Annotated in this window: 121 protein-coding genes, 2 tRNA genes, 1 other RNA gene, 1 pseudogene and 2 other annotated features (1 of these 127 only partly in view); of the genes and pseudogenes, 27 read left to right on the top strand and 98 right to left on the bottom strand. The window is 49.5% G+C overall.

All coding sequences use genetic code 11. The features are described 5' to 3' along the window. The 7 genes from spoIIE to HP435_RS00805 form a co-directional block, all read right to left on the bottom strand. Positions 1 to 601, bottom strand: the 5' end (the start) of a protein-coding gene (gene spoIIE / locus HP435_RS00835) for a stage II sporulation protein E (RefSeq protein WP_122966019.1). It extends 1874 nt beyond the left edge of the window; 601 of the gene's 2475 nt are visible here — the first part of the coding sequence; the start codon lies at positions 599 to 601; its stop codon lies beyond the left edge, outside the window. Between the two features lie 292 nt (positions 602 to 893). Then, a complete protein-coding gene (locus tag HP435_RS00830) occupies positions 894 to 1259 on the bottom strand; it encodes a S1 RNA-binding domain-containing protein (protein WP_063230338.1) in 366 nt (121 codons plus the stop codon). A 43-nt stretch (positions 1260 to 1302) separates the two neighbouring features. After that, positions 1303 to 1614: an FtsB family cell division protein gene (locus HP435_RS00825; protein WP_229049787.1), complete on the bottom strand. Its 312-nt coding sequence runs from the start codon at positions 1612 to 1614 to the stop codon at positions 1303 to 1305. Positions 1615 to 1628: 14 nt separating this feature from the next. After that, positions 1629 to 2201, bottom strand: a complete 573-nt coding sequence (gene yabQ / locus HP435_RS00820) for a spore cortex biosynthesis protein YabQ (protein ID WP_173598016.1) — start codon at positions 2199 to 2201, stop codon at positions 1629 to 1631. Further along, complete coding sequence (gene yabP / locus HP435_RS00815) at positions 2198 to 2482, bottom strand: sporulation protein YabP (protein WP_063230335.1); 285 nt, start codon at positions 2480 to 2482, stop codon at positions 2198 to 2200. The genes yabQ and yabP overlap by 4 nt, the downstream gene beginning before the upstream one ends. Before the next feature lie 103 nt (positions 2483 to 2585). Further along, positions 2586 to 4613, bottom strand: a complete 2028-nt coding sequence (locus HP435_RS00810; RefSeq protein ID WP_173599737.1) for a copper amine oxidase N-terminal domain-containing protein — start codon at positions 4611 to 4613, stop codon at positions 2586 to 2588. Positions 4614 to 4771: 158 nt separating this feature from the next. After that, positions 4772 to 6577 (bottom strand): SgrR family transcriptional regulator, encoded by a 1806-nt coding sequence (locus HP435_RS00805; RefSeq protein WP_173599736.1) that lies wholly within the window; start codon positions 6575 to 6577, stop codon positions 4772 to 4774. A gap of 103 nt (positions 6578 to 6680) precedes the next feature. Between HP435_RS00805 and HP435_RS00800 the strand changes: the two genes are divergently transcribed. Next, positions 6681 to 7970, top strand: a complete 1290-nt coding sequence (locus tag HP435_RS00800; protein WP_173599735.1) for an MDR family MFS transporter — start codon at positions 6681 to 6683, stop codon at positions 7968 to 7970. 44 nt (positions 7971 to 8014) lie between these two features. Here the strand turns inward: HP435_RS00800 and HP435_RS00795 are convergent, their stop codons facing one another. From HP435_RS00795 to glmU, 12 genes are all read right to left on the bottom strand, one after another. Continuing rightward, the gene (locus tag HP435_RS00795) at positions 8015 to 10195 is read right to left on the bottom strand and encodes a GDYXXLXY domain-containing protein (RefSeq protein ID WP_229049786.1); all 2181 of its coding nucleotides are present in this window, start codon (positions 10193 to 10195) and stop codon (positions 8015 to 8017) included. A 106-nt stretch (positions 10196 to 10301) separates the two neighbouring features. Beyond that, positions 10302 to 10595 (bottom strand): RNA-binding S4 domain-containing protein, encoded by a 294-nt coding sequence (locus HP435_RS00790; protein WP_063230333.1) that lies wholly within the window; start codon positions 10593 to 10595, stop codon positions 10302 to 10304. A gap of 2 nt (positions 10596 to 10597) precedes the next feature. Further along, on the bottom strand, positions 10598 to 12085 hold the full coding sequence (mazG, locus tag HP435_RS00785; RefSeq protein ID WP_122966024.1) for a bifunctional methyltransferase/pyrophosphohydrolase YabN: 1488 nt from the start codon (positions 12083 to 12085) through the stop codon (positions 10598 to 10600). Positions 12086 to 12118: 33 nt separating this feature from the next. After that, the gene (locus tag HP435_RS00780) at positions 12119 to 13753 is read right to left on the bottom strand and encodes a putative polysaccharide biosynthesis protein (protein ID WP_122966025.1); all 1635 of its coding nucleotides are present in this window, start codon (positions 13751 to 13753) and stop codon (positions 12119 to 12121) included. Between the two features lie 157 nt (positions 13754 to 13910). After that, positions 13911 to 14453, bottom strand: a complete 543-nt coding sequence (gene spoVT, locus HP435_RS00775) for a stage V sporulation protein T (protein WP_092274966.1) — start codon at positions 14451 to 14453, stop codon at positions 13911 to 13913. Positions 14454 to 14690: 237 nt separating this feature from the next. After that, the gene (locus HP435_RS00770; protein ID WP_122966026.1) at positions 14691 to 15767 is read right to left on the bottom strand and encodes a peptidylprolyl isomerase; all 1077 of its coding nucleotides are present in this window, start codon (positions 15765 to 15767) and stop codon (positions 14691 to 14693) included. Between the two features lie 33 nt (positions 15768 to 15800). Then, positions 15801 to 19349 (bottom strand): transcription-repair coupling factor, encoded by a 3549-nt coding sequence (mfd, locus tag HP435_RS00765; protein WP_122966027.1) that lies wholly within the window; start codon positions 19347 to 19349, stop codon positions 15801 to 15803. 151 nt (positions 19350 to 19500) lie between these two features. Further along, a complete protein-coding gene (locus HP435_RS00760; protein ID WP_007726431.1) occupies positions 19501 to 19731 on the bottom strand; it encodes an anti-sigma-F factor Fin in 231 nt (76 codons plus the stop codon). 94 nt (positions 19732 to 19825) lie between these two features. Next, positions 19826 to 20395 (bottom strand): aminoacyl-tRNA hydrolase, encoded by a 570-nt coding sequence (gene pth / locus HP435_RS00755; RefSeq protein WP_063230327.1) that lies wholly within the window; start codon positions 20393 to 20395, stop codon positions 19826 to 19828. Between the two features lie 111 nt (positions 20396 to 20506). Continuing rightward, a complete protein-coding gene (locus HP435_RS00750; RefSeq protein ID WP_063230326.1) occupies positions 20507 to 21109 on the bottom strand; it encodes a 50S ribosomal protein L25 in 603 nt (200 codons plus the stop codon). A gap of 93 nt (positions 21110 to 21202) precedes the next feature. Further along, positions 21203 to 22153, bottom strand: a complete 951-nt coding sequence (locus tag HP435_RS00745; RefSeq protein ID WP_063230325.1) for a ribose-phosphate diphosphokinase — start codon at positions 22151 to 22153, stop codon at positions 21203 to 21205. 22 nt (positions 22154 to 22175) lie between these two features. Continuing rightward, positions 22176 to 23561: a bifunctional UDP-N-acetylglucosamine diphosphorylase/glucosamine-1-phosphate N-acetyltransferase GlmU gene (gene glmU / locus HP435_RS00740; RefSeq protein ID WP_122966028.1), complete on the bottom strand. Its 1386-nt coding sequence runs from the start codon at positions 23559 to 23561 to the stop codon at positions 22176 to 22178. Positions 23562 to 23756: 195 nt separating this feature from the next. On the opposite strand from glmU, the gene HP435_RS00735 reads away from it, so the two are divergent. After that, complete coding sequence (locus tag HP435_RS00735; RefSeq protein ID WP_173599734.1) at positions 23757 to 24767, top strand: CobW family GTP-binding protein; 1011 nt, start codon at positions 23757 to 23759, stop codon at positions 24765 to 24767. A gap of 57 nt (positions 24768 to 24824) precedes the next feature. Here HP435_RS00735 and spoVG read toward each other — a convergent pair whose 3' ends face one another. The 11 genes from spoVG to metG form a co-directional block, all read right to left on the bottom strand. Continuing rightward, positions 24825 to 25112: a septation regulator SpoVG gene (gene spoVG / locus HP435_RS00730; RefSeq protein WP_005828662.1), complete on the bottom strand. Its 288-nt coding sequence runs from the start codon at positions 25110 to 25112 to the stop codon at positions 24825 to 24827. 219 nt (positions 25113 to 25331) lie between these two features. Next, entirely contained in the window at positions 25332 to 25715 is a 384-nt protein-coding gene (locus HP435_RS00725; protein WP_063230322.1) for a RidA family protein, read from the bottom strand. 6 nt (positions 25716 to 25721) lie between these two features. Next, positions 25722 to 26555, bottom strand: coding sequence for a pur operon repressor (gene purR, locus HP435_RS00720; RefSeq protein ID WP_173599733.1), 834 nt, complete (start codon positions 26553 to 26555; stop codon positions 25722 to 25724). A 55-nt stretch (positions 26556 to 26610) separates the two neighbouring features. Then, complete coding sequence (gene ispE / locus HP435_RS00715; protein WP_063230320.1) at positions 26611 to 27489, bottom strand: 4-(cytidine 5'-diphospho)-2-C-methyl-D-erythritol kinase; 879 nt, start codon at positions 27487 to 27489, stop codon at positions 26611 to 26613. A gap of 233 nt (positions 27490 to 27722) precedes the next feature. Further along, positions 27723 to 27902 (bottom strand): small, acid-soluble spore protein, alpha/beta type, encoded by a 180-nt coding sequence (locus HP435_RS00710; protein ID WP_063230319.1) that lies wholly within the window; start codon positions 27900 to 27902, stop codon positions 27723 to 27725. Between the two features lie 119 nt (positions 27903 to 28021). Then, on the bottom strand, positions 28022 to 28294 hold the full coding sequence (veg, locus tag HP435_RS00705) for a biofilm formation stimulator Veg (protein ID WP_122966031.1): 273 nt from the start codon (positions 28292 to 28294) through the stop codon (positions 28022 to 28024). Positions 28295 to 28585: 291 nt separating this feature from the next. Next, entirely contained in the window at positions 28586 to 29482 is an 897-nt protein-coding gene (gene rsmA / locus HP435_RS00700; protein ID WP_063230318.1) for a 16S rRNA (adenine(1518)-N(6)/adenine(1519)-N(6))-dimethyltransferase RsmA, read from the bottom strand. A gap of 3 nt (positions 29483 to 29485) precedes the next feature. Then, the gene (gene rnmV, locus HP435_RS00695) at positions 29486 to 30034 is read right to left on the bottom strand and encodes a ribonuclease M5 (RefSeq protein ID WP_063230317.1); all 549 of its coding nucleotides are present in this window, start codon (positions 30032 to 30034) and stop codon (positions 29486 to 29488) included. Positions 30035 to 30210: 176 nt separating this feature from the next. Beyond that, positions 30211 to 31305 (bottom strand): resuscitation-promoting factor, encoded by a 1095-nt coding sequence (locus tag HP435_RS00690; protein WP_173599732.1) that lies wholly within the window; start codon positions 31303 to 31305, stop codon positions 30211 to 30213. A gap of 367 nt (positions 31306 to 31672) precedes the next feature. Beyond that, complete coding sequence (locus HP435_RS00685) at positions 31673 to 32443, bottom strand: TatD family hydrolase (protein WP_063230315.1); 771 nt, start codon at positions 32441 to 32443, stop codon at positions 31673 to 31675. Positions 32444 to 32470: 27 nt separating this feature from the next. After that, positions 32471 to 34495: a methionine--tRNA ligase gene (gene metG / locus HP435_RS00680; protein ID WP_122966033.1), complete on the bottom strand. Its 2025-nt coding sequence runs from the start codon at positions 34493 to 34495 to the stop codon at positions 32471 to 32473. Between the two features lie 54 nt (positions 34496 to 34549). After that, positions 34550 to 34807, bottom strand: a binding site (T-box leader). 430 nt (positions 34808 to 35237) lie between these two features. Between metG and HP435_RS00675 the strand changes: the two genes are divergently transcribed. After that, complete coding sequence (locus HP435_RS00675) at positions 35238 to 35489, top strand: AbrB/MazE/SpoVT family DNA-binding domain-containing protein (RefSeq protein WP_007776347.1); 252 nt, start codon at positions 35238 to 35240, stop codon at positions 35487 to 35489. A gap of 115 nt (positions 35490 to 35604) precedes the next feature. Here the strand turns inward: HP435_RS00675 and rsmI are convergent, their stop codons facing one another. From rsmI to HP435_RS00610, 13 genes are all read right to left on the bottom strand, one after another. Further along, positions 35605 to 36489, bottom strand: a complete 885-nt coding sequence (rsmI, locus tag HP435_RS00670; protein WP_173599731.1) for a 16S rRNA (cytidine(1402)-2'-O)-methyltransferase — start codon at positions 36487 to 36489, stop codon at positions 35605 to 35607. Beyond that, positions 36486 to 36800 (bottom strand): GIY-YIG nuclease family protein, encoded by a 315-nt coding sequence (locus HP435_RS00665; RefSeq protein WP_173599730.1) that lies wholly within the window; start codon positions 36798 to 36800, stop codon positions 36486 to 36488. The genes rsmI and HP435_RS00665 overlap by 4 nt, the downstream gene beginning before the upstream one ends. Then, on the bottom strand, positions 36736 to 37503 hold the full coding sequence (locus HP435_RS00660) for a tRNA1(Val) (adenine(37)-N6)-methyltransferase (RefSeq protein ID WP_173599729.1): 768 nt from the start codon (positions 37501 to 37503) through the stop codon (positions 36736 to 36738). Before HP435_RS00660 ends, HP435_RS00665 begins: the two co-directional genes overlap by 65 nt. Before the next feature lie 95 nt (positions 37504 to 37598). Beyond that, positions 37599 to 37970 (bottom strand): DNA replication initiation control protein YabA, encoded by a 372-nt coding sequence (yabA, locus tag HP435_RS00655; protein ID WP_122966037.1) that lies wholly within the window; start codon positions 37968 to 37970, stop codon positions 37599 to 37601. A 28-nt stretch (positions 37971 to 37998) separates the two neighbouring features. Continuing rightward, entirely contained in the window at positions 37999 to 38814 is an 816-nt protein-coding gene (locus HP435_RS00650; protein ID WP_063230309.1) for a PSP1 domain-containing protein, read from the bottom strand. 3 nt (positions 38815 to 38817) lie between these two features. Continuing rightward, the gene (holB, locus tag HP435_RS00645; protein WP_063230308.1) at positions 38818 to 39798 is read right to left on the bottom strand and encodes a DNA polymerase III subunit delta'; all 981 of its coding nucleotides are present in this window, start codon (positions 39796 to 39798) and stop codon (positions 38818 to 38820) included. A gap of 16 nt (positions 39799 to 39814) precedes the next feature. After that, entirely contained in the window at positions 39815 to 40261 is a 447-nt protein-coding gene (locus tag HP435_RS00640) for a YaaR family protein (RefSeq protein WP_122966038.1), read from the bottom strand. Between the two features lie 137 nt (positions 40262 to 40398). Continuing rightward, the gene (locus HP435_RS00635) at positions 40399 to 40728 is read right to left on the bottom strand and encodes a cyclic-di-AMP receptor (protein ID WP_007719896.1); all 330 of its coding nucleotides are present in this window, start codon (positions 40726 to 40728) and stop codon (positions 40399 to 40401) included. Between the two features lie 128 nt (positions 40729 to 40856). After that, positions 40857 to 41498, bottom strand: coding sequence for a dTMP kinase (tmk, locus tag HP435_RS00630; protein ID WP_173599728.1), 642 nt, complete (start codon positions 41496 to 41498; stop codon positions 40857 to 40859). Positions 41499 to 41545: 47 nt separating this feature from the next. Beyond that, positions 41546 to 43018, bottom strand: a complete 1473-nt coding sequence (locus HP435_RS00625) for an aminotransferase class I/II-fold pyridoxal phosphate-dependent enzyme (RefSeq protein ID WP_173599727.1) — start codon at positions 43016 to 43018, stop codon at positions 41546 to 41548. 129 nt (positions 43019 to 43147) lie between these two features. Further along, complete coding sequence (locus HP435_RS00620) at positions 43148 to 43330, bottom strand: sigma factor G inhibitor Gin (protein WP_005830511.1); 183 nt, start codon at positions 43328 to 43330, stop codon at positions 43148 to 43150. Positions 43331 to 43390: 60 nt separating this feature from the next. Continuing rightward, positions 43391 to 44413 carry a hypothetical protein gene (locus HP435_RS00615; RefSeq protein ID WP_229049785.1) on the bottom strand — a complete coding sequence of 341 codons (1023 nt, stop codon included), beginning with the start codon at positions 44411 to 44413 and terminating at the stop codon, positions 43391 to 43393. Next, positions 44395 to 44580 (bottom strand): hypothetical protein, encoded by a 186-nt coding sequence (locus HP435_RS00610; protein ID WP_173599725.1) that lies wholly within the window; start codon positions 44578 to 44580, stop codon positions 44395 to 44397. The genes HP435_RS00615 and HP435_RS00610 overlap by 19 nt, the downstream gene beginning before the upstream one ends. A 69-nt stretch (positions 44581 to 44649) precedes the next feature. On the opposite strand from HP435_RS00610, the gene HP435_RS00605 reads away from it, so the two are divergent. Continuing rightward, on the top strand, positions 44650 to 45177 hold the full coding sequence (locus HP435_RS00605; protein WP_173598008.1) for a hypothetical protein: 528 nt from the start codon (positions 44650 to 44652) through the stop codon (positions 45175 to 45177). A gap of 9 nt (positions 45178 to 45186) precedes the next feature. On the opposite strand, the gene HP435_RS00600 is transcribed toward HP435_RS00605, so the two are convergent. From HP435_RS00600 to HP435_RS00555, 10 genes are all read right to left on the bottom strand, one after another. Beyond that, positions 45187 to 45453, bottom strand: coding sequence for a pro-sigmaK processing inhibitor BofA family protein (locus HP435_RS00600; RefSeq protein ID WP_063230302.1), 267 nt, complete (start codon positions 45451 to 45453; stop codon positions 45187 to 45189). 12 nt (positions 45454 to 45465) lie between these two features. Then, positions 45466 to 45696 (bottom strand): DUF2508 family protein, encoded by a 231-nt coding sequence (locus HP435_RS00595; protein WP_063230301.1) that lies wholly within the window; start codon positions 45694 to 45696, stop codon positions 45466 to 45468. 13 nt (positions 45697 to 45709) lie between these two features. Continuing rightward, positions 45710 to 46684, bottom strand: coding sequence for a CPBP family intramembrane glutamic endopeptidase (locus HP435_RS00590; protein ID WP_173599724.1), 975 nt, complete (start codon positions 46682 to 46684; stop codon positions 45710 to 45712). 50 nt (positions 46685 to 46734) lie between these two features. Next, positions 46735 to 47229 carry an SRPBCC family protein gene (locus HP435_RS00585; RefSeq protein ID WP_122966044.1) on the bottom strand — a complete coding sequence of 165 codons (495 nt, stop codon included), beginning with the start codon at positions 47227 to 47229 and terminating at the stop codon, positions 46735 to 46737. Positions 47230 to 47296: 67 nt separating this feature from the next. After that, a complete protein-coding gene (gene recR / locus HP435_RS00580) occupies positions 47297 to 47893 on the bottom strand; it encodes a recombination mediator RecR (protein WP_005830525.1) in 597 nt (198 codons plus the stop codon). 28 nt (positions 47894 to 47921) lie between these two features. Continuing rightward, on the bottom strand, positions 47922 to 48233 hold the full coding sequence (locus HP435_RS00575) for a YbaB/EbfC family nucleoid-associated protein (RefSeq protein WP_063230366.1): 312 nt from the start codon (positions 48231 to 48233) through the stop codon (positions 47922 to 47924). A 40-nt stretch (positions 48234 to 48273) separates the two neighbouring features. Beyond that, positions 48274 to 49998 carry a DNA polymerase III subunit gamma/tau gene (dnaX, locus tag HP435_RS00570; RefSeq protein ID WP_173599723.1) on the bottom strand — a complete coding sequence of 575 codons (1725 nt, stop codon included), beginning with the start codon at positions 49996 to 49998 and terminating at the stop codon, positions 48274 to 48276. 129 nt (positions 49999 to 50127) lie between these two features. Continuing rightward, a complete protein-coding gene (locus HP435_RS00565; protein WP_122966046.1) occupies positions 50128 to 51558 on the bottom strand; it encodes a PAS domain-containing sensor histidine kinase in 1431 nt (476 codons plus the stop codon). A gap of 249 nt (positions 51559 to 51807) precedes the next feature. Then, an RNA gene (gene ffs / locus HP435_RS00560) (signal recognition particle sRNA large type) lies at positions 51808 to 52072 on the bottom strand. Between the two features lie 45 nt (positions 52073 to 52117). Next, positions 52118 to 53896 (bottom strand): HD domain-containing phosphohydrolase, encoded by a 1779-nt coding sequence (locus HP435_RS00555; protein WP_173599722.1) that lies wholly within the window; start codon positions 53894 to 53896, stop codon positions 52118 to 52120. Positions 53897 to 54122: 226 nt separating this feature from the next. Here HP435_RS00555 and HP435_RS00550 point away from each other — a divergent pair, with 226 nt between their 5' ends. Further along, a complete protein-coding gene (locus HP435_RS00550) occupies positions 54123 to 55013 on the top strand; it encodes an EamA family transporter (RefSeq protein WP_173599721.1) in 891 nt (296 codons plus the stop codon). Between the two features lie 54 nt (positions 55014 to 55067). On the opposite strand, the gene HP435_RS00545 is transcribed toward HP435_RS00550, so the two are convergent. Together HP435_RS00545 and HP435_RS00540 are read right to left on the bottom strand one after the other, a co-directional pair. Then, complete coding sequence (locus HP435_RS00545; RefSeq protein WP_122966049.1) at positions 55068 to 55724, bottom strand: DedA family protein; 657 nt, start codon at positions 55722 to 55724, stop codon at positions 55068 to 55070. 25 nt (positions 55725 to 55749) lie between these two features. After that, the gene (locus HP435_RS00540) at positions 55750 to 56337 is read right to left on the bottom strand and encodes a class I SAM-dependent methyltransferase (RefSeq protein ID WP_122966050.1); all 588 of its coding nucleotides are present in this window, start codon (positions 56335 to 56337) and stop codon (positions 55750 to 55752) included. A gap of 241 nt (positions 56338 to 56578) precedes the next feature. On the opposite strand from HP435_RS00540, the gene HP435_RS00535 reads away from it, so the two are divergent. Beyond that, positions 56579 to 56887, top strand: coding sequence for a DUF4870 domain-containing protein (locus HP435_RS00535; RefSeq protein ID WP_122966051.1), 309 nt, complete (start codon positions 56579 to 56581; stop codon positions 56885 to 56887). Positions 56888 to 57135: 248 nt separating this feature from the next. On the opposite strand, the gene HP435_RS00530 is transcribed toward HP435_RS00535, so the two are convergent. Continuing rightward, entirely contained in the window at positions 57136 to 58053 is a 918-nt protein-coding gene (locus tag HP435_RS00530; protein WP_173600267.1) for an IS3 family transposase, read from the bottom strand. Continuing rightward, entirely contained in the window at positions 57990 to 58313 is a 324-nt protein-coding gene (locus HP435_RS00525; protein ID WP_173600266.1) for a helix-turn-helix domain-containing protein, read from the bottom strand. The genes HP435_RS00530 and HP435_RS00525 overlap by 64 nt, the downstream gene beginning before the upstream one ends. Positions 58314 to 58682: 369 nt before the next feature. Here HP435_RS00525 and HP435_RS00520 point away from each other — a divergent pair, with 369 nt between their 5' ends. Beyond that, positions 58683 to 59135, top strand: a complete 453-nt coding sequence (locus tag HP435_RS00520; RefSeq protein WP_173600237.1) for a hypothetical protein — start codon at positions 58683 to 58685, stop codon at positions 59133 to 59135. Between the two features lie 125 nt (positions 59136 to 59260). On the opposite strand, the pseudogene HP435_RS00515 reads toward HP435_RS00520, so the two are convergent. After that, a pseudogene (locus tag HP435_RS00515) lies at positions 59261 to 60471 on the bottom strand (IS256 family transposase). A 76-nt stretch (positions 60472 to 60547) separates the two neighbouring features. Then, on the bottom strand, positions 60548 to 60979 hold the full coding sequence (locus HP435_RS00510) for a hypothetical protein (protein ID WP_173600238.1): 432 nt from the start codon (positions 60977 to 60979) through the stop codon (positions 60548 to 60550). A gap of 199 nt (positions 60980 to 61178) precedes the next feature. Between HP435_RS00510 and HP435_RS00505 the strand changes: the two genes are divergently transcribed. From HP435_RS00505 to HP435_RS00490, 4 genes are all read left to right on the top strand, one after another. Next, positions 61179 to 61862 carry a helix-turn-helix domain-containing protein gene (locus HP435_RS00505; protein WP_173600257.1) on the top strand — a complete coding sequence of 228 codons (684 nt, stop codon included), beginning with the start codon at positions 61179 to 61181 and terminating at the stop codon, positions 61860 to 61862. A 20-nt stretch (positions 61863 to 61882) separates the two neighbouring features. Beyond that, positions 61883 to 62752 (top strand): IS3 family transposase, encoded by an 870-nt coding sequence (locus HP435_RS00500; protein WP_173600258.1) that lies wholly within the window; start codon positions 61883 to 61885, stop codon positions 62750 to 62752. A gap of 163 nt (positions 62753 to 62915) precedes the next feature. Next, positions 62916 to 63191 carry a helix-turn-helix domain-containing protein gene (locus HP435_RS00495; protein ID WP_173599945.1) on the top strand — a complete coding sequence of 92 codons (276 nt, stop codon included), beginning with the start codon at positions 62916 to 62918 and terminating at the stop codon, positions 63189 to 63191. A 27-nt stretch (positions 63192 to 63218) separates the two neighbouring features. Next, positions 63219 to 63776: an IS3 family transposase gene (locus HP435_RS00490; protein WP_229049784.1), complete on the top strand. Its 558-nt coding sequence runs from the start codon at positions 63219 to 63221 to the stop codon at positions 63774 to 63776. On the opposite strand, the gene HP435_RS00485 is transcribed toward HP435_RS00490, so the two are convergent. The 8 genes from HP435_RS00485 to HP435_RS00450 all read right to left on the bottom strand — a co-directional run bounded on the left by HP435_RS00485 (position 63773) and on the right by HP435_RS00450 (position 69098). Then, positions 63773 to 64408: an NAD(P)-dependent oxidoreductase gene (locus tag HP435_RS00485; protein ID WP_122966052.1), complete on the bottom strand. Its 636-nt coding sequence runs from the start codon at positions 64406 to 64408 to the stop codon at positions 63773 to 63775. The two genes, HP435_RS00490 and HP435_RS00485, sit on opposite strands and share 4 nt — an antisense overlap. A gap of 231 nt (positions 64409 to 64639) precedes the next feature. Next, the gene (locus tag HP435_RS00480; protein WP_063230290.1) at positions 64640 to 65029 is read right to left on the bottom strand and encodes a rhodanese-like domain-containing protein; all 390 of its coding nucleotides are present in this window, start codon (positions 65027 to 65029) and stop codon (positions 64640 to 64642) included. Positions 65030 to 65050: 21 nt separating this feature from the next. Then, positions 65051 to 65317, bottom strand: coding sequence for a metal-sensitive transcriptional regulator (locus HP435_RS00475; protein WP_063230289.1), 267 nt, complete (start codon positions 65315 to 65317; stop codon positions 65051 to 65053). Between the two features lie 95 nt (positions 65318 to 65412). Beyond that, positions 65413 to 65895 (bottom strand): DsrE/DsrF/DrsH-like family protein, encoded by a 483-nt coding sequence (locus HP435_RS00470; RefSeq protein ID WP_122966053.1) that lies wholly within the window; start codon positions 65893 to 65895, stop codon positions 65413 to 65415. Positions 65896 to 65987: 92 nt separating this feature from the next. Next, positions 65988 to 66776 carry a sulfite exporter TauE/SafE family protein gene (locus tag HP435_RS00465; protein ID WP_122966054.1) on the bottom strand — a complete coding sequence of 263 codons (789 nt, stop codon included), beginning with the start codon at positions 66774 to 66776 and terminating at the stop codon, positions 65988 to 65990. 324 nt (positions 66777 to 67100) lie between these two features. Further along, positions 67101 to 67325 (bottom strand): sulfurtransferase TusA family protein, encoded by a 225-nt coding sequence (locus tag HP435_RS00460; RefSeq protein ID WP_122966055.1) that lies wholly within the window; start codon positions 67323 to 67325, stop codon positions 67101 to 67103. A 22-nt stretch (positions 67326 to 67347) separates the two neighbouring features. Further along, a complete protein-coding gene (locus HP435_RS00455) occupies positions 67348 to 68499 on the bottom strand; it encodes an MBL fold metallo-hydrolase (RefSeq protein ID WP_173599946.1) in 1152 nt (383 codons plus the stop codon). A 14-nt stretch (positions 68500 to 68513) separates the two neighbouring features. Then, complete coding sequence (locus HP435_RS00450) at positions 68514 to 69098, bottom strand: sulfurtransferase TusA family protein (protein ID WP_173599947.1); 585 nt, start codon at positions 69096 to 69098, stop codon at positions 68514 to 68516. Between the two features lie 290 nt (positions 69099 to 69388). Here HP435_RS00450 and HP435_RS00445 point away from each other — a divergent pair, with 290 nt between their 5' ends. Then, complete coding sequence (locus HP435_RS00445) at positions 69389 to 69817, top strand: DUF4275 family protein (protein ID WP_173598004.1); 429 nt, start codon at positions 69389 to 69391, stop codon at positions 69815 to 69817. Positions 69818 to 69870: 53 nt separating this feature from the next. On the opposite strand, the gene HP435_RS00440 is transcribed toward HP435_RS00445, so the two are convergent. The 3 genes from HP435_RS00440 to HP435_RS00430 all read right to left on the bottom strand — a co-directional run bounded on the left by HP435_RS00440 (position 69871) and on the right by HP435_RS00430 (position 71247). Next, entirely contained in the window at positions 69871 to 70296 is a 426-nt protein-coding gene (locus HP435_RS00440) for a toxin-antitoxin system TumE family protein (protein ID WP_173597994.1), read from the bottom strand. Next, positions 70293 to 70982 carry a MerR family transcriptional regulator gene (locus HP435_RS00435; protein ID WP_173599948.1) on the bottom strand — a complete coding sequence of 230 codons (690 nt, stop codon included), beginning with the start codon at positions 70980 to 70982 and terminating at the stop codon, positions 70293 to 70295. Before HP435_RS00435 ends, HP435_RS00440 begins: the two co-directional genes overlap by 4 nt. Positions 70983 to 71158: 176 nt before the next feature. Further along, a tRNA-Ser gene (locus HP435_RS00430) sits at positions 71159 to 71247 on the bottom strand. A 159-nt stretch (positions 71248 to 71406) separates the two neighbouring features. On the opposite strand from HP435_RS00430, the gene HP435_RS00425 reads away from it, so the two are divergent. Next, entirely contained in the window at positions 71407 to 72126 is a 720-nt protein-coding gene (locus HP435_RS00425; RefSeq protein WP_122966061.1) for a pseudouridine synthase, read from the top strand. Between the two features lie 61 nt (positions 72127 to 72187). Here HP435_RS00425 and tadA read toward each other — a convergent pair whose 3' ends face one another. Continuing rightward, on the bottom strand, positions 72188 to 72667 hold the full coding sequence (gene tadA, locus HP435_RS00420) for a tRNA adenosine(34) deaminase TadA (protein WP_208715245.1): 480 nt from the start codon (positions 72665 to 72667) through the stop codon (positions 72188 to 72190). Between the two features lie 285 nt (positions 72668 to 72952). Between tadA and HP435_RS00415 the strand changes: the two genes are divergently transcribed. The 6 genes from HP435_RS00415 to nagE all read left to right on the top strand — a co-directional run bounded on the left by HP435_RS00415 (position 72953) and on the right by nagE (position 78938). Then, positions 72953 to 73450 carry a ribonuclease H-like YkuK family protein gene (locus HP435_RS00415; RefSeq protein ID WP_063230282.1) on the top strand — a complete coding sequence of 166 codons (498 nt, stop codon included), beginning with the start codon at positions 72953 to 72955 and terminating at the stop codon, positions 73448 to 73450. A 351-nt stretch (positions 73451 to 73801) separates the two neighbouring features. Beyond that, the gene (gene glcT, locus HP435_RS00410; RefSeq protein WP_122966062.1) at positions 73802 to 74662 is read left to right on the top strand and encodes a glucose PTS transporter transcription antiterminator GlcT; all 861 of its coding nucleotides are present in this window, start codon (positions 73802 to 73804) and stop codon (positions 74660 to 74662) included. 146 nt (positions 74663 to 74808) lie between these two features. After that, a complete protein-coding gene (locus tag HP435_RS00405) occupies positions 74809 to 75306 on the top strand; it encodes a PTS sugar transporter subunit IIA (RefSeq protein WP_063230280.1) in 498 nt (165 codons plus the stop codon). 40 nt (positions 75307 to 75346) lie between these two features. Continuing rightward, positions 75347 to 75610 carry an HPr family phosphocarrier protein gene (locus HP435_RS00400; protein ID WP_063230279.1) on the top strand — a complete coding sequence of 88 codons (264 nt, stop codon included), beginning with the start codon at positions 75347 to 75349 and terminating at the stop codon, positions 75608 to 75610. Positions 75611 to 75637: 27 nt separating this feature from the next. Then, positions 75638 to 77347: a phosphoenolpyruvate--protein phosphotransferase gene (gene ptsP / locus HP435_RS00395; RefSeq protein WP_122966063.1), complete on the top strand. Its 1710-nt coding sequence runs from the start codon at positions 75638 to 75640 to the stop codon at positions 77345 to 77347. A gap of 151 nt (positions 77348 to 77498) precedes the next feature. Next, positions 77499 to 78938 carry an N-acetylglucosamine-specific PTS transporter subunit IIBC gene (nagE, locus tag HP435_RS00390; RefSeq protein ID WP_173598000.1) on the top strand — a complete coding sequence of 480 codons (1440 nt, stop codon included), beginning with the start codon at positions 77499 to 77501 and terminating at the stop codon, positions 78936 to 78938. Positions 78939 to 79309: 371 nt separating this feature from the next. Here nagE and HP435_RS00385 read toward each other — a convergent pair whose 3' ends face one another. Next, positions 79310 to 79528 carry a helix-turn-helix domain-containing protein gene (locus HP435_RS00385; RefSeq protein ID WP_122966066.1) on the bottom strand — a complete coding sequence of 73 codons (219 nt, stop codon included), beginning with the start codon at positions 79526 to 79528 and terminating at the stop codon, positions 79310 to 79312. Positions 79529 to 79695: 167 nt separating this feature from the next. On the opposite strand from HP435_RS00385, the gene HP435_RS00380 reads away from it, so the two are divergent. Beyond that, positions 79696 to 80055, top strand: a complete 360-nt coding sequence (locus HP435_RS00380; RefSeq protein ID WP_173599949.1) for a helix-turn-helix domain-containing protein — start codon at positions 79696 to 79698, stop codon at positions 80053 to 80055. 155 nt (positions 80056 to 80210) lie between these two features. Here the strand turns inward: HP435_RS00380 and HP435_RS00375 are convergent, their stop codons facing one another. From HP435_RS00375 to HP435_RS00350, 6 genes are all read right to left on the bottom strand, one after another. Continuing rightward, positions 80211 to 81653 (bottom strand): LeuA family protein, encoded by a 1443-nt coding sequence (locus HP435_RS00375; protein WP_063230273.1) that lies wholly within the window; start codon positions 81651 to 81653, stop codon positions 80211 to 80213. Positions 81654 to 81679: 26 nt separating this feature from the next. Beyond that, positions 81680 to 82774 carry an alpha/beta fold hydrolase gene (locus tag HP435_RS00370; protein ID WP_083955765.1) on the bottom strand — a complete coding sequence of 365 codons (1095 nt, stop codon included), beginning with the start codon at positions 82772 to 82774 and terminating at the stop codon, positions 81680 to 81682. Between the two features lie 35 nt (positions 82775 to 82809). Next, the gene (locus HP435_RS00365) at positions 82810 to 83259 is read right to left on the bottom strand and encodes a DUF441 domain-containing protein (RefSeq protein WP_063230272.1); all 450 of its coding nucleotides are present in this window, start codon (positions 83257 to 83259) and stop codon (positions 82810 to 82812) included. Between the two features lie 8 nt (positions 83260 to 83267). Further along, positions 83268 to 84128 (bottom strand): HesA/MoeB/ThiF family protein, encoded by an 861-nt coding sequence (locus HP435_RS00360; protein WP_173599950.1) that lies wholly within the window; start codon positions 84126 to 84128, stop codon positions 83268 to 83270. Positions 84129 to 84148: 20 nt separating this feature from the next. Continuing rightward, on the bottom strand, positions 84149 to 84997 hold the full coding sequence (locus tag HP435_RS00355) for a HesA/MoeB/ThiF family protein (RefSeq protein WP_173599963.1): 849 nt from the start codon (positions 84995 to 84997) through the stop codon (positions 84149 to 84151). A gap of 318 nt (positions 84998 to 85315) precedes the next feature. Further along, positions 85316 to 85663, bottom strand: a complete 348-nt coding sequence (locus tag HP435_RS00350; RefSeq protein WP_063230270.1) for a winged helix-turn-helix transcriptional regulator — start codon at positions 85661 to 85663, stop codon at positions 85316 to 85318. A gap of 200 nt (positions 85664 to 85863) precedes the next feature. On the opposite strand from HP435_RS00350, the gene HP435_RS00345 reads away from it, so the two are divergent. Beyond that, a complete protein-coding gene (locus HP435_RS00345) occupies positions 85864 to 86274 on the top strand; it encodes a DoxX family protein (RefSeq protein WP_122966069.1) in 411 nt (136 codons plus the stop codon). Positions 86275 to 86328: 54 nt separating this feature from the next. On the opposite strand, the gene HP435_RS00340 is transcribed toward HP435_RS00345, so the two are convergent. Continuing rightward, entirely contained in the window at positions 86329 to 86985 is a 657-nt protein-coding gene (locus tag HP435_RS00340; RefSeq protein ID WP_173597999.1) for a hypothetical protein, read from the bottom strand. A gap of 48 nt (positions 86986 to 87033) precedes the next feature. Between HP435_RS00340 and HP435_RS00335 the strand changes: the two genes are divergently transcribed. Further along, positions 87034 to 87201, top strand: coding sequence for a hypothetical protein (locus HP435_RS00335; protein WP_167470366.1), 168 nt, complete (start codon positions 87034 to 87036; stop codon positions 87199 to 87201). 88 nt (positions 87202 to 87289) lie between these two features. Here HP435_RS00335 and HP435_RS00330 read toward each other — a convergent pair whose 3' ends face one another. Beyond that, positions 87290 to 88435 (bottom strand): hypothetical protein, encoded by a 1146-nt coding sequence (locus HP435_RS00330; protein ID WP_173599951.1) that lies wholly within the window; start codon positions 88433 to 88435, stop codon positions 87290 to 87292. Positions 88436 to 88508: 73 nt separating this feature from the next. Between HP435_RS00330 and HP435_RS00325 the strand changes: the two genes are divergently transcribed. The 3 genes from HP435_RS00325 to HP435_RS00315 all read left to right on the top strand — a co-directional run bounded on the left by HP435_RS00325 (position 88509) and on the right by HP435_RS00315 (position 91541). Then, positions 88509 to 88739 carry a hypothetical protein gene (locus HP435_RS00325; protein ID WP_229049783.1) on the top strand — a complete coding sequence of 77 codons (231 nt, stop codon included), beginning with the start codon at positions 88509 to 88511 and terminating at the stop codon, positions 88737 to 88739. 313 nt (positions 88740 to 89052) lie between these two features. Next, entirely contained in the window at positions 89053 to 89934 is an 882-nt protein-coding gene (locus HP435_RS00320) for an ABC transporter ATP-binding protein (protein WP_173599953.1), read from the top strand. 224 nt (positions 89935 to 90158) lie between these two features. Beyond that, positions 90159 to 91541, top strand: coding sequence for an ABC transporter permease (locus HP435_RS00315; RefSeq protein ID WP_173599954.1), 1383 nt, complete (start codon positions 90159 to 90161; stop codon positions 91539 to 91541). A 286-nt stretch (positions 91542 to 91827) separates the two neighbouring features. Here the strand turns inward: HP435_RS00315 and HP435_RS00310 are convergent, their stop codons facing one another. The 11 genes from HP435_RS00310 to HP435_RS29030 form a co-directional block, all read right to left on the bottom strand. Continuing rightward, positions 91828 to 94452, bottom strand: a complete 2625-nt coding sequence (locus HP435_RS00310) for a S8 family serine peptidase (protein WP_173599955.1) — start codon at positions 94450 to 94452, stop codon at positions 91828 to 91830. Positions 94453 to 94712: 260 nt separating this feature from the next. Further along, positions 94713 to 94789 (bottom strand) — tRNA-Arg (locus HP435_RS00305). A 287-nt stretch (positions 94790 to 95076) separates the two neighbouring features. Beyond that, positions 95077 to 96075 (bottom strand): histidinol phosphate phosphatase domain-containing protein, encoded by a 999-nt coding sequence (locus HP435_RS00300; protein ID WP_173598251.1) that lies wholly within the window; start codon positions 96073 to 96075, stop codon positions 95077 to 95079. Next, positions 96069 to 96869: a DeoR/GlpR family DNA-binding transcription regulator gene (locus HP435_RS00295; protein ID WP_122966075.1), complete on the bottom strand. Its 801-nt coding sequence runs from the start codon at positions 96867 to 96869 to the stop codon at positions 96069 to 96071. The genes HP435_RS00300 and HP435_RS00295 overlap by 7 nt, the downstream gene beginning before the upstream one ends. Continuing rightward, a complete protein-coding gene (locus tag HP435_RS00290) occupies positions 96853 to 97875 on the bottom strand; it encodes an ABC transporter ATP-binding protein (protein ID WP_173599956.1) in 1023 nt (340 codons plus the stop codon). Before HP435_RS00290 ends, HP435_RS00295 begins: the two co-directional genes overlap by 17 nt. Further along, positions 97875 to 98663 carry an ABC transporter permease gene (locus HP435_RS00285; RefSeq protein ID WP_063230261.1) on the bottom strand — a complete coding sequence of 263 codons (789 nt, stop codon included), beginning with the start codon at positions 98661 to 98663 and terminating at the stop codon, positions 97875 to 97877. The genes HP435_RS00290 and HP435_RS00285 overlap by 1 nt, the downstream gene beginning before the upstream one ends. Next, positions 98660 to 99505, bottom strand: coding sequence for an ABC transporter permease (locus HP435_RS00280; RefSeq protein WP_173599957.1), 846 nt, complete (start codon positions 99503 to 99505; stop codon positions 98660 to 98662). The genes HP435_RS00285 and HP435_RS00280 overlap by 4 nt, the downstream gene beginning before the upstream one ends. A 36-nt stretch (positions 99506 to 99541) precedes the next feature. Then, positions 99542 to 100381, bottom strand: a complete 840-nt coding sequence (locus tag HP435_RS00275) for an alkaline phosphatase family protein (RefSeq protein ID WP_173598247.1) — start codon at positions 100379 to 100381, stop codon at positions 99542 to 99544. Next, entirely contained in the window at positions 100371 to 101468 is a 1098-nt protein-coding gene (locus HP435_RS00270; protein WP_173598246.1) for an ABC transporter substrate-binding protein, read from the bottom strand. Before HP435_RS00270 ends, HP435_RS00275 begins: the two co-directional genes overlap by 11 nt. A gap of 482 nt (positions 101469 to 101950) precedes the next feature. Then, positions 101951 to 102868, bottom strand: a complete 918-nt coding sequence (locus HP435_RS00265) for a hypothetical protein (RefSeq protein ID WP_173598245.1) — start codon at positions 102866 to 102868, stop codon at positions 101951 to 101953. 132 nt (positions 102869 to 103000) lie between these two features. Further along, complete coding sequence (locus HP435_RS29030; RefSeq protein WP_255679195.1) at positions 103001 to 103126, bottom strand: hypothetical protein; 126 nt, start codon at positions 103124 to 103126, stop codon at positions 103001 to 103003. Between the two features lie 234 nt (positions 103127 to 103360). Here HP435_RS29030 and HP435_RS00260 point away from each other — a divergent pair, with 234 nt between their 5' ends. Continuing rightward, complete coding sequence (locus tag HP435_RS00260; RefSeq protein WP_173599958.1) at positions 103361 to 103729, top strand: hypothetical protein; 369 nt, start codon at positions 103361 to 103363, stop codon at positions 103727 to 103729. Between the two features lie 79 nt (positions 103730 to 103808). Here the strand turns inward: HP435_RS00260 and aceA are convergent, their stop codons facing one another. From aceA to HP435_RS00230, 6 genes are all read right to left on the bottom strand, one after another. Continuing rightward, positions 103809 to 105098 (bottom strand): isocitrate lyase, encoded by a 1290-nt coding sequence (gene aceA / locus HP435_RS00255; protein WP_173599959.1) that lies wholly within the window; start codon positions 105096 to 105098, stop codon positions 103809 to 103811. 33 nt (positions 105099 to 105131) lie between these two features. After that, a complete protein-coding gene (gene aceB / locus HP435_RS00250; protein WP_173599960.1) occupies positions 105132 to 106739 on the bottom strand; it encodes a malate synthase A in 1608 nt (535 codons plus the stop codon). 490 nt (positions 106740 to 107229) lie between these two features. After that, entirely contained in the window at positions 107230 to 108510 is a 1281-nt protein-coding gene (gene serS / locus HP435_RS00245) for a serine--tRNA ligase (RefSeq protein WP_173598241.1), read from the bottom strand. 49 nt (positions 108511 to 108559) lie between these two features. Beyond that, positions 108560 to 108780: a binding site (T-box leader), on the bottom strand. 138 nt (positions 108781 to 108918) lie between these two features. Next, positions 108919 to 109494, bottom strand: coding sequence for a pyridoxal 5'-phosphate synthase glutaminase subunit PdxT (pdxT, locus tag HP435_RS00240; protein ID WP_122966892.1), 576 nt, complete (start codon positions 109492 to 109494; stop codon positions 108919 to 108921). A gap of 10 nt (positions 109495 to 109504) precedes the next feature. Continuing rightward, positions 109505 to 110389, bottom strand: coding sequence for a pyridoxal 5'-phosphate synthase lyase subunit PdxS (gene pdxS / locus HP435_RS00235; RefSeq protein WP_122966893.1), 885 nt, complete (start codon positions 110387 to 110389; stop codon positions 109505 to 109507). 109 nt (positions 110390 to 110498) lie between these two features. Continuing rightward, on the bottom strand, positions 110499 to 111806 hold the full coding sequence (locus tag HP435_RS00230) for a D-alanyl-D-alanine carboxypeptidase family protein (protein ID WP_173598240.1): 1308 nt from the start codon (positions 111804 to 111806) through the stop codon (positions 110499 to 110501). A 202-nt stretch (positions 111807 to 112008) separates the two neighbouring features. On the opposite strand from HP435_RS00230, the gene HP435_RS00225 reads away from it, so the two are divergent. Continuing rightward, positions 112009 to 112461, top strand: coding sequence for a hypothetical protein (locus tag HP435_RS00225; protein ID WP_122966895.1), 453 nt, complete (start codon positions 112009 to 112011; stop codon positions 112459 to 112461). Positions 112462 to 112550: 89 nt separating this feature from the next. On the opposite strand, the gene guaB is transcribed toward HP435_RS00225, so the two are convergent. Then, complete coding sequence (gene guaB, locus HP435_RS00220) at positions 112551 to 114011, bottom strand: IMP dehydrogenase (protein ID WP_173599961.1); 1461 nt, start codon at positions 114009 to 114011, stop codon at positions 112551 to 112553. Between the last annotated feature and the right edge of the window lie 82 nt (positions 114012 to 114093).

The raw sequence follows: 114093 nt of genomic DNA, 5'->3' as shown, positions 1-114093 counted from the left end.
CAGAGGCGAGCAGGATGACGAGCGACACGATTTCCTCGTTTTTCAGCGGCTCATAAGGCTTGGCCAAATGAATGATCGAAAGCGACTGGATGAAGATGAGCGTTAGCACGAAGCCGAGTACAGCTTCTACAGCCACCATGATCAGCTCGTACGTATTTACCTGATTGGTGAGCACCGCGTACAAGAGCCGACTGACAAAGATCGTGACGACCACGAGCAGCGGAGTGCGCGAAAAGTCTTTGCGCCGCAGCCGCTCCATCATTTTGCATGTAAACAGAGCGAGGACGATGCTGAGGATCGTCTGTAGCCCGATCGGCACCGATTGGGTAAAAGCCCCGAGAATCAGCGCCAATCCGGTAACGAGCAGGCAGTCTCTGCGAATATAGAACATGACGATAAAATACGGTATAGCAAAAGGCGTCAGCTCTTCCAAGATCAAGGCCCGCCCGAGCAAAAACCCCATCAAAAGTGGAAGCACATTCCATCTGCGTACGGCATCAGCGACTTTGTCTCCCCATGTTCGTGCGGTCGTATCCATTCGTTCTGACACTTGGCGCGCCCATGCTTGCCCAGCTTGGGTCACATTTTTGTTTGCGATCATTTTAGCTCCACCCCGTTCTTGTTCAATGTGTTTCTCCATTATACGGAGGTGGTATTGTAAAATTTGTCAAAAAACCAGCGAATATTCACAGAATCGTGCGACAAATAAACCTGCGAATTTGGACAAAAAAAACCGACGTTATGGCGGATAACGTCGGCTGACAGGTGATTCGCGCTTTGCGAAACGGGCTTACGATACCTTATTCGTCACTACTTCAAAATGACCTTCCTCTTTTTTCTGTCAAACTGTGCTTTTAACAAAGAAAGAAAAGTCATAATTTTCCGATCAATATTCACCGGCCACGTCCCTTTTTATCTCCGCTCTTTTTCAGAGAGGACTGGCGGTCTTCGCTTTCTTTGAGGAAGCGATTGAGCTTATCTTCAAAGCCTTCTGTGCGTTCCCGCTGTTGGCGGGGCTGGCGCTCTTTTTCCTGCGCCTTTTTGATAGACAGCCCGATCTTGCCTTCCTTCACACTGAGGACTTTTACCGTTACGATATCGCCGATTTTCAAAAATTGGTGAATATCTTTCACATATACGTCGGCAACTTCACTGATATGCACCAGTCCGGTCACATTTCCAGGCAACTCTACAAACGCGCCAAATTTCGTGATGCCAGTGACTTTTCCTTCCAGTTTGCTCCCGATCTCGACTCCCATGTACGTGGAAAGCCTCCCTCTCCTAGAAGATCACACTGTGAGCTTATTCCGGAATCACGTAAATGCTCTCGCCCTGCTTGGTGTAGTAAATTCGTTTGCGCGCCAGCTCGGCCAAATATTCCTGGTCGTTCAAGCGGCTTGCCTCATACGTCAGTTCCTCTTCCTTTTGCTTCAAGACAACCGATTCCTGCTTGAGTGCTTCCAGTTCGCTGCTCTTTTCAGCCAACACTCCGCTCTGCAAGTAGAGTGTATAGCCAGTCCAGACGAAAAAGCACAGGATAAAAAAGAAAAAGAGCCGCATTCTTCGTCTTTGTCCTTTTCGATTGGTTGGAGAGGTCGTTGCCTGTTTCATCATTTCGCCACCTCGGATTACTCCCGCTTTCTCTTTGAGTGAAACCAATTCTTCCAATTGGTCCAGATTCCTGTTGTTTTTCCGAACATTTTTTTCCCCAAATGTTGACCCCATTTGGCAAAAGGAGAGATGACAAAACGTGTCACTTTCCACAAAAAGCCGAGGATCATGAGCAACATGGAATAAAAAAATGCCAGCACCATCAGGATCACTCGGTAAATAAAGAGCACGGGACGTACAACCAGGGTATCAATAATTTGTATGACCGTTCGGTATAACCACTGACAAAATTTTATCATGCGGTTTAAAAAAAGGATATACTTCTTACTTCCTAATAAAAAATACAGCCACGCACCGAAAATCATTCCAAAAAAGATGGGAAAACGAATTATCCCGTCGTTTACTTTTACTAAAATCCAGAAAACGGCTCCCATACTGCCAACCCAAAACAGGACATCAAAGAAGAAGACCAGCCAGAGCGGCATCCTGCTCTTCCCTTTGAACACATGATACGTATCAAATCCCATTCCCATAAGAGCCCCGCACGTCGACATGGCCAAAACCGTCTGCAACTGAAGGATGATGTTCACTTGAACAACTTGCCGAAGAATCCTCTCGACCGATCTCCGGCCTGACCTTGTTCCAGATACGCCATTTCGTGAACCAGGCCCTCGATCGCCACTTCTCCGGTTTCCAGACTCAAATTTTTCATATGCAGGTTTTGGCCTCGTATGGTTAAAAAGCCGCCGTCCGTTTCCAAGAGGAATTCTTCACTGTCAAAGCTTTCGACGTTTTTTACTCCCGAAATCGCTAAACTGCGTCGATTGATCATCACGATTTCGTGGCGCGGCCGCTTCGTGTGGTCGTTCATGATTACTCCCCCCTAACGTACCCTTCTTGTACCATCGTATGGAGGGGGATGTCCTTTTAGAACAAAAAAACCCCGCTGACCTGCGGGGTTGCTTTTGCCACTCTTATTTGTACACGGTATAGTTGCCGTTCACATAAATGATTTTGTAGCCGGTACGATCGGCAATCGTCTTGAGCGGCAAGGTAGGAATGTTGTTTTTCAACTGAACCGCTGCCGGCAAGGTAACGTTTTGTCCGTTGACGTTCACGATGTTGGAGCCGACCTTGAACTGCATCACCGTGTTGCCGCTGACGACTTTTGCTGTCGTTTTCGTGTAGCTGACCGAGAAGCCGAGAGCATCGCGGAAAAATGTAGTCGGCATGAGCGTGTTGCCGTTTACTGTATACGGAGCAACGGCCAGTTTTGTCGTTTTGCCTGCTTTCGTGAAGGTCGCGACGTTCGCCTTGAAGCTCACACCGTTCAGAGCCACTACATTGGCAGGACGGGCGAACAGCAAGCCCTTCTCTTCAGAGGTATAGACGCCGATGCTGTAGACGCCCGGCGTACCCGGATTTACAATCCCCGCCGATTCAGCCACGTTGACTTGCACCGCAGCACGCGCCGGGATGTCTGTGGAAGGCACGATGATCAGATTTTGTCCGCGCGCGCCTACGTAATTGGCTGCCACGCCGTTCACGGTTACTGTATTTGTTGGCACATAAGCTGGCACCTTGAAGCCGACAGGAAGAACCACTTCAATAAAGCCCTGGCTGCGGACAATCGGAGCGCCCAGTGCTTTGATGCCAATCTGCAATCCGGCCGGAGTCGATGCGGTAGCTCTGGTAAGCCCGATCGTAGCCTGCGTGTTGTCTACAGGAACAGGGGCAACTACGCCGCTAATTTGAAAATCTTTGGACTTGTATGTTTTGTTATCGACTTTTGCCGTAATCGTGTAGCTCCCTGCGGATTTCGGGTTGACCAGATAGCCGTCGTACGCGAATTTGACACTCAGGCGATTCGAGCTGGAAAAGCCGCTGGGCGTGCGAAATGACACCTTGTTCCCGTTCACGCTAAGTCCCGTCACCTGATCGCCGTTGACGGTCACATTGGAGCTGGAGAGAACAGGCGGCACCATTCCCCACTCAGGGAACTCGACCTGAATATCCGAATTGCTGTACAGCTTGCTGGACAAATCGAAATCAAGCGTATAGCTGCTTCTCGCTCCCACGGAGCTATCAGACAAGGAAACTGAGAAAGGCGTGCTGCTGGCGCCTGAGATTTCCACGTCCTTGGATTTGTACTTTTTACTGTCGTACTCCAATGTGTAATAGTAGGACTTGCCAGGATCGGACGGATTCACAATGCCTGCCGATGAGCTGAACTCCAGTTTGATATAGTTGTCTCCGTCAGCACCGCTCGGCACTTCGATTCGCACGGTATCGCTGTCGATTATCGTCACGTAATCAGCCTTGTAACCGTTGACCTTTACATCGGACTTGCTGATGCTTTTCGGCAGCATGTCTCTCGTTGGGAAGTCTACATAAATGTATTTGCCCTCTTTGAGCTTGCTTTTGGAAGCCAGAGTGAATTTGCCGAGCGTCAGCGAAATGCTTTCTTCTGCATTTTTGTTGCTGTGAGAAGCTTCGAAATCCCCCTTGCTGCTACTGCTGCTGGAAGAGGACTTGCCAATCGAGATTTTTTTGCTTTTATAGGTACTTTCGCTGCTTGTTTTGACCTCTATGGAATAGCTGCCCTTATCATCGGGGTTGGTGATGTTATCGATTTCCACAGTCACTACGGAGCCTTTTTTAATGCGATCCCCGATTTCGATTTCCACCACGTTTTTACTTACAGATACGCTGTCAATCGTAACCTTGTCGCCGTCATCCTTAACCGAAACGTCGGATTTTTTCAGCTTTTTGTCTACGGAATAGTCAGAAGGGAACCGAACGTAGATCGTGTCGCCTGATTTCAGTTCCTTGTCGATTTCAAACTCAATCGTATATTCCGTTTCTTCTTCCGCACCTGTATCATCTGCTGAAACCTCTTCGATGGAAAGAGCTTGAGCAGCTTTTGGCTCCATCACAAACGGACTTGTTAGCACCGTAGTCGCCAGCAGGACAGAGATCCCTTTCTTCGCGCTTTTGTTCAACGGTAACGCCTCCTTCTCCTCTGAAAAACTTCCCCGAACGGGGTGGCGATTCGCTCGCCGTTTTTCCAATATGGATGTGACCGCAAGCGGCCTGCAGCACAAAATCAAACCCTGCGCTGCAATTCCTTCTATGATAGGAAAAGTAAGGCAAGAAAGGGTTACAGACTGGTAACGAATGACTTAACCCACAGTTTTGAAAAATCAATCCAGCCAAAAGAATCCAGCGTGATCCCTTGCAGAGCCGGATGATAGCGGTCAATGCGCCTTGCATGGTGAATAAATAAAATCCACAACTCATCTCTCAGCATGTCCTCGATGCGTGCCAAAGCTTCCAGGCGCTCCTCCTGCTGTTCCAAACCGAACACCCCAGCCAATTGCCTGTTCACAATCTCCCGCTTTTTGTCATCGAGGAAACGGTACACCATCGTGCATTTATTTTTGTAGATTTCAATCAAGCCCAGCTCAATATCGCGTTGCAGCACTTCTCCCATCATGCACATATCCGCATGTTTTTCAGCAAAGTCGGACAACGTCTCGGCTTTCGTCGCGCTCCTCGCTTCAAGCCGGATACCGATTTGCTCACATCTTTGCCGCAGCCATTCCGCCTCCTCGCCATATTGTTTTCCTTCCCCGTACAAAAGAACAACCGTCTCTCCCTGGTAGGCGCTTTTTTGCAAACAAGCTGCCGCCTCTTCTATCGTTGATGATTGAAAAGTCATTTGCTGGCTTCGGGACGGGAGGAAGCTGCCTGCGGGAGATCGGTTTTGTGTTCTCAGCTTTTCGATCATCTGAACGGGATCGAGCAGATGCTTGATTGCCTGCCGAAAATAGAAGTCATGCTGAATGCCTGGTTTGTTAAAGTTGAAGCTCAAGTAATAACAACCGATCTCTTGAAACTCGATGTTGTTGCCGCCATCGCCATCGCCTTGCAAAACTGTTGAGGACGACACTGTCTGCTCTGTCTGCTCCGGCAACTGGTACCGCATCTTCGTCTGTTCCGCGCCCGATACCCGCCAAATTTCTACCCGATCCAATATCGCTCTCTCCCGGTAATAGTCTTCGAAAGCGCCAAGCACCAGCTTGTCCTCGGTAAATTCCAGCATGCGAAACGGCCCCGTTCCTACTATCGCACGCTCGGAAAACGGCACATCATGCGGCAAAACCGACAGTGCGATAGACGCGGCATAATGCAGGAAAAATCCGTTCGGCTCCCGCAAATGAAAGATGACCGTGCAATCGTCAGGGTGCTCGATGCTCACGATGTCCTCGACCTGCCAGCGATAAGGCGAGTCGAGGTCGACGAGGCGCTGAATCGTATAGGCGACATCTTTTCCCGTAAACACGCGCCCATGGTGAAACCGCACGCCTTTGCGCAAATAAAACGTCCAAGTCCGCTTCTCCTGATCGCTTTCCCAGGCGTAGGCTAGTTGAGGCTGAAAGGACTGGGAAGCAGGATTGAAAATAATGAGTGTATGGCAAATTTGTTGAATAAAGTGACTCTCCGCCGATACAGCAACAAATGCCGGATCAAGAGTCGAAAGCACGCGCTCCCGCGGAATGCGCAGAACATCCTGGCGTCTGCTCTCGCCTTCCTCTGCGACAAAGCCAAATTGAGCGTCCCACACTTCCTGCAAGCAGCGCCGGACGTTTACAGGCAAGCTTTTATGCTGTAAAAGCTCCACCGCCTCCCGAACGTTTCCTTGTGAAAGCAGCTCGTGAAAGGAATCGGTCAAAAACTGGCTGACATCACAAAGAATCGTCAGCGTAGAATGGTTGCCTCTGCCCACGCCCGGCTGCCATCTCAGCAGCCCTTCCCTCTCCCATTTGCGTAAGATCAGCTTCACATTGCGCGGTGTGCAACAAAGCAGCTCCGCTAATTCCGTAATTCCGACCGTCAGCTCTGCCCCCGGCTCCCAAGCGGAAAAACCGAGCAACATTTGCGTAAAGTGTTCATGACTTTTCATGTTCATCCATCCTAAAAGGTGAAATCATTACTGCGATCTTACTCTTTTTCTTCTCCTTTTAACAGCTACAATTTAGTCAAGAAAAAGGAGAGGTGGTCTGCACATGAGTTTGTTTGAACTACACCCGAATATCCGCATTCGCATCGTGACTTCCTTTCTGACGAAACTGGTTGGAAATATGATTTTCCCGTTCATGGCCATCTACTTTTCTGCCAAAATGGGGTTGGCTTTGACAGGGTTTTTGTTAAGTCTGACGTTGCTCACTCAGATTTTGCTCGGTTTTTACGGGGGCTATCTGGCTGATCGCTGGGGCAGAAAAAAAGTAATGGTATACGGTCAATCGGTCCAATGTGCCGCTTTCCTGATCATGACGCTTGCCAATTCACCGTGGCTCGATTCCGCTTGGCTCACTTTTGCCATGATGCTCTTGCAAAGCGCGAGCAATGGGCTGATTAGTCCAGCAGCCGATGCGATGCTGATTGATGTGAGCACCGCGGAAAACCGCACCTTCATGTACAGCATCAATTACTGGGCTTCCAACTTGTCGATTGCGATCGGCTCCGTTCTCGGCGGACTGCTGTTTGCCACGCACCGTTTCGAGCTGTTTATTGCCCTAACCTTGGTCAGTTTGTTCACGCTCTACATGATGTCTGCGCGCATGCAGGAATCGTATTTTCCGCAAAAGGACAGGGCGCAACGAACTCCTTTTGCAGGCGCAAACGTTCTCGTAGATGTCATAAAAAGCTACAGGCAGGTAATAACGGATCGTCGCTTTTTGCTGTACTCGCTGGGAGGTCTGTTTATCTTTTCCCTGGAGTTCCAGACTGCGAACTACGTCGCTGTAAGGCTATCCCACGAGTTCCCGTCCCAAAGCATCTCGCTTTTCGATTGGTTTGCCGTTGAACTGACTGGTCTGAAAATGTTCAGTCTCATTCAGTTGGAAAATACGCTCCTGGTGGTCTTGCTCTCCCTCTTTATCACGAGGCTGATCCGCCATGCGCGAGAAGCTTCTGCCATGTACGTTGGCGGGCTGTTGTACATCGTCGGCTATACGGTAATCCTGTACAGCAATTCCCTTTTCCTGCTGATGGCGGCTATGCTAATCGCCACTTGGGGGGAGCTGATTCACATTCCGACCAGGCAAACCTTTCTCGCCCGGATTGTCCGCGATGACGCCCGCAGTTCCTACATGGCAGTGAACGGCCTTGTGTTTCAGGGCGCCAGAATCATCGGAACGGCTGGAATTACGCTGGGGGCTATTTTCCCTTCCTATCTGATGGCGCTGCTGTTTTTCCTGCTCGGGGTTACGGGCATGTTGATCGTCCGCCATGTCGTATCGCAACTGGAACAGACTCATGTCCCGATGACCCATGCAAAAGAAGCTGCCCGATAATGCTCGGACAGCTTCTTGCTGTTTCTTTTCAAGATGCTTCATCTTTATTCCGACGACAGGCTCTCCAGCAAGGCATCGCCCTTGGCTCCGACTCTGATCGTCGCAAACTTTGCATTTTCCTGTACTTCCAATCCTGTTCCTTCAGGGACAAAATAGCTCTCGATTCCGTACTCAACCTGGCCCCATCCGACTGTTTTCCCATTGATGACGACATCGGACGGATCAGCCGTATAAGGCTTGTTCCAGACGCCTGCTTTTTCATAGTAGCCACTGTAGCCGTACACATTCTGTTCTTGCTTCCGTAATACGACACGGACTTTTTCCCCGGAAGGAAGCTCCTCGTCTGCAAGTGTCGATATGTCGTAGTTCAATCTCACATAATCGCCTTGCAACAGCGAGCGTGGGTCGACTGGCGCCAGCTTCAGCTTGACGGAGGTTCCTTGGGACAAAATCGTCTCGCTGCTGTACACCTGGTAGCCTGCCAAAACAAGTTGAAGCAGCATAATCATCAGCAAAATTAGCGGCCGCTTCGCAAAGACTGGCGACATTATCGGCGTGTCTGACTGTACGCGCCGCTCCAGCCAATAGCTGACGAGGAAAAAGACGATGCTCAAAAGCAGCAGACTCAACGATTTATGCAGCAAGCTCCACAACAGGTCGTAATACTTCATCAGCAAAAAGGCAAACCAGAAGGCGAGAACGATGCCGAAAGCGCTTTTGCTCTTCCTGTGCAAGGTCTGATAAAGCAAATAAGTCGTGAAGACAAAGAACCCGGCTTGAATCAGCAAATTCACGGCAAATGATTCAAAATGAAGCTCGGTCAACGCAAGCAAGGACAGCAAGCCGTAGACGAGGGAGCTGTTTCGCAAGACGGTGGGCAGGCTTCGGACGTAATACATCCCCATTTGGAACACAAACAGGATCAAAAGCACCGTCGTATCCTGCATGAACATGTTGTTCGTAAGCTTGAAATAGAGCACGAGCAGAAAGGCGAGTTGGGTCAAGAGCCGCGCGGGAATGCCAGCTGCCGCCTTCCACACGTAGAGCAAAACGGCGAGGAAGACCACCCAATAATAGCCTTCCAGAAACAGCGAGGAGCCGATTCCGAGCAAATAGCCTATCGTAAGCAATGTATAACGAACCGTTGCATTCATTTTCGGAAGCAACAAAGCCGGGGCAAGAAACCCGAGCAGCGACAGGAAAAAGATAAAATACAACACCGATTCGTCATCGAATACAAGAACGAGCAGCCCGGTCAGCGAGATGGCTCCAATGAATGCGGCAATCGTCGTTACCAGCACCGTAAATGCTTCCTGGAAAAATTGCACCCACTTGCTTTTTTGATGCGCCGATTCCTTGCGCAGCCAGTTGATGCCCACGACCGCCCCCCAGACAAGACCCGCAGCCGCCAACAGCGCCACGAGGAAAAAGCCCTCAGAGTAATACTCAAGCATATACCAGAAAAACTTCGCGAGCAGGAACAAAGACAGCATGGAAGCTGTCGCAATCAGCAGTCCGCGGTTGGGCAGCCATTTCAAAAAGGTTACGAACAGGACGGCTCCGACCAAAAGATACAGAATTTCAGGCAATGCATCGTACACTTCGACAAACGATGAGATGAACAAGCTGACGGAAAAGACGAGAAAGGACAAATAATAGATCGGTTGAGACGGCAGCTTTCGCGTCGACGTCAGCCAAAAAAGCACCATATTGCCAAGTGCGACCAGCCAGAAAATCATGTACCACCATTCGCTCTCGCGCGATACGTGAACGACTGTCGGTTCGAGGAAAAAGATCAGGGCCAGATGCGCCAAAACATAGCTGATCACGTAAAAAGGCTGGTAGCGCGTAAAAATCGCGAAGAGCAGGTTAGGAATCAGCCAGACGACAAACAGCATGTAGCTATCGGCGTGAGAGTTGTAAATCTGCCCTAAAAGAGCGACACAAAGTCCAAATGCCAGACCTCCGGCAACCAGCAGCCAATTGCTGAGGAAAGCATGACGTTTCAACAACACGGACGTGACATAGGATGAGAGATAAAAAAGAACCAATACAGTGACACTGACACCTATTTTCTCCCATCTGTCCAGCATCGGCCAGTTGGAGGCGAAAAAGTAAAACAGGGCTGAAAGCAAAAGTGAAATGGCCAAGAAGTACCCCGTCTGAACTCCCCTTTGTTCCATCTGCACCACCATCCCTTCTGATTTGCTTTCATGTATTTCCATTATATCCTTCTTTTGCAGAAAAAACGTCCTGCGGTTTTGTGCCACCAGCAGCCTTGTCAAAAAAAAGACTGCCGTAATGGCAGTCCAAGTTGCAATCCTGGGCACGTTACCCTTTCAAGTAAGCGTCCTCTTCTTTTTCGTCACGTGGCACGGGAACTTCACCAATGACCGTATAGAGCGACGCTGCTTCTTCTTTGCGCGGATTTTCCTTGATGTCTTCTACTTTTACGGAAACGATCTTTTGTCCGAAACGGATCGCCAGCTTGTCGCCAATTTTCACGTTGCTGGATGCTTTGGCCGGACGATCGTTGATTTCTACCCGAGCTTTGTCGCACACTTCTTTTGCCAGCGTACGGCGCTTGATCAGGCGGGATACTTTCAAATACTTATCCAGTCTCATCCTTACTCTCTCCCTTTTGTCTGGTGTTTGGCTTCCTCCCACCATTTGTCCATTTCCTGCAAATCGGTTTGTTCAAAGGTGCGGCCAGCTTCGTGCAGCTTCCCTTCGATATAGGAAAAACGCTTTTTGAACTTGTTGTTTGTCAGTGCCAGCGCTTCTTCCGGATCAATTTTGAGGAAACGAGCCAGATTGACCACGGCAAAGAGCAAATCGCCCAATTCGCCAGCGCGCTCTTCTGCGGACGCTTCCCGCAGCTCGTTGTATTCCTCTTCTACCTTTTTGTACACATCTGCAATATCGTCCCAGTCGAAGCCGACTTCCGCTGCTTTTTTCTGAAGCTTGTAAGCGTACATCAGTGCTGGCAGATCGCGCGGAATACCGGAAAGTTTGGACGCGGCGGCCACGTCGATTCCTTTTGCCGCTTTTTCCTGTGCCTTGATTTCTTGCCAGTTCGCGAGCGCTTCCTCTGAATCATTGGCACTCTTTTCTCCGAATACGTGCGGATGACGGCGCACCAGCTTCTCATTCAAAGTCGCAACCACATCGTCGACGGTAAAATATCCATCTTCCGCTGCGATTTGCGAATGCAGCATGATCTGCATCAACAAATCACCCAACTCCTCGCACATCGCATCCGGGTCTTCGTCATCAATCGTTTCCAGTACCTCGTACGTTTCTTCGATCAAATTTTTGCGAATGCTTTGATGCGTCTGCTCGCGATCCCACGGGCAGCCATCCGGACTGCGCAAAATGGCGACGATCTCTTTTAAATAAGAAAACTGACGGTATGATACGGTGTCGTCTGTAGTTGGCGGCACGTACACCAAAGACAAATTGCCGAAATGCTCGACCCGGTCCAGCTCGTACAGCGGAACGCTCTCGATCCGCTCTTGGCCCGCTACGCCGACAGCTGTAGCCACCGTTACCACGTAATCATCCGGCAACACTTCCATCAAAGTCAGCTTCACATCCGATGCGACGAAAGCATCGTATACTTGCGCGATAATCGTGTGCAGCCCTGGCGACACTTGATGCGCCGAGAGAGCCGTCCCGTCGAGCAAGGAAAAGCCCTCGATCGGGTCGATGTGCAGTCTTGCGAAAAGGGGGTCGATAAAGCTTTGCCCGCCGCCGATCTCAATCTGCACGCCGCGATTCGGCCCTTCTTCAAGCAACAACTGAACCGTGCGTTCCGCCACCAAAGGATGACCAGGAACGGCGTACACGATATGACCTGCTTCCTGCACTTTGCCCAACAGCCGTTCGACGATGTCCGCGTACACCTCGGCGAAGCCGTCGTGCTGCTCGTACACTTCGTCAAAAGAGGTCAGGGCGACGCCTTCGCTTGCCAACTGCGCGACAACCGGATGCTCTTTCGTTCTTAAGTACAGCTGGTCAGCCTGTTTGAGTGTCCGATAAATCCCGTACGGAAGCTGATCGAGGTCACCTGCGCCCAGCCCCACTACCGTAATCGTATTTTTGTTCTTATCCAATCGTTTCGCCTCCACTCGACTACCTCATGCCTTTTATTTGGGGAGAAGCTGGAACCGTGTCAACAGCGCAGCAATTCGTTTTCCTTTTGGCAGGAAATGAATGTCGTTTCGCGTAAGCCCGCCTGTTTTCAAAAGCGCCAGCACATACACTACTGCCCCTGCACCAACGGCAAGCAGTCCAACCAGCGTCTGGAACAGTCGTTCAGACATGCCTGCCTTCCCGAGCAAGGCCGTTGCTCCCCATTCCACAATCAGGACAACCACTGACATGACGATGACAGACAAAAACGGCTTTTTGACTGTTTGGCGCAATCCAATCTGCGCCCCTGTATATTTTTTCACAGCGAGCACGTTCAACCCCATCGCTACGAGATAGGCAATGACCGTAGACAGTGCCGCGCCGGAAATCCCCCAAAGAGGGACGAGCGCAAGGTTTAATATGAGTTTGACGAGCACACCGATAAACAAGTTGCGCGCAGGCCGCATGACGCGCCCCAATCCTTGCAAAATGCCCGCGCTGGCAATGCTCAATGTGGCAAAAATAATCGTGAAGGATTGAACCGCAAGCGCTTCGGTTCCGTTTTTATCGCCGTACAGCATGACGTTGATCGGCTCGGCAAGCAGGGCCAACCCAAACGATGCCGGGAGTCCCAGCAAGAATGTCAGGCGAATGGCGATTTCGGAACGGTTCGCAATCATTTGATGCTGACGCTGGGCGACTGCTTCGCTGATCGCAGGCACAAGCGCCAAAGACAGCGAGGTGGCAAAAAATGTACCGAACTGAATGAGCGGTTGCCCGCGGTCAAATGCCCCTTTTGCCAGTTTGGCCAAATCTTCCGGGGTCCCGCTGATTTGCAGCATGTTCACGACGGTAACAGAATCAACAAGCGGGACGAGCGGCAAAACAAGCGCCCCCATGCAAATCGGAACCGCATACATCAACAGGCTGCGCAGCACCTGACGGTTGGTCCAGGCGCTCACTCCTGCTTGCTGAGTCCTTTCCGGAATCAGTTGGGCGCCCTGCTTGTCTCTTCTCCAGTACCAAAGCAAGACGAGGATGGCGGCAATACCGCCGGGAAATGCGGCAAACACCGCTCCGGTACCAGCAAGATAAGCATCCTGGTAAACGTTCATCGCCCAGAAAGCGGCGACCAAAATGAAAATAACGCGAATCAACTGCTCAATAACTTGTGATACTCCTGTTGGCATCATGTTTTGATGTCCTTGAAAATACCCGCGCAAGATCGCTGCCATCGGCACGAGCGGCAGGGACCAGGCAACAGCACGCAGCGGAGTCGTCAAATGCTCATCCCCCATGAACCGGGCAATGACTGGTGCTCCTGTGTACAACAGCATAAAGAAAAACAAGCCGAGCACGACCAGCGCAATACTGGCAACACGGAACGCTCTTCGCGCTCCCAGCGTATCGCCGATTGCGACGCGCTCCGAGACGATCTTGGAGATGGCGATAGGAAAGCCTGCCGTCGCCAGGATCAACAACGTGGTATACAGCGGGTATACTTGCATATATACGTACAAGCCGATATCTCCGGCAATGTTTTGGTATGGAATGCGGTATACTGCGCCAAGCAGCTTGGAGACAAGACCGGCAACCCCTAATATTGCGGCGCCTTTCACAAATTGAACAGATGCCTTTTCTTGAGCCATGTGCGTGAAATTTCTCCTCTCCAACCAGAAACTTCGTCCATTATACCACAAGCAAATCGGCGAGAAAAAATCTGCCAAGCCCTGAACGCAACAGGATCAGCTGATTTTTTTACGACAAAAAAACAGCCTCTTTTGTCCGAGGCTGTTTTTGTTCTTGCTATTGTTCCATTTGCTTTGCCAGGAAACCGGCCGCTGTTTCCGACATCTTCATCTCCAAATCACTCATCTTCGTCGATTCATTTTTGTTGAGCAGGATGACAGAACCGATCGGGTCCCCTCCCGCTACAATCGGAGCGACGACAAAGGAACCGTACGTTTCACTCATGTCGCGGCAAATTTCATAAGAACCGGCGTTTTTCTCCAGTCGTGTCTTGCGTTCCTCCAAACACTTCTCCACAATGCTGCCAATCGCTTTTTCCAGATATTCTTTTTTCGATGCGCCAGCGACAGCGATCACACTGTCACGGTCTGAGATTAATACCGTATGATTCATGCTTTCGTACAGGGAGTCAGCGTATTCTTTTGCAAAATCACCCAGTTCTCCAATCGGTGAATACTTTTTGAGAATGACTTCTCCGTCACGATCCACAAAAATCTCAAGCGGGTCGCCTTCACGAATGCGCAGTGTACGACGAATCTCCTTAGGAATCACGACCCGACCGAGGTCGTCAATTCGACGAACGATACCAGTTGCTTTCATGTCATGTTGCCTCGCTTTCCCTGAGAAGTGGGTAGTGAATAAATGGTGGTTGGTTACTTGTATTTTTTCCTCAAATTCTAATTTTAACTATGGGTGCTTGCATCAATTTTTACCAATTGCTTTGTTACTCTCCCCCGGGTGGTAGCGAGTGATAATAGTATTTGCCCACGCTTCAAGAATATGCGAGAAAACGAAAAAACAGGGAAACGGATTCCCTGTTTTTGATCAGACGACTTATTATTTTGGAGCGGCCTCGTTTTTGGATGCAGGCACGTTGTATTTCGTGATCAGCTTGTCCAGCTCGTTTTTGCCAAAAGCGTCATAGCCAGACTCCAGCGCACCTGCGCGAAGCTGCTCCTTCATTTCGTCGAAGGTTTTTTCTTTGCGGTTTTCCACTTTAATGATGTGGTAGCCAAAGCTTGTTTTCACTGGCGGGCCTACTTCGCCCACTTTTTGTGTAATCGCTGCGTCCTTGAACTCAGGCACCCATTGGCTTACGTCAGCATCTGCGTACAGACCGCCGTTTTCCTTGCTTCCAGGGTCATCGGTAAACTCCTTCGCCAGCTTGGCGAAGTCCTCACCTTTTTTCAGACGCGCTTCGAGGTCGTTGGCGATTTTCAATGCTTCCTCAGGCTTGCGCTGTTCTGTCGAAATCAGGATGTGGCGTACGGATGCAACGGTGCGCGATGCCTTATCCATTTTGTCAAATTCTTGCTTCAGCGTATTGTCGCTGATGTTCTTTTTCAGAACGGTAATCGATTCGTTGATGAGCGCCATTTGGTTGGTTACCATTTCTTTGGTGACCCCTTGGCCTTCCATCAGCTTTGTGAACTTGGCTTCATCCTTGCCCAGGAAGCCCATGTACTGACCTTTGATTTTTTCAAAGGTTTTATCCGCCAAGTCCTTGGCTTCTTTTTTCATGGCATCGTCTGAGCGACTGGCCAAAATTTTCGTTGCCGTGTACTCGCGTGCAAAAGCTTTCAGCGCTTGATTGTCGGCAGCCTCGATCATCGTGCCTTGTTGCGGGTTCATGAAGTTGATTACGCGCAGGAACTCTTCGAACTCCTGACCTGTAATCGTTCCACCCTGATACTCAACAACCACAGCCTTCGCATCTGCTGTATATGGCAGAGTCAGCTTAGGAAATTGTGTCAAAGGATCGTTGGCATCAGTCGCTTGGTTTCCTTGTTTATTACCGTCTGTCTGACTGGATGGATTTTGGTTTTGCTGAGCATTTTCTTCTGCCTTGCCGCAGCCCGTCATGAGCGCCACGACCAAAACAGCAGAAGACAAGATCGCTACAGAACGTTTCATAGAAATCTCCCTTCCTGGCAAGTCCTCTGCCCATTAGGACACAGGACTCTCCGTACCGGTGTCTTTACGCACCTGGTGAAATTGACGAAGCAGCTTCTCGATCAGCTGTACACCTTCGTCTTCCCTTAACCCCTTTACTTTAACAGTAATCGTGATCTGTTGTCCACCTGAGAGCCCCAACCTCCGGCTCCAGTTGCTGGCAAGCGCAAACAGAGCACCGCCATCAATGTTGTTGTTTTGGCTAGGATGGAGAACGAGCTTGATTTCATCCGGATTTTTTTGACTGATCTCGGTGATGTGGTGTTGCAGCGCATAGACACGCAAACGGGAAATGGTCAGGAGATTGTCAACCGGCTGCGGAACAGGGCCGAAACGGTCCAACAATTCCTCTGCCAGATCGTCGACATCCTCCAGCGTGGATACCGCCACAAACTTTTTGTACATCTCGATCTTTTGCCGGCTGTCGGTAATGTACATAGACGGGATGTAAGCATCGAGCTGGAGATTGATTTCCACAGGCGTAACCGCTTCCTGCTTGACCTCTCCCTTCAACTCGTCAATCGCTTCCTTGAGCATCTGGCTGTACAGGTCGAAACCGACTGTATTGATAAACCCGTGCTGCTCGGCACCGAGCAAATTACCAGCCCCCCGGATCGACAAGTCGCGCATGGCGATCTTGAAGCCGGAGCCGAGTTCCGTAAATTCCTTGATCGCCTGAAGCCGTTTTTCTGCGACTTCTGTCAGCACCTTGTCCCGTTGGTATGTGAAGTAAGCATAAGCAATCCGGTTCGAACGTCCAACCCGTCCGCGAAGCTGATACAGCTGGGACAGGCCCATTTTGTCGGCATTGTGGATGATCAGCGTGTTCACGTTCGGGATGTCCACCCCGGTCTCAATGATCGTCGTGCTGACCAACACGTCAAAATTCCCTTCCAAAAAGTCGAGGATGACGCCTTCCAGCTCGCTCTCATTCATCTGGCCGTGCGCTACCGCGATCCGTGCATCAGGCACGAGCATGGATATTTGTTCAGCCATCTGCTCAATGCCTTGCACCTGATTGTAGAGGAAAAATACTTGGCCGTCGCGCGCCATCTCGCGCTCAATCGCTTCTCTCACCAGCGCAGGACTGTATTCCATTACGTACGTCTGCACAGGGAAACGGTTTTCTGGCGGTGTCTCGATGACAGACAAGTCACGCACACCCAGCATCGACATGTGCAGCGTCCGCGGGATTGGCGTCGCGGTCAACGTGATAACATCGACATTTGTCTTGATTTGCTTCAGCTTTTCTTTGTGACTCACACCGAAACGCTGCTCCTCGTCGACGATGAGCAGTCCGAGTTCGCGAAACGTCAAGTCTTTGGACAGCAAACGATGCGTTCCGATGACGACATCGACAGTGCCTTCCTTCAGTCCTTTTAACGTAGCGTTTTGTTCCTTGCGCGAGCGAAAACGGCTCAACACCTCAACCCGGATCGGGTAGTCGGCAAAACGCTCACGAAACGTCTCGTAATGCTGCTGCGCCAAAATCGTCGTCGGAACGAGAACAGCCACCTGTTTGCCGTCCATGACAGCCTTGAACGCTGCGCGAATCGCCACTTCTGTTTTTCCGTAACCCACGTCTCCGCAGACGAGGCGATCCATCGGGCGTCTGCGCTCCATATCGCTTTTGACCTCAGCGATTGCCCGCAACTGGTCGGGAGTCTCCTGATACGGAAACATCGATTCAAAGTCACGCTGCTCGGTTGTATCTGAGGAAAAGGCGTGACCGACCGCTGCTTCGCGCGCAGCGTACAGCTTGATCAAATCCTCGGCAATGTCTTTGACGGAAGACTGAACTTTGTTTTTGACCCGCTTCCATTCGCTTCCGCCCAAGCTGTAGATTTTCGGCTGGGCTTCTTCGCTCGCCACGTACTTTTGCACATGGTCGATTTGATCGATCGGCACAAACAGGCTGTCGCCTGCTGCGTATTGAATGTGAAGGTAATCTTTATGAATTCCGAGTATTTCCTTGGTTTCAATTCCAAGGTACTTCCCAATCCCGTGATTGATGTGCACCACAAAATCGCCGGGCTTTAGCTCCAAGTAATTTTTGATCCGCTCCGCATTGTTCATCGTCTGCTGAACTTTGCGCGCTTTACGCTGCTTGGCGGTAAATACTTCGCCCTCCGTAATAACGACCAGCTTGTTCAGGGGCAGCTCGAAGCCTGTCTGGAGGTTCCCCAAGATGATCGTAGGACGCCCTGGTGGCACCACCTCAACCGCTTCGGTCAACACATCTGCTTCCATCTCATAATCGTGCAGGACGCGCTCCAGACGTTTGGCACGCTCCAGATCGGCCGCGACAAAAACGATCTGGTCCTGAGACTTTTTCCAGCGGGCCAGCTCTGTTTTCAGCACATTCATCTGTCCGTGGAAGTTCTGCATAGTGCGACAGGTCAGGTTGACGATGTTTTGCGGCTGGGTCTTGGGAGATTGTCGGAGGAACAAAGACAGGTGGACAATCTGCCGCTTCTTGTGGGAAACGATGTCTTCATAAGTGCGGGACAGGCTCAGGTTAGCCATGTACTCGCCCTGAATGATTCGTCCGGTCAGCCACTCTGCTTCTTCTTTTTGCAGCTGTGCTGCCGTATCCAAAACGCGGGAAGGCTCATCCATGATCAAGAGGGTTTCAGACGGCATGTAGGAGATCAGCGTGTCCTGTGACGGATAAATGACGGAAACGTACGAGTACAGCTGAGCAAAACGCTGCCCTTGTTTCATACGCTCGACATCCGAACCAATCCGCTCGACCACTTTTTCCTTGGCGGCGCCATCTTTCAGCTTGGCAACGGTTTCACCGAGCTTCTGCTCTAAGCGAACAGCCGCTTCCATCAGCAAAGGCGTAGAGGCGATCATTTCTTTTGCCGGGCCCAAAATGTAGGTTTGCACCGATTCAAGCGAGCGCTGGGAAAGCATGTCGAACGTACGGATCGAGTCAATCTCCACATCGAACAGCTCGATGCGCACAGGCCACTCGGAATCAATCGGGTACAGGTCGATAATTCCGCCGCGAACGCTCAGTTCGCCTTTTCGCTCGACCATATCGACGCGCTCGTAACCAAGCTCGATACAGCGGGACAAAAACGATTCGATATCCAGCTCGTCACCGACAGACAGCGTAATCTGCGCCTCTTTCCACACTTCGGGAGGCACAACCAGGCGGCGCAATCCGGCGAATGGCGCAACCAAAAAACCCGTAAAGCCTTGGGCCAGACGGTTGAATACATGAATGCGCTGCGCCAGCATCTCGGGACTGGCGATGGCAAGCTCAGAGCCAATCAGCTCGTTTCCCGGATAAAGCAGCACTTGATCAGAAGGAACCAGCTCAATAAGATCCTCGTATACTTTTTGTGCTTGGTACATGTTATGCGTGACGACACAAACCGGGCGCCCGGTCATCTGTTTCAGTGCCGCCATCAGTGTCTGTCGGGCTGAGCCTGCTAGACCGGAGACAAGCTGCTCATGCAGACCTTTCTCCAAACCAGCCACAATTGTCCCGACGTTCGAGTCTTGTTTCATCGGGTTAATGATGACTTGCATTCACTAATCCCCTCTCTAATTCTTCTGTCATCTACAGCCAGAGCATGACTGGTCAAGCGATTTGCCCGCGGGTCGACCATGCGAAAAGAAGCCTTAGCTCCCCAAGCTAAGGCCTTGTCAGTGCAAGCCTTCCTAACGAGTATCCACTTATTTATTGAAGTGGGTTTCCAACTAGCGAAAGCTCTGGATGCTGAATCAGCGCTTCACGGCAGTAGTCGCACGTGATGCTGACGACCGTATCTCCACTTTGTTCTCTCGATATTATAAGAGCACGCTCCTCCGGGGTCAAGGAATCAAACCCGAGCTGCGCTTCTGTCACTTGCGATTCGTCAAATTCCGCGATTTTCATGCCGCAGCAACGACACGTATAGCGAATGCTCATGCATATGCCACCCCCATACCTTTCATATCGCTTAGTATGGTCGGTTGGGTGGAAAATCATACTAGCGGCAAGCCTGACTCCTGTGTACTGCCGCTTATTTTTGCAGGCTGTTAAACTGGTTCATCACTTTAATAAAAGGCTCTCTCGTCCACATCGCCGCTGCATCAGCAGCATGCTCCACAGCTTCCTGAATCAGCGTTCTCTCCGCAGCAGGGAACGATTGCAACACGTAGTCGCTCACACTGCGCCCTGGCTCTGGACGGCTGATCCCGACCTTGATGCGTTTAAATTCCTGGGTTCCCAAATGTTGAATCATCGACTTGATGCCGTTGTGGCCACCAGCACTGCCTTTTTCACGCAGACGAAGCTGTCCGGTCGGCAAGTCGAGATCGTCAAAAATGACAACCAGATCATCCGGAATCAGCTTGTAAAATTTCAAGATTTCTGCGACTGACTCACCGGACAGATTCATGTACGTCTGCGGTTTGACAAGCAGCACCTTTTCGCCTTCCACCCGGCCTTCGCCGACAAGAGCGCGAAACTTGTTTTGCGTAACGGGAATGCCCCATTTGTCGCTAATCTTATCTATGGCCATGAATCCGGCATTATGTCTGGTGTCTTCATATTTTTTACCTGGATTGCCCAATCCAATGATTACTTTCACGTTCATTCCCTCCTACTCTCTCCCCATTGTACTAGAATGACATCGGTAACAAAAGAAAAAGGGCCCGCAGTCATCAACTCGGCCCCTTCTTTCCATCATTCGACTTTTTTCTTATTCAGCCGCAGCCTTCTCTGCTACGGCTTCCGCCTCTTGCTCCGCTTCGATCGACTCTTCCGACTTGGCCTTCACTGGCAGGACACTGATCAGCACTTCTGTAGGGTCAACCAGCAGCTCTACTCCCGCCGGAACTTCCAGGTCGGCTGCCAAAACAACGTCTCCAATCTGGAAGCCGTCCACGTTCACCAGGAACGATCCCGGAATATTGCTTGGCAAGCAGTTGACCTCTACGTTATGGCGCACAAGCGTCGCTACTCCCAATTCAGGATCTCCCGTCATGAGGACAGGTACCGACGTCTGCATTTTTTCGTTCATATTGATTTTCTTGAAATCGGCATGCAAAATGTTGCCCTGCAAAGGATGGCGTTGCAATTCGTTTACCATCACATCATGGGTAGTTCCATCCACATCCAACCGGAACGGCTTGTTTGTCGTCTGGTGACGCAAGGCCGCATCCAGCTCCCGTCCATTGATTTGAATCGACTGACTGCTTACATCGCTTCCGTACACGACACCAGGCACCCAGCCTTCACGCCGCAGCACCTTTACGGAATTGCCTGTTGTTTGGTTGCGCACTTGAGCCTTTATCGCTTCCACAAAAAAACCTCCTCGGACCCTAGCTAGTAAAAGTTTCCTCACTAGCTTGTCCAAAGGAGGTTTATTTCAATCCCCTAAAAGGGGATGCTTGCCTTAATCGAACAGCTTGCTGACAGACAGTTCTTCGTGTACGCGAATGATCGCTTCGCCAATGATCGGCGCTACGGACAGAACGGTGATTTTGTCGATAATTTGCTCTTGGGTCAGCGGGATCGAATTGGTTACGATCAACTCTTTGATCTTCGAGTTGGCGATACGCTCGATTGCTGGACCGGACAGAACAGGGTGTGTGCAGCATGCGTAAACTTCGCGGGCACCAGCTTCTACCAATGCATTGGCAGCCAGGGTGATTGTTCCCGCTGTATCAATGATATCGTCAATAATGATGGCAGTCTTGCCTTCGATATTACCGACGATGTTCATGACTTCCGCTACGTTTGGCTCTGGGCGGCGCTTGTCGATAATGGCGATTGGCGCTTCCAGACGCTCAGCCAGCTTGCGGGCACGAGTTACGCCGCCATGGTCAGGCGATACGACTACGATGTCCTTCAAGCCTTTTTCGGAGAAGTGTTTGCCCAAAATCGGCACACCGAGCAGATGGTCCACAGGAATGTCGAAGAATCCCTGGATTTGTGTTGCGTGCAGATCCATGGTAATTACACGTTGCGCTCCTGCGGTTTCAATCAGGTTGGCAACCAGTTTTGCTGTGATCGGATCACGTGCGCGCGCCTTGCGATCTTGTCTGGCATATCCGTAGTAAGGAATAACAACGTTGATGCTTTTTGCAGATGCGCGTTTCAGTGCATCGACCATTACCAAAAGCTCCATCAAATGCTCATTAACGGGAGCAGACGTTGGCTGAATAACAAATACGTCACAACCGCGAACGCTTTCATTCAATTTAATTTGGCATTCGCCGTCACTAAAGCGCACAGCTTGTGCATTTCCGAGCGGTACACCAATGTGTTCAGCGATTTCTTTTGCCAATTCAGGGTTTGCGTTGCACGTAAATACCTTCAGTTTGGGGTCGCGGTAATTAGCCATGATCTTCTCTTAGAACCTCCCGTTATGATTGCTTTTTGCCCTTGCGAGGCATTTTGTTAGCGTAATCTGGTTTATTCACTTGACGCTCACGTGCGATCGCAAGCGCATTGTCAGGCACATCCTGAGTGATGGTCGATCCTGCTGCTACATACGCATTTTGTCCAACGGTAACGGGAGCCACCAGATTGCTGTTGCAACCGATGAACGCTCCGTCCTGGACGATTGTCTTATGCTTGACTGCCCCGTCGTAATTGACGGTTATCGTACCACAGCCGATGTTCACGCCATCGCCAATTTCCGCGTCACCTACATAGCTGAGGTGAGGTACTTTGCTTCCGTCGCCGATCTTTGTATTTTTCAATTCGACGAAATCACCGATCTTCGCTTTGCGGCCAATTTGCGAGCCTGGACGAATGTAGGCGAATGGCCCGACTGCCGACTCTGCTTCCACGCTTGACTCTACCATGACCGAATAGGAAATGGTGACGCCGGAACCAACCTGCACATCTGTCAAGTCAGCCTGTGGCCCAATGACGCAATCCGTGCCAATGGTTGTCCGTCCGCGCAAAAATGTACCCGGTTGGATAACCGTATCGGCCCCGATGACGACATCTGCCTCGATATACGTAGAAGCCGGATCAATGATGGTAACACCATTGCGCATATGACCGTTGGCAATCCGCTTCCGCATATACGCTTCCGCTTCAGACAGCTGCACACGATCATTGACGCCCATCGTTTCCTCAGGGTCAACCGCTTCGTACGCCACTACCTTTTCGCCCGCTTCCCGCAAAATGCCGACAACGTCTGTTACATAGTATTCGCCTTGCGCGTTGTCATTTTTCACTTCCGCCAAGGCTTTCCATAATTTGCGATTGTCATAACAGTATATGCCCGTGTTAATTTCCTGGACCGCCCGTTCCGCTTCTGTGGCGTCCTTATGTTCCACGATTCGCAATACTTCGCCCGCCTCGTTGCGCACGATGCGCCCGTAGCCTGTCGGATCGGGGAGCACGGCGGTCAATACAGTTGCAGCCGCTTGCTGCTCTTCGTGATAGGTCAGCAAGGCGGACAACGTCTGTTCAGACAAGAGGGGAACGTCTCCGTACAAAAGAAACGTAGTGCCTTCTTTATCCTGTAAAAACGGCGCTGCCTGCGAAACGGCATGCGCCGTTCCCAATTGTTCTTCTTGCAGTGCGTAAGTAACGCCCTCGCCTAGTTTGGCGCGGACCACGTCAGCACCATGACCTACGACGACAACGATGTCCTCAACCTGCATAGAAACCATCGTATCCACAACATGCTGAACCATTGGTTTCCCACATACAGGATGCAGAACCTTGTACAGCTTCGATTTCATCCGCGTACCCTGACCAGCGGCCAGAACCACGGCATGGATCTTAGACATGTCAACCCTCCATCGTAGAAGTTCCACAATGACTATATCTTAATCATATGTGGATTTCAAGACAATCGATGCAGGATTATCGCCGTTTCCCTGACATTGCCTGAAAGTTGTTCATCTAACAGACAACATTTAATAATCTGACAAAAAGTGATATATTGATGGGCGAAAGAGGTTATATAAAGGAGGCAGGAAGGAATGCCAGCGAATGTCTACTTGCTGACCGGATACTTGGGCAGCGGAAAAACGACCTTATTGCAAAAATGGCTGACTCATCTACGCGTCCAGAACGAAAACGTAGTCGTCCTGATGAATGAAATGGGCGAGGAAGATATTGACGGCGAACAGCTGCAAGGCTTTGGCTTCCCCGTAAAAAAGCTGCTGGACGGTTGCATTTGCTGCTCGATCAAAGGGGAACTGACAGAAGGCTTGCGGGATATTTTGAACTCCCTGCAACCCGATCGCATTTTGATAGAAACAACAGGAGTCGCCGACCCGATCGATGTCATCGATACGCTTACCCATCCCGAGCTTTACGATCGCATCGAGCTGAAAGGGACGATCAGCGTCGTGGATGCTTCCCGCTTTTTGGATCTCAATTCGCGCTTCGCCTCCACAGCGGCTCTCGTGAAGACCATCCGCAATCAGGTCAAATACGCCGACCTCATCCTGCTCAACAAAACAGATATGGCGAGCGCCGAACTGGTGGAGCGCGTCAAGCAGAAGCTCGCGGAGCTAAACCCGAAAGCGCCGATTCACCAAGCGGTGCAGGCGAACATCGATCTCTCCCGGCTTCAGGCTGTGAAACGAGTCGAGCATGTGAGAGAACCCGATTCTGCCTCCCCTGCTCCCGTCCAAACAACGATCGGCCGCATGTCCACGATGGACAGGCTGAAACAATCGCTCGGCCTGAAAACGAGCACACCTTCGCTTTACAACAGCATCGATACGTTTTCCTACACTTTTAATGGGCCGGTAGACGAGAAAAAATTCGAGGATTTTTTGTATGATCTGCCCAAAAACGTGTATCGGGCAAAGGGGTATGTGCTCTTTCATGGAAAAAAAGAACTGATTTCGTTCCAGCACACGGACAATCAAGTGCTGTTCTTTCCATTCGAGAACTTCGGACCGAAACTGGTCGCTGTTTTTATCGGGGAAGGAATGGATCAACAGGAAATTACAAGAAAATTATCCAAATGTTACGGGTAATCAGACGCCGAAGCACCCTGCCAGAAATGACAGGGTGCTTTTGTATTGGGTGCTATTTTACGCACCCGCTTCGATCGTGCTTTCTTCTTCTTGACCTACGCGTTCATACTCGGTCAAAACAGCAGCTTGGATCTTTTCACGGGTAGTCGAAGAAATCGGATGGGCGATATCGCGAAATTCTCCGTCTGGTGTGCGCTTGCTCGGCATTGCAACGAACATGCCGTTGTTTCCGTCAATGACACGGATATCATGAACCACAAATTCATGGTCAATTGTAATGGATGCAATCGCTTTCATCCTACCATCCGTATTCACTCGGCGCAGTCTTACGTCTGTAACTTCCATCTAGTTCACTCCCTTTATCTATGAAACGCGTTTAGGAGTATTTCCACCCTCTGGGTAAATATTCCTGCTGATGTTATGCAATTTTTAAAAAAATATATAAATATGTTCATAACATCAACTCTTTACACGGCACATTTTTACTATCCATGTTATAAACAACGCAAAAACAGCCTAACGCACCGAGCATCAGGCTGTGTCGAATTTCCAATTATTCTATTCTTACGCTTCGATATAGGCAACGATCTCGATCTCTACTTTTACATCGCGCGGCAGGCGTGCCACTTCAACGGTAGAGCGAGCAGGCTTGTGATCGCCAAAATATTGGCCATACACTTCGTTCAATTGCGCAAAGTCATTCATGTCCTTGATGAATACGGTCGCCTTCACTACATGCGAGAGGTTTCCTCCTGCTTCTGCCAGAACAGCCTGGATGTTGGAGAACACCTGATGGGTTTGCTCCACAACGTCGCCTTCTACCAGCGTGCCGTCCGCACGCAGCGCGATTTGGCCGGATGCAAACAGAAACGGACCTACTTTTGCAGCCTGGCTGTACGGGCCGATAGCTGCTGGAGCCTTGTCAGTTGAAACAAAAGAGATTGCCATTTTGATCTACTCCTCTCTATTTTCAAAAAAACTGCCTAGCTCAATTTCAATCTGCTTGCCCTTGAAGTCGACATCTTGCAGTTTGGCAAGAGACACATACTCATCAACCAATCGCTCGGACACATCTGCTGTCGTTTCGACCAGCACGCCGCAACCAACAACAGTCGCGCGGAACTCTTGAAGCAGATCGATCATGCCGCGCAGCGTGCCGCCAGCCTTCATGAAGTCGTCCACGATCAGGACGCGGGACTGCTCGGCCAAGCCGCGGCGAGCGAGAGACATCGTCTGAATCCGCTTACTGGAACCGGATACGTAATTGATGCTTACCACAGAACCTTCCGTCACCTTGTTGTCGCGACGCACAATGACGACAGGCACATTCAAAAACATGGCTGTCGCGTATGCGAGAGGGATTCCTTTTGTCTCCACTGTCATGACCACATCGACGTTTTTGTCAGCGTAAGCAGTGGCAAAAAGCTTGCCGATCTTCGCCATAGTCGCCGGGTTGCCGAGAATGTCGGACATGTACAGGTATCCACCTGGCAAAAGTCTTTCCGGATTGGCCAATTGCTCGATCAGTTCGCGCATGAAGTGAAGGGCCTCTTCCGTTTTTACCTGGGGAATATACTTCACTCCGCCTGCCGCACCCGCCACCGTCTTGAGCTGCCCTACACCCTGGACCTCAAACGCTTCCTTGATGATCGACAAGTCTTCACTGATGGATGATTTCGCTGCGCCGTATTGTTCCGCAAACAGAGTGAGAGGAGTCAGCGTATGGGGATGGGCAAGCAAGTGCTGCGTCATGTCAACCAGACGCGCACTTCTGCGCAATTTCTTCATGGCTCTTCCTCCAAAACCGAATATTATGCTGCTAATGTATCATTTTTATACGTGTTCATGCAAGTATTTCCCCATCTTGGGAGCCTAACATTCGGACAACAAACACATCTTTGACAAAACCTCTGAGTGCATTGTAAATCCTATGTACTTTCGCTTCCTTTTGCACGAGGGCAAACACCGTAGGACCGCTGCCGGACATCAAGACACCGTCCGCTCCGGACGCGATCATCAGCTCCTTGATTTGCCGCACTTGCGGATAAAGGGAGAGCGTGACGTTTTCCAACACATTTCCGAGCGACTGGCACATTAATGAAAAGTCTTGCTCTGAGATAGCTTGAAGCATCTGCCTGGTGTCAGGATGATTGTCGATTTTGTCGACACGCAAGTTCCCGTACACATCAGGAGTGGACACACCGATCGGCGGCTTGGCCAAAATCACCCAGCAAGGAGCCGGCGTTCCCAAATGCGTGATTTGCTCCCCGCGCCCTTTTGCCAGCGCAGTTCCGCCATAGACGCAAAAAGGGACGTCAGAACCGATTTCTGCGCCAATCTCCGCCAGTTCATCCAAGCTCAATCCGAGATTCCACAGCTGGTTCAAACCGCGCAACGTCGCTGCGGCATCACTGCTGCCGCCAGCAAGTCCGGCCGCAACCGGGATTTGTTTGTCTATATACAACCGTACGCCCTGGCGCACCTGATAGCGTTCTTTTAAGAGCACTGCCGCTTTATAAGCATGATTGCGGATATCATCCGGTACGAAGCTGGCAGAGCAGTCCAGCGTAATCTCACCATCTTCGCGCAGAGTCAAGTCTACACGATCTGCCAAGTCGACGGTAGTCATCACCATTTCCACTTCGTGATAACCGTCCGGCCGTTTGGCAAGCACATCGAGAGTCAGATTGATTTTGGCCGGAGCTTTGACCGAGATACGCACGTTGTTCACCTCTGCCTACTATACTAAATTTCCTAGTCTCTTATTGTAGCATAGCCAATCTCTCCCCTGCCAGTTGATACCCCAAAAAGAATAGGATCGAGATCATTGCGGTTATTTCGAAAATTCAGCAGTGTTTTTCGGCATGAAAAAAGCCGGGAGGTCCCGGCCTTGTCAACGAGTTTGTATGATTGTATTCCTGAGATGGGATGTGTCCGCTCGCGTCCTGCCAGCGCTTATGACCGTCTGGCAGCCAGTGCTTCCTCGGCAAGCTGTACAGCTCGCTTCACCATGTTTCCCGCGTCACGCGTCGTGATGCCTCCCCAGCCCTCCGCCTTTACCGTATCGTAAAAGCCAAGCTCCTTGGCGAGTTCCATCTTGAACTGCTCTGACATCATTCCTCGTCTGCGACCCATAGCATCCTCCCTTCCCGTTGACAGGTATAGTGTGCTCCAAGTCCAGCTTTTTCATCTTCGCGCCCAAATATTTACAACCTTTTGATAGCAAAAATAAAACAGTAGAACCCAGAAGGGCTCTACTGTTGTACAAATGTGATGCGGATGTGCTCGTTATCGCGGCACACCGTCAACTCTACTGTTTCCGTCAAGATGTCGGCATAGCTGTAGGAGACCCGCTCAAAGAGTTGATCGTCGTCAAGCTTTACCACAAACACAGATGGGTATGTTTCTTCGAGGATGCCACTTCGTTCGACGGTTTTACGGCGACCTCCATTGGCCTTCAGAAGGATGCGTTCACCAATGTGCCCGTCTAAACTGCGTTTAATGTCAAGTAACGCGTTTCTTGCCATTGTTCCATCCACCTCGCTTACATCTATTATAACAGCTCAATTATATTTTGTCAAAGAAATAAAAAATTATAGCAACCCTGTAGATATTTTGTCAACGGGGTTTTTTTCAGCAAATTAGCAGATATTTGTCACCTGCTCTCCAACAGTATGTCCACAATGCGCAAAAACCTTGCTGTAGCAAGGCTTGCCGATAATAGCCCGGCCTTTATTTCCCGCATTTTTCTTGCATTCATCGACAAAAAACCCCCGTCTTTGGCTTTTTCCGTCCAAAAACGAGGGTAAAAGTTTGTCTTATTGCCCAATAAGGCCGCGCCGCAAGCCTTCGTTGGCTAGGCGGGCGAACTCCTCGATACTGAGGGTTTCGCCGCGGCGGGTCGGTTCAATCCCGATGTCAGAAAGCATCTGTATTACTTCATCCTTCTGTGTTTTTAGAAACAGACCGTTCATCAGGTTGTTCAACAAAGTTTTGCGCCGTTGGGCGAACGAGCAGCGCACCACCCGGAAAAACACATCCTGGTCGTCCACTTCAACTGGCGGACGATCCCTGACTTTGAGCCTGATGACGGCAGAATCGACGTTAGGACGAGGAATAAACACGCTGGCTGGAACGATCATCGCGACTTCTGTTTCCGCATAAAACTGCGCCGCGACAGAAAGAGAGCCGTAGTCTTTCGTGCCTGGCTTGGCAGCAATTCTCTCAGCCACTTCTTTTTGAATCATGACCACGATGTTCTCCAGAGGCAGTCTCTCTTCCAGCAGCTTCATCAAAATCGGCGTCGTCACATAGTAAGGCAGATTGGCTACGACGCTCAGCTTCTCGACCCCAGCCAGCTTCTCTGTAATGAGGGAACGCAAATCAAGCTCCAGCACGTCGCCATGCACGACCTCGATATTGTCGTAGGGCGACAGCGTGTCCTGCAAAATGGGCAAAAGCCGCTGGTCAATTTCAATCGCCATGACCTTCCCAGCTGCTCGTCCCAATTGTTCGGTCAAAGCGCCAATCCCCGGGCCGATTTCAATCGCGCCTTTTTCCTTCGTCAGGTCAGCTTCGTCCACGATATTGTGCAAAATGTTGGTGTCTACGAGGAAATTTTGGCCCAAACTCTTCTTGAAGGAGAAGCCGTACTTCTCCAGGATTTCTTTTGTTCGCGTAGGTGTGGCAATATCCTTGCCTGCTGCTTGCGTCATTGCTTACTCCCTCTCTTTATCGATGGCTTCTACAGCCGCTTTAAATTCCGCGCGAGTGATTTGAAAAGCATTCAGCCGTTGCAGCATTTGCTTGGCGTTGGCGTAACCGATCCCCAAAGCTTCCCCAAGCTTGATTCTCCGCTCCTTGGCATCGCTTCCCGACGTGAGTCCATTTTCCAGCAAATCATCGGAGGTAATCTCTCCGGCTGTTTCCGCCATCTCTGTCCGGACTTCCGACAGCGCGCGAACAATCACTTCCGGCGTGGCGTTCTCCACCCCGATGTCGCCTTTTTTCATACCGTCCTCCTGCGTAATGAAGGCGTGCTTGCAGCCCGGTACGGAACGACTGATGATCTTGCGAATGCGCTCCCCCTGGTAATCGGGGTCTGTAAAAATAATGACGCCGCGCTTCTGCTGCGCCAGCCGGATTTTTTCTATCGTTCTGGCATGGATGGCGGAACCACCCGTTTCAATCGTGTCAGCGTTCACTGCACGCTTGATGGCAGCGGTGTCGTCTCTCCCCTCCACGACGATGACCTCTTTTATTTTCATGATGTACTCCTACTTTCGTACAATGTCGCTTTTGCTAGTAGTGTTCCAAAAAAATCAGGCAAAAAGCCTGGAAATGCCGAAACGAATCCTCGCCTGAAACCGTCTAACTATCAAACAGCTTATCATGTCTATTCGCAAAACGCCAAAGACAAAGACAGGAGCGGTCTGCTCCTGTCCTATGGTTTCTGCGGCCCGATTATATAGACGGTTTTGTTGCGCTTGCGACCAAATTGAACGGCTTCTGGCTCTGTGCTCACAAACACGTCAATTTTTCCGCCGCGCATGGCGCCGCCTGTGTCTTCTGCCCGGCGATACCCTACGCCCTCAATATACACCCACCAGCCATATGGAATGACTTTTGGGTCTACTGCGATCGTGTGGCCTGCCTTTGCTTTGACGCCTGTCGCCGTACGTCCATAGCCTGGCGAGCTAGGATGCTTGCCTCCCCCTGAAGGAGAATAGGCAGTCAAAGTAACCCCGTTCAGCACTTTTTTCGGCCTGAATACTTTCCCACCACGCGAGATCATTCCCGCTGAAGCGACCAAGACCCTTTGCGATGGATCGTTGTTTTGCAGCGAAGGAGCTGCTGTTCCGACGGCCACCACTTGGTCCTTCTTTGGCACAAGCACATCTCTTGTCACCAGTTCACGGGAGACCTCCTTTCCGTCTTCCATGACCAGCTTGTAGTGTGCAATTGCCTTACCCTCTTGCCCGTTTTGCAGTACACGGGATTTACCCTTGGTTAATGCCGGATCGTTCTTGCGTATTTCCTGAAAAGCAACCCGTTCCTCGACTTTGACTGTCTGCTCGACTACGCGCTTAATTGTAATCGAAGCGTCCTTCGTCAGCGAGGCGGTCAGGGCCGGCTCTACCCGGTCCTTTTCACCCAGCGCAATGCCGCTGTCCTTCAACACGCCAGCAACATCCCGACTAAGTGTCTGTATCGTTTTAGTCTGCCCGTCAACCTGGACCGGAATGGACCAGGCTGTATGTAAAGTGATCAATGCTCCGTCTGATAGCTTCGTCTCAGGTGTTGGTTGAAGGGAATCCTTTTCCGTTACCGTAATGTTTCGCTCGGTCAAGAACTGCTGTACGGTACTAGCTTTGGTAGCTACCGTCTGGCTTTCTCCGTCCAACGAAAAAGTGACCTGTTTTGGCTGGGTAGCCTGGGCAGAGAAATAGCCAACCATGGGAACGAGCACAAGAGCAAGGATGCCGAAAACGACAAGCCCCGAATGCTTATACTTTTCCCATATCGCGCGTAACTCCATTTCCCACACTCCTTTTCCTAGAAAAGCACGAGGCTTCTCCTGTCTAGCCAGGTAAGGGTCGATGTAATTGCACCAATATTCTGGAAGTGGTCTGTACTTAACAAGGTCGGCTTTGATTGTAAGTTACTTTTTTCCCTTTGTCAAATTTACCCTCCCCTGGCCGAAGCGATAATGCTAACAGACTAGCAAAAATCAGATGGCGAATGGTAGCAGATTTCTGTCGAGAAGCTTTGTCGGATGGACAATAATCGTTCGACACATTGTTCAAGGTATGCGCCGCAAAAAACGAGTAGAACAACAGATCGCAGCACAAAAAAACGGGAAATCACGTGATATGGCGTGATCTCCCGTTTTGGCTTGCTGTTTTTTACGGCTGGAGGCGAAACAGTCGTCTTGCATTTTCTGTGGTGATTTGGGCCATTTCTTCGTAAGACAAGCCGCGAATGTTCGCCATTTCCTCGCAGACGTAACGCACGTATCCACTCTCATTTCGCTTACCGCGGAACGGATGAGGGGTCAGGTACGGGCAGTCTGTTTCTATCAACAGCTTGTCGAGCGGTACTTGGGCTGCTACTTCTTTTGGCTGCTTCGCATTTTTAAAGGTCAGCGGGCCGCCGAATGAAATGTAAAAGTTCATGTCCAGCGCCAGCTTCGCCGTCTCCCAGCTGCCGGAGAAGCAGTGCATGATCCCTCCGACCTCTGCTGCCTTTTCTTCTTTCAGGATCGTCAAAACATCCTGGTGCGCGTCGCGATTGTGGATGATGATCGGCATGTCGAGCTTCCGCGCCAAACGAATTTGCTTGCGGAATACTTCTGCCTGCACGTCTTTTGGCGACGTATCCCAGTAATAGTCCAGGCCCATTTCGCCCAGCCCCACTACCTTCGGATCGCGGCTCAACTCCTCGATCCACTCCAAATGCTCGTCGGTCATGTCTTTGGCGTCCTGGGGATGCCAGCCGATGACTGCGTATATGAAATCGTGGTTTTTCGCCAGATCCATGCAAGTCGGGATGGTTTCTGCGTTGAATCCGATGTTCACGATCGTGCTGACGCCGTTTTCCCGCGCGCGGGCGATGACTTCCTCGCGATCCTCATCAAATTCTTTTGCATTCAGGTGCGCATGTGTCTCAAATAGCAAAATAGGTTCTTCCTTTCCTGCCCCTCGTTACTTCACAATCGCTCCGTTCGGCATGCTCGGATCTACTGTCGCAAGCGTCAGCTGATCGCCTGCGGACGCTGCCAAAATCATGCCCTGCGACAGCTCTCCGCGCAGTTTCACAGGCTTCAGATTGGCTACGAGGATTACTTTTTTGCCGACCATGTCTTCCGGCGTGTAGTATTTCGCGATACCGGAAACGACCTGGCGCTTTTCATAGCCGAGATCCAGTTGCAAAATCAACAGTTTGTCGGCGTTCGGGTGCTTCGCACATTCCACTACTTGCGCAACACGCAGTTCTACTTTGCCAAAATCGTCGATACCGATTTCTTCTTTGGCATCCGCTGGTTTTTCTGTCGCTTCCGCCTGGTTTGCCGTTGTTTCGTTCACAGGTGCTTCCCCTTTCAAAGCGTCTTGTTTTTTCTTGTTTTCCTCCGCTTGGCGGCGTGCTTCTGCGGTCGAATCGTCAATGAAAGCCAGCTCAGCCTGCACGTCCAGACGCGGGAACAAAAGCTCTTTGCGGCTCACGATGCTGCCGGCAGGCAATCCGCCCCATACGCCAGCCGATTCCCAGCTTGTCGCCTGTTCGTTGCCCAAAATGCCGAGTTGGTCCCAAATTTTCGCAGGCGCCTTGGTCATGAACGGTTGAATCAGCACGGAACTGATGCGAATGCTTTCCGCGAGGTTGTACATGACTGTCGCCAGACGTCCTTTGGTTTCTTCCGATTTTGCCAGGTTCCACGGCATGGTTTCGTCGATGTATTTGTTCGTGCGGCCCACCAGTTCCCAGATGTGGGCAAGCGCATTGGAGAAACGCATTTCTTCCATATGCTCCTCGACCAGCGCCTTCGTTTTCATCGCGAGGCTGATCAGGCTGTCATCCGGTTCACCAGCATCTTGCGGAGCTGGAACTACGCCTTCGAAGTATTTCTCGATCATGGTAGCGGTGCGGCTGAGCAAGTTGCCGATATCGTTTGCCAGATCGTAGTTCAGGCGCTGTACGAACGATTCCGGTGTGAAAATGCCGTCCTGCCCGAAGTTGATTTCACGCAACAGGAAGTAGCGAACGCCATCGGAGCCGTAACGGTCAATCAGCAGCTTGGGATCGATAACATTTCCTTTCGACTTGGACATTTTTCCATCCGGCATCAACAGCCAGCCATGACCGAAAATTTGTTTCGGCAGCGGAACATCGAGCGCCATCAGCAAAATCGGCCAGTAGATCGTATGGAAGCGCAAAATGTCTTTTCCGACCATATGGACGTTGGCAGGCCAGAAACGGCGATATTTGCTGTCGTCGTCAGACAAGTAGCCAAGAGCAGAAATGTAGTTGGTCAACGCGTCAATCCAGACGTAAATCACATGTTCAGGATCGCTCGGCACTTTAATTCCCCAGTCAAATGTGCTGCGGGATACGGACAAGTCCTGGAGTCCAGGCTTCAGGAAGTTGTTGATCATCTCGTTGCGGCGACTCTCCGGTTGAATGAAGTCAGGGTTCGCTTCAATGTGCGCGAGCAGTCTGTCCTGATACTTCGACATGCGGAAGAAGTAGTTTTTCTCCTTGACCTTCTTCACTTCGCGGCCGCAATCCGGACAAATGTAACCCTTGTCGGTTTTACATTGGGTTTCTGTCCAGAACGCCTCGTCTGGTACGCAATAGTAGCCTTCGTACTCGCCGAGGTAAATATCGCCTTGGTCAAGCAGACGCTGGAACACTTTTTGCACGACTTCTTTGTGGCGCGGCTGTGTCGTACGGATGAAATCATCGTACGAGATGTCGAGCTTCTGCCACAGGTCGCGAATCCAGTCTACGACAGGATCGATAAATTCCAATGGCTGCTTGCCATCTTCGGCCGCGCGCTCCTGTAGCTTTTGACCGTGCTCGTCCGTACCTGTTAGGTAGTAGACGTCGTAGCCGCGCAAACGTTTGTAGCGCGCCAGTGCATCGCAAGCAATTGTCGTGTAGGCATTTCCGATGTGCAGCTTATTGCTTGGATAATAAATCGGTGTGGTGATGTAGTATGTTGGTTTCATGCAACCTAGCCCCTCCTAATAACATGTAGAAAAATAGAAAAGCCCACCCCAAAAAATTGGGGCGAGCTCTAACTCGCGGTACCACCCAAATGCTCCGTCTCCCTCGCGGAAAACGGACTTGGTGAGTCCAAAACAGACTCTACCCTTAACGCGGGTCAACGTCACAGACTACTGGACACGACGGTTTGGTCGCGGCTGTTCATCTGCAAGACTCTGGGTCCATGTTCGGCTTGCTCGCTTATACCGGTTTTCAGCTACCCCGGCTCTCTGGAATAAGGAGGATCGGCTTACTCTTCCCATCATGGTCGTTTGCTTTTGCTGTGCATTCCCTCATTTATCCTCTATTGTACACGACCGACCTGTTTTGTAAACATCCAGCCAGCACCATCTTTCCCGAATTATTTTCAAATGTAAGGAAAAGGGAAAGCAGAGAGAAGTAGGCTTTTTTGTCGAATAGGCGCGGTTTCATTCGACATAAAGTGACTGTTTCGACATGCATTAATCCCAGTAAATTTTATCCATAAAAATTTCCATACACTTTCCAGTTTCCTACAAAACGCTGATATATCAACTTTCTTATTTTCAAAAAACACTTTGGTTTTCAAAGATTTGTCAAAATCATGTTGACACCTTTGGGAATCGCTGGTATGATAATCCCAACAGAAAATGTCGAATATTGACGATTAATGATGAGCGTTTAACAATAGCATCGACATATGAATTTTTAGGAGGAGAATTTACAATGATGAAATCAACGGGGATTGTTCGTAAAGTAGATGAATTGGGTCGTGTCGTTATTCCAATCGAATTGCGCCGCACACTCGGTATTGCCGAAAAAGACGCTTTGGAAATTTACGTAGATGGTGAGCGCATCATCCTGAAAAAATACGAGCCTGCTTGCATCTTCTGTGGAAACGCTGATAAAGTATCTCATTTTAAAGGTAAAATCGTTTGCCAAGATTGCCTGACTGAGATGCCAGTTGTAAAACGCTAATTTTTGATAAAAAACCGATTTACATACAAATAGCCTTCGCACAGGGACAAGCTATGCGAAGGCTATTTGTGTTTTCTGAGCAAAAGAAAAAAGCCGACCTGCTAAGGCCAGCTCCTTATTCCGCTTCCTGATCGCGATGGTACTCGTTGTAAACGTCCCGTTTGGGCAAGCCGCGGTCATCAGCCGCCTGCTTGATGGCTTCTTTTTTGCTCAGGCCCTGCTCACAGTAATGGTCGACATGCCCAACGACGCTCATTTGCTGCCACCAGTCAACAGCTTCCTCTGTTTCGACAGCGCCTGTGTAGCCTTCGACAATGACGCAAAATTCCCCGCGCACTTCCCCGCTGTCCAGCCATTCCAGCAGTTCGTCAAAAGTGCCGCGAACAAACTCTTCGTAGCGCTTGGTCAGCTCCCGAGCCAAAACAGCCCGGCGGTTGCCCCACGCTTCCTGCATCGCGGCAATCGTCTTTGCAATCCGATGCGGAGCTTCGTAAAAAATCAACGTCTCCGGATAACGCTTGAGCCGTTCCAGCTCCTCGCGCCGCTCCTTGTTTTCCCGCCCGATGAATCCGCAAAAAACAAAACGGTCTGTAGGCAGTCCCGAAGCAATCAAAGCTGTCAGTGCGGCATTGGCACCTGGCACCGGAACGACAGGATATCCGGCGGCGACTGCATCGCGCACAAGATCTGCCCCCGGATCGGAGATGGCCGGCAGTCCGGCGTCGCTCACCAAGGCAATCTGCTTTCCTTCTGCCAACCATTGCAACAGCCCTTGACCGCTTGCTTCCTTATTATGCTCGTGATAGCTCACTGTGCGCTTCTCGATCTGAAAATGGTTCAGCAGCTTCCTTGTTTGCCGCGTATCTTCACAGGCAATCACATCGACCGCGCGCAGTGTTTCCAAGCACCGGACCGTGATATCATCGAGGTTGCCAATTGGCGTAGCCACCAAATACAGGACACCTGTTTCCTCCTGCGCAAAGCTGCGCTGTATATTCATTGCGGCGTCCCTCCAATCAAGTCTTCTTTTTGCTTGCGATTCAGCCGTTTGATCGCTTCCTCCCGCTTCAAGCCCCATGAACGGTCAGGCCCCTCTTCCCAAAAGACAAGCGCCAACGGCCCGCGTCCTCTGGTATACTTCGCGCCCTTTCCCTCCTGGTGCTTCGCCAGTCGGCGCAGCAGCTCCGTCGTATAGCCGGTATACAAGGAACCGTCTGCGCAGGAAAGCATGTAGACAAAGTGGCTCTTATGCGAGGGAATCTCTTCTGCCGAAATAAATTTCCTGAAGTTCCTCACAGTATTCCTCACCATTCTCATAAACAATCAATGGCGGTTGAATCCTCAGCTCCGGCTTTCCGCCCCGCATTCCTTCGATTAGTACCATATTCGGCTCCGCATCCCTGCGCGGATAAACCAGGCGCATCCGCTTCGGCTCAATTCCGTATTGACGCATCAAGGAAATGATATCAATCAGTCGCGTCGAACGATGGACGAGTGCGAGCTTGCCGCCGTTTTTCAACAGCTGGCTGCCGACCCGGATGACATCTTCCAGCGAGAGCAAAATTTCATGACGGGCGATCGCAAAGTGTTCGCTGGTGTTTTTCTCGCCACTCGTCGCAGGCATATATGGCGGATTGCACGTAATCAGATCGAATTTGCCGTGACCGTAATGGGCAACAGCCTCTTTGACGTCTCCATGGTACATCTCGATCCGTTCTGTAAGCCCGTTCAACTGTACGTTTCGACTCGCCATGTCGTACAAGCGCGGCTGAATTTCGATTCCATCAAAATGAGCTTCCGGCGTCCTTGTCGTCATGATCAACGGAATCGCCCCGTTGCCCGTACACATATCAAGCACCCTGCCGCGCTTTGGCACCGATGCAAACCGCGCAAGCAGCACAGCATCCATGGAAAAACAGAACACCTCGTGGCTCTGGATGATTTTCATTTCGTGTGTCAATAAATCGTCAATGCGCTCCGCATCGTAGAGCGGCACGTTGGTGACAGGTTCCATCCTTTATTTCCTACTCCTTTTTGTCCTTGTCTTGGAAAAAGCGACCTGACACGTGGCACAGGTCGCTTTCTCCATACGGTGATCGCTCGTCACCTTTATTTTTGAGGGCCGCCGCTCAAAAACGAGAGACAGAACAGGCAATCCCCTTCTTTACGCAAACTGCCGAAATGCACATTGCAGATATGAAACCCTTCCGCATACAGACGAGCAAGGTTGTCATACCCTTCCCCGACCACGGCCTTTTTGGCTTTCTCCTTGGCAACAATGCTTGTTCCTTTTTGTTTTGCCTGGGAGCCAGTCTTTTTCTTGTCCAGTCGGTTGCGAAGATGCTGGTTTTCAACGAGTAATTGGGCATTTTCCTCCATCAAAACAACGATGACGTCTTTCAACTCACCGATCTCTTTGTACAGGTCCCCAATTCGTTCTTCAATGCTCGCCATCTTGACGAAGATTTCCCGTTTGTCCACTAGCTCACCTCTCCCCTACCCCCACACTTTATTCATAGGTGGGGAGCCCTATCGCAATCTCATCCAATCCAAATTCCGTGATGCGTTTGTCGATCGAAAGCTCCACCTGAACGGACTGATCCAGTACGTTAACAGAAACGACTCGTCCATTTCCCATCGGGGTAGTGACCACCTTGCCGACATCCGGCATTTCATCACGCGTGCTTTCGTAGTTGTCATTCTCGTATTTTAAACAGCACATCAAACGGCCGCACAGACCGGAGATTTTTGCTGGATTCAACGAAAGGTTTTGATCCTTGGCCATTTTGATCGAAACTGGCTCGAAATCGCCGAGGAATGTCGAACAGCACAGCAGCCTGCCACAGGGACCAATGCCACCAAGCATTTTTGCTTCGTCGCGCACGCCAATCTGACGCAGTTCAATGCGGGTGCGAAACACGGAAGCGAGGTCTTTTACCAGCTCGCGGAAATCAACCCTGCCGTCAGCGGTAAAATAAAAAATGATCTTGTTGCGGTCAAATGTGTATTCCACATCGACCAGCTTCATATCGAGCTTGTGCTCCTTGATCTTCGTCTGGCACACGGAAAAGGCGTTTTTCGCAGCTTGCTTGTTTTCATCAACCTGCTTAGCGTCTTTATCGTCAGCCATGCGAATGACCTTTTTCAACGGCAGCACCACATCGGACTCAGCGACTTCCTTTTTGCCGATGACGACCTTGCCATATTCGACCCCTCTCGCCGTTTCGACGATTACAGTGCAATCTTTCTCTATCGGCAGTCGGTCAGGGTCGAAGTAATATATTTTGCCCGCTTTTTTAAAACGGACCCCAACAACCTCATACAAGGGTTATCCCTCCTGGAATTGAAGAACCAACCGCTCAAGAGCCAACTGTGCGTTGGCGTTTCGCTCTATCCGATTTTTCGTATCCATGACCAAATCTATCCCGTGCAAGAGCTCAGCTTTTGTCCATACCAGTGCTTGTCCTTGCAGCACATCCTGTTGGTCGCTGTTAATGAGATGGGCATGCCTGCCTACTTGCACATACAGGATATCGCGCAGCCAAAGGATGAGCAAATCTAAAAAGAGGGGTAGTTCCTCTTTGATTTTGTCGCTCTTTTGCAACATATCATGGATGGTGAAGAGCGCAGACGAATTACGCTGTTTGCACTCATGGCTCAATTGTATCACTAGATTTCTTAGCTGTGCAAACGATTCTGATTGGCTGAGTGCCTTGGCCTCTTCCACATTTGTCGTAATGTGGGAGGCAATCTGCGCCATCCCGGCAGAAATGCCGTCTGACCGCAGCTGTGCCGCAATGGCTTCGGCAGAAAGTGGAGAGAATTGCACGATTTGGCACCGGGATAAAATCGTCGGGAGGATCGAGTGGCTATGTTCCGTCAGAAGCAAGGCCAGTACACCAGCGGGCGGTTCCTCCAAAAACTTCAGCAGGCTGTTGGAAGCTTGCGTCGTCATTTTGTCGACGTGTTCGATGATGTACACCTTGTGCTTGGACTCTACCGCACGCATGGCCATTTCTTTTTGCAGCGCGCGAATCTGGTCGATTTTAATAGAAGCTCCATCAGGTGTAATAAACAGGACGTCGGGGTGGTTTCCCCCTTCAATCCGCCTGCATGTAAGACAGGCCCCGCAGGCGTCCGCTTCCCTTTCCGGACAAAAAAGGGACTTCGCCAGATGCAGGGCCATCTGCTTTTTACCCGCTCCTTTGGGACCAGCCAATAAATAGGCGTGTGCCAATCTGTTGTTGAGCAGGCTATGATACAGCAGCTCGGAAGCTCTCGGCTGCTGGGAAAAACGGGTCCATGTCATAATGGTTTCACACCCACTAAAAATACAAGTTGATCAGCATGCCGCGGATTTCGCCAATCCGGGCCAACAAATCAATCGTCGGCGCCTGGTCGCTCAAAAGCTCATCTGTCAGACGCAAAAGCTCCTCATCGACCTGCTTGACGATTTTGTACAGCCTGCTGCGGCCTCGCCGATTGATTCCTCGTCTGTCATCCAGGGCAACCCCGTATTTGACGGCTTCCTCCATGAATTGCTTGACGAGGTTTTTATATGCATAAAAATCGCGAACAGAGCGCGATCTGGCAAGAACTTGCCCCATCCTGTCGATGTCGCCGAGCAGCCGATTGATCAGCTCCTGGGACATGCGCTCGTCTTCTCCTTGCACCATCGTGCCAAAATTCAGCTTTTCGAGCTGAGGATTTCTACGTGAATCTGCCGTTTTTATCATGTCCAGCTTAGGTCTAAGCCCATCGCCGATTTTCATCTCGCCACCCCACAGGCCCGATCAGTAGGGGATAAACCCCCCGTTACATCAAGTATAAACGAAAGCGGCGAAAAAAGAGAGCATGAACTAACCTGCAGATGAGAATGAGGATGCTCTTCACTTTTGCGCATCATATGTCAAAAAGAGTGGAACTCTCCTACATCCAGTACAAACACGGCGGCTCCGCCTACCTGTACCTCCAGCGGGTAAGGCATGAACGAATCCACTGCATTGCTGAGAGGGGAAACAGGAGTGACCATTTGCTTGCGGGATTTGCAGTTGTGTGCAATGATGTCGATTACTTCCGGCACGCTTTCGTCAGACGTACCGATCAAAAACGTTGTGTTGCCAGCTCGCAAAAAACTGCCGGTACTGGCGAGTTTCGTCGCGCGAAACCCTTTCTTTACCAGTTGTTGAGACAGACGACCACTATCTTTGTCCTGGACGACCGCAACTACCATTTTCATCGGCTATCACCCTTTCCGCAAGAATTATCCCGCACGTGCTTTATTGTATGAAAAACATGTAGGCTTGGTACGCTATTTCGCCTAAACATATTATACAGTATGTACCTGTACATGCGGTACTGCGAACCTTACAATCTGTCCAGCAATACGCGCAATGCCGATTCGTACACCTGCTCCATCGGCTGCTCGGCATCAATGACGACGAAGCGATCGGGGTCTTTTTCCATGACAAGCTGATACCCCTCTCTTACCAGCTGGTGGAAGCGGATTCCTTCCAGATCGAGCCGATTGACTTCTCTGCCGCGCGCCTTGTTGATTCTCGCCAGTCCAACCTCGGGACGTATATCGAAAAACAGCGTCAGTTCCGGCATGCAGTCACCGACGGCGAAGCGGTTGATCTCATAGACTGCCTCTATGCCAAGCCCTCTTGCATGGCCTTGATAAGCAAGACTGCTGTCGATAAAGCGATCGCAAAGCACGATTTTGCCCGCTTGCAAGGCAGGCAACACTTTTTCAGCCAAGTGCTGGCGTCTCGCTGCGGCGTACAGCAATGCTTCCGTTCTCTCGTCCATTTGCGTATGCGCCGGATTCAGGATGATCTCCCGAATTTTTTCCGCAATATCGATACCGCCCGGCTCGCGTGTCAACAGCACATCCACGCCACGCGCCTGCAATTCCTCGTACAGCTTGGCGATGACAGTCGATTTGCCCGCCCCTTCGCCACCTTCGACAGTAATAAAACGGCCTTTTGTTCCTGTTGTCACTTGCATGCTCCTTCCGCACCTGTTGTAGCAGGCCACTTGCTTCCTATCTGTAACTAACGCAACACCTGGATGGTATGCAAACGATCGTCCTGCACCCCGTGAAAGCGGGTGCGCCCCCGCCGCAACTCGGCGAGCATTTCCAATCCTTCCCCATCCATTCGCTCACCCGGAACGAGTACCGGAATACCTGGAGGATAAGGAATGACCATCTCGGCCACGATTCGTCCCGTTGCCTGTTCGAGCGGAATCGTCTCCCGCGGGCGGTCAACCGCTTCGTGCATCGGCACAGCCTGCTTGCGCAAATAGTGCGAGGAGACAACGCCGTGCAAAAGAATCCGCTCCGCTTCCGCTTCGACCTGGGGCGAGAGCGATTCCAGCAACCGGGCCAAGGCTTCCAAGTCTTTATGAGTCGTTCCTGCCGATGCTGCCAGCAGTACGTGAGAATCATCAGCCAACTCCGGAAAGATTCCATGTCTTTCCATTAATTCCTGCAACGCAAATCCGCTCGTCTGTCCCGTGCGCAAGTGCAAAAACAGCTTCAAAGGATCAAACGTCGCATATACGCAGTTCGCAGAAAGCTGCGGCCATTCCAGCCATTCCAGCTTGCCTGTTCTCTCCCGGAGCTTGTCCAGTAGCGGCAGCAGTCGCTCCCATTCTTCACAAGCTTCAAGCGCCAGGTGACGCCGGGCCAGATCGAGCGAAGCCATCAATATGTACGAAGGGCTGGACGACTGGAGCATGGCTAGATGCCGATACAATCGTTCCCTGTCTATTCGCCCGCCTTGCAGATGCAGCATGGAGGACATCGTCATGGCCGAAGCCATTTTATGTGTGGATTGTACGGCAGCGTCCGCACCCGACTGCATCGCCGAGCGAGGAAAAGCCGGATGAAAGCCAAAGTGGGCACCATGCGCCTCGTCAATCAAAAGCGGAATGTCGTGCCGATGCACCGTAGCCGCCATTTTCGCCAAGTCGATGCCCATGCCGTAATAGGTGGGATTCGTCAAAAAGACTGCCTTGGCATCCGGATGTGTCTGTAGGGCACGCTCGACATCCTCGCGCCTGACCCCGGCGGCAACACCTGTTGCCAAATCCACGGCAGGCACCAGAAAAATCGGCTCCGCTCTGGCCATGATGATCCCGTGATAAACCGATTTATGGCAATTCCGCTGCACGAGAATTTTGTCACCCGGTCGGCATACCGTCATGATCAGGGCAAGATTCCCGACTGTGCTGCCGCCAATCAAAAACTTCGACTCTTCCGCACCGAAAGCTTCCGCAGCCAAAGACTGTGCTTCCGCAATCACGCCTTGAGGCTGGTGCAAATCATCGGTTCCGCTAATTTCAGTCAAATCAAGCTCCAATACGGATTGAAAACGATGTTTGGCGTGGCTGTCAAAGCTGTGGCCCATTTTGTGCCCAGGCACATGAAACGGATGCGGGCGATGCTTGGCGTGCCGTTCCAGCTGTTCATACAGGGGCGCACGCTTTTGTCGCTCCCGAAATTCAGCATCTCTCATAAGCACGCGCGACTCACGTCCTTTGTCATGAATATTACCCATTATTTTAGCATGATTTGACATGAGGAAAACGGAAATTCGCCAAGCTTTTTGGCAAATGAAAAAAGACACCGGGGATGCCGATGCCTTTTTCCGTCACGCATCTTTTCGCAGCCAAATTCGTCTCATCTGGTGGATAAAGAACGGATACTTTTCGTCCTGGACGTCGGTATTTACCATTTCCTGTTCGCATTTTTGACAAATAAACTGCTCACAAATGGCGATCCCGTCGTTCTGCTCCTGTTCACAGACGATACATCGCTGAGCAACTTTTTCCATAGTGCAAACGCCTGCCCTTTTCCTCAATCTACCAACCATTATACCCCATTATAATCCGCATCATTCCCAAACGTTCGTCTTTTCGCCGATAGCTCGGTAACCTTTGAAAAAAAGCTGGGCTTCCTGGGTTGGAAAACAGGATGCCGCGTCCACGACCAACGACTGGCGCATCACCTTCGCCACTTCTTGCAGGGAAAGCTCGTCCACAATACCGAGCCTGTCTCCGATCACCAGCAAATCGGCATCCTGCAATACGGCGTTCCACGAATCGCCGTGCAGCCAGTCGGGGTGTACCTCGTTCGGATATTGCCCGTCCGCTCCGGTGTAGACAGCTACGTCCATTTTCGCCAGCCAGCCTTGGGGCATCTTGTCCCACAAAGCGTTTGAACCGATCAGCGCTACTCGCCTGACCTTCGCCTTTTCCAGTACAAGCTGGCACTCCCGCTCAAGCCATTTGCAAACATGCGAGCGATCCCGACGCTCCGCAAAAAGCCAGCCTTGCCCGATCCGCGTATCCAAACCTAAAGCTCGCGACACTTGCCTGAGCGAGACTTGCCGGGTATCGCACCACTCGCCCAGCTCCCAATAAAAGCGTTCTTTCCACGCCAAATAACGCGGCAGCTGACGAATCGCTTCATCTACTTCCCGGCGGCCGCAAATCATGGACACTTTGCCGTATTCGGCAAGCAGTCGGCAAACCAGGCGCATATGCTTGCCGGACGGATTTCCCCCGATCAAAGCGCGCTCGTTGCCCGACCACAATGCCAAGCGGATTACTTCCCATTTCCTCGCATCATCACCAGCCTCGCTCGACAACGCCAGCTCATCCGCCCAGGCATATGGCGCCTCATCCCCGTATATCACCAACATGTCCGCATCGTTTTGCTGACGCATGCATGTTCTATCCGCTGCCCGCAGCTTGTTGTAATCGTCATGCCCGGTTACAAGAAATCCGTCGACGCCTTCTGGCGGAAGTCCTGTTTGCTCAGATGCCAAATCGATCCCGCATTCGCGCAGAGAACCGCCCAAGCTGCGCACGATTTGTTCGGACGCGGCCCATAACGTCATTCGCTGCTCTCGCACATCTCCTCCCCCGCTTTCTTGGGCAAAAGTCTTATGCCGATTCCATTTCGTTCCTTTTTATCGTTGCCCATAAACCGCAAGTCCATCACATTTTCGCAACAATCGCCGCCAGCCGGACATGCGAAAAAGCCGTCAGTCTTGGCGCGGACCAACGGCTTTTTTTGCATAAGGTGCAACTTTCTCCCGATTGGAGACTGTGCGATAATAGACAAAGAACTGCGAAGGATGTGACTTCTATGAAGGGACAAGCCCAACATACGATCTACAGCTACAAGCTGCTTTACCGATTTCGCTGGGGACTTATCGGCTATTTGCTTCAGCTTTTGCTGATTGGCCTGTCCCTGATCGGCAGCTCCATGCTGTTGCAAGTACCTGTGGCCTCGCTTGTCGTCACATTGGCGATCCTGCCTGTCATACCGATCTGCCATTTGATCATTTTTCGGCTCTACGCCCAGCTGCGCTCGCAAAAACCTCAGACAACCGCTGACATGCTCGTCTCACCATGGTGGGGGGCTGGCTACGTGCTTCCCGTTCCGTTATCTGTTTATCGAGCCAGCGAAAGTACCGTATTGGTCGGCACCGCACTCCTGGCTGCGGGAGCATTCGTCTGGCTGTCGGCGGGCTATGGACTTACGTTGCTCGGCGGCGTGGTCGTCGTATCACTGCCGCGCCTGATCGCCTTGATCGCCTCGTTGCGTCAGCCTGGCTGGAGCCGGGTTAAATACGAGAATCGCGGAGTTGCCTTTTTGAAGACAGACGGTTGATCAATCCGTTCACATGATCCATAGCTTGATGACAATCAGCGCAGCGAGTCCTGGCAGGCGGAGAAATCCGGCGACCAAAGCTGTGACCGGGTTGATCGGAATATGGAAGCTGGCCAGCTCGCCAACCAGATTGGTAAAAAACAAAAGAATGGCACCAATGACGACTTGCATGACGCCAAAACCAATCCACCTGATGGGAGTAGCCACTGACTTGCTTGCCGCTGTCAAAAGCAAAATCCCGACAATAATCAGCGCAATGATCCATCCCGTAGCCATGAACGCCCCCTCCTACGCGTGCTTGCGATGGCGCTCTCGTTTTGCCTGCGCCAGCAAGTACATGTACCGCTTTTCGGTAACGTGCAGATAATAGATGACATCCTCCAGACCGCCATCCGGCTCGCTGATTTCGACAAGATGGCGGGCGTGCTGCCAATCCTCACGAGCCTGATTTACCGCTACATCCAGACTCTCGGCATCCCAGTCGATGACAACCCGTTCTTTTTTTCCCCACCTGCTCACCTGCAAATCCTCCTCAGTTAAAGTAGTACAAAACCCCCATCATGTTATTGACCGCATGCAGCACAACCGCTCCCCAGATGGATTGGTAACGGTGTCGCACAAACCCCAGACCCAATCCGATGACGAACAGAGGCGCAAACAATGCCACATCAATATGCAAAAGGGCGAACCAGAGACTGCTGAGAATAATCCCGGCCACGGCACCTATGCGCCGAACCAGATAAGTCTGAATCACGCCCCGAAACAGAATCTCCTCCGCAATCGGAACCATGATCCCAATGACCACAAGCGATGCCACCGCCGCGAGCATATCCGTATCTTTTGCCGTCACAATCTCTTTTTCGATTTGTTGCTCTCGCTCCGATGACAAGGAAAGCCCAAACCAATCGGCTATCGGATTGGTCACCACCACGTCCAAAAGCAGTGCAATCAATAAAAAAAGCAACAGCAGCAAAACGAGCATCTGCTTGATCCGGACAGGACGACGTACCCCGATTTCCCCTAGCCTGCCGCGAAACCAGAGCGGGATCAGGATCAGCAGAAACAATTGAAAGACAGCCGATTCCAGCGTGCCTGCAACCGTCCCTACCGCAAACAGCGTGTCCTCCAGCACCAACCCGTACACAACCAGCACAATGGTTTGGAATACGTGCATCCACGCCACGATGTGCACCACATCATTGCCTGTCAGATCGTGATTTCCCCATAACCACAAAGTCTGCTTGCTCTCGCGGGTGAGACTGTACATATAACCGATCGCTCCGACGAGGCTAAGCGCTGCCACTGCGAAGACGACCAATCCCATCCACGCCTCGGGCACATCTGTAGTAGAAGCAACCCACTTTCCGTCCTCCCCGAGATGAAACCGAATCATGGAAAACTCGGCCGCAAACATCAGCCAATACCCGATGAATAGCATGATCGCCCACGGAGTGGACTTTTGTCGCCCAGCCCAACTCGCAAGCGACAGTCCTGGTCCTGTCAGCATTTCCTCACACTCCTACTTCACTCTATGTCTCGTCCACGAAAAAAAGTCCGTCACTCCTGCGATTTCTTTGCGATGTGCTGCAACTCCTGCGCCTTCGCCTCGGCAACCTCTTTGATGTATTCATTTCGTGTCCGCAAAAAGCGAGTCATGTACGCTTCCAGTACCAACCAGTCAAACACCTTTCCCACGATGCCAAAAGGAGAAGAATAGTCGAAAATGTCCAGCATTTTTGTCGAATGTTCCCCGAGCACGACAAACTCATGCGTATGTCGGAAACGTTTAAACGCGCCCTTCACCATCTCATCGACAAAATAGCGCGGTTCTTCCATCTCGGTAATCTTGGCGGTCAAATTTTGCTTGATGCCAAAATGAACGGCTTCCCATGTAACCGACTCTCCCAGCTTGATCAAACCGCTGGTCACTCCGCCAATCGCCTTTTCGCGTGTACGCGCGGTGGACTCCATATGTAAATCAATGCTTCTCGCCGCATCAAAACAAATCTGTTGCGGTGCCTGAATCGTAAACTCCATGCGAATGACGGGCATCCTTGCTCCCCCTCTTGTCTCTTAAACGAAAAAAAAGACAGGCATTTCCCCCGTCTTCTTTTTCGCTCTATAGATCGCGTCTGCCTTCCAACGCTTTGCTCAAGGTCACTTCGTCCGCATACTCCAAATCTCCGCCCACTGGCAAGCCGTGAGCAATGCGCGTCACGCGAATGCCAAACGGTTTGATCAAACGAGATATGTACATGGCGGTCGCTTCCCCTTCGATGTTCGGGTTGGTCGCCAGGATGACTTCCTTCACCTGTTCATCGCCAAGGCGCTTGAGCAGGTCAGGAATGCGGATATCTTCCGGCCCGATCCCGTCCATTGGCGAGATAGCACCGTGCAACACGTGATAGTAGCCTTCGAACTCTTTCGTCTTTTCCATCGCGACGACATCGCGCGGTTCTTGAACCACGCAAATGATCGAGCCATCCCGACGCTTGTCCCGGCAAATATGGCACGGATCAAGGTCGGTAATATTGTTGCAGACGGAGCAGTAATGAAGCTGGCGCTTTGCGTTGACCAGCGCTTTTGCCAGATCAAGCACGTCGTCCTCTTTCATGTTCAGTACAAAAAAGGCAAGCCGCCCAGCGGTCTTCGGACCAATGCCGGGCAGTTTCATAAAACCTTCGATCAGCTTGGAAACCGGTTCTGGATAGAACATCGCGTAATTCCTCTTTTCCTGCCCGATTTTAGAACAGGCCCGGGATGTTCATGCCTCCGGTGAATTTGCCCATTTCTTTACCCATCATTTCGTCTGCCTTGCGCAGCGCGTCGTTTACCGCTGTCAGCACCAGGTCTTGCAGCATTTCCACGTCTTCCGGATCAACCACTTCTGGCTTGATTACGATGTCTCGTACTTGCTTGTGTCCGTCAGCCTTGACGACAACCGCGCCGCCGCCAGCAGAGCCTTCCACGATTCTATCTTTCAAAGCTTCTTGCGTTTTTTGCATTTCTTCCTGCATTTTCTTCACTTGCTTCATCATTTGTTGCATTTGCTGCATGTTTTTCATTGAGGTGTCCTCCCTGTTTTGGTTTTGACTGCTAGTCTTTTACTTCTATAAGTCCTTCACCTACAAGCTTGATCGCCTCTGCCAGAAACGGGTCTTCCTGCTCCCCGCCCGGATCGTCCTTTTGTGCGGTCTGCTGATCGACGCTTTGCCACTCTTCTTCCATGACAGACAACAGTTGCAAAGGTCTTCCCAGCACAGTAGACATGACCCGCTCCACTACACCTTTCAACTCCGGCTCCATCGTTTTATCACAATGGATGGCGCTTGTAAAAGTGACGATAACAGCATCGTTTCCGGCGGCTACAGGCTGACCGTTCACCAGCCACGCCTGATACTGTATTTTGACCTTTTTCAATTCATTTAAAATCTGGCTCCACTGTCCCCGAACCTGTCTGGTCAAGTTTTCATCAAGCGACTTGGCTACTTCCCTGACGCGATTCATCGACGTCCGTGAACCACCGCCTGCGGCTGCCGCAACCACGCGTCTCGGCTCGCTTTTGCGCGGCTCTTCGGTCTTTTGCTGGCCTGGCAGACTGATTTGCCCTTGCAGTACCTGGCTCAGCCTCTCCTCCAGAGCGTTCAGACGGGCAGCCATAGCTGTCCATTCCTCACTGCTTGCTGCCGCTGCTCCACCACCGCCTGCTGTAGTCTGGGTGTTTGGAGAGCTTGCAGCGCTTGACTGGCACATTTTCACCAGTGTCAGCTCCACCAGCACTCTCGCATACGTCGACCATTTCAACTGGGAAAGCGACTGGTTGCACGTCTCGATCGCGGCATACAAAGCCGGCAAGGAGTAAAGCTTGGCAACCTCCTGGAACTGGTCGTCAATCATGGTGCGTTCCACGATTTCCTCCAGTTGAGGGGCTGTCTTCAACAGCAGCATGTCGCGGTAGTAGTAGAGAAAATCGTGCAGGAACTGCTCAGGGTCTTTTCCCTGAACCATTACCCGATCAAATTGCTCCATCACTTGTGCCACATCGTTTTCGGCGATATGCCTTGCCAGGACGGAAAAATACGATTGGGCGACCGTACCCGTGATCTGCATAATATCGCTGGCACGAACCTCATCCTTGCTGTAGCTGATTGCCTGATCCAGCAAGCTCAGCGCATCGCGCGCCCCGCCCTCCGCCATTTTGGCAACCAGTTGAAGCGCCTGCTCCTCGACCTGGACTCCCTGCGACTGGCAAATCCGCTGAAGCAGATCGACCATCACTTTTAACGGAATCCGGTGAAAATCGAAGCGTTGGCAACGCGATATAATCGTCGCGGGCAGCTTGTGCGGCTCTGTCGTCGCCAAAATAAAGATGACGTGGGAAGGCGGCTCCTCAAGCGTTTTCAACAGGGCATTGAATGCCTCTGTCGTCAGCATATGCACCTCGTCAATGATGTACACCTTGTACCTGACATCGCTCGGAGCAAACTTCACCTTATCTCGAATGTCCCGGATTTCCTCAACCCCGCGGTTGGAAGCGGCGTCGATCTCCAGTACATCAGTTACAGAACCATTGGATATCGCTTTGCATGTATCGCATTGATTGCATGGTTCGCCGTCGATTGGCTGCTCGCAGTTCACTGCCTTGGCCATAATCTTGGCTGCACTTGTCTTTCCCGTACCTCGGGGACCGTTGAACAAATAAGCATGAGAAAGCCTATTTTCGCGTAACGCATTACGCAAGGTTATCGTCACATGTTCTTGTCCGACTACATCCTGAAACGTCTGCGGCCGGTATACGCGGTATAGCGCGGTATAAGCCATGTTCGTGTGACACTCCCCATCTGCACAGTCCTCTTCCATATCCTATTCATTATACACGATTGACACCGTTCGTACAAAGAAAACGCCCCGTTCACAAGTGCGCGGGACGCTTCATCCAAACCGGGACAGCTACAGGTACGGCAGCATGATATGAAAGGTCGTTCCGTACCCTTTCGACGATACGCGAATTTGACCGCCGATGTCGTGAATGATCTTTTGACAGACGGACAAGCCAAGCCCTGTCCCTTCTTCCTTCGTCGTAAAAAACGGATCGAAAATTTTGTCGATGATGTAGAGTGGAACACCGGGGCCTGTGTCGTGGATATCGATGCTCATCTTGTCTCCATCCTGGTCAAGATGATGGGAAATTTGCAGCGTTCCCTGCTCTCCCATCGCCTCAATGCCATTTTTGCAAATGTTGATAAACACTTGCTTGAGCAACTCCGTATCGCCCACAACCATCGGCAGCTTTCCGCGCGAAGGGAAGCGTACGTCAATCCCGTACAAAATCGCCTGTGACTCCACGATTGGCATGATTTCTTCAAAAACCGTATTGAGGTCAACCATCGCGTACTGTATATCGCGCGGCTTGCTCAGGAGCAAAAACTCGCTGACCAAGGAATTGATACGATTGATTTCCGTCAGCATGATTTCGGTATACGTCTTTTCCCGATCCATCCCGCTGTCGGTGAATGATTTGAGGAACATCTGCAAAAATCCTTTGATCGAGGTCAACGGATTGCGGATTTCGTGAGCAGTGCCCGCCGCAATTTGACCGATCATCGCCAATCGCTCATTCCGTTCGATTTTTTGCTCAAACGAGCGCAGATTGGTAATATCCTTGAACAAAATGAACGCGCCGACTGTTTTTCCCGACTCGTCCTGCAGCGTATTGGCATCGACGATCAACTCGAAGCGCTGATTGTCATTCGTCCAGGAAGTCGCGACATTTTGCAGCTTCACGCCTTCCAACAGCTCTTTTTTGATCAGCCGATGCGGCTCGGGAATCCCGCTGAATACGTGATCGACGTGTTTGTTGATGACATTGAGCCGCTCCATTCCCAAAAGCTTGCAGGCAGTCTGGCTGGCCTCGATAATGCGCGAATGTTCATCCAGAATAAACAGACCCAAACTGGTATCGTAGGTCAGCTTGGTCAAAAGGCGCTGAGACAAGACCTGGTCGGTTTCTTTAGCCAATTGGTAAAAATGAACCAAATACAAGGGATTCTCTGCTTGCTGTACCAGTATCATCACAGGCGTCTTCCTGCTTTTCCCCTGTTGATCACGCCACTCTACTTCGACATTTGCTCCCGACTCTTCTTCTCTTTGCAAAAGCTCTTCGTACAGTTGTTCCATCGAGCCTTGATAAGGGAGAATAGTGGAGATGGGTTGCTTGATCAGTTGATCGCGTGAATATCCGGTTACACGAAGCAGTTGTTCGTTTACTTCCACGATACTACCCGATTGATTCACCAATAAAACGGCAGTAGGCAGTTGATGCATGAACCGCTGCAATCGTCCGGACGAGCCAACGAGATGTAACGAAAAAGGTGCACTCACAGCTTGTCCCTCCTGGCCTATGACGTACTTCATGAGCAAAGAAACCCATGGCATTTCTCAACTATTATGAAACTTCGTGAAAAAGTGCTCAAAACCTGCCCTTTTAGGCACTTATGAGCAGAGAAATGTTTCGCTAGTTATCGTCAAATTACAACAAAAAATATATCGATCGGCAAATTAGAAATCGCGGACAAACTAAAAATAGCATGCTTCCCCAAGGAAACATGCTATTGATCGTTCAAATAGATACCGTGCACCTATCTTCGATAATTCTCATCCAAGCGTTACTTATGGTAGCAGCTCAGAGCAGGCTACCCTGCGGCACACGCGATGATCCACTTATGGCTGCTTCCTTCCGGACCTGACCAGGTTCATGGGTTCGCGTTGCACAGGACCCGCTCCTCAACACCGCCGCCATAAGGCAGCCTCACATAAGAAAACCTAGGATAGGAATTCAACCCTGCTATTGCGGATTGCAGGTTACAGGGCACCGCAACCTCCCCGTCTAGCACGGTACGATAAGAATACCAAAGATAATGGCTGATAGCAAGCTGCAAACCTATCCAATACTGGTAGCTGTCTTTTCTTTGACAAGAATGACACAACTGTCCTTTGATTGTGTCACTTGAATCGCTCCACTCAAATACGCTTCTTGAAAAATAGCAACGATTGCCGGGTCAAACTGCGTACCTTTGCAGCGTATGATTTCCTCGTACGCCTCTTTGCCGGACATGGCATTTCGGTAAGAGCGCGTAGAGGTCATGGCATCAAACGTATCTGCAACGGCCAGTATCCGTCCGATCAACGGGATCTCTTCACCCTGGAGCTGGTGCGGATAGCCCTTCCCGTCCCACCGCTCATGATGATGCCGCACGCCCGGACTGACATGGGACAGGCTTTCAATCTGCTCCACGATGTCGGCCCCGATCGAAGGGTGCCTTTTCATAAACTCGTATTCATCGAAAGTCAGCTTTCCATTTTTCAGCAACACATGGTCAGGAATCGCCACTTTGCCAATGTCGTGCATCAGGCCCGCATAGCGCAGGTCATCACGGGTAAATTCCAGTTGTTCTTTTTCCGTCATGTGATCATACATGATTAGGGCGTAATGGGTCACTCGCTCCGTGTGGCCGGCTGTGTACGGGTCCTTCATTTCGACCGCCAGATAAAAGCTGCGCACAATCTGATCCAGTCCCTTTTGGGAATATTCCCGCTCCCTTTCGATCAAAGACTGCATTTGTTCTGCCATCATGTTGAACTTTTTCTCCAGGAACGTGATTTCCTGCATGCCCTCAATCGGTACGCGTATGGAAAAATCCCCTTTTACCAAAGCGTCAGTGGCATCAACCAACGTGTAGATCGGCTTGGCAATCCACCGGGAAATGCGGTGAGCCACATAGCCGGAGAAGATGACGACGAGACAAATCGTGCACCATAAAATAAACTTCATCCGGTCCAGCCGATTGGCGATATCCTGGCCCGGCAACCATTCCAGATAGGTGATCCCGCTCGCCGCAGAAGTCTGATGGTACGCATAGACACTCTCGCTGTTGATTGTGGCGGCAAACACCGTTTCCTCCTCGAAACCGAGTAAGTGCTTGTTCAGAATCTCCTGGTCAGGAGTAGCGGATACGTTCATCCCGATCCGATCCGCATCCGGGTGAATCAGGATTTTCCCGGAAGGCATGACCACCATCAGATTGTTGTACTTGGGGAGCGAGCTTTTGTTCAACCAGTTAGCCAGTGCGTCCAGCTTTAGCTCCACCAGCAAAAGTCCTGACGATTGCTTGGTTTCATCCTCAACTCGCTGCGAAAAATATAACGCTTTCGGATTGCCTTTTTCATCGGAACGGTTAAGCAGCCAGATTTGGCCCTCGCCTTTTCCCCACGGCTCTTTTTGCAGCGATATCGGCCGTTCCTTTTCGTCCCAACCTGCTTCTTTCCGCAACGATATCACTTGCGAATCATCGCGCAAAAAATGAACGTTGCCGATCAGGTCGCGGAAGTAAGTAAAATGATCAAAAGCATCGCGTATCTTGCTTTGATGAGCTGTCCACTCGCTTTTGGCGAGAGGGTCCAACCGATTCTCCAGAGACTTGGGCATTGTCATTCGCAAGACCGGGTCGTTTGCCAACTGATTCGTATCGTGTTGGATCGTTTGAAACAAAGTATTCAGCCGCCTGTCAACGGAATCAAGATGCCCCCCAATGCTCGTCTCATACTGCTCTAGAACGGCCTTTTGCGCCTCCTGATAAAACAGGAAGCAGATGAGCAGGATGGGGAACAGACTCAGCAATAAAAAGGTCGCAAACAATCGGTCTTTCAACTTCAACAACACAAGCCTCCCCCCTTTTCCTCTGGTTGATCGCGCTCGTCAAAGCTATACCTTCTGCTGTTGGGTATGCTTATTTCGTGTCCTTTTCCCTATTACCGCGCTAGGACCAATGGTAAACCTTATTTTGGGGTTTTTGCCGCTTTTCTTTACACTGGACAAATGGACAAAGTCGTCCTGCACATATTATCCTAGCTAAGGGTCATTTACTTATATGTAAGGAGATACATGAATGAAATATATCCTTCTCGTATTTTTAGGAGCGTGCAGCTACGGGATTTTGTCGACGATTGTCAAGCTTGCCTACGGGCAGGGGTACTCGCCAGCAGAGGTCATCGGCGGACAAATGTTCTTCGGGCTTGTGCTCACCTGGATACCTGCTCTCTTTTTCTTGCGGACAAAACCCGGGAAAAAACAACTGCTGCTTTTAGTCAGCGTCGGTCTGGCTATCGGTTCGACGGGGATTTTGTACTACAATGCCCTCCGGTTCATTCCGGCGTCCATCGCCATCGTCTTGTTGTTCCAGTTCACCTGGATGGGGGTCTTGGCCGAGGCGATCATGACGAAACGGATGCCCGACAAACCTACGCTGCTCTCGCTCGTGCTGCTCCTGTTCGGCACATTGCTTGCCGGCGGAATTTTTGAAACAGACGGAATCGCCCAGTTTCATATCGCGGGTGTCTTGCTTGGCCTGCTGTCTGCCGTCTCTTACACCATGTTTTTGCTGTTTAGCGGCAAGGCGGCGATCGGCGTCAATCCTTGGGTGCGCAGCGCGAGCATGTCTACCGGCTCCTTTTTGCTGGCAGGACTGGTTTACACGCCCGTGTTCCTCTGGAACGGCGCACTCTTGGACGGATTGTTCCCTTACGTCTTCCTGCTCGCTTTCTTCGGGATCTTCATTCCGACTGTTTTCTTCAACTTCGGCGTTCCCCATACAGGGCCGGGAATGGCCGCGATTTTGGGAGCTGCCGAGTTGCCGATGGCTGTATTCTCGTCGTTCATCATTCTCGGTGAAACCGTGTCGGCGCTGCAAGTGACAGGTGTGGTCGTCATCCTGCTGGGCATGATCCTCCCGGAATGGTTGCGCCAACGTCACAAGCGCCTGAAGTCTTCGCTCAGCTAAGCATGCCAAAAAACCCATCCTTTGCAGCCTTTTTCTGCAAGTGGATGGGTTTTCTCATTCGTTCCCTTCGCGTTCGACCGTCAGCGAGCGAGCGCTTGAAGCCTCGCTCTTTTGCCTTTTCCAAAGCGTATATCCGTAATAGCTGATGGCAGCCAGTATGACCAGTCCCACTGCGGTGACGACCATCGTCTGGTTGAACATCCCGACAAATGCATTGAGATTCTCCACATTGTTGCCCATCAAATTCCCGGCAAAAAACAGAACCAGTGTCCAGACAAGCCCGGTCGTGTAGGAAAACAGCGCGTAGCGGCGAAACGTCATCTTGCCAATGCCGACCAAATACGGAACCACATGTCGGACGACCGGCAAAAAGTAGCTGATGCACAAGGCGTAGCTGCCATAACGGTCGAGCAGCGCCTGCGCCCGGTCCACGTACTTGTTCATTCCTTTTTTCTTGCCAATCCAGTTCAATGCCGGAGCACCGAGCCATCTCCCCAGCACATATCCTAGCGACAGCCCGGAAACAACCCCCAGATAAGTCGCGACAAAAGCCGGAAAAACATGCAAAATCCCGAGCGAGGTCAATACTCCCGCAGACAGGACAATCACTTCGTCAGGAATCGGCATACCGACAATTCCTAGCCAGAGCATGAAAAAAAGAGCAAAATACCCAAACTGACCAACTGATTCAGTCAGCATATCCACGATCATCACGTTATCCTCCTATACGGGCAGGCTACCCGCGCTCTTTGCGGCATACATACACAAATGCCGGCGGAAGGTTGAGAGGCACCAGCTTTACTGTCACGTTTTCAAAGACGGTGGACAGCTGCTTCTTCATTTGGAGAGAGTATTGAAAGGCGACAAATACCCCGCCCGGCTTCAGCGCAGCGTAAACCTCTGCCATGATTTGATCGCGCAGCTCCTGCGGGAAGTTGGCAAAAGGCAACCCCGACACGATACAGTCCGCTTTGCCCAAGCCGGCATCGGCGAGTACACGCGTCAAATCGACGGCATCCTCATGGAAAAGGGCGTTAGGGAAAAGCGTCTCCAGCCTTTGGCGCATCTTGCTCTCTTTTTCAAAGGAAACCAGTGTGGCCTCCGGTCGCTTCATCTGCTCAATCCAGGTCGTAAAAATACCTGTGCCCGCGCCCAGCTCCACAATCGTATTGGCCTGACTCCAATCAATCGGATTCATCATTTGCTTTGCCAACGCTCGGGAGCTAGGTGTGATGCTGCCTACTTGCCCAGGTGACTGTAAAAAGTTGTAGAAGAACATCAACCGATCCTTGATGCTAACCGGATGATGACAATCGATCATCATGTTTCAAACGCTCCCTTCGTTGTATGCTTATCATTCATCATATCCAAAAAACATTTAGAATTATCTTTCCAAAAACGAAAGATTTTCTTAATACTATAACAGTAAACGATTGGAAATCAAAACACCTCCGTCTATAGTCGGAGCAAGAGATCACGCTTTTGATGGTTACGAACAGCTCTGCTTGTGCGTTACAATAGCTTCAACAACATCATTCGTCATACACGACGAGGAGGACTATTCTATGGATTATAGAGGTGTAAAAGCAATTACCCACGCCAGTGCATTCTTCGCACCGTTTTTAGTGCCAATCGTAGTCTGGCTGCTGATGCAAGATCGTGAGGCGAAAAATATGGCTCTCCAAGCCTTGCTGTTCCATCTGTTTATGAGTATTCTCATCAGCATCTCCTGGTTTTTCGTTTTCGTGCTGATCGGAATCCCGTTCCTGATCGTATTTGGCCTGATGGCGCTTTACTACCCGATCAAAGGGATCATCTACTCCTTGCAAGGACGACCGTTCCATTACCCAATTATCGGCTCTATTGTCAGATAAGGACAGCGAGACAGCCGTTTCGCACACAAAAAAAGACCAGCGCGCCCGATCTGAAGTGCACCCCTTATAGTAAACAACGAACACAAAAATCCTTATAATATCAGCGTTCGTTATGAGTCAGAAAAGGAAACTGGGGTCAAATTGGGAACAAACAACACAAAAAGGAGCAGTTTTTCCCTATAAGCAATTTAGCCCTTCCCGTTTGGTCTTATCCCCGTCAAGTGGACAGTTCAAAACAAGCCCTTGCTTTACGCAGCCTCAGCTCGGTATTGAACTGGGCTGAGACTGCGTAAACGAGCTTGAATCCGTTCGTGATTGTAAAAATGAATGTAACGTTCGATTGCTTTATTCACCTCTTCTTCGGTTCCGAAGGAATCCAAATATATACATTCTGTTTTGAGGTGGCTGAAAAAGCTTTCGATACAAGCGTTGTCCAGGCAGTTTCCTTTTCTCGACATACTTGGAGTTATGTTATACGCTTGTAATAGATTCTGATATGCTCTGGACGTGTACTGGCTTCCCTGATCGCTATGTAGCAGGACGCCATTCACGTCTCTTTTTTGTGTCGCTGCCTTCACAGTATCTAAGACGAGGGATAAATCATTCTGTTTGCTGACTTTATAGGCAATTACCTCATTATTGAAAAGGTCGTAAATGACAGACAGATACAGCCGTCTCCCGTTAAAAATGATATAGGTAATATCTGTAGCCCATTTTTCAGTAGGTCGTGACGCAGCAAACTCACGGTTCAACTTGTTTTCTGTTATCACGATTGGCTCTTTGCGTCCATAATACTTTCGTTTCCTGCGAATACGTGATTGGATCCCCAACTCTTTCATCAGTCGGTACACACGCTTATGATTAATTCGAATGCCATGGACCCGGTATAGCCACATCTTAATTCGAGGATATCCGTATATTCCATTGACCCCTTGATGACAATGCAAAATCAGCTTTTTTAACTCTTGGTCTTCCGCGTATTTTCTCGTCGGGTTCTTCTGTAAGTGCAGCCACTTATAATAACCACTTTTTGATACTTGAGCAATTTTGCATAGTAACAGAACTGGATAACGATCCGCCATCTCAGCAATAATCCGAAAAATTACTGTTTTTCCCTGATCCTTCTTCTTTCCCCCTTTCTGGCTTCTAAGAGCTTTTTTAAGAATTCTACCTCCGCTTCAAGACGCCTAATTCTTTCATCTGAAGCCATGGGGTTTTTACGAGGCCTTCCCATGCTCATCCCTCCGGCTTTGCCTCTTTGGTCTACCAATCCTTGTACACCGTGATCTCTGTATTTTCTAACCCATCTACGGAACATCCGTAAATCCAAACCGTAGGTTTCTTGAATTTGTTTATACGTAGCTCCTTGTTCAAACCATTCCACTACTTGTGTCTTAAATTCAAGCGAGTATGTCATTTTCCCCATAAAGAATATCCCCTCCAAATAAACAGTAATGGTCTTTCTTTTTACTGTCTACTTAAAGGGGATAATATCAGTTTGGGAGGGGCTTTTTTACATCGGCCAGAAATCCTCATGTTTTTTGGAGGGATCGATTTCTCTTACCAGTTCGAGAATTTTTATTTTTGTACTGTTGCTGGGGGAAATACTACGCATATCGTTGATTCCGTCAGTTGGCAAAATGGTTTGCAGTTACGGCTACTACATGCCCCCTAAAATGCATCTAATGGAGTAATGACTTTCACTTGAATTTTTTTACAATTTCTGTAACAAAATCGTTTGTTCTATCGTCTTACATGAAGTTATATCAAAGTCAACAATATGGAGGTATTTGCGTTGAAGAAAAGAATTGTCATTCCAATTTTTCTTATCTTAATTGCATATGTAATTAGTCAACAAATTTATTTCCCCGGATTTAAAGTTTGGTCTTTTGATGAACTTGCTTTAATCGATAAAAGTAAAGTTAATTCCATAAAATTAAGAAATACAGAAGGAGGAACGGTACATATAACTGACCCCAATGAGATAAAAAGGATTTGGGAGATCTTTGATAAAATGGAATTGAGTTATCGAAAGAATGGTCATGATATCAAACAACGGAACATAAATGAAGAGCCAAAATATTTCATCGAATTTGAAAAGGATGAAGAACTATTAGAGATGATTTACATATCAGGGAATAGTTACATGCATGTTCTAGGTTATAGCAACGAAGATTCTCCTGTATTTGAAATCGTCAATCGTCCTACATTAGAATTTGAAAATTTAATTCAGTCTTCAACTCCATAAAAAGACGACCTTACTTAAAAATCTGATCATATAAAAAAGAATGCTCGGTAATATCCCGAACATTCTTTTTTATTAGAGAGTTGGGTCTGTCCAGTATTTTGTGTAAACCCTCTTAAAGCCAAATGCTAACGCAAATATTGACCGATTCGATCAGGGAAGAAAACAGAGAGCTGGAGGAGCATTTGCCCCCAATTTTGTACACGTCCTGTCCACTTCCGGGTGACGTTCATAGTTGCTAAATAGAGCATTTTGAGTAGGGCTTCATCGGTGGGGAAAATGCTCTTGCCCTTGGTCACCTTCCGAAGTTGTCGATGGTAACTCTCAATCATATTTGTCGTGTAGATCAGTTTACGAATCTCTGGTGGGTATTTGAAAAAAGTAGCGAGTTCATCCCAGTTGGTACGCCAAGAGCGAACAATCAGGGGATATTTACTGCCCCACGTATCTTCAAAGCGATCCATTTCCAGCAAGGCAGCCTCTTCTGTTGCCGCTTTGTAGATCGGTTTTAAATCCGCCGTCACCTTCTTGAGATCCTTGTAAGAAACGTAACGGGTAGAGTTGCGGATTTGATGAATGATGCACTTTTGAATTTCGGTGTTCGGATAGCAGGCAGAGATCGCTTGGGAGAAGCCCGTTAGGTTATCCACGCAGGTGATGAGAATGTCCTGAACCCCACGGTTCCGTAGGTCGTTCAGCACACTCAGCCAGAACTTCGAGGATTCATTCTCCCCAATCCACATGCCTAATACATCTTTATTCCCGTCCAAATCAATGCCAATAACGCCTTGTTTACAATGGCACCGTCTTGCTTCACTTTGTAGTGAATGGCGTCCATAAATACGACCGCATAGATGCTTTGCAGTGGTCGGTTCTGCCACTCTTTAATGAGGGGCACGATCTTATTTGTCACATTGGAGATCATGGTGGGAGAAACGTCAATTCCATACAGTTGGTTCAAGTGGTCCTGGATATCCCGTGTGCTGACACCTTTGGCGTACATGGCGATAATTTGGTCCTCAATGCCGGTAACGGTGGACTGATGCTTCTTCACGATTACGGGCTCAAACTCGCCATTTCGGTCACGTGGCACCGAGATTTCCATCTCACCGTATTCACTCGTCACCGTCTTTTTGGTCTTCCCGTTACGGCTATTTGTCGTGGTCTTCTTCTTCACATCGTGCTTTTCATAGCCGAGTTCCGTGTCGAGCTCCGCCTCTAGCATCGACTGCAGCGTTTCCGCAAACAGTTCCTTCAATGCCGACTGCACGTCGTCCATCGTCTTGAGGTTGTTTTCCTTTATAAACGCCTTCACTTGTTCCTTACTAAATCGTGCCATTGGTGTCATCCTCTCAAACCAACCTTTCTCTTAATTGTAATATGGTTTAAGAGTTTACACGGAATATTTTACAGACTCAGAGAGTTTGCCAACCTTGTCTAGTTTTTACTCGTTTGATTTCTGGTGGCCCGGTGATAATCCGGCCTTCATCAAAGTCCATAAATACAGCTTCAAGTTCCACTTGGATATACTCTGGGTGTTTAAGCAAGTATCGAACAGTTCGGCCAAGCTCTTGATTAGCTTTTCGAACGTGGTTCTTAAGTTGATCACGCAAGTTTACATCAAAACTCAATACCAAAGCTACCAAACCGATTGCGAAGTTCTTTTTCTTTGCAAACGAGAAAACCATCGTTGCTATAGAGGCAGCAATGGAAATACTACTCGCCAACATGTTTCCATCCATCTCCACAAGTCCATGATCATAAATATTCTCCGATACCTCCAGGATGTCTTCCAATTGAGCAGTGCTTACCTGAATTGTATCCGCATATTGCTTAAGTTTTGCCATCTTTATTCCCCCTACATTTTTTAAGCTAATTCCTCGTCGGTAATTAACTTGTATTAGTAAAAGAGCAATGAACTTAAATATTTACAACCTTTTCTCAAAAAAAAAAAAAAAAAAGAAGCCCTTAGGATGTGATATGCTCCCCTTTGGGTAGACAGTTGAAATAATAAAACTGTCTACCTGTAAGGAGGAGCATTTTTTTATGTCCCATAAAGCAAAAATAGCTGGACCAGAAAAGATCGCAGCTATCGAAAAATATCTCCGTGGAGAAGATTCTCTCAATCATCTAGCAAGCACGCTAGACGTTACCTTTTCCTCCATGAAACAATGGCTTCAAACCTATCAATCATTAGGTCCAGATGGACTGCTCAGTACACCTAAGAACAGGACTTATTCCGCAGAACTGAAGTTATCTGCTGTTGAGGACTATCTAGCTGGCGGTGCTTCTCATATGGAGATATGTAAGCGATATGGCATTAAATCAACCCGCCAACTGCGTAAATGGATTCTAAAGTATAATGGTCATGAGAAGTTGAAATCTTCCGGAGCAGGAGGAACACCAATCATGACAAAAGGACGAGCGACTACTTTCGAAGAAAGAATCGAAATTGTGAAATTCTGCTTAGAACATCAGCATAATCATGCCCAAACAGCCAAAGAATTTCAGGTTTCCTATCAGCAGGTTTACTCATGGACACACAAATACATAAAATTTGGCGTAGATGCGCTTCAGGACAAACGTGGGAAACGAAAATCTGAAAACGAGATGTCTGAGGTGGAGAAGCTACGAGCACAAAATACATTGCTTCAAGCTGAGAATAAAAGAAAGCAAATGGAGATCGATTTTCTAAAAAAGCTAGACGAAATTCAAAGGGGGCGACCCTAAACCAAGTCCGCAATGAACCTATTTATCTTGCCATCCGTAATCTGTACGACAGTAAATCATATGCCATCAGTCAGCTTTGTGAAATCGCAGGGATTCCGCGTTCGTCGTATTATAAGTGGCGAAATAGGAAAGAAACTGAAAACGAGAAATTCAACAAAGGGTTGCTGCCTATGATTAAGCGTGCCTACGAAGAAAAAAAGGGGATTCTTGGTTATCGCCAGATGACCATCAAACTGAATCGACAGTTCCATCTTTCTATCAACTATAAACGCGTATACAGACTCATGGGTATTTTAGAATTGAAATCCGTTTGCCGCAAAAAGAAAAAGAATTACGTTCCGACAACGCCTGAAATCACGGCAGAAAATGTCTTGAGCAGGGATTTCAAATCCGTAGAATTCGGTACAAAGTGGCTCACAGACGTAACGGAAATGAAGTACGGCCTTCAAAGCAAGGCTTATTTGAGTGCGATTCTGGACTTGTCGGATAAAAGTATTGTTTCTTTTGTGATTGGGCACTCGAACAACAATGAGCTTGTGTTTAGAACGTTTGATATTGCCCATCGGGCATATCCTAATGCGAAACCCATCTTTCATAGTGATCGAGGATTTCAATACACGAACAAAATGTTCAAGAAGAAACTAGATGATACGGGAATGACTCAGAGCATGTCGAGGGTAGCTAGGTGTATCGACAATGGTCCAATGGAATCATTCTGGGGAACGTTAAAATCGGAGATGTACTATCTCCAGAAATTCAATACATACGAAGAGCTAGAAGTAGCCATTACGGAATACATACATTACTACAATAATCATCGGTACCAGAAAAGGCTAAACTGTATGACGCCCCTAGAATATAGGCACTATTTACAAAGTTCTGTGGCATAAAAAAGACACCAACCTAGGTTCAGATTGGTGTCTAAGCTTTTTGTTTTTTTCACTGTCTACTTGACAGGGGGCACTTCAATGCTTTGAAGTACCCCCCCTTAGAATAGACATTGGAAAAACCCCTAGGTTAATCCGATGTAATTCTAGGGGGGTGCTTTTCGTCATGGCAGTGAAAGGATACAAATGTAAACATTATCCAGAATCATTCGACGTAGAAGCGGTTCGCTTGCACGTGGAAGAAGGATGGAGTTACAGAAAGATTGCAGAACACCTAGGGGTCCAGGATAAATACCGCGTCAGAACGTGGATGAGAAAGTATCGTGAAAATGGAGAAGCATCATTCAAGGACGGGCGTGGAAATCCTCATCGGATTGAAACGGAGCAGGATCGGCAGATTCGGCGTCTACAACTGGAGGTAGAGGTCTTAAAAAAAGGGTGACACATCTTGAATCGGGAGGGTACGGCTGTGTCGGATGGCAGAATCACGGAAAATTTGCTGCAACGGAATTTCACTGCGGAAGGGCCTAATCAAAAGTGGGTAACGGATGTCACACCATTTCAGGTATTTGACGATCGGATTTACTTATCTGCTATTAAAGATCTATGGAACAATGAGATTGTCGCTTATCATCTAAGCCAGCGTAACGATAATCCACTTGTGTTAGAAACCTTCAGGAAAGCATTTGAAAAGCAAAAAGACGTGGCTGGGTTGATCGTTCATAGCGATCAAGGGTACCAGTACACGTCCCATGCTTACCACGACATGCTGCCAAAGGTTGGAGCCCAAATCAGCATGTCACGCCGAGGAAATTGTTATGACAATGCCTCTATGGAGAGCTTCTTTTCCCATCTGAAAGTCGAAGCACTCTATCCCTACGATATCCCAAGTATAGAGGAAGCACAAAGGCGAATAGAAGAATTTATTCTCTTTTATAACGAGAAAAGAGCACAACGAAAACTAAATGGGGTCTTGACCAATCCGGGATGGCTGGTCTTTTCTGCATGCCTGACTCTATTTTGTTAGTTGGACCCAACGGTGAATCGTTGGTTGAGGTGTTGCGGATTTTCGATTTCATCAAGAACGGCAATGGCGTAGTCCGCGTAGCTGACATAGCTTTGTCCGCTTGCATTGACGAGCAAATGATCTTTGCCAAGCTGATAAGTGCCTGTTCTGGCTCCTTCTGGATCAAAGAAAGCGGATGGACTGATAAAGGTCCATTGAATCCCCGTCGTTTCTTGCAAAATGCGCAAGTTTTCTCCCTGGTTTTGCGCTGTTGCCAGGTAGATTCCCGGAAAATCAGGAGTTTCCATGACACGAGTCGTCTTCGCTTCGTCTACGAACAAGCTCCCTGCTCCCCCTACCACAAGCAGACGAGTCGAAGGTGCTCCCTTCATCGCTTCGATCAATACGTTGCCAGCCTCGACGTGCAGGTGTTCTTTTCCGGCAGGAGCGCCAAATGCATTGACTACTGCATCAAAGTCTTTCAAATCAGCTGCTGTCAGAGCGAACACGTCTTTTTCCAGAACAGCTGCTTTCGGTTCGTCGATTTTGGATGCGTCACGAACAACCGCTGTCACCTGATGGCCGCGATCCAACGCTTCCTTCATGATCCATTTTCCTGCTTTGCCGCTTGCGCCTACGATTGCGATTTTCATTGTTCTATTCCCTCCATGTATTTAGATTGAGTCACCAAAACTCGGGTTATGAATGATAGGCCGCCACTTTAGTTGTAACTAAACAAGTTACATCGGTTGCAAAAAAATAATGGCCTGGGCTTGCTCGTCTTGTTGTAATCATTTTAGTTACAACCAAGTCATCTGTCAAGCATGTATTTTTTGTGCAAATGAAAAAGCACCCGCTCTCGCAGATGCTCGTTTCCTTTTTCGTTACTTTTGTTTGGTCGGTCCTTGCCAGGTGACCAGTCCACCCTGAAGGTGCGCCATTTGCGTAAAGCCGTGTTTTTTCAGGATTTTCGCCGCTTGCTTGCTGCGCATCCCGCTGCGGCAGTACAACAAAATATCGTTTTTCGGGGAAACTTCCTTCACCCGGCTGTTCAACTGGGACAGAGGGATGTTGACGGCTGTAGGAATGTGACCCTTCTTGAACTCGTGTGGCTCGCGCACGTCAATCAGCATCACCCTGCTTTTTTGATTCACCCGCTCCTTGAATTGCTCGGCTCGCAGGTTTTCCAGCCCTTTTACAGGCATGAAGCGGGAAATCAAATACCAAGTTGTCAATGCATACACAATAATAAGCAAAATCGTCGTGAAGTCCATTTGAACATCCTTCCTAGTGAATTAGCGACTTTTCACCAACAGCTCTACCGCTTCTTTTACCATCTTGCTTGTGTCGCCTCCGAGTGCCTGCTCCTCCAACAGACAGCGCTGCAAATTCTCCGCTACGATCTGCGCGATTGCCTTGTCAGACGCGTTGCGGACAGCAGATAGCTGGGCGACTACTTCTTTGCAGCTTTTTTGCTCGTCCATCATTCTCAACACGCCACGGATTTGTCCTTCAATTTTTCGCAAACGTCTTTTAATATCGTCACCGTAGTTGTAATCCATGTGAAGTCCTCCCGTTTTTAGGATCGCGGATACGTATACAGGTATATTATGCAAAAGACAGGCTTTGTCAAGCAAGCCTGTCTGCTTTTCACCTCTTAAATAAAGAGGTTCACCTTCGCCTGTGTCGCATCGCCCAAGTAGGCTGCCACGCCCGCGTACTCCATTCCGTCCAGCAATTCTTCCTGCTGCAAGCCCAGCAAATCCATCGTCATCGTGCAGGCAACCAGCTTGACTCCTTGCTCCTGCGCCAGCTCGATCAGTTGGGGCAGCGTCAGGGCATTGTGCTTTTTCATGACATGCTTGATCATTTCCGGGCCCATCCCCAGCATATTCATTTTGGACAACCCCAGCTTCTGCGCCCCTCTCGGCATCATCCAGCCAAACATTTTCTCCAGCCAGCCTTTTTTGACTTTGACGATCTCGTCCTTGCGCATCGTGTTCAAGCCCCAAAAGGTAAAAAAGATCGTGACGTCGTGATCGTAGGCAGCAGCCCCGTTCGCTATGATAAAAGCCGCGATCGCTTTATCCAAATCGCCGCTGAAAAGAACAATCGTCGTTTTCTCTTTCTGGTTTTCCATCGTTAAGCCCTCCCGTTAAATACTGTTACTCCTATAGGTATAAAAATGAGCGAAAAGAAGCCGCTCTCGACTCTCCATGCTTCTTTTCTCACTTACAAAATATCGCTCCACACTTTGATCGCCGTAGCGCAGATCAGCACAATCAGACCGTACCGCAAATATTTGACATCGATCTTGGCGCTGACCACACTGCCCAAAGGCGCACCCAGGACACTGCCAATGACCGTAAACAGGACCGGAACCAACGGAATATGTCCCGCGTACAATTTGCCTGCGACACCACCGATGGCGGAAATGAATACGATAGCGAGTGACGAGGCAATCGTGACGCGCGTAGGAATCTTGAGGATCGTCAGCATGATCGGGATCAGGATGAAGGCACCCCCCGCTCCGACAATTCCGGAGACAACACCTACCACAAAAGCGATCGGGATGGCGACGAACCGATTGTAGACGATCTCTGCTGCCTGCTCCTGAGTCCCTTTGTTTTTCTTCAGCATCAAAATGACCGCTACGACAGCCAATATACCGTAAACGAGGTTGATGCTGTCACCAGACATGTATTTGGAAGCCAGGCCACCCAACAAACTTCCTGCCAGGATGCCGATTCCCATATCTCTGACCAGTCCTTTATGCACCAGGGGCGACCCTTTGCCATTTCGCTTGCGAAAAGCGATTACCCCTGACAGCGAAGCAAAAAAGACCTGGAACATCGAGATCGACGACACCTCCTGAGCGGAGAAATGAGCCAATCCAAGGCCTGCCGGAACAAACAGCAGCAATGGATAATTGATAATCGCTCCGCCAATCCCCAGCATCCCGGAGAAAAAGGAACCGACAAATCCTAGAGAAATCATGAGTAAATACAGCAAGACGTCCATATGCCCTCCCCGCATTCTCCGCCCAAATCGCACAAGAATGCCGTAGCCACTTTTCAAATGCGCATTTTTCAGGTACAATAAAAACCAAGTAAATAACTATGATTAAGGTGATTTAAATGGTTCGTTATTTAAAAGCCATTTTTCAACATCGCTGCCCTGTCTGCAAAGAACCTCTGCGTTCTGTGCGAAGCCACTTGCTTTGTGAAAAGATTTGCCCGAACGGCCATTTTCGCGAAGAAACCTACCCCGACCTCGGCGTTCGCATTGTATATGAAAATAAGGACTAAGCGAACACTTCTGCATCGTGCCCGCTTAGTCTTTTTCTTACAGCTTTTTCACCAGGAACTTGTATACGCCGTTCTCCAACTCATGAGACACCAGTTCGTTTTTCGACTGCTTCACCCATGCCGTAAAATCATGGAGCGACCCTTTATCGGTAGAGAGCACTTCCATGGTCTGTCCTGGCTGCAACGTATCCAGCGCTTTCTTCGCTTTGACAATCGGCATCGGGCAAGCAAGACCTTTTGTATCCACAACAACATCTGCCATGTCGTTTTCCCCCTTGTTGATTTTATTTATCGTGAACCGCGCAACGGTTCGGTCCCGTTTCCATCTCGCGCTGTTCTTCTTCATCAGGCTTCAATCTGCCCATGTTTACTTGACGAATTTCCTGATAGGCGTTTGGCTGCGGCGGCAGCTCCTCGGTAACCGTGCGTCTGAAGTCGCCTTCATCGGCGATGTTCAACCCCGGATTGTTGCGGTACAGATCGCCCAAACGTGCTGAGACAACGCCGTTTGTTCCCAGCTCCACATAGCTGCCAAAATGCGCGGGCAGTACCAGGAGATCTTTTGACAGCTCCTGATAACGATTATACAGGGTGTTACGCAGGTCTCCCACCCAATCTTGCGCTTTGCCAGCCAAATCCGGCCGCCCGATCGATGCCACAAACAAAATGTCGCCTGTCAAAAAGTAGGTGTCATCTACAATCAACGACGTACTCCCAATCGTATGTCCCGGGGAATAGAGCGGCAAAATGGAGATGCTCGTGCTGCCGACTTGAATGCTTTTTCCTTCCTCCAGCTTTTTGTAGGCAAAAACGACTTCTTCCGCGTCCTTTTCCGGCAGCCAGTAAGTAGCTCCTGTGCTTTCGGCGAGCTTTCTGCCACCGGAAATATGGTCGGCATGCAAATGAGTGTCGATCGTATGTTTGATGGACAAGCCACGCTCTTTGGCAAAAGCTTCGTACACGTCTGTCATGCGTACCGAGTCAACGACAGCAGCTTCCTGACCGGAGACGATCATGTAGGACAAGCAGCCTTTGCCTATCCGGACGAATTGATAAATTTCCCCGCCGTCGCGCAAATCCCCCACTTTGACAGGCGCGAGATGCTCGCTCCACTGCTTCATCCCGCCTTCGAGGTAGTACACGTCATGAAGTCCGGCATCCGCCAGTTGCTCCGCTACAAAAAGCGAGGAGCCTTCCTTGGCGCAAACGACCAGTATTTTTTGGCTGGCAGGAAGCTTCCCGACGACAGCCTCGACTCCATCGATCAGCTCGAAGTACGGCACATTGATGGAGTCTACCCGATGGCCTTCGATGCGCCAGTCTTGGTAATCCTCCTGGTTGCGCACATCAAGAATAAACAGCTCCTCCTGGGCAAACAGCAATTCAGTCAAATCATGCGCCGACATTTTTTGTACCTTTCCTTGTTGGTTGCTCATTGCTTATCTCCTCCTCACTGTTTTTCTACCGAGCCAACCCAGCGGGCCATACCCGGCACGACGTTTTTTACTCGCGAAAAGCCTTTGTCGGCAAGCAGCCGGCAAGCGAGATCGCTGCGATTGCCGGAACGGCAGATGACAAAAATGTCCTGATCGGTCGGCAACTCAGCCAATCGCTGCTCCAATACCCCCATAGGTATCGATTTGGCCACAGAAATACGCTCGAAGGCATATTCGGCAGGCTCTCGCACATCGATAAGCGTAAACGGCTCGCCGGATTGCAGCTTCGCTTGAAGTTCTTCGTTCGTGATCGTATGCGGATATTTCGTCTCGGCCTTCGTCTCCTGCTGGCTTGCTTTTCTAAGGAAATGCTTCAAGACTTCTCCCTCCTGAACGGTGCCCAAATACTGATGCCCTGTGCTGTTTGCCCAGCCTTTCATGTCAGCCAGCGAGCCTTTGTCAGTCGCTTGCACCTCCAGAACCTGGCCGGGAGCGAGTTGCTCCATCGCCTTTTTGGTGCGAACGACAGGCATCGGGCAAGCCAAGCCTTTGCAGTCCAACATTTTATCAACGGAAAAGCTCGGTTGTGTCGTAGACATGTTGTGTTCCCTCCTAAAGATTTGCGATGTATTGCAATGGGATGGTCGGTGTTTTGTTTTATACATATACCCCTATAGGTATTATAGTATGTAGCGAGCTTCTCTTTGTCAACAGGAAATTGAACTTCTTCTTCTTCGTCGATGCTTTGCTTTCCAGGTTGTTTGGCGGTTGGCATGCGGCGGATATCGGCTGGCTATACATGAATCTCTTTGTGTGACAAAGCAGGTGGTCTAGTCGTCCCCTTTTTAGAGCGGCAAAAATGTTTAAGTTACTTCCACGGAGGCACACGATGAAACTGACGGACTGCATTAAGGAAAAGAAGCTAAAAGCAACGGAATTGGAAATATGGGGGCCTTATTTGCGCAAAGAATGGGAGAATCATTTTGCCTCGCATTTGTCTGAGGAAGAAAAGCAAAGGATTAACCTGAACCGTCGTGGCGGCTTCCAAGGCTATCTGTGGCACTTGTTCAGCTATCGGATGCGGGACTGTCTTCAGCGGGAAGAAGCGGATCAAGCTTTTCGCCAGGTGTCCGGCGAGTCTTGTTATGTGTTCTATCAGCTTTCCAACAAGGTGTGGATCATGGAAAGCCCGTCGCAGCTATCTGTAGAGGATTTGGCAGAGGAGTGCGATGTGTATGTCGTCGACAAGCAGTTTACGTGGACGTATGTGAGGACTCATGAAAAGGAATGGTGCGGGCCTTATTTTTGCAGGAGATGATGATGCAAAAAAGACAGTGTTGAACTCACTGTCTTTCTGTCCTTTAAAAAGCATTAGATTTGAGATCGATTGGGCAATAAATAAAATAAAAAAATTCCCTCAACGATGGAGAACAAATCGTTGTAATAATAATTGGGGAAACGTGTTTGATTGGTCAATTTGGCATACTCTGGCGGGTGGACATGATACGGTTCCGTTGCTGTCTGATACGACTCATCTTCGTGTGGCTCGCCATGATACTTACCCAATACTGTTTTATCGTCCGCGGCAATCCAATCGTACCAATATTCTTCGATGCACTGTTGTTTATTCAGCTTTTCCGTTACATATAATTTGGAGCTGTCAGAGAAGACAATGGTTGCTCGTTGGGCGTATATCGAACTTGGCATGCCTGTACTGTCGGTATTCCGTATGAATTGTATCGCATGACCGAAAGTCTTTTTTAGCACCTCCAAATTTGTAGCAGGGTTGCCGATCATAAATCCCCAATCTCTTTAAGCAGAGACTTCCATTCTTTCCCTTCCCTCGCCCAAATCCAATCCTCGGAATCATCTGGATTTCCTTTTTCGACAACTACTTCGTGATACGGCTTTCCGTAACGTTTTTCATAAAAATCTATCGTTTCTACGATAAAACGGATGCGATGCAAATTTCCATCTTGGATGGATGTCAACGTCTTTTCTATTTGCTCTTTTTGCTCATAAATCTCTGCAAATTCCCGTACAGGTATTCTTTCTTCTGAAGGTGAGACCCACAATGTGTTTTCAGATATGCGAGCTTGCTTGTTTCTCTGAGAGCGTTCTACGCCGATAAAACGCCCTGCGTAAATCCAGTTATTAATTGTCGTAATGCTGACTCCGAAAATTTTCGCCAACTGGCCTGTTGAATACGTTCTCCCAAATTCCTCTTCTTGAGCAACATGCATCAATATTGCCCCAAGCTTTTGCAAATCTTTTTGTATTTCAGCATGAATTGTCTGATTCGGATATTGGTCGAGAATTTTCTTTACCTCGCTCTGGAGCTCAACCGATATTGGTGTCGTTTTTTTTATGACATTAAACAGCACTTTGAGAGTAGCTTCAGCTTTTTCCGGATCGCTGCCTACCTCTGCAATAACACGTTCAAATGTTTTTCTTTCTGCTTCACTTATAGCCATATACGTCACCTCACTCACCCCCTATTCTAATCAAACTGCAAGTAAACTACAAGAAAAACTGCAACACAACTGCAACCTTCTTTTCTCAATATAGTCAAGGCTTTGCGCAATTATCCCTGTTCTCCACTGCCTTTTTTGACAACAAAAAATGACCCAACGGAATTATCCGTTGAGCCACTTGTAAGCGGAGAGAGTGGGATTCGAACCCACGCACGCCTCACGACGCCTAACGCATTTCGAGTGCGTCCCCTTATGACCACTTGGGTATCTCTCCATGAATGGTTTGTCAGAAACATTATTAACTATAGCAAATCTGCGCGAAAAGTGCAAGACTCAACTTGTACGCTTCCCCTTGATTTGCTCGCCGCATTAGGCCAAACTATTAACAACACGAGTCAGGTTTTTTTGACCAGAGGAAAAGTGAGGAACATACATGAAACGAGAACGTTTGGACAAGGTGCTGGCGAATATGGCGTTTGGCACGCGCAAGGAAGTGAAAGCGCTGGTGAAGCAAGGGCTGGTTGTTGTGGACGGCGTAGTCGCAACCGATCCTGGCATGCACGTCGTAGCCGAAGAACAGGAAATTACCGTGGACGGAGAGCCGATCAATTTCAAGCGCTGGGTGTACGTCCTGCTGAACAAACCCCCTGGGGTAGTTTCCGCTACTGAAGATAACGTGCATCAAACTGTAGTCGACCTGCTTCCCTACGAGTGGGCGGTCAAGGTTCACCCGGTAGGCAGACTGGACATCGACACAGAGGGCCTTTTGCTTTTGACCAATGACGGACAGCTCTCCCACAGCCTGCTCTCCCCGAAGAAAAAAGTGGACAAGGAGTATTTTGCCCGCATTGATGGCATCGTTACCGAGCAACACGTCCGGGAATTTGCCAAAGGCGTTGAGCTGGAGGATTTCACTACCTTGCCTGCCAAGCTGGAAATTCTCTCGTCCGGGGAAGTCTCCGAGATTCGCGTCACCATTATGGAAGGAAAATTTCATCAGGTCAAACGGATGTTTGCCGCCTTCGGTCTGCATGTCGCCTATCTGCAACGCATTCGCATGGGCCCGCTCCATCTCGACCCGGCACTCGCTCCCGGCGAATACCGCGAGCTGACCGAAGAAGAACTGAACCTGCTGCAAAATGTAAACAAATAATACGTCTGCCCGGCATGTTACGTAAGAAACAGTACCGGGCGATGCCCGAAAGACAGTTGGATCACTTTTGATCTGACTGTCTTTTTTTGCGCAAGCCGCGGAAAAAATCTTTGAGCATCTGGGCGCACTCGTCTGCCAGGACTCCTTCCACCACCGGAACCTGATGATTGAAGCGCGGCTCAGCAAGCAAGTTCATCAATGTCCCGGCACATCCTGCCTTGGGATCGCCTGCGCCGTACACGACCTGCTCGATGCGGCTCTGCACGATGGCACCCGCACACATGGGGCAAGGCTCCAGCGTGACATACAAGGTGCAGCCGATCAACCGCCAGCCGCCCAGTCGCTCGCTCGCCTCGCGGATCGCGATCATTTCCGCGTGCAAAGTCGGGTCTTTTTGCGTTTCCCGCAAATTGAAGCCGCGGCCGACGATTTCCCCGTTGCGGACGATGACTGCCCCGATTGGCACTTCTCCGATCGCGGCTGCTTTTTGTGCTTCTTCCATCGCCGCTCTCATATATTCTTCTTGTTTACCTGATTCCATCACGATTGTAAAAACTCCTTTATAGATGTTTTCCGATTGCAGCCACACATAATAGCCGCTTTCTTTTTCCCGGTCAATTCTCAGCTTGCTCGCAGGCAAGGCGCCACAAGCGCGATTCCATTCACCGGACATTCGCCGCATAAAAACAGACGCGTGCCGATCAAAATGTTGATTCGCGAAGTTTTTGTCCATACCTGTTCACATACTCTCTGCCAGATTACATACATTAATGATGTACGGAAGATGTTTGTAATTCACAGATAGCCTCTATCTGGAGGGATGCGAGTGGGCTTAACCTCTGCAAGCACGTTGTTTGATCGTTTTCACAGTCCGACGAGAGGACAGCTGGCAAAAGAAGACGTATTTTCCCACATTGAACAAACCATCTCGTCGATGGCAGGTCCATTCGAGATTATTGTGGGTGCCGATTCCCAGCTGAAAAGTCGCGGAACCTTTTTCGCCCTGGTCATCACGGTTATTCGACCCGGACACGGTGGGACCTTCTTTTATCACAAGTTTCAGGAACGCCGTTATTCATCCTTGCAGCAGCGCATTTTCCAGGAAGCCATGTACGCGGTAGGCTTGGCAACTGAAGTCCGCCAATATTTGCGCGATCATCAACTCGATACTCCGATACGTCTGCACTTTGACATCGGTGCCAACGGGCCTACCCGCAAGTTTATCCAGGCGTTGCTGAGTTTGGCTGAAACCAATCACTTCCGGGCGGAAATCAAGCCAAATTCTTTCTGTGCTTCCACGATTGCCGACAAGTTTACCAAGTAGTGAAGATCTTGATTCTTCCTTGAACAAAGCGTGCAGGCGGACTGCTTCGGACGCATCCGCCCGCTTTGTTTGAGTTCTTTTCCATAGGCGGTTCACGTACTTCTGGACAAGCAGGGGGAAATCCTGCTGCCAGAATCAGCGAAAATACATATACTCTCTTCTATACTCAACCATAACTTTCCGATGCAAACAGGGTGATTGACAACGCTTGTGAAGCTGAGCTATTATAAGCATTAATTGAAGCGTTTTCACAAGGCGTGTTACTGGTAATGCAGGCATGAGCCGAGAAGATCTTTTTAATTGTTAAAAAGGTTTTTTCGGCTCTTTTTTGTTTAAAGGTGGTGGAATGGCTTGTCCCGTGAACAGGAAAAAACATATGCGATTACGCGTGTGTTGAACCATAATGTCGTACTTGTGGAAGAACCCGGCACCAAGCTGGAAATTGTGCTGTTCGGAAAAGGAATCGGATTTGGCGCAAAGCCTGGGAACACCATCCCCGCCCATGACCCGCGTGTGGAGAAGCGCTTCAGGCTGGAAAATGAAAACCATCAGAAACAGTACCAAACGATACTCAGTCAGGTCGATCCTGCCGTGGTAGGAATAGCCGAAGAGATTATCGCGCTTATCGCCAGTGAAATTACCCCGCAACTTAACGAACACGTCCACGTCGCCCTGCCCGACCACATCCAGTTCGCCATTTACCGCCTGCGGAATGGCATGGAGATCGTGAACCCGTTCCTGTTTGAAATCCAGACGCTCTACACCAAAGAGTACACGCTGGCAAAACGGGCTGCGGACATGATCAAGAAGGCATTCGACCTGGATATTCCAGATAGCGAAATCGGTTTTCTCGCCTTGCACATTCATTCGGCGATCAGCTACCTGCCAGTGAAAAAGGCCGTTCAGTTCACGAATGTGATCAGCGAACTGGTCAGCATGATCGAGCAGCGGACAGACAGAACCATCGAGCGAAGCACGGTCGATTACGTCCGTCTCATTACTCATCTGCGTTTTGCTGTAGAGCGCATTCGCCAGCAAAAGACCATTCACAACCCCTTGCTGGACCGGGTCCAAACCACGATTCCGGAAGCATACGAACTGGCGTCCGAGTTGGCTGCCTATATCTCGAACCGGCTGGAAGTCATAGTCCCGGAAGACGAAGTCGGCTACATGGCCTTGCATGTTTATCGGTTGTTGCAGCAACAGCCTTGAATCAACAACTCAAAATCGATGATAATCCTGCGTGTTACTAGCTCGACTAGGCATGAGCGGTGAGATCATACGGACATAGTAAGTATGTCGTCGTATGCTCAGACCGTCTCATGCCTATTTTCGTTCAGACGCAAAAGGAGGAACTTATGCTACGCAATCTGTTTTCCCGTAAAAAACAACAACAAGAAATCACCTTTCTGGCTCCTTTGACCGGAAGTGTTGTCCCTTTGTCGGAAGTACCCGATCCCGTATTTGCCGGGAAAGTCGTAGGCGATGGCGCAGCGATTTTGCCTACTGAGGGCGTCTTGTACGCTCCGGTTGACGCAAAAGTCACCCATCTCTTCCCTACCCATCATGCGATTGGCTTGTCGACCGACAGCGGTCTGGAGCTGCTTATGCATATCGGGATCGATACCGTGAAATTGCAGGGCAAAGGCTTTACCCCCTTCGTCTCTGTCGGCGACCAGGTAAAAGCGGGCGACAAGCTGATTCAATTTGATATCGCCGTATTGCAAGAGTCCGGATGTCCAATCGTTACCCCGATTGTCATTACCAACGGCGATGTCGTTGCGGAAAAGAACGTCGTGGCGCAAGGAAATGTCGCAGCTGGCCAGCAGCCGCTGATGACAGTCGTCCTGAAATAACCGGATTGGACAAAGAAGCATCTGTTTGGGGGAGGTACACATGATTCAGTTTGAAGTAACAGTCACGGTCGAGGGCGGGCTTCACGCTCGTCCCGCCGCTCTTTTGGTCAATCGCTCGGCGCAAACCCAATCGAAAATCACCCTGAACAAAGGGGAGAAACAAGTGGATGGCCGCAGCATTTTGGGGATCATGACCTTGGGCGCAACCCAGGGCGACAAGCTGCTCGTATCCGTGGACGGCGCTGACGAGGAAACGGTGGCAGCTTCCATTCAGCAATTGTTTGAGCAATCTTTTCAGAGCTAATTCGCAGCGAAAGAAGGTGAAGCAAACATGTTAAAAGGAATCCCGGTTTCTTCCGGCATCTCGATCGCCCCAGTCGTCATTTTGGCACACGCTGCCCCGTCCGCTCCCGCGCAAACTGCGCCAGCAGACACGAGCAAAGAGCTGGAGCTGCTCGCCAGAAGCGTCGAGCAAGCACGCGAGCAGCTGGAAAAGCTGAGAGAACAAACAGAAGAGCAATTAGGCGCAGAAAAAGCAGCGATTCTTTCCGCGCATATGGCTTTTCTGGAAGACCCGGCTTTTGTCGGGGAAATGTCCTCGCTGATCGAAAACAAACAGTTGGCTGCCACCGCTGCTGTGCAGCAAGTATCTGACCAGTTCGTCGGCCTGTTCGAAAGCATGGATGACGCCTATATGAAAGAACGGGCAGACGATATCCGCGATGTAAGCCGCCGCTTGATCCGCAACCTCTCAGGCACAGACGAGGAGGCAGTTTTCCCGGAGGAACCGTTTATTTTGGCGGCGTGGGATGTCACCCCTTCGGAGACGCTTCAACTCCCGCTCGCATCTGTACGAGGCATCGTCACGGTAAAAGGGGGCGCGACCTCGCACGCGGCTATCCTGGCTCGTTCTTTGGGGATTCCGGCGGTCATGGGAGCCGGAGAACAGTTGATGGAAAAAGTCTCTGCCGGAAGCTTGCTGATCCTCGATGGTGCCACAGGCGACCTGATTGTTTCGCCCGACACGGAAACGTTGGCGCGCTACGAGGAAAAGGCCGCCAAGGAAGCAGCTGAACGCGCTGCCTACGCGGCATTGAAGGATTTGCCTGCGGAAACGACTGACGGACACCGCGTTCACTTGATGGCCAACATGGCGGTTCCCGAAGAAGCAGACGCGCTTGCCGCATCTGGCGTAGAAGGCATCGGCCTGTTCCGCTCCGAGTTTTTGTTCATGGATCGCAGCACTTTGCCCGACGAGGAAGAGCAGTTTGCCGCCTACAAGCAAGTTGCTGTAGCCTTTGGCGACAAGCCGGTCATTATTCGTACTCTCGATGTTGGCGGCGACAAGCATTTGCCAGCGCTTGAGCTTCCCCAGGAAGACAATCCGTTTCTCGGTTTCAGAGCGATGCGCATTTCCTTGGCCCGCCCGGAACTGTTTCTGGTTCAACTACGAGCGCTATTGCGCGCCAGTGCTTTTGGACGGCTGCTGATCATGTTCCCGATGATTTCCCACCTGGGGCAACTGCGGGAAGCCAAACGTTTGCTTGAACAGGCAAAAGCCGAGCTGCGGGAAAAAGGCGTCGCCTTTGACGAGCAAATCTCAGTCGGCATGATGATGGAAATTCCCGGTGCCTGCCTGCAAGCTGACGCTTTTGCCAAAGAAGTCGATTTCTTCAGCATTGGCACCAACGATCTCGTGCAATACACGCTTGCGGTCGACAGAATGAACGCGAACGTTGCCGATCTCTACAGCTACTACCACCCTGCGGTACTGCGGCTTATCTCCAACGTCATCGCCGCTTCCCACCGGGCAGGAATCTGGACGGGGCTATGTGGAGAGATGGCTGGCGACCCGCTCGCTACCGAGCTGTTGCTTGGCATGGGCCTCGACGAGTTCAGTGGTGCCGCTTCGGTTATGCCGAAGGTCAAAGAGCGCATTCGCAACACCAGTATGGAAAAAGCGCAGCAGCTGGCGGAGCAAGTTCTTGCTCTTGCGACTGTGGAAGAGGTTGTGGCGCTTTTGCAAGACAAAACCGAATAAACGGTTTTGTCCCTGCCTATTTGAAAGCGATTTCAAATTCATTTTCTTGATCAGAACAGCTTCTCTCCGGCCAATTCTCGTGCCCTCATCTCTTGCATTCATCCGGAGAGCAGCTTTTTGATAGACATCTCATTCTAAGGAGGTTTTTCCTATGCTCGCCTTTTTGCAACGGATTGGGAAAGCACTCATGCTTCCAGTCGCCACACTGCCTGCTGCGGCGCTTTTGCTCCGCTTCGGCGCCATCAACTACGTGACCGAGTTTCATCTCGGAGAATCGGTTGGTGGATTTTTGAACCAGTATATCGCGCCATTTTTGTTTGCAGGCGGATCTGCGATTTTTGACAACTTGCCGCTGATCTTCGCTGTCGGTGTTGCGATCGGACTCGCTGGGGATGCCGTAGCCGCCCTGGCTGCTGTGATCGCCTACATGGTGTTGACCACCGTACTTTCCAAAGTCCCTGCAGCCATGCCGTTCATCGCAGACGACGTCAAGCTGAACATGGGTGTCATTGGCGGTATTTTGGCGGGCGGAGTCGCTTCCTATTGTTACAACCGCTACCATAACATCAAGCTGCCGGAATGGCTCGGATTCTTTGGCGGCAAACGCTTTGTACCAATTGTCACTTCGCTTAGCATGGTCGTCATCGGTCTTGTTTTCGGGATCATCTGGGGGCCGATTCAGGACGCGCTCAACAGTATGGGTAACTGGATTGTAAGCCTTGGCGCTCTTGGAGCAGGTCTGTTCGGCTTCTTTAACCGTTTGCTTATTCCATTCGGTCTGCACCACGTACTCAACGCCATTGCCTGGTTCCAAATCGGTGATTTTACCGATGCAACTGGCAAAGTCGTACATGGCGACTTGCATCGCTTCTTCGCCGGAGACAAATCTGCCGGCATGTTCATGACAGGCTTCTTCCCGATCATGATGTTCGCATTGCCAGCAGCCGCGCTTGCCATCATTCATTCTGCCAAGCCGGAAAAGCGCCAAGCAATCGCTTCTGTCTTCATCGGTACCGCGCTCGCTTCGTTCCTGACAGGGATTACCGAGCCGCTTGAATTTGCATTTATGTTCGCTGCTCCAGCGCTGTACGTGCTTCACGCGATTTTGACCGGGGTTTCCGGGTATATCGTAACGGCAATGGGAATCAAGCACGGATTTGGCTTCTCCGCTGGTCTGATTGACTACGGGTTGAACTTCCCGCTTTCCACCAATGCTTGGTCGATCATCCCGATCGGCTTGGCGTTCGCCGTCGTCTACTACTTCCTGTTCCGCATCCTGATCGTCAAGTTCAACATCAAAACGCCGGGACGAGAAGACGATGACGCCGTTGAAACTACAACTGCCAGCAGCAATTCGACGCAAGACAAGGCGCAAAGGGTACTCGCTCTGATCGGCGGAAAAGAAAACGTCATCAGTGTTGACGCGTGCATTACCCGCCTGCGTCTCGTGCTGAAGGACGACAAAATCGTCAATGAAAAAGGGCTGAGAGATATTGGCGCAGCAGGCGTAATGAAGCTGGGTCAAGGCAGCGTGCAAGTCGTATTCGGAACACAGTCCGAGCTGTTGAAGGACGAAATCAAGAAACTGTAACGTCGAACCAATAAAATAGGCCCGGGGCTGGCATCTGCCGTACCGGGCTTTTTATTATGGGCATGAAGCCTCCTCGTATGAATGATGAAGTCTGATAAGTCCTGCCTTATGAACCCGACACAAGAGGCACATCTTTTTTAATAATGTGGGACATTGGAGCTAACGAGCACTTTCTCTGGGGGGAACATCGCTTGTTGCTCCAGCTCCAACTCAAATCGTACCAACCGATCCATAAACGCTGTGCACGCCGACTTGCTGTAAGGTGCCATCATCTCTATTTCGTACTCCAGCGTTTTTTTCCATACTTCCAGCTGCCTCTTGTTCGCCTCCCGCGCTTCCAATCTACCCACCCCTTATCTAATGTATCTTTGCTAAAACAACAAAAAGATAATCATGAACAACTCGTGCAAGCCACACTTGAGTTTCTTTGCCAAAATAGGCAGATGGTTCGCCTTGAAGTCGTATTCGCCTTTTTCGTATTTCAAATACGTGGAAGCATTGCGAAAACCAAGTGATTCCGCCATTTCTTGTAGCGTAAGCTTACACTCACTTCGTCGTTTTGCGATAAAGGGGAGGTTCAGACGCTCCATATCCAGCTTCCCTCCTTCTTTGCAGAAATGGCAAATATTTATAGTTACATGATATCGTTTCAATTTCAGCAAAGTCAACACATTATTTGTCATTTTAGCAATATTGTTTTTTCCGTTATGGAAAATTGTTAGAATGAAATTGCCAAAAACAAAAAGGTGGTTTCACGATGTCCATAGTCGGTCAACGCATAAAGTGGCTGCGCGAGCAAAGGCAATGGTCACAAATTCAATTGGCTGAAAAGCTCGGCATCCATAACACAGTTTTGTCGCGAATTGAATCGGGCGAAAAGAAAGGCGTAGATTTTCACTTGATTTCCAAAGTCGCTGACCTGTTTGATGTCTCGACCGATTACCTTCATGGAAGAACAGATAACCCGACGCCATTCTGGCGGCAAGCATCCGTTCGGGAGACGCCCGTCCCTTTTCTGGATATTGACGGGCTAACGGAAGAGGAGCTTGTTGAGATCAAACGGCACATCGAATTTATAAAGTGGAAGTCGAAGCAGGGCGACTCAAGAAAAGAATAGGATAATCTAGCTCCTGAAAAAGGGAAAGCATTTTGCCTTTTTCAACGAAATTCTCTTATCTCCCCAATTATTACGACAAAAGAGCCACCAAATTTTGGTGGCTCTAAAATTGGCGATCTCATTTGTATTTGAAACGGCTTTCTGGCATAAAAGGCTTAGATCGAAGCGCTTTTTACCTCCTCCTTTACGGACGGTTCCGTCGATGGTGTTGAAGCCATAAGACTCCTGTTATATTCAGGGGACATGACAATATTTGTATACGTACCGCTACCTGATACATAATGATAAAAATGTTCAACCCCTGCCGGGATAAAAATAGCTGCCGGACTCTCTACAGTCTGTTCATCTTCACCTAGTTGAACATGACATACAAGACCAGTGCCGTCGGGAGCATCGCCCCAAAATAGAAAGGCACTGTCACAGTGATGAGCATGTTTGTCTACGTGTTTTTCAGGAATAATCGGCATACCGTGCATTCCAATCATTCTCTGGATTACATAGAAGGAAGCGCGCTCATCCACACGCGAATCCATCATCACCCAGCGAATGCCTGGGCCGTCACGATGATACTGCAACTCTGACGCCCCTTTTGGAAACGGTTTCCCTACCTGCAAGGAAGCAGGTAGTCTCCGTTTGCCAATTGGCGGACGCTTTTCTTCAAGAACTCGCATTCTCCCAATCATTTCCGGTGGAAACGGCTCATATGCTTGGGGATTCCTCTTTACAGCCTGAACATGGTAAGCAGATGTGTGTGTACATGCATTTTGCCCAACAACAGGACGCAATTCATCCGGTCGATAGCCTGTAGTCATGCGTATCGCTTGTGTCAATTCAGGAATTTTTTCCAAGGAAAAGCGATTGTCGTTTCGCAGTTGTTTCAAGGACACCGCTAGTTGGATCAAGTCAGTGATACCTGTTCTCTCCCCGATTCCCAAAATCGTTGTATCGATGACAGAAGCTCCTGCATCGATTGCCGCCAAAGCATTGGCATGAGCGAGGCCAAAATCATTGTGAAGATGAACTTCGATTTCACATTGAAATTCTTCCACGGCAAGAGTTACCAATTCCTTGCATGTGGCAGGTTCCAATACTCCAACTGTATCAGCCAAACTAATCCGATCTGCCCCTGCCTGCAAAGCAATATGGCCCAAGTTGGCAATCTTCTCCCACTCTGTCCGGGAAGCATCTTCGATTGTGAACCTAACCTTCAAGCCAAGCTTTTTCGCTTCATTAACAGCTTGTCTGACTTTCTCTTGTACGTAACATTCCTGTTGTTGGCCAAATTTTGTTTGGAGAGATACATCATTGATGGACGCCCATATCCCTACCCAGTCGGCCCGTGCGCGCTTTGCTGCATGTACCTCTTCAACAGCAGCTCTCGCATGCATCAATATTTCCGCTCGTCTTGCCGATTCGGCTACTTTCCGGCAGATTTCTTCATCTTCCGCAGAAATTCCAGGATGTCCGACTTCTATGAGCGTAATGTTAAAATCCTCAAGAAGCTGCACCATCCTAATTTTGTCCTCGCAAGTAAAACGAACACCTGCTTGCTGTTCCCCTTCTCGCAGCGTTGCATCCAAAATATGAAACGGCTTCATGCTCCAACACTTCCTCATAGATTTACTTACTTTTTCAGGAACTGATCTGTCTCACTCAAAAGCTGATCACGATTTTTTTCATACAACACCCAGTGAGTTGCCTCTTTGATGACAACTTCTTTTTTCTCCGATACATTGGTCAATTTATTGATGAGGGACTTATCCGCAAAAAAGTCTAAATCTCCACGAATGATCAATACGGGAGCTGTAATTTTCGCTGCATCAAAAATCGGTTTGTCCGTCCAAATGTAGTACAGATCGACCAGTGGCCCCATGGGACGACGAATGGCCTGATCAGGTTGCTTGCTGCTGTATGGATCAGAAGTGAGGAAGACCTTGGAGACAGCATTCATTGCCTCACCCGAAACCAACTCGCGCTTATCCAGCATCATGTGCCAATGATGCATGGCCTTGTCAAAAGTGACAACCTGGTACGCTGGCAATTTTGGATTGATTTCACCTGGCTTCCCTTCTGCCTCAAACGGTGTTGCCATCAAAGGCAAAGAAAAGCCGTGCATAGCGCCATATAGGACAAGCTTTTCGATATCATTGGAATGTTCTGTCGCATACATCCCGGCCACTACTCCACCCCATGACCAGCCTACGATATTCACTTTATCTACGTTTCGCGTTTTCTTAATGTAGTCCACTACAGCCTGCAAGTCTTGTACTGCTTCACTGGCGCGAACAACAGGAGCATTTGCTACAGGAGGTTTGTCCATTTCAACTGGTCGTGTAGAATGCCCAAACCCACGGAAGTCCATCGCCCATGTATCGTACCCTTGCTTTGCATATTCCTCCATCCAGGAAAATCCCGGAACATCGAAAGCTTGGGCTGTAGGTACGCTAAATGGTTCGAGAAACAGCACCACTTCTTTACTGGTAAAATTCGTCTTATCGACTGCTGCCTTATGGCGTACATACAAAGATACGTTTTTGTCGATGCTTGGTACAGTCAGCTCTTCGGTCGCCAATTCATTCGCTGTCGCCACCTTTGGCTGAACTTGCGTGGTTGTGCTGTTGGGCTTGGAGGCTTCAGGAGTTGAGCAGCCGGTGACTAGAAGCCCGAAAGACATGGTTACCATTACGATCTTTTTCTTCATCCGTTGACTCGGTTTCATTGTCCTGCACTTCTTTCCATGTGATTTAAGAGGTACTACAGATTGATGATTTTTGAAAGCAAGGCGATGCATCCCGCTGCAATAATCAATCCTGCCGGCAGACCATTGGTTAGTAACACAGCCAAAATCGTTCCTAGCGTTACGCCAATGAAAACGACTGGCTGCGCAGGCAGTATGTCCAAACCTTTTCCGCCGACATAAGAGATGAGAAAGCCTGCTAGGATTGCAAGCACAGCTTTCCAACTCACCATTTCCTTGCCCAAAGCGACAAGATCATATTTTCCTTTGGCAATTGGGATCATTAAAAATACCATCAGACAAAACAGCCCCACCTGAAAAAACGGTTTTTGGATGGCATCCATGACAGGCACTGCTTTAAAAAAGGACAAGACGAGCAAAAGCACCGCAGCACCGACAAGCACGATATCTTTTGCAAGAAATGATAAGGCTGCAATAACCAATAGAATTATCGATGTTTGCAACATAGCAGTCCCTATAGTAATGTGTTATCCCAGCTTCCCTCTGCTGGAGTTTCTACCTGTACCATCAGAGAGCAGGCGAGATTGATTTTGACCAAGCTTGGAGCAATTGTTGGCTTTAAATCAGGGCGTTTGATGATTAGTTTAAAAGCCTCAAAGCTAGCCAATACTCCGACAATATTGGCTACAGGAGCAAGCACAGCCCAAGGAGCATCCTTTTTTAGATAAGCATCTGCCCATTCAGGCAAAGCGCCTTGTGATACGGAATACTTTGCACGCTCATCTTTGATCTTGTTGATTTGATCGCACATATCAGGTGTAAGCGGCTGTTGGTAGGAAGGGTGTCGCAGTACAACTTCATATGGCACTGAATCTGGCGTCATACACATGACTCCTCCCCGAAAAGGTGGCGTTACCGCAATCCAGATCGAAGGAATGCCCAGTTTTGCCGCTGCGCGATGGATGATCACCCGTGCCACCAGATTATCTGTGGCATCCACAATGACATCCGTATCCGTTAGTAATTCAAGAGCATTTTCTTCTGTAACGAATGCGCTTGTTACCTCTACATTCAACTCGGGATTGATATCCAGAAGGATTTCTTTTGCTACTTCAGCCTTGGGAGAATTGATTTTGCTGACGAAGCTGAGCATTTGGCGGTTAATGTTGCTCGCTTCAAACGAATCCTGATCAATGACGTGAATCTTGCCTACACCCATCCGCGCCAACTGGATCAGTGTGATGCCACCCACCCCGCCTGCACCCACTACAGTTACTCTGGCATTCCGCAGCCTGGCTTGCTCCTCACGCGTAATGATTCCGAAATTGCGGGTAAAGCTCAGATCATACAACTCAGCACTTTTAATCGATGACATATGGTCAGCTCCTCTCATTTTTAAAGTGTTGCGTAATCCCACGTTCCACCTGGGGGTGTTGTCACTTTTACAGGCGTTTCAGTATCCAGGTTAATGAGCACTCCTTTGGGCGCGCGAGCTAAGGGTTCCCTGCCAGTTAAAATTTGTACAGCCTCGTGGAAACTGAAAAGAGATAGCAGATGTGCACGAACAGGAGTAATGATCCAACTTGTTTTGCCATTGCAAAAATCCTCTGCCCATTCTTTCGGCGCTCCCTGTTTGACGGAGTACCAAGCTCTGGCTTTTTTTATGTCGGCAATCTCCTGGCGCAACGCTTCATTCTTCAGCTTTTCCCCGGCTCCCGGAATGTTTAATGCTTTTTCGTACGGAATTCCATCCGGGAAGAAGGAGGAGACAAATCCGCGTGTTGGAGGACTTCCCGACATGCCGACACTTGGTATACCTAGCTCGCGAGCAGTTCGATGGACGATGACGCGGGAGGGGATATCATCGACCGCTTCTATCACCAAATCGTGCCCTTTCATCAATTCCAGAACATTGTCTTCGTCAACATTTGCCTGAATGCATCTCACTGAAATGTGCGGGTTAATGGAACGAAGAACTTCTTCCGCCGTCGATGCTTTTGATTTGCCAAGCGAATCTACTGTAGCCAGCATTTGACGATTGATGTTCGAAACCTCGAATTCGTCTGGATCTACGCCTGTGACATATCCAATTCCCATACGAGCACAAAGAATGGCTTCGAATCCCCCAACTCCACCAAGTCCAAATATGACGACCTTTGCCTCTCGTAAACGTTTTTGTTCTTCAATGGTGTAGACTCCGATATTCTTTTTGACCATTTCCCAATAAAACGAATCTGATTCAATTAATGACTCCGCATGTTCCGATATCATTAGCCCGCCTCCCGTATAGGATTGATCGTTTCATTTGAAATTATATGTGTATACTTCATATTCCAAAATGACTCATAATAGCTATAAATTGGAAACATTGTGTGAACCCAATACAATAGTTTAAATATTGTCACGACCAAAAACCTCGTCCCCCCAAGGTTATCAAGTAGTTTGTATTTGATTTACAACGCCCTCTTTTCCAACGGGCAAATATTCCCCATCCACACAGAAAAAAGGCTTCGCCAAAAAAACTTGGCAAAGCCTTTGTACGCAATTGTGTATGTGCTGTATCTATTCTGCGCTGCCATGCGCTATACTTGACGACTCCAGTTCAATCCAGCTCTGGGCCCACGATTCGATCCCTTTGATTACTGGCTCCAGAGCCTTCCCCATCTCCGTCAACGAATATTCTACCCGTACCGGAGCTGAGTCCGTAAACACTTGCCGATGTACAAGACCTTCCTTCTCCAAGTCCTTCAGCCGTTCAGAAAGTAGCCTTCCGCTTACGGGCAAGGCCCCTTCCAACGCACAGAAGCGCTGTGGTCCAGAAAGCAGCTGGTATAAGATTAGCCCTGTCCACCGTTTCCCCAGCAGCTGCATCCCTTTTTCAAACTTAGGACAGAGGGAAGACTGTTTCATTGGTATCACCTCATTCTCCTTTCAGTATACCGCTCTTTCTGCATTCCATCAAAATGAATGATTACTTTGTACCTAATAATCTGCACTTTCCAACGTTTGTAAATTTTCCAGATCGTATTGACATAAATAATAATTAATGTATACTTACTAACAAAAAGTAACTACGTTACTGATATAAACTAAATCGGAGGTCATTATACATGGAAAATCGTTTTGAGTGGAGCGCTTTGATTTTACGAATTGTGGTAGGTCTTACTTTTGCTATCCACGGGATTGCCAAGTTCCAAATGGGCTTGGACAATGTCGCCGGATTCTTTGGCAGCCTCGGTCTGCCTGCCTTTATCGCTTACCTGGTCGCGTTCCTTGAAGTTGTCGGCGGGATTGCCCTGATCGCGGGACTTGGCACACGTATCTTCTCTGCCGCCTTGGCTGTTGTCATGATCGGTGCCATTGCCAAAGCCAAGCTGGCGGCCGGCTTCATGGGCGGAGAAAGTGGCGCTGGCTATGAGCTGGAGCTGGCTCTCTTTGCGATTTTGATTGCGCTTAGCATTAGCGGCAGCTCGAAGTTTGGGCTCGATCACATTCTGTTTGGAAAACGATCTGTAGAATAATGAAAAAGCCAGCGGAAGAACTGCTTCCTGCTGGCTTTGCTTTTTTTTGCTATCCTAATCCTGTGGAGACTCATCGAGCATTTTTTTGTTGATGATCCTGATTTTCTCTACAGGCGAGTGTTCGTCCTTCGCACTGATAAATACGGAGTTTTCCCCCGCTTCATAGTACAGGTCAAATTTTTCGTCTACCATGCTTTGTCCTTGGGCAACGGGCGTTCCCAGCTGCTGGCGAATCACATTGAGGTTAGTCTGATTCAAGTGTTCCCCGGCCAGATCGATCGCATAGACGCGGTTTTTCCCATCAAAATAAACAATGCCGCCGGAAAGATTTTCAAAAGCTTGATAACGTCCGCCATCGTAATAATCCTCTTTGATTACACGCCCGTAAAGCTCGATAACCTCTTGCTTGGTCATCCCGATCGCTATGTCGAAACCGTTGATTTCGTTACTGGCGAGCTGCTTCAAAAAGTTGCCGTCGATAATGATTTTGGAGCCATTCGGTGCGTCATCTGTTGTTGTTTCATTTCCTTCTTTTGCTTCTTCTGACCCCTGCTCCGGTTTTGTCCCTTCATCTTGAGGGGCCGGATTCGGCTGTTGCTCTTGCTTCCCTGCTGGCGGTGTGTCTTTCGATGCGACAGGCTCGCTTGCCCCGGGCGAACAGCCGATTACCAACATACTCGCTGCAATCGCCACATAAATAAATCGTTTCAACTGCCATTCCTCCTGTATTCCTTCACATAAAAAATTGAGGTGATACTAATGCGTTTCTGGCTGCTGTTCACAATCATTTGTGTGGCTATCTTGCTGGTTGGAGTGTTGATTGACTGGCGTGCAAAAAGGAAGAAACAAACCTTGCTCATCGACAAGGACAAAAATCACTCGATCGACGAGGGCTACGACCCAAGAAATCGCGATGATCCTATGTAAAGTAAGACGCTGTAAATGCTTGTTACGTTACCAGCATAGAGATGAACGAAGTCCCATTTTTTTACTGGGGAGCGCTGCCTCATCGCGTTTATTTCTTGCGCGCAACGATTCCTTTTTTGTTCAAGAAAAGCACAAGCCCGATAAGTGCAAGAAGAAGGACAAAAAGACCAAACATCGACCATTTTTTTACGCTCTCGAAGAAGAGTTGTTTCTCTTCTTCTTCCTGAACCGTCTGGACGGCCTGATCGAATGGTATAGTTTCATACTTGCTTGCGTTACTTCTGGTGATCAACTCTACCGTCTGGTTGTCCTTATAATGAAACAGCTTGGGCAAGCCGTTCACTTGCATGGCATAAACTTTTTGCACCGGGACTCCTGACTGCATGATGGCAAGCTTGCTGCTCTCTATGGCTGCCTGGGGAATCAGCATCTGCTCGTAGTCTGCCACCTGGTGCTTTTTCGCTTCTGTGGTGCTGATCAGCTTGGCGTTTTCATTTTCGTCGAGGTAGATGTATCTTTCGATGGAGCCGACCTTTTTGCGGTAAACCATGTTGAACGGGAATTGATTTTCCCTCATTTCCTTGATGTACGAATAAAGGATTTCATCGGAAACGAGCAGCGAAGACGCCTCCACGATCGGAACTTTCTTTTTGACAGCTTCATACGCAGGAAGGAATGCCAGCGCTCCGTTTGATTGCAGGAACAGATGGGCTTTTAGCCCGCCATCCTCTTCCACCGCGTAAATTTGGTTGGTCGGGAGGTTGTGGCTGGTGAACTTGTCCCTGTAATAATCGAGCAATGACGTAGACAAGAGTGCCAAATCGTATACCGGAAGCTGGCGCTTTTGCAGTTGGTTTCCACTCACTTCTTCGACCTTCCCGTTCTTTTGCAGCAAAAAGTAACGGTGTTGCCCGTCAATCCAGATACGGTAAATCTGGTTCGGCAGCAGCTGATGCTTTTTCATGTCAGCCAAAATATTTGCCTGCAGGTCTATAGAAAAAGGGGGATTCGCAGGCAGTAACTGGATCAGATCCTTCCTGACCGCTTCCTCAGGAGGTGCTGGTTGGCTATTGGAGGCGGAGCTGCTTTCTTCGGAAGCAGCATTGGCATTGGCGTCGGCATTAGCATCGGCTTCGCTCTCCTCTTCGCTGCTCCATTCTTCTTCCCCTGTATCTTCCTCCGCGTTGTATTCGTAGTAATTATCGTCGTCGTCGTCATCATCGTCGTGATCCACGTAGTAAGGAGTTGCGCTCTTCGATGTTTTGGATTTTACTTTGCTCGATTTAGAGGTGTTTTTTGAGCTTTTTGTGCTTTTCGAGGACGAGCTTTTGCTGTTGCTCGATGATTTGACGCTTGAAGAGCCGGAACTTTTGCTGGAGGTGCTGCTGCTCGCGGAGCTGGGGCTTTTGCTTGAAGAACTGCTGCTGCCCGAGAAGCTGGAACTTTTGCTTGAAGAACTGCTGCTGCCCGAGGAGCTGGAACTTCTGCTAGAAGAAGACGACCCTGCTGCCGCGTACCCGTCCGCGATGACTAATTGACCCACAAGTGCTCCCGCCAACATTACTATCATCTGTTTTCGCATGTAATGCCTGCCTTTCCAGACCAAAACTTGTCATTCATATTAGAACAAGAAGATATTACCATCCCCCTCCGACGTAACACTACATATTTTTACAAAACTTGCATAATTGTGTTTTCCTCTACCATGACAAACAAAAACAACGCCCTTTCAGTTTTCAATTGCTTGCAAAACAGCTTTGTCATATCATTAAAAACAACCCTGAATACTTTGTTTTTTATCGATCAAATGTCTTTTGGAGTGGAGAGTATACAGAGAGAAGGGATCGGAGCTTGAAACTGGAATTGAATTGTGTCGGCAAGCAGTATTCCCAAGATTTTTGGGCACTTAAAGATTTCAGTTTGCAGTTGAAACCAGGCGTGCTCGGGCTGCTTGGTGAAAACGGTGCGGGGAAGTCCACTTTGATGCGCATCATCTCGACGATTACGAGCGCAACGACCGGCACGATTTTATGGAACGGCGTCGATATTTTTCAAAATCCTGATGCAATTCGTGAAAATCTCGGGTATTTACCGCAAGATTTCGGCGTGTATCCTCACCTCAATGCCGTGGAATTTCTCGAATACATGGCAGCGATCAAAGGGGTCCACAGGAAAGAAGCCAAGACTAGGATTGAGGAATTGCTGCACGTCGTTAACTTGTACGATGTGCGCAAACGGGCAATCGGGGGCTATTCGGGAGGAATGCGGCAGCGTATCGGAATTGCTCAGGCGCTGCTCAATGATCCGAAAATTTTAATCGTAGACGAGCCGACTGTCGGGCTTGATCCCGTTGAAAGGGTACGTTTCAGAAACTTGTTGTCGGACCTCTCCGGTGATCGCATCGTCATTTTCTCCACGCATATTGTGTCCGATGTGGAGGCTACTGCCGAATCCATAGCGATTTTGTCAAAAGGACACCTCCTGCATCATTCCTCGCCGGATGAGCTGCTGGAAACTGTGCAAGGCAAGGTATGGGAATGGAACGTTAGCTCGTCCGAAGTTCAGGAGCTGCGCAAAAAATGGATGATCAGCAGTACGGTTCGCTCTGGTGGCGGTGTTTTGCTCCGCATTGTCTCGGACGAGTCGCCGTCGAATGACGCCCAGTTAGTTTCGCCCGGTATGGAGGACGCCTATCTGCACTGCATTTCCAACCACGGGAAGGTGCGGCAATGAGCAGGATTCGCAAAGTTTATCATATCGCACGAGCTGACCTGTTAGAGCGCACCCGCGGCTATGGATTTTTGGTTACCTTGTTTCTTTCCATCATCGGCGCCTTTCTGTTCGTTCCCAACAGTCAGGCGACATACGCCGTGTTGTTAGTAGACCAATATCGCGGTGTCCTTAATTCTGCCTGGATCGGAGCAGCCGTTTCCATTTCCGTCATGAGCTTTTTGACGATGTTTGGCTTCTTTTTGATAAAAAATACGATCGAGCGCGATCGGCAAACTAGAGTCGGCCAAATCATTTCAACGACAACGCTCCGCAAGCTTGACTATATGGCTGGCAAGTTTCTGAGCAACTTTGCGATACTGACGATCATTGTCATTTTGACGTTTACGATCGCCATCGTCATGCAGCTGCTGCGTCAGGAAGACCTGACTATCGACCTTGGCTCGTTTGTTTTGCCGATGGTCATTATCATTTTGCCTGGCATGTTTGCTTTATCCGCACTTGCCGTACTTTTCGAAACACTCCCCGTGCTTCGAACCGGCTTTGGGAACATCTTGTTTTTCTTCTGCATCTGGGCTCCTACTGTGCTGATCAGCATCCCCACCTTTGATATTTTCGGCCTCCCTGTCAGCAGCTTTACCGGAAGAGAAATTTTTAAAGACAGCATCAGTGAATCTTATAAGCACTTGTTTCCCCAAGCGCCAGGAGTTCTGTCAGACGGCGTCGTTTTAGTAGAGGAACCGCTACAAACATTCCTCTGGAGCGGCGTGAACTGGAGTTGGGATATTTTTATCAGCCGGATTTTTTGGATCATCATCGCCATTCCGTTGCTCCTGCTGGCTTCTGTGGCATTTCGTGGCTTCGATAAACCAATAAGAAAATCGGGCAAATGGCAGCTTGGCTTTTTCTCTCGCAAGGAAGTCAGCAGTGATGTGGAAAATGACAAAAATAAATGGGTTGAATCATCAAATCGGCGTGCGGCTGCTTTAAGCAAGGTAACGATGCGGTTTCATGCATGGGATATGTTGAAGGTAGAGTTAAAGCTCATGCTCAAAGGCCAACCGCTGTGGTGGTATGCCATTGCCTTTTTGTTCATTGTTCTTACGCTGTTTGCACCGCTTCCATTGGCAAAAGGAATCATCGCTCCCCTCGCTTGGCTTTGGCCTGTGTTGCTTTGGTCGAACATGGGGGTTAGAGAGATACGCTACAACACGAGGGATATCATTTTTTCCAGCCCAGCCCCTCTGCAAAGGCAAATCCCTGTTTCGTGGCTGGCGGGGTTGATCGTTGCTGTTTTGACAGGCAGCGGTCTTGCCGTGCGATATATGGTGGAAGGCGATGCGAGCGGGTTGTTGGCCTGGGGAATTGGTGCGTTGTTTATTCCCTCGCTTGCTCTTGCAATGGGTGTCTGGACCCGCAGTAATAAGGCATTTGAGGCGTTTTATTTGCTGATTATGTTTACTGGTACGTTGAACAAGGAGAAGTGGATGGATTTCATGGGCGTTGTTGACGGGACGATTGAGGCGGGGGTGCCTTATGTTTTTTTGATGGTGACGGTTGGGCTTCTTGTGTTGGTTGTTTGGGGGCGGGGAAGGCAGGTTAGGCGGTAGGTTTTACAAGACAAGGGGTCTCTGTTCCTCTCCGTTTAAAACGCGGCAGGCTCTTTGTTTTGCTTTCATGCCATCCTGGTCTTTTATTCGGCATCAAATGCTGCATCTGGATGTTGGCTGGGCAATTTAACCCATCTTGGCCGAACAATTTCTAGAAAGTTTTTTTATTTCATCTCTCTTTTGATTTCATCGAAATTGATTGCCAATGCAAGTTCACACCCCTGACTGTATTGTTATATAAATAGAAAAAGAGCCCAAGTTTAATTGGGCTCTCAGAATGTTTTATTTACTTCCAACTAACAATGATATTATCAATTACCGCTGTCCAGGTATTCGAAGAAGAAGACGAAGCACGTATTTCAATAGCCTGGTAACCAGTTCCAAGATTGATTGTCTGCGTTCTCCATTGTACATCAGAATCAGTAAGTGTCTGTTTCAAAACTCCATTCACGAAAACTTGAGTATAATTTATACCACTGCTACCACCCATAATCATACCTTTGTAGTCAAATTTCAAAGTTCTTGTAGCGGCTCCAGATGGAATATCTACACTTAGTGTTGCACTTGCTGTAGACTCAGCAACAATAGCCATAATTGAGCCAACAGAAGGGTCATATTCCCATCCACTAAGTGATAAGTTTAGGCGCGGATCAAAGCTGCTATCAGAAAAATCCTCTACAATGGTAGTTGGTGTTACGCCTCCTCCACTATTACTTGTTGTCCCGTAGGCATATGCTGACTGCGCACCCGTACCATAATTATTCACCCCAGCAACCTTGTAGTAATACGTTGTATTAGAAGAGAGGCCAGTATTCATGTATGGGGATGTTACACCAGATGCAATCAGTGAGTACGTACCGGACGCTGATGTGCTACGGTATACGTTAAAACTTGTAGCACCTGTAGCAGACATATTAATTGTCAGACTAGAGGTAGTAGGCGATCCAACTGATACACTGGGCGTACCTGGGACAGATCCTACTGATGCGGGTGTAATATTTAATGTAATTGGGCCATTTTTTCCGGCTCCATGGTTATATCCGTAGACTTTCAAGTATACCACTTGACCAGTAGAGAGCGTGTATGTGATTTTCGGTTGCGCATTGCCTGCGCTGTCGTCATCTTGTGCCAAAAGGTTTTGGGAGCTATCGAGCAGTTGCATGTAAGAATCAAAGGATGCCGACGTTGTGAAAGTATAGCTTCCCGTAGTTGGTACAATGTATTTAAAATATACATCTTTTGTATCCAGCAAGGTTCCGTTTGCAGATGTTCCAGAAACAACAATTGGATTGGTGATAGAATCCCCTGGAGTTCCTCCGCCACTTCCACTGGTAGTGAAGTTAACAGAAATGCTATCGATAAACACCGCGTTTGAGCCAGCGGAATAGGATTCGTACTTATCCCACCGAAGTTCTACGAGATACTTTCCGCCTGGTTTTAAGGCAAGTGTATCCGTTTTATAGTTGGACTCAATATTGCTTGCGTAAGTCATAGGCATACCATTAACCGTCACCAGCATAATATCAGTCCATCTACAATCGCTCCTGTGTGTCACACTAATTTGAGGATTTACTGCATTTCCCGGCACTTGAAAAGTGAACCGGCTAATACCCGTACCTGTATTCGAGTATGCGGGAGTTCTTAACACTGTCCGGCCACTATCAGTCCCGATTACAAAATCTCCTGTAAGATTAAAATTAAAGTTTGAGTCAGAGAAATCTTCCGTTGTAGATGCTGCTAGAAGCGGAAAAGACGGTGTGTTGCTTGATGGTAGAATCGATGCCGGAAGGCCAATTAGACCAACGCCATACTCATTTTTTGTTCCAAAAGGTGTGGCACCTTCATATAATTTATCCCTCAGTTGCTGCGCGGAATAGTGCGGATATGCCTGTTTTAGCAACGCCATTACGCCCGTAGCAAAGGGAGTCGCACACGATGTTCCGCTATAAGAATAGTTATATCCTCCAGATTTGCTAGTCGTCTCCAAATCAGTGAAGCTTGCGATATTCAAATAAGGGCCAGTACCTGAATATGATGCTCGTTTTAGATAAGGGAAACTCGAACTTTTTTGGACTGCACCAACTGCAACAACCTTTTCGTAATGTCCAGGGTAATATACGGTATCCTTGGTAATATCCCCATTCGCATCTGCAAAGTTACCTGCAGCTGCTAAGATAGGAACACCTTTTGCCTCTAAAATATCGCATGCAGCTTGCATAGAAGCACTTCCAGCGATCAATTGTACATTACAAAGTACAACATCAACATCCAAAGTTGCAGCATATTGGAGCGCGTCGGTTGTATAGGAAATATTCGTATAAGACCTTTGAGTATCCCCTGCTTTTTGAAAGTAACAGTTAATCACATGAATGTTAGAGTCAAAAGCAACGCCTTTTACAAAGGAACCATTACTACGAGCTGCAATGATGCCAGCACTGCAGGTACCGTGTCCATGATTACTTGGATTAACATCTGTCACATCAGTAGAATCGGTTACTACATTCCAAGTACTAAGAGGCGTTGGCAGGTCCGGGTGAGGAGACATCCCAGTATCAATAATGGCCACCTTTACTCCTGCACCAGTGTATCCCGCATTCCAAAAGTTATATAGTTGAGCTGTTGCATGTCCCCACGTTTCTACTTCATTACTAGACGGACTTCCAGCCTCGATATCTTGGTCGATACTCTCAACAAGCTTGTGAGCTAGGAGTTGCTCAACCTGCGCATCGTCAATATGAACTACAGCGAAACGATCAAATGCTGGAGTACGGAATTTTTTTAGCACTCTCCCACCAAATTGCTTTACGATCTTGTTTTGCTCTTTCTCACTAACTCCATCGATAAAGTTAACAATGTAACGATGGGCAATCTTTTTCGAACACTCTCTGTTCCTCAGTTCTTTGTTACGCATACGATCTCTCCTTTGATTTATGTTTTGTCTGATCAATTGAAAGATTTTGACCAGTATGCAAACAAAAAAGCCACCCGGCGCCCCGAGTGGCTTACTTCTTATTTGCTTGTCTTCATTTTATCAAAAAGTCATCTTCGCTCGCTGAAAATGCCTGTAGTGTAATCTTTTGTAAATAAATGTATACTTCTGGTTTTTATAGATACAAATCAGACTTGTTTTCATAAGAAAAAGCCCTGATTATATCAAGGTTTTTTCTTCAATGGCGTCCCCGAGAGGATTCGAACCTCCGACCTACAGTTTAGGAAACCGTTGCTCTATCCTGCTGAGCTACGGGGACAAGTATGGACTGTTTCAAAAAGCGGCAAAGAACCCTCTTCTGACGCCTCACCTACCTTCTTATTATATGCAGGTACACATCTTTTGGCAAATTCCACGCAAAAAAACCTTGGCTTTCCAAGGTTTTTTCGCATCCCGAAAATGATCCTGATCAAAACAGGCCGCCAGTCATATCCAGACAATATATACGACCAGCGACCACCCCAAACCCAAAACACCAACCTATCCCATCTGTCCCATTCCAACTCCTACAAGCAACTCTCACCTGCAGCCTGCAATACCTGCCACTTACCTAATCGCCTTCATAATCCGTCGACGCCCAGAAAAAGTAGCAACCTCCGCCACCCCCAGCGAACGAATCGTATCCAAATTCGCTGCCACATACTTTCCAATATCGTCGGGAAAATGCGCATCGGACGAGAGCGTCAGCGGCACGCCGTGCGCCACCAGAACGTCCAAAAAAGCCGGGCTGGGGCACATCTCCTGAACGGGATAGCGGTAGTACAAGCCCGCATTGATTTCGGTCGCTGTATTCGTTTCTTTCAAAGCAGTCGCGATCCTGTTGTAATGGGGCACAAGCTCCGCTTCCGCAGGCCGATAGGAGAACACTTTCAAATTGTCCAGATGGGCGACAAAATCAAACAACTCACTCCTGATCATACATTCAACCGTGTGGAAAAAGTCCGCGTACAGCTGTTTCAAGTCATGCTGCTCAAACAACTGGCGAGTCTCGGGATTGTCAAAGCCCCACCCGTGCAAAAAGTGGACAGAGCCGATCACATAATCCCACGAGGCGCCTGCCAGCAAGCTTTCCAACTCTTTTTCCCCGCCGATAAAATAATCCGCTTCGATCCCCAGCCGCAACTCCACGCCGCTTGCCGACCAATGCGGCTTTGCTGCCTCAATCGCCGCGCAAAAGTCGCTGAGGCTCTCCGTGCATACCTGATCAAGCCAAGTGCGCTGCAAGCGACCCAAATCGGTATCGCCCAGCTCCATGTACCGTTCAAAGTAAGGGCGCGCTTCGCGGAAACGGTATAAATGATCGACAATCCCTACTTCTTTCAAGCCTTTGTTCAGTGCCTCACGCAAATACAGATCGATCCAGGCCGGGTCGTATGCCCCGCGAGACAAGCGGTTATTTAATCGCGCCATGCTGTCCAGCAGCCAGGCGCGGGTATGTCGAGGTTGGGTTAATGGATGAAAGTGATCGAGGGCCGCATTGGTGCGGTCAAGCCAGCGCAGTGAATAGGGCCCTTCTTCCAGATGAAGATGATAGTCAATCAGCATGTGAAGTCTCTCCTTAGCGGATGTTCGCTTATCCAGGTAGTTTGAATGCCTGACGAAAGCCATTCATCCGGCATCGGCTGGTCACAAACGACCGCGCTGACATCCGGCCAGCCGCATATACGGGAAAATTGCGTTTGGCCGATTTTCGATGTGTCTGCCAAAACATAAACTTGCTCCGAGCGCTGTACCATCATGGTCGAACACAAAGTTTCTTCCATGTCGTAGTCGGTGAAGCCATCAGCGGTGATTCCTCCGCAGGAAATAAAAGCTTTGTCAAAATGAAAGCGCGAGAGCAGCTCGCAAGTAAACGCCCCGGCAACCGATTGTTGAGCCGGATGGGTCAGACCCCCCAGCATAATCACCTGGCCGTTGAATTGATTTGCTTCCAACAACTCGTTCAACAAAGCGGCAGCAGGGAGCGAATTGGTGACGATCGTCAGTTGGTTGAGGCCCTTGATGGCACGTGCCAGCTCCAGTGTTGTCGTTCCGACATCGAGCGCGATCGTGTCTCCGTCAGCCAAAAGCTCTGCCGCGATTTGGCCGATTTTCGTTTTTGCCGCCTGTTGGATCGCTTGTTTCTTTTCAAAATGCGGCTCTCGTTTTGGCAAATGATAAGGGATCGCTCCGCCGTACACCCGTTTTAGCATGCGTTGCTGTTCCAACTGGTCCAGATCGCGTCGAATGGTCTCTGGTGTTACTGCCAGGCTTTTTGCCAGATTCATCACCTGAATTTTACCGTGTCGGTTCAGTTCGTCCAGAATCACTTGCTGTCGTTCTTCAGGCAATAGTGTCATAGAGCGGAATCACATCCTTGGGACATAAATACAATGTTTTGGTTGTGCCTGTCTGCTCGGACTCGAAGGACATGTGCAGCGTGTCCACCAGTACAGAAACATCGCCAATGTTCAGTTCGTAACGGGTAACGTTGCCGAGCATGGATACATGAGCAATCTTCCCGGTCAAGCGGATGTCTTCCGCAGTTACAGGCTGTTCGCGAAATGTCTCGGGGCGGATGGCGAACCGCTCGGCTGCCTCCCGAATGGACAGATCGGGCGCGATTCGGTTCAGCTGCTCGGCGGTCAGCACGTTGTAATTTCCAATGAAGCGAGCGACAAATTCAGAGTGTGGCTGGGTGTAAATCTCATGAGGACTGCCGTGCTGCACGATACGGCCGCCGTTCATGATGTAGATGCGGTCACTGACAGCCATGGCCTCTTCCTGATCGTGCGTAACCAGCACAGTCGTCATGTTCAGCTCGCGTTGGATGGTGCGCAGCTGTTTTTGCAAGTTTTTGCGAATCTGGGCATCCAGGGCACTGAGCGGCTCATCGAGCAAAAGCACTTTTGGCCGGGTAACCAGCGAACGGGCGAGGGCTACACGCTGCTGCTGGCCGCCAGACAGTTCGCGCGGATAGTTTTGCTCTTTTCCCGCAAGCCCGACCAGCTCGATCATTTCCTGGACACGCAGCCGAATATCCGCTTTCGGGACTTTGTTCATTTCCAGGCCAAAGGCAATGTTTTGACTGACCGTAAGATTGGGAAAAAGCGCATACGATTGGAACACCATGCCGATCTCCCTGTCTTTTGGCGACACGTCAGTCACATCTTTGCCGTCAATGTAAATCTTGCCCATGTCAGGGGCAGTCAGACCGCTGAGGATGCGCAACAGCGTACTTTTGCCGCACCCGCTAGGGCCAAGCAACGTAACCAGCTCGCCTTTTTCAATCGCAAGGTCGAGTTGCTTTAACACGTGCTGGCCGTGAAAAGTTTTGGACATGTGTTCGATTTGGACGTAGCTCATCAGGAGACCTCCTTGCGTGCGAAGCTTCGGCGTGTGAATCTGACAATCAGGCTGGTGATGATCGCCATCAGGACAAAATAAGTGACAGTAATCGCGCTGGCGACATGCCCGCTTGCCGATAGCTTGTTGTACAAATACAGTTGCAGGGTCTCGTATCTTCCTCCCACGAGAATGTTGATCAGGACAAATTCACCGAACAGGATGGAGAACGACAGGAGCGCCGACACGAAAATTCCGGACATAATATTCGGCACGATAATCCGGACGAACGCCTGCCAGCGACTCGCACCCAGCAGCTCGGCCGCCTCCATCAATGAACGGGCGTGCAGGGCAAGCAGGCTGTTTCGCGTTCCTTGATAAAGATACGGAAGCAGACCGACCAGATACGCCCCGGCTGTAATAACGATCATCGGAATCCCGTTGCCTGAATAAGTACGAATCAAGCCGACCGCCATAATGACGCCAGGTACAGCGTAGGTCAGCATCACAAAAAGCTGAACCAGTTTCTCCATCCGGGGAGCGTAAACGACAATGGAGAAAACGGCCGGGACGATAATCACGACAGCAACAACTGTCGTCAAAAAGCTCAGCACAAAAGAGCGCCCGAATGCCTGCAAAAATCGGGGATCGCCATACAGCTCCGCGAACCATTTTAGCGTGAGCCCTTCCGGCAAAACCGTGCTGTTCCACTCGGTTGCCAGCGAATAAAGTACGGTAGCCGCTACAGGCAAAAACAAATACAGCATGACCAACGCAAACGACAAGGATGGCAAACCAATTCGCTTCAAGACAAATCCCTCCGAATCTTCCGCGTCAGCCACTCGTTCACGACCAGGGCGGCGGCAAGCGTCAGGCCGAGCAGTACGGCGAGAGCGCTACCCAGCTCCGGTCTGGCAAAAATGTCGCCGGAGACAAGCGCGCCAATCCGAATCGGCACAAGGTTGTAGTTGCTGCCCGTGAGCGCGTAGGCCGAAGCATAGGCACCCATTGCGTTGGCAAACAAAATGCTGAATGTGCCGACGATGCCCGGAAACAGTACCGGGAAACCGATTCGCAGCCAAAAATGCCAAGGACTTGCCCCGAGCAGCTCGGCCGCTTCCATCCACTGCTTCTGAATGGCGTGATACAAGGGATACAAAAGCATCACTGCCAAAGGCAGTTGAAAATAAACATAAACAAGCGTCAAACCGCTCCACGAATACAGAGTAAAGGACTGGCCAAAATCAATCCCCAGCTGCTTCGCAAGCAATACAAACAGACCACTATTCCCCAACAGAACAATGAAGGCAAAAGCGAGCGGAATCCCCGCAAAGTTCGAGGTTAGATTGGTAATGACAAGCACTCGCTGTTGCAGAGACTGCGAGAAACGGGTAATCGCATAGGCAGCGAAAACAGCAGCGATGATTCCGATAAGAGACGACAGGAACGAGATGAGCACACTGTTTTCAAAAGCCTGCAAGTAATATGGATTAGAAAAAATCTCCTGATAGTGGCTGATCGTAAAACCGCCGCCCCCCTCGGCCTGAAAGCTCCCCTCGATCATGGAAAGCAACGGGACGAGCAGAAACAGAGCGATCATCGCAAAGAACGGAATTGTCGTGACCAAAAGCATGCTGGCAAATCGTTTCATCGCAAAAGCTCCTTTCTGAGAGGAAAAGACGCCCCCTCAGGGAGACGTCTTGCTACTCTGCCCGCATACGGTCAATGGCTGCATCGCTTCCGAAGGGGAGATGCCTAGCAACTGGCAGGCAAGCGGAGCCACCTGCAATTGCGGGATGACCTCCTCGCGAATGCCGGGCGATACCTGGTTGCTGATGACAAACAGAGGGACGTCCCGGTCAGCGCTGGAGGTGCCGCCGTGATTCCCATCCGCTGTCATCCCGTGATCGGCTGTCACGATGATTTGGTAGCCCGCATCCATCCACGCAGGAAGCACATTTGCCAGGATGGAATCTGCCGCCAGAACGCGGTTACGATATTGCGCAGAATCAGCCGTATACTTGTGACCGTCATCATCGATATTCATGGAGTGGACGTAGAGAAAATCCGGACGGTATCCATTCAGCAAAAAGTTGGCGTCAGCAAACAAGTGTGTATCCGGGTAATGATCTTCCCAGTAAAACATCCCGTTTTGGATCGGACTTTCCGTGTTCAGCTGGATTCGGTCGTGAAACGGACTGAACGGCGCTTTGTTGTACAGCTCGCTTACCCAGCCATAAGCGGCAGCAGCGTTGGACATCCCGTTTTTTCGCGTCAGGTGAAAAAGGCTCTCCTGGTGCGAAAGCCGCGCCGCCTGATTGCTGGAAATTCCGTTTTTCCACGCAGGAGTTCCCGTCAACAGAACTTCGTACAAAGGACGAGAGAGACTCGGCAATTCCGAGCGTACCTGAAAGCGGGCCGCGATGCCGTACTCGACCAGATGATGCATATACCCCATGTGCGAGACAGCTGTGTCGAATCTCAGTCCGTCCAGCACAATCATGGCCAGCTTGTTGTTAGCGGACATGGATCAACACCTGCTCTTGCCAAAGCTGCGGCAGTTTTTTGGCCGTCGCTTCCCACGCAGCCAGATCACCTACAGGACGGGCATTTTTGTACATATCTTCCGGGAGCAGTTTCGCTTTGGCAGATTCATCGAGCTTGGCGTTCGCGCGGATAGGTCGAGCGTAGCCACGAGCCAAATTGGACTGGCCTGCGTCGGAGAGGATGTATTCACGAGCAAGCATGGCAGCGTGCGGATGCTTGGAGTATTTATTGATCAAAGTAGCGTACCCGCTGCTGACCGATGCTTCTTCCGGAATGAGGACATCAAAACGGTTTTTGTCGATTTTGTCCCGATACCCGAGTGCGTTGAAGTCCCACAAGATAGCGACTTCGACTTCGCCCTTCTCCAGGTTGGCCAGGCTAGGGTCGCTCGTGCTGAGTCGCTTGTTTTTGGCAAGTTCAGCGAAAAAGTCGACGCCAGGCTGAATATTTTTCTCGTCTCCCCCGTTGGCATAAGCAGCAGCCAGCACGGCAAACTGCGCTTGATTTGCCTTCATGACATCGCCGATCGCGATCTTGTAGTTTCCACTTTTCAAATCAGCCCAGGACTTCGGAGGATTTTGCACTTTTGTCTTGTCGGTGAGAAAAGCCAGCGTTCCGGTATAGCCTAGCACCCAATGCCCTTCGTCATCTTTTGCCCAGGCGGGAATGTCGTTCCAGTAAGAGGTTTTGTAAGGCAGCGTCAGCCCTTTTTGCTTGGCTAACGGTCCAAAAGCGATGCCCACATCGCCGATATCTGCTGTGGCATTATCTTTTTCTGCTTCAAACTTGGCCAATTCTTCTGCGCTCGACATGTCGGTATCCATATGCTTCAAGCCGTATTCCTTCTGGAGATTACCCCAAGTCTCCCCCCAGTTCGCCCACGTGTCCGGCATCCCTACAGAGTTGACTTCGCCCTCCTTCTTCGCTTTTTCTACGATTTGATCCAGGGTCAATTGCGACGCATCCAGAGCAGTGTCTGATTTCGTCTCGGTGGCGCATCCGGCAAGCAGAAAAAAGGATGTCATGACAACAACGGTTCGTTTCCAGCTCAACTGGTTCCCTCTCATCTTTAAGGCCCCTTTTCGTTTTTATTTGTGTTTGATCTTTTGGTTTTTTCGCTTTTAATCGTAAACAACCAAAATGAAACTGATATAAATGGGTTGTTAAGAAGCTATTAAGACTGTGTGAAAAAGCGAAGGGAACACAAAAAGCGGCTCTCTGACTGCTAGAGAACCGCATAAAAACAAGAGTTGTAATTAGGTCGTACTCTTTCGCAAAACAGTCGCTGACTTTTTTCAGCTTGATCAGTGCCATGCGTTTTGCTTTGTGTTCTCGGCAACGCGCTACAATCCGTACCCACATTTTTGATGTCCATCAAATGTGTGCGTTTCTAGTAGGACAAACGCCGTTCCCATTTTGCCTTGCCAACCTATACTACTCGTATAACCATACTTTTGCCATGTGAGGTGAGACAACCATTGGCGAAAAGAAAGCTTTCCAAACGGTGCCGAATCAAACGAAGAAGACGATGTCGCAGGAAGTGCAAGTGTCATAAAAGAAGGGTTAAATGTTTGAAATCGCGATATCGCTGCAAAAGGCGACGGCGGCGTAAATGTCGTTCCAGGAGGCGGCGTTTCCGCTGTATCATTGCCAAATCCATCGACAAATCGGTCAGCTCCAGTGATGCCACTGTCAACTCTGATACGGACAGCGAAGCCACAGCAAATGAGACTTCAACCAGCAACAGCAACTCTACCAACAACTCCGATACCGACAGCGGCTCTACTGCTACCGAAACCTCCACCAGCAACAGCAACTCTACCAACAACTCCGACACCGACAGTGGCTCTACTGCCAACGAAACTTCAACCAGCAACAGCAACTCTACCAACAACTCCGATACCGACAGCGGCTCTACTGCCAACGAAACTTCAACCAGCAACAGCAACTCCACCAACAACTCCGACACTGACAGCGGCTCTACTGCTACCGAAACCTCCACCAGCAACAGCAACTCTACCAACAATTCCGACACTGACAGCGGCTCTACTGCTACCGAAACCTCCACCAGCAACAGCAATTCTACCAACAATTCCGACACCGACAGCGGCTCTACTGCTACCGAGACTTCGACCAGCAACAGCAATTCCGCCAACAACTCGGATACAGATGCGACCTCATCCTCCGGGCCAAGCACCTCCACTACGGGTGACAATTCGTCCACCAGCAACAGCGACGCTACCAACTCTTCCGATACCGATGCGACTTCTTCTGCCGGGCCAAGCACCTCCACTACGGGCGACAATTCGTCCACCAGCAACAGCGATGCCACCAACTCTTCCGATACCGATGCAACCTCTTCTGCCGGGCCAAGCACTTCCACTACGGGCGACAATTCATCTACAAGCACCAGTGACTCGGACAATACATCCGATACCGACGCCACAGCCACTACAGGCGACAACACAACGACCAATACCAGTTCGGCAGATAACTCTTCCACAAATGACAACAACAGCAACGCCAACAGTACCCTTGATTCTACCAGCTGCGCCCGCAATGATTCGGCGAACCTGAGCACTTCCAATAATACTTTTAATCACGACAGCGCTCTGACCAGCACAGCAAACGGGATCGCCAGCTCTGCCAACAACTCCGCCAATACGATATCGAACGGAAATTCCTTCACGGTAGGAAACAGCACTTTGATTAACTTCAGCGACAACACCGTTCTGCTCCTGTTATTGCTACAGTTAGTCAAATGCTTTTGCCCACCCAACCAGGGAGGCGGAAGCAGCGCTTCTCCTTGTGGTTGTATCGAAGGGGGCAGCTCATTCGAATCTTTGCTTCAGAAATTGCTGGAGAAAGAAACGCAAAATCGCGAAACCATCCTCAATCTTTTGCAGCAAAACAATCATTCCAACAATTGAAGTCGTTTAAGGAAGGAGAGGGACAAAACATGGCATCGACGAACCATTCCTCCAACTACTCGACAACGCGCTTCGTTCTGTCGCGAAGAGGGACCGATTCCTCTTTGACCATCATGATTAACAACCGGGGCGCTAACGATCGCAGCCTTAACCTGAGGGTGGAAGACGCAGATACAAAAGAACCACTCATCGCATACACAAACGGCATTCCCATCGATCAGACAGTGCTCATTCCAGCGGGTAGCGCAGAAGCACTGCAAATCGACCTCAACGAAACAACTAGCCGGATCGCACTGGAAGTCTCCAATCCATCCTCTGGAGGGGGAATGTCCGTGCGGCAAAGCAGTTCGTCGCGTAGCGGCCAAGACAACCAGCAAATCGAGCTTACCCTAAAATAAAATGGGGAGGCACACAAACCTATCGGCAAAAAATGAAGGACTAGGAGGCATGCCCCCTAGTCCGTTTTTGTTTCATTGATTACTGGTGCGCAAACTGCTCTTCTTCTGTCGAACCAGTCAGTGCTGTGGTCGAGGAAGTTCCGCCGGCAATCACTTGTGCAATCTCATCGAAATAGCCGGTACCCACTTCACGCTGATGACGAGTAGCTGTATAACCGTTCACCTCTGTGGCAAATTCAGCTTGCTGCAATTCGGAGTAAGCAGCCATTCCACGATCGCGGTAGCCGCGTGCCAGCTCGAACATGCCGTAGTTCAACGCATGGAAGCCCGCAAGCGTCACGAATTGGAACTTGTAGCCCATCTCGCCCAGCTCTTCCTGGAAGCGTGCAATCGATTCCTCGTCGAGTTTTTTCTTCCAGTTGAACGAAGGCGAGCAGTTGTAAGCGAGCAGCTTGCCTGGGTACTGGGCATGAATCGCTTCGGCAAATCGGCGTGCTTCGTCCAGATTTGGTTCGGACGTTTCGCACCAGATCAGATCGGCATAAGGTGCGTAGGCGAGTCCACGGGCAATCGCTGCATCCAACCCGCCACGCAGACGGAAAAATCCTTCTGGCGTCCGTTCGCCTGTCAAAAACGGCTGGTCTTGCTGGTCAACGTCGCTCGTGATCAGGAATGCGCCGTTAGCGTCTGTACGAGCTACAATGATAGTCGGCACTCCCATGACATCTGCTGCCAAACGGGCCGAAATCAGATTGCGGACAGCAGCCTGCGTCGGGATCAAAACTTTTCCGCCCATATGTCCGCATTTTTTCTCGGAAGCCAGCTGATCTTCAAAATGCACACCTGCTGCCCCCGCTTCAATCATGCTTTTCATCAATTCAAACACGTTCAGCGGTCCACCAAAGCCCGCTTCGGCGTCAGCGACAATCGGAGCAAACCAATACGTATCTGTGCCGCCTTCGGACTGGTCAATCTGGTCAGCACGCTGCAATGCCTGGTTAATTCTTTTCACAACATGAGGAACGCTATTCGCCGGGTAAAGGCTTTGGTCAGGATACATTTGTCCGGAAAGGTTCGCGTCAGCCGCTACTTGCCAGCCGCTCAGGTAAATGGCTTTCAAGCCGGCCTTTACCTGTTGAATCGCCTGATTCCCGGTCAATGCCCCCAGCGCCTTGATATGATGCTCTGTATTCAGCAAGTTCCACAGCCGCTCCGCTCCGAGACGAGCCAGTGTGTGCTCGATTTGAACCGAACCACGCAGCCGGAAAACATCTTCCGCCGTGTACGTCCGGGTAATCCCTTGAAAACGCTCGCCCTGCCAGCTTTGCTCGATCTGTTGAATAGCTTCCTGTTTTGTTTGTTTGCTCATTTTCGTTTCCCCCACCCATTTTTATTGTTTTATTTAGAGATAGCGATAGCCCGGCACAGTCAGAAAATCTTCAAAATCGTCTTCCGTCACCAGCCGCAAGAAAAGCTCGCCCGCGACCTGGAATTTGCTGTTTTCATAACGCTCCTGGCCAATCGCTTGTTTCAACGCTTGCAGTTCTTCGCTCAGCCACTGTTTCACCAAGCCTTCCGTGATCTTTCTGCCATCCTGAAGAACGCCATGTCGATGACGAATCCAGTGCCATACTTGTGCACGGGAGATTTCTGCCGTCGCTGCGTCCTCCATCAGATTGTGAATCGGAACAGCCCCAAAGCCACGAAGCCATGCCTCGATATATTGCAAACCGACACTGATGTTGGTACGAACGCCTTCCTCTGTGATCGTGCCTTCGGGTACAGCCAGAAGGTCGCTCGCCTGCACCTGCACGTCCTCGCGCTTATACCAGATCTGGTTCGGCTCTCTCATCAAACGATTGAAAACCTCCATGGCAACTGGCACCAATGCCGGATGAGCTACCCATGTACCATCGTGCCCGTCGTATGCTTCCCGCTCTTTGTCGGCACGTACTTTGGCAATCGCTTCTTCATTTTTGACCGGGTCGTTTTTCACCGGAATTTGCGCTGCCATTCCGCCAATGCAAGGTGCCTGGCGTTTGTGGCAAGTCTTCACCGCCAAAGTGGTGTAGGCTTTCATGAACGGAACCGTCATCGTCACTTGTGCCCGGTCAGGCGTAATGACATCCGGGCTATTGCGCAGCTTTTTAATGTAGCTGAAAATGTAATCCCAACGCCCGCAGTTCAATCCCGCACTGTGCTCGCGCAGCTCATACAAAATTTCATCCATTTCAAAAGCAGCGAGAATCGTTTCGATCAGCACCGTCGCGCGAATCGTCCCCCGCGGAATATTCAGTTCCTCCTGGGCGAAAACAAACACATCGTTCCAGAGGCGCGCTTCCAGATGGCTTTCCAGCTTCGGCAAGTAAAAATACGGGGCTGTCTTGTTCGCGATCAAGGCATCGACGTTGTGGTAAAAATAAAGACCAAAGTCGAGCAGGCTGCCGGAAATCGGCTGTTGGTCAAGGAGTATGTGTTTTTCATCGAGGTGCCAGCCACGCGGCCGTACGATCAATACAGCCGTCTTCTCATTCAGGGTGTACTGTTTTCCTTCCGGGCTGGTGTATGATATGTTGCGGCGAACCGCGTCCTTCATGTTGATCTGTCCCTGGATCGAGTTTTCCCATGTAGGCGAATTGGCATCTTCAAAATCGGCCATGAACATGCGAGCGCCTGAGTTCAGCGCATTGATCACCATTTTGCGGTCGCCAGATGGCCCGGTGATCTCCACTCTTCGATCCAAAAGATCATGCGGCAGTGGAGCAATCGTCCAATCTCCGTTGCGAATCTCGGCTGTTTCCGGCAAAAAGTCAGGCAGTTGTCCCGCATCAATTTTCAGCTGACGTTCCTTGCGATCGGCAAGCAGTTGCTGCCGTCTGTCGCCAAACTTTTGTTCCAGCTTGATCACAAATTGAACCGCCTCTGGCGTGAGGATTTCCTGATAGCCGGAATGCATCTCGCCAGTGATCTGAATCTCCAGCGGATATGGATTAGTTGGAATCGTAGTCAAAACTGGTCACCATCCTTGATAACGTCCGAATTATTATGGTACAGATTCGTTTTCGAAAAATTATTATAGTACAGTAGGTGCAAAAAAAATGATCTAATCCTGATATCCGCTGCCGCTGCAATGACTGCAACTCACATGCCCATCTCCCAAACAATGATGGCAAGCCGCTCCGTTGTCATCGTGACCAACGCCTCCACATCTTGGGCAATTTTGTTCGCCGTTTCCTTCACACCGATAGCAGTCCATTTTCTTTCCCTCCATATCTGTATTAAAACAATATTCTTTAAATTTGTTTTTATTATATAACAGACACTAATACAGCGCAACACAATTTTCAAAAAAATCACACTGTATTAGAACACATTTTATCAAAACATGCCCTTGTCCTTGATTTACAGCTCTTTTTGGCAAAAACAAAGCAGCCCCTGACCCGTCAGAATCAGAAGGCTGCTTTGCTTTTCCATATGCTTTTATGCGTTTCTTTGCTCGCTTATTTCGGGGAGATTTTTTCTACTCCACCCATATACGGACGCAAAACTTCCGGAATGGTGATGGAACCGTCTTGTTCCTGGTAGTTCTCCAAAATGGCTGCTACTGTACGGCCGATCGCAAGACCCGATCCGTTCAAAGTGTGCACAAATTCCGGCTTCGATTTTGTATCGCGGCGGAAACGGATATTGGCACGGCGAGCCTGGAAGTCCTCGAAGTTCGAGCACGACGAGATTTCCCGGTACGTATTGTAGCTTGGAATCCAAACTTCCAAGTCGAATTTCTTCGCCGCAGTAAATCCGAGATCTCCGGTACACATGCTCAGCACGCGGTATGGCAGTCCAAGCAGCTGCAACACCTTCTCCGCATTTTTCACCAGTTTATCCAGCTCATCGTAGGAATCTTCCGGTTTGACGAACTTCACCAGCTCGACTTTGTTGAATTGGTGCTGACGAATCAGACCACGCGTGTCGCGCCCTGCCGAACCTGCTTCCGAACGGAAACAAGCACTGAACGCCGTATAGTATTTAGGCAAGTCTGCTCCATCCATGATTTCGTCGCGGTGCATGTTCGTCACTGGCACCTCTGCGGTAGGAATCAGGAAGTAATCAGGACCTTCCAGTTTAAAAGCATCTTCTTCAAACTTAGGCAATTGTCCGGTTCCGGTCATGCTCGCGCGGTTCACGATGAATGGCGGGATGACTTCTTCATATCCGTGTTCATTGGAATGGAGATCCATCATGAAGTTCATCAACGCCCGCTCCAGACGCGCTCCCAGTCCTTTGTAAAAGACAAAGCGGCTTCCGGTTACCTTCGCTGCCGTTTCAAAATCGAGAATCCCTGCCTGGCTGGCTACTTCCCAGTGTGGTTTCGCCTCAAAACCAAAGTTGCGAGGCTCGCCCCACGTCCAAGCCACCACGTTGTCATCTTCCGAAGTACCAATTGGTGTGCTTTCATGTGGCAGGTTAGGCAGGCTCAGCAAAATCAGTTCTTGCTGTTCATCCAGCCCACGCAGTTCCTCATCCAACGCTTTGATGCGCTCGTTTACTTCTTTCATTTCCGCGATCAAATGGTCGGCGTTCTCTTTGTTCCGTTTCATGATGGCTACTTGCTCAGATACCGTGTTGCGTTTATTTTTCAGAGCTTCCGCTTCCTGAATGACTTGACGGCGCTTTTCGTCCACTTCTGCAAACTGATCCAGAGCGGAAATATCTTCGTTGCGATGCGCCAAACGGCGTTTTACTTCTTCCAAATCCTGACGCAATACTTTTACGTCCAACATGTTCGAATCCCTCCGAATCGATAATAAAATGCAAAAAACACCCGTCCCCATAAGGGACGAGTGTTGTATACCCGCGTTGCCACCCTCGTTGATACACGCCAAGACTGCACATGTATCCACTCAATCCGTCGTAACGGGACGGTTCCGGACAAAGTTCATTCCTTTGCCACTCCGAGATGGATTCCCCCACAGACCGGATCGGTTTGCACCCACCACCGACTCTCTGCACCAGATTCTTCATGAGGTACTTGTTCTCATCATCGCATTCTCATTCATGCATACTTCTATTGTTAACTGTACTACAGGTTCTATACGTATGTAAAGGCTACTCCGCGATGATCTTCATACAAAAAAAGACCGGCATCTTGTTCATGCCGATCTTCTTTCGAGGATGTTTATTGATTGGCTTTAGCTTCTGTACTCTTTGACCATTTCGAGGAAATATTTGTGCAGCCGTGCATCTTCGGTCAATTCCGGGTGAAAAGCAGCCGCCAGGTAGTGACCGTTTCGGGCAACGACGATCTTTTCATCGTACTTGGCAAGCACCTCAGCATTTTCTCCGACTTCTACGATGTAAGGAGCGCGGATAAACACTGCGGGATAATCTGCACCGACACCAGCTACGGGCATTGTGACCTCGAAGCTTTCTTTTTGCCGACCAAACGCGTTCCGCTCCACCTTGATATCCATCAGCCCCAGATGGCACTCATCCTGCCCCTGAATCTGCTTGGCCAAGAGAATCGCTCCCGCGCAAGTGCCGAAGATTGGCTTTCCGGCGCTTCCGAACTCACGAAGCGCATCCATGAATCCGTACTTATGCATCAGCTTGCTGATCGTCGTGCTCTCTCCGCCTGGGAGAACCAATCCGTCGAGGTCTGCGAGTTCCTCTGCTTTTTTGACAGGAACGGCTGTCGCCCCTGCTTCCTCCAGCATGCGCAAGTGTTCTGCCACAGCCCCTTGCAGCGCGAGTACACCGATTTTCATTTGACTCACCTTACCAGCCGCGCTCTTGCATGCGATCAGCTTCGCGGATTTTGGAAATCTCGATTCCTGTCATCGCACTGCCCAAGCCTTTTGATACGCGTGCGATCAGCTCGTAATCTGTGTAGTGGGTAGTTGCCTCGACAATTGCCCGCGCGAATTTTTCCGGATTTTCCGATTTGAAAATACCCGAGCCGACGAATACGCCGTCAGAGCCCAATTGCATCATCAGTGCCGCATCTGCCGGGGTAGCTACGCCACCAGCCGCGAAGTTCACGACAGGCAGTTTGCCTGTTTGGTGTACTTGTTCGAGCAGTTCGTATGGAGCACCCAAATTTTTCGCTTCTGCCATCAGCTCATCGTAAGACATCGCCTGCACTTTGCGGATTTGAGCCATCATCGTGCGCATATGGCGAACTGCCTCTACGATGTTCCCGGTCCCTGGCTCACCTTTTGTGCGGATCATGGAAGCTCCTTCTCCGATGCGGCGAAGCGCTTCGCCCAGATCACGCGCACCACATACGAACGGCACAGTGAAGTCTTTTTTGTTGATGTGGTACAAATCGTCCGCTGGGGTCAAAACTTCACTTTCATCCAGGTAATCTACACCCATTGACTCCAATACGCGGGCTTCGACAAAATGTCCGATACGAGCTTTTGCCATAACAGGGATAGAAACAGCGTTCAGAACTTCCTCCACAATGCCCAGATCAGCCATACGGGCTACTCCGCCAGCAGCACGGATATCAGAAGGTACGCGTTCCAGCGCCATAACAGCTACGGCGCCAGCAGCTTCAGCAATCTTTGCTTGCTCAGCATTTACGACGTCCATGATAACGCCGCCTTTTTGCATCTCAGCCATACCTTTTTTTACGCGGGACGTTCCTACTTGTACCATATGAAAATTCCCCCTACATCATGAAGTCAGAACCGTAACTGTTATGCTCTGTTATGGTTCCTTGTTACCGTCATTGTAAACGATAGATGAGGGGGAAAACAACCATTATTTAATTTCCTGTTCCACTACTGAACAAGTTGCTGAAAAATTGAATGATGCTGCGGAAGAACAGACGAATCCAGCTCGCCTCTTCCACCTCTTGGCTTGCCACTACATCCACGCCTGCTTTTGCCGCGTCTTCTGGCTGGAGGTAATCGGTGTCTTTTGCCCCTTCTTCTTTCAGTACGAGCTTACCGATTACTTGGCCTTGCTTGATTGGCGCGTTCAAGTCTTGGAAGGTAACTGTTGGGGTGAATTTTGCTTCCCCGCCAATTTTGGTCAGTACGTTTACTTCGCTGCCTGTTACTGCTGGTACTGTCAGTTCTACCCCGTTCTTTACAGGTGCAGTTTCAAAGCCTTTTACAGAAGCATTCTTGTCCAACTGCTTGGTTAATTTGAAATTGCTGAAACCGTAGTCGTAAAGCTTTTTGGTTTCTACGAAGCGCTTTGTTTTGCTGTCTGTTCCCATGACAACAGAAATCAAGCGCATGTTATCACGAACGGCCGTACCAGTAAAACAATTGCCTGCTGCTTGGGTATAACCAGTCTTTAATCCGTCTACACCTTGATAGTAATTCGGGAGATCAGGCAGCATCCAGTTGTTATTCGCCATTTTCAGCTCATTTTTAGAACCGGGACGGAACGTAAACCGTGGGATCTTGGATACTTCCAAAGCTTCTGGGAAATCACGAATCAGGTTTCTAGCGAGGATGGCCGAATCGCGAGCAGACATCAGGTTTTCCACTTGATCTGTCTTAACGGAATATGGTCCCAACTCGTTGGCTGGCAAACCGCTAGATGTTACGAAAGACGTGTTTTTCATACCAAACTCTGCAGCCTTCTTGTTCATCATCTGCACGAAGTTTGCTTCACTGCCCGCAATCTTTTCAGCAAGCAGTACAGTTGCGTCATTAGCAGAAACGACAGCCATCGCATTGTACAGCTCTCTGACTGTGAAGGACTCACCTAGATTTAGGTATACGCCAGACGTATCGGAGATTCTTGCCACATAGAAGGCATACTCACTTACGGGCACCTTCTCATCCCAGCTGATTTTCTTCTCCTTGATTGCTTCTTGCACCAGGTATTCCGCCATCATCTTACTCATGCTGGCAGGTGGCAGTGAGGCATCTGGATTCATACTGTACAATATTTTTCCTGTTGATGCCTCTAATAGAATGGCAGATTTCGCTGCCAGTTGTAGATCGGCTGCAGGTGCTGCATCGGCCTTCGTCGCCGCTCCTCCCATTGCGGTTGCAAACACTGCGAGAGAAAGGATCAGACCTGTCAGTCGCTTTTTCCATGTTGTTCGCTTCATAGTTTCTTCTCACTCTCCAATTCTGTCATAAATTCATACGGTAATTGAGCACCAAGTGTAAGTTTAACATACCATTACGATCTCATTGAAGTCCAAATAGACTCATTAGTAGGTAATTGATTGGATATATAAAATATAATTGAAATTAAATTATATTATGGTATAAATGGAAATATATTCAATATTTAAGGAGGCTTATCTCGTGAATAAGGTTTTATACACTTTTGCTTCACTCGCTCTTGGTTTGGTTGTTATGAATCCAGTTTCTGCTCATGCCGCAGTCGAAAAAAGGAACACCGATTCCCTAGTGGAACAGCAAACTAAAAAGGATATTAGTACCATGAGCATTGAACTTGACTGGAGGTCTTTCAGCGTAACACAGGGAGGTACATATATTGGCCGTGACACATTCCATCTCTTTGGAAAGGCTAACGCTGGATTAGATGCTTCAAATAGTAACTGCGATGTAACAGTTTACATCGAAAAATTAAGCGAGAATGGAAAAGTAGAGAAAACAATTAAATTAGGAAGATTAACTGCGCCAAAAGGCAATACTGATTATACCGACCCAGTATCTGTCGTCCCAGGGAACTATCGCCTCAAGATAGTAGGAAATATTGCCTCTGACGGAGAAATCGCTATTTATAGAAGATAGCTGTACGTTAACTGCGACCAGTTTTTAAATTTTTGCCTACAAATTAAATAACCCCCCTTTCTTTCTAGAAGGGGGGATTTTCTTATAAACTAAGAAATCGAGTAGTTCGGCGACTCCTTGGTAATTTGCACGTCATGTGGATGGCTTTCACGCAAGCCGGCTCCCGTGATCCGGACAAACTGGGAGTTCTGGATCAAGTCCTCGATCGTCTTCGCTCCGCAGTAACCCATCCCTGCACGCAAACCGCCAATCAGTTGGTAGGTCACATCTGCCAACGGCCCTTTGTAAGGAACGCGGCCCTCGATTCCTTCTGGAACAAGCTTTTGTTCGTTCTCCTGGAAGTAACGGTCTTTGCTTCCTGCTTTCATGGCGCCAATCGAGCCCATACCGCGGTATACCTTGAAACGGCGGCCTTGGAAAATCTCAAATTCGCCTGGGCTTTCTTCCGTTCCGGCAAACAGACTGCCGATCATGATCGCAGAAGCGCCAGCGCCGATCGCTTTTGGCAAATCGCCGGAGTATTTAATACCGCCGTCGGCAATAATTGGAATATTGTACTCGCGAGCTACCTGGGCACAATCGTGAATCGCGGTAATTTGCGGTACACCGATACCTGCTACGACGCGAGTAGTACAAATGGAACCCGGACCGATACCGACTTTTACAACAGATGCGCCAGCTTCGATCAGATCGCGGGTAGCTTGTCCTGTCGCAACATTTCCCGCTACGATCGTCAAGTTTGGATACTCTTTGCGAATGGCTTTTACGGTTTCGATTACACCTTTGGAGTGTCCATGTGCTGTATCGACCACCAGGACATCCACACCTGCCTGTACAAGCGCCGCTGCACGCTCGAACGTATCAGCAGATACACCGACCGCCGCGCCACACAGCAAGCGTCCCTGTGGGTCCTTGGCTGCCTGCGGGTATTGAATCGCCTTCTCGATATCTTTAATGGTGATAAGTCCGCGCAAAATATTGTTCTCATCAACCAGTGGCAGCTTTTCAATCTTGTGCTTTTGAAGAATCGCTTCTGCTTGCTGGAGCGTTGTTCCTACAGAAGCAGTCACCAGATTGTCTTTTGTCATCACTTCTTTGATTGGTGTGGAGTAGTCATGAACAAAGCGCAGATCACGGTTGGTCAAAATCCCGATAAGATGCTTTTCTTCATCGACAATCGGCACGCCGGAAATGCGGTATTTGCCCATCAGAGCGTCCGCTTCTGCTACTGTATGGTCCTGGCTCAAAGAAAACGGGTTGGTAATGACGCCACTTTCCGAGCGCTTTACGCGATCTACCTCGCTCGCCTGCTGCTCAATCGTCATGTTTTTATGGATGATGCCAATGCCGCCTTGGCGGGCCATCGCGATCGCGAGTGCTGATTCTGTTACCGTGTCCATCCCGGCACTGATCAAAGGAATGTTCAGACTAACTGTCTCGCTAAGCTTTACCCGAAGATCGACATCTCTTGGCAAAACCTCGGATTTTGCTGGGATAAGCAGCACGTCATCAAATGTTAGTCCTTCTTTGACAAATTTATCTTCCCGCACAGTAGAAAGCCCCTCTCGGCAAATATTTTAAGACAGTGTAACAAACGGCATAATTTACTGTCAAGGAATGTGTAAAACGTTC

Origin of the sequence: Brevibacillus sp. HD3.3A (genome assembly GCF_013284375.2) — a bacterium.
GTDB lineage: Bacteria > Bacillota > Bacilli > Brevibacillales > Brevibacillaceae > Brevibacillus > Brevibacillus parabrevis.
The sequence above is the reverse complement of the archived record's forward strand: the minus strand, read 5'-3'. Positions and strand labels throughout refer to the sequence as shown.

Bases quoted from the DNA above. Each gene is read 5' to 3' on its own strand.
- HP435_RS00830 (WP_063230338.1), bottom strand. From the start codon at position 1,259: ATGGGAGTCGAGATCGGGAGCAAACTGGAAGGAAAAGTCACTGGCATC.
- HP435_RS00825 (WP_229049787.1), bottom strand. From the start codon at position 1,614: ATGATGAAACAGGCAACGACCTCTCCAACCAATCGAAAAGGACAAAGA.
- yabP (WP_063230335.1), bottom strand. From the start codon at position 2,482: ATGAACGACCACACGAAGCGGCCGCGCCACGAAATCGTGATGATCAAT.
- HP435_RS00805 (WP_173599736.1), bottom strand. From the start codon at position 6,577: ATGAAAAGTCATGAACACTTTACGCAAATGTTGCTCGGTTTTTCCGCT.
- HP435_RS00800 (WP_173599735.1), top strand. From the start codon at position 6,681: ATGAGTTTGTTTGAACTACACCCGAATATCCGCATTCGCATCGTGACT.
- HP435_RS00795 (WP_229049786.1), bottom strand. From the start codon at position 10,195: ATGGAAATACATGAAAGCAAATCAGAAGGGATGGTGGTGCAGATGGAA.
- HP435_RS00790 (WP_063230333.1), bottom strand. From the start codon at position 10,595: ATGAGACTGGATAAGTATTTGAAAGTATCCCGCCTGATCAAGCGCCGT.
- HP435_RS00780 (WP_122966025.1), bottom strand. From the start codon at position 13,753: ATGGCTCAAGAAAAGGCATCTGTTCAATTTGTGAAAGGCGCCGCAATA.
- spoVT (WP_092274966.1), bottom strand. From the start codon at position 14,453: ATGAAAGCAACTGGTATCGTTCGTCGAATTGACGACCTCGGTCGGGTC.
- HP435_RS00770 (WP_122966026.1), bottom strand. From the start codon at position 15,767: ATGAAACGTTCTGTAGCGATCTTGTCTTCTGCTGTTTTGGTCGTGGCG.
- mfd (WP_122966027.1), bottom strand. From the start codon at position 19,349: ATGCAAGTCATCATTAACCCGATGAAACAAGACTCGAACGTCGGGACA.
- HP435_RS00760 (WP_007726431.1), bottom strand. From the start codon at position 19,731: ATGAGCATTCGCTATACGTGTCGTTGCTGCGGCATGAAAATCGCGGAA.
- HP435_RS00745 (WP_063230325.1), bottom strand. From the start codon at position 22,153: ATGGCTAATTACCGCGACCCCAAACTGAAGGTATTTACGTGCAACGCA.
- glmU (WP_122966028.1), bottom strand. From the start codon at position 23,561: ATGTCTAAGATCCATGCCGTGGTTCTGGCCGCTGGTCAGGGTACGCGG.
- HP435_RS00735 (WP_173599734.1), top strand. From the start codon at position 23,757: ATGCCAGCGAATGTCTACTTGCTGACCGGATACTTGGGCAGCGGAAAA.
- spoVG (WP_005828662.1), bottom strand. From the start codon at position 25,112: ATGGAAGTTACAGACGTAAGACTGCGCCGAGTGAATACGGATGGTAGG.
- HP435_RS00725 (WP_063230322.1), bottom strand. From the start codon at position 25,715: ATGGCAATCTCTTTTGTTTCAACTGACAAGGCTCCAGCAGCTATCGGC.
- purR (WP_173599733.1), bottom strand. From the start codon at position 26,555: ATGAAGAAATTGCGCAGAAGTGCGCGTCTGGTTGACATGACGCAGCAC.
- HP435_RS00710 (WP_063230319.1), bottom strand. From the start codon at position 27,902: ATGGGTCGCAGACGAGGAATGATGTCAGAGCAGTTCAAGATGGAACTC.
- veg (WP_122966031.1), bottom strand. From the start codon at position 28,294: ATGGCAAGAAACGCGTTACTTGACATTAAACGCAGTTTAGACGGGCAC.
- rsmA (WP_063230318.1), bottom strand. From the start codon at position 29,482: ATGACGCAAGCAGCAGGCAAGGATATTGCCACACCTACGCGAACAAAA.
- rnmV (WP_063230317.1), bottom strand. From the start codon at position 30,034: ATGAAAATAAAAGAGGTCATCGTCGTGGAGGGGAGAGACGACACCGCT.
- HP435_RS00690 (WP_173599732.1), bottom strand. From the start codon at position 31,305: ATGGAGTTACGCGCGATATGGGAAAAGTATAAGCATTCGGGGCTTGTC.
- metG (WP_122966033.1), bottom strand. From the start codon at position 34,495: ATGAAACCAACATACTACATCACCACACCGATTTATTATCCAAGCAAT.
- HP435_RS00675 (WP_007776347.1), top strand. From the start codon at position 35,238: ATGATGAAATCAACGGGGATTGTTCGTAAAGTAGATGAATTGGGTCGT.
- rsmI (WP_173599731.1), bottom strand. From the start codon at position 36,489: ATGAATATACAGCGCAGCTTTGCGCAGGAGGAAACAGGTGTCCTGTAT.
- HP435_RS00665 (WP_173599730.1), bottom strand. From the start codon at position 36,800: ATGGTGAGGAATACTGTGAGGAACTTCAGGAAATTTATTTCGGCAGAA.
- HP435_RS00660 (WP_173599729.1), bottom strand. From the start codon at position 37,503: ATGGAACCTGTCACCAACGTGCCGCTCTACGATGCGGAGCGCATTGAC.
- holB (WP_063230308.1), bottom strand. From the start codon at position 39,798: ATGACATGGACCCGTTTTTCCCAGCAGCCGAGAGCTTCCGAGCTGCTG.
- HP435_RS00640 (WP_122966038.1), bottom strand. From the start codon at position 40,261: ATGAAAATCGGCGATGGGCTTAGACCTAAGCTGGACATGATAAAAACG.
- HP435_RS00635 (WP_007719896.1), bottom strand. From the start codon at position 40,728: ATGAAAATGGTAGTTGCGGTCGTCCAGGACAAAGATAGTGGTCGTCTG.
- tmk (WP_173599728.1), bottom strand. From the start codon at position 41,498: ATGCAAGTGACAACAGGAACAAAAGGCCGTTTTATTACTGTCGAAGGT.
- HP435_RS00620 (WP_005830511.1), bottom strand. From the start codon at position 43,330: ATGGAAAAAGTTGCTCAGCGATGTATCGTCTGTGAACAGGAGCAGAAC.
- HP435_RS00610 (WP_173599725.1), bottom strand. From the start codon at position 44,580: ATGCAAAAAAAGCCGTTGGTCCGCGCCAAGACTGACGGCTTTTTCGCA.
- HP435_RS00605 (WP_173598008.1), top strand. From the start codon at position 44,650: ATGAAGGGACAAGCCCAACATACGATCTACAGCTACAAGCTGCTTTAC.
- HP435_RS00600 (WP_063230302.1), bottom strand. From the start codon at position 45,453: ATGGCTACGGGATGGATCATTGCGCTGATTATTGTCGGGATTTTGCTT.
- HP435_RS00590 (WP_173599724.1), bottom strand. From the start codon at position 46,684: ATGCTGACAGGACCAGGACTGTCGCTTGCGAGTTGGGCTGGGCGACAA.
- HP435_RS00585 (WP_122966044.1), bottom strand. From the start codon at position 47,229: ATGCCCGTCATTCGCATGGAGTTTACGATTCAGGCACCGCAACAGATT.
- recR (WP_005830525.1), bottom strand. From the start codon at position 47,893: ATGTTCTATCCAGAACCGGTTTCCAAGCTGATCGAAGGTTTTATGAAA.
- HP435_RS00575 (WP_063230366.1), bottom strand. From the start codon at position 48,233: ATGCAGCAAATGCAACAAATGATGAAGCAAGTGAAGAAAATGCAGGAA.
- dnaX (WP_173599723.1), bottom strand. From the start codon at position 49,998: ATGGCTTATACCGCGCTATACCGCGTATACCGGCCGCAGACGTTTCAG.
- HP435_RS00550 (WP_173599721.1), top strand. From the start codon at position 54,123: ATGAAATATATCCTTCTCGTATTTTTAGGAGCGTGCAGCTACGGGATT.
- HP435_RS00545 (WP_122966049.1), bottom strand. From the start codon at position 55,724: ATGATCGTGGATATGCTGACTGAATCAGTTGGTCAGTTTGGGTATTTT.
- HP435_RS00540 (WP_122966050.1), bottom strand. From the start codon at position 56,337: ATGATGATCGATTGTCATCATCCGGTTAGCATCAAGGATCGGTTGATG.
- HP435_RS00535 (WP_122966051.1), top strand. From the start codon at position 56,579: ATGGATTATAGAGGTGTAAAAGCAATTACCCACGCCAGTGCATTCTTC.
- HP435_RS00525 (WP_173600266.1), bottom strand. From the start codon at position 58,313: ATGGGGAAAATGACATACTCGCTTGAATTTAAGACACAAGTAGTGGAA.
- HP435_RS00510 (WP_173600238.1), bottom strand. From the start codon at position 60,979: ATGGCAAAACTTAAGCAATATGCGGATACAATTCAGGTAAGCACTGCT.
- HP435_RS00505 (WP_173600257.1), top strand. From the start codon at position 61,179: ATGTCCCATAAAGCAAAAATAGCTGGACCAGAAAAGATCGCAGCTATC.
- HP435_RS00495 (WP_173599945.1), top strand. From the start codon at position 62,916: ATGGCAGTGAAAGGATACAAATGTAAACATTATCCAGAATCATTCGAC.
- HP435_RS00485 (WP_122966052.1), bottom strand. From the start codon at position 64,408: ATGAAAATCGCAATCGTAGGCGCAAGCGGCAAAGCAGGAAAATGGATC.
- HP435_RS00480 (WP_063230290.1), bottom strand. From the start codon at position 65,029: ATGGACTTCACGACGATTTTGCTTATTATTGTGTATGCATTGACAACT.
- HP435_RS00475 (WP_063230289.1), bottom strand. From the start codon at position 65,317: ATGGATTACAACTACGGTGACGATATTAAAAGACGTTTGCGAAAAATT.
- HP435_RS00470 (WP_122966053.1), bottom strand. From the start codon at position 65,895: ATGGAAAACCAGAAAGAGAAAACGACGATTGTTCTTTTCAGCGGCGAT.
- HP435_RS00465 (WP_122966054.1), bottom strand. From the start codon at position 66,776: ATGGACGTCTTGCTGTATTTACTCATGATTTCTCTAGGATTTGTCGGT.
- HP435_RS00460 (WP_122966055.1), bottom strand. From the start codon at position 67,325: ATGGCAGATGTTGTTGTGGATACAAAAGGTCTTGCTTGCCCGATGCCG.
- HP435_RS00455 (WP_173599946.1), bottom strand. From the start codon at position 68,499: ATGAGCAACCAACAAGGAAAGGTACAAAAAATGTCGGCGCATGATTTG.
- HP435_RS00450 (WP_173599947.1), bottom strand. From the start codon at position 69,098: ATGTCTACGACACAACCGAGCTTTTCCGTTGATAAAATGTTGGACTGC.
- HP435_RS00445 (WP_173598004.1), top strand. From the start codon at position 69,389: ATGAAACTGACGGACTGCATTAAGGAAAAGAAGCTAAAAGCAACGGAA.
- HP435_RS00440 (WP_173597994.1), bottom strand. From the start codon at position 70,296: ATGATCGGCAACCCTGCTACAAATTTGGAGGTGCTAAAAAAGACTTTC.
- HP435_RS00425 (WP_122966061.1), top strand. From the start codon at position 71,407: ATGAAACGAGAACGTTTGGACAAGGTGCTGGCGAATATGGCGTTTGGC.
- tadA (WP_208715245.1), bottom strand. From the start codon at position 72,667: ATGGAATCAGGTAAACAAGAAGAATATATGAGAGCGGCGATGGAAGAA.
- HP435_RS00405 (WP_063230280.1), top strand. From the start codon at position 74,809: ATGCTACGCAATCTGTTTTCCCGTAAAAAACAACAACAAGAAATCACC.
- HP435_RS00400 (WP_063230279.1), top strand. From the start codon at position 75,347: ATGATTCAGTTTGAAGTAACAGTCACGGTCGAGGGCGGGCTTCACGCT.
- ptsP (WP_122966063.1), top strand. From the start codon at position 75,638: ATGTTAAAAGGAATCCCGGTTTCTTCCGGCATCTCGATCGCCCCAGTC.
- nagE (WP_173598000.1), top strand. From the start codon at position 77,499: ATGCTCGCCTTTTTGCAACGGATTGGGAAAGCACTCATGCTTCCAGTC.
- HP435_RS00385 (WP_122966066.1), bottom strand. From the start codon at position 79,528: ATGGAGCGTCTGAACCTCCCCTTTATCGCAAAACGACGAAGTGAGTGT.
- HP435_RS00380 (WP_173599949.1), top strand. From the start codon at position 79,696: ATGTCCATAGTCGGTCAACGCATAAAGTGGCTGCGCGAGCAAAGGCAA.
- HP435_RS00375 (WP_063230273.1), bottom strand. From the start codon at position 81,653: ATGAAGCCGTTTCATATTTTGGATGCAACGCTGCGAGAAGGGGAACAG.
- HP435_RS00370 (WP_083955765.1), bottom strand. From the start codon at position 82,774: ATGAAACCGAGTCAACGGATGAAGAAAAAGATCGTAATGGTAACCATG.
- HP435_RS00365 (WP_063230272.1), bottom strand. From the start codon at position 83,259: ATGTTGCAAACATCGATAATTCTATTGGTTATTGCAGCCTTATCATTT.
- HP435_RS00360 (WP_173599950.1), bottom strand. From the start codon at position 84,128: ATGTCATCGATTAAAAGTGCTGAGTTGTATGATCTGAGCTTTACCCGC.
- HP435_RS00350 (WP_063230270.1), bottom strand. From the start codon at position 85,663: ATGAAACAGTCTTCCCTCTGTCCTAAGTTTGAAAAAGGGATGCAGCTG.
- HP435_RS00345 (WP_122966069.1), top strand. From the start codon at position 85,864: ATGGAAAATCGTTTTGAGTGGAGCGCTTTGATTTTACGAATTGTGGTA.
- HP435_RS00335 (WP_167470366.1), top strand. From the start codon at position 87,034: ATGCGTTTCTGGCTGCTGTTCACAATCATTTGTGTGGCTATCTTGCTG.
- HP435_RS00315 (WP_173599954.1), top strand. From the start codon at position 90,159: ATGTTTGGCTTCTTTTTGATAAAAAATACGATCGAGCGCGATCGGCAA.
- HP435_RS00310 (WP_173599955.1), bottom strand. From the start codon at position 94,452: ATGCGTAACAAAGAACTGAGGAACAGAGAGTGTTCGAAAAAGATTGCC.
- HP435_RS00300 (WP_173598251.1), bottom strand. From the start codon at position 96,075: ATGCTGATTGACTATCATCTTCATCTGGAAGAAGGGCCCTATTCACTG.
- HP435_RS00295 (WP_122966075.1), bottom strand. From the start codon at position 96,869: ATGACACTATTGCCTGAAGAACGACAGCAAGTGATTCTGGACGAACTG.
- HP435_RS00290 (WP_173599956.1), bottom strand. From the start codon at position 97,875: ATGAGCTACGTCCAAATCGAACACATGTCCAAAACTTTTCACGGCCAG.
- HP435_RS00280 (WP_173599957.1), bottom strand. From the start codon at position 99,505: ATGAAACGATTTGCCAGCATGCTTTTGGTCACGACAATTCCGTTCTTT.
- HP435_RS00275 (WP_173598247.1), bottom strand. From the start codon at position 100,381: ATGTCCGCTAACAACAAGCTGGCCATGATTGTGCTGGACGGACTGAGA.
- HP435_RS00270 (WP_173598246.1), bottom strand. From the start codon at position 101,468: ATGAGAGGGAACCAGTTGAGCTGGAAACGAACCGTTGTTGTCATGACA.
- HP435_RS00260 (WP_173599958.1), top strand. From the start codon at position 103,361: ATGGCATCGACGAACCATTCCTCCAACTACTCGACAACGCGCTTCGTT.
- aceA (WP_173599959.1), bottom strand. From the start codon at position 105,098: ATGAGCAAACAAACAAAACAGGAAGCTATTCAACAGATCGAGCAAAGC.
- serS (WP_173598241.1), bottom strand. From the start codon at position 108,510: ATGTTGGACGTAAAAGTATTGCGTCAGGATTTGGAAGAAGTAAAACGC.
- pdxT (WP_122966892.1), bottom strand. From the start codon at position 109,494: ATGAAAATCGGTGTACTCGCGCTGCAAGGGGCTGTGGCAGAACACTTG.
- pdxS (WP_122966893.1), bottom strand. From the start codon at position 110,389: ATGGTACAAGTAGGAACGTCCCGCGTAAAAAAAGGTATGGCTGAGATG.
- HP435_RS00230 (WP_173598240.1), bottom strand. From the start codon at position 111,806: ATGAAGCGAACAACATGGAAAAAGCGACTGACAGGTCTGATCCTTTCT.